Annotated in this window: 108 protein-coding genes, 2 tRNA genes and 1 pseudogene (2 of these 111 cut by a window edge); 29 read left to right on the top strand and 82 right to left on the bottom strand. The window is 63.8% G+C overall.

Annotated elements, in window-relative coordinates:
* Positions 1-731 carry the start of a malate dehydrogenase (quinone) gene (mqo, locus tag AC1TPF_RS16950; RefSeq protein ID WP_482145136.1) on the bottom strand. The gene continues 754 nt to the left of window position 1, outside the view, so 731 of the gene's 1,485 nt are visible here — the first part of the coding sequence; its start codon is at positions 729-731; the stop codon falls past the left edge of the window.
* A 207-nt stretch (positions 732-938) separates the two neighbouring features.
* Between mqo and AC1TPF_RS16945 the strand changes: the two genes are divergently transcribed.
* Genes AC1TPF_RS16945 through AC1TPF_RS16930 form a run of 4 tightly spaced genes read left to right on the top strand, consistent with a single transcriptional unit; the run spans position 939 to position 5,130 of the window.
* Positions 939-1,955, top strand: a complete 1,017-nt coding sequence (locus AC1TPF_RS16945) for an alpha/beta hydrolase (protein WP_482139094.1) — start codon at positions 939-941, stop codon at positions 1,953-1,955.
* Positions 1,948-3,342 carry a mycothione reductase gene (locus tag AC1TPF_RS16940; protein WP_482144807.1) on the top strand — a complete coding sequence of 465 codons (1,395 nt, stop codon included), beginning with the start codon at positions 1,948-1,950 and terminating at the stop codon, positions 3,340-3,342. The genes AC1TPF_RS16945 and AC1TPF_RS16940 overlap by 8 nt, the downstream gene beginning before the upstream one ends.
* Before the next feature lie 52 nt (positions 3,343-3,394).
* Positions 3,395-4,747 (top strand): DUF222 domain-containing protein, encoded by a 1,353-nt coding sequence (locus tag AC1TPF_RS16935; protein WP_482144806.1) that lies wholly within the window; start codon positions 3,395-3,397, stop codon positions 4,745-4,747.
* The gene (locus AC1TPF_RS16930) at positions 4,744-5,130 is read left to right on the top strand and encodes a hypothetical protein (protein ID WP_482144805.1); all 387 of its coding nucleotides are present in this window, start codon (positions 4,744-4,746) and stop codon (positions 5,128-5,130) included. Before AC1TPF_RS16935 ends, AC1TPF_RS16930 begins: the two co-directional genes overlap by 4 nt.
* Before the next feature lie 4 nt (positions 5,131-5,134).
* Here AC1TPF_RS16930 and AC1TPF_RS16925 read toward each other — a convergent pair whose 3' ends face one another.
* The 3 genes from AC1TPF_RS16925 to map all read right to left on the bottom strand — a co-directional run bounded on the left by AC1TPF_RS16925 (position 5,135) and on the right by map (position 8,437).
* Positions 5,135-5,956, bottom strand: a complete 822-nt coding sequence (locus AC1TPF_RS16925) for an alpha/beta fold hydrolase (protein WP_482144804.1) — start codon at positions 5,954-5,956, stop codon at positions 5,135-5,137.
* A 78-nt stretch (positions 5,957-6,034) separates the two neighbouring features.
* Positions 6,035-7,552: a cobyric acid synthase gene (locus AC1TPF_RS16920; protein WP_482145135.1), complete on the bottom strand. Its 1,518-nt coding sequence runs from the start codon at positions 7,550-7,552 to the stop codon at positions 6,035-6,037.
* Positions 7,553-7,573: 21 nt separating this feature from the next.
* Positions 7,574-8,437 carry a type I methionyl aminopeptidase gene (map, locus tag AC1TPF_RS16915; RefSeq protein ID WP_482139086.1) on the bottom strand — a complete coding sequence of 288 codons (864 nt, stop codon included), beginning with the start codon at positions 8,435-8,437 and terminating at the stop codon, positions 7,574-7,576.
* 95 nt (positions 8,438-8,532) lie between these two features.
* Here map and AC1TPF_RS16910 point away from each other — a divergent pair, with 95 nt between their 5' ends.
* The 3 genes from AC1TPF_RS16910 to AC1TPF_RS16900 are packed head-to-tail and all read left to right on the top strand — an operon-like array spanning position 8,533 to position 11,482.
* On the top strand, positions 8,533-9,585 hold the full coding sequence (locus AC1TPF_RS16910; RefSeq protein ID WP_482139084.1) for a heme/hemin ABC transporter substrate-binding protein: 1,053 nt from the start codon (positions 8,533-8,535) through the stop codon (positions 9,583-9,585).
* A gap of 35 nt (positions 9,586-9,620) precedes the next feature.
* Positions 9,621-10,664, top strand: a complete 1,044-nt coding sequence (locus tag AC1TPF_RS16905; RefSeq protein WP_482145134.1) for a FecCD family ABC transporter permease — start codon at positions 9,621-9,623, stop codon at positions 10,662-10,664.
* On the top strand, positions 10,661-11,482 hold the full coding sequence (locus AC1TPF_RS16900; RefSeq protein WP_482139082.1) for a heme ABC transporter ATP-binding protein: 822 nt from the start codon (positions 10,661-10,663) through the stop codon (positions 11,480-11,482). The genes AC1TPF_RS16905 and AC1TPF_RS16900 overlap by 4 nt, the downstream gene beginning before the upstream one ends.
* Positions 11,483-11,621: 139 nt before the next feature.
* Here AC1TPF_RS16900 and AC1TPF_RS16895 read toward each other — a convergent pair whose 3' ends face one another.
* Positions 11,622-13,412: a penicillin-binding transpeptidase domain-containing protein gene (locus tag AC1TPF_RS16895; protein ID WP_482139081.1), complete on the bottom strand. Its 1,791-nt coding sequence runs from the start codon at positions 13,410-13,412 to the stop codon at positions 11,622-11,624.
* A 286-nt stretch (positions 13,413-13,698) separates the two neighbouring features.
* Here AC1TPF_RS16895 and AC1TPF_RS16890 point away from each other — a divergent pair, with 286 nt between their 5' ends.
* On the top strand, positions 13,699-14,586 hold the full coding sequence (locus tag AC1TPF_RS16890) for an IclR family transcriptional regulator (RefSeq protein ID WP_482139079.1): 888 nt from the start codon (positions 13,699-13,701) through the stop codon (positions 14,584-14,586).
* A gap of 79 nt (positions 14,587-14,665) precedes the next feature.
* On the opposite strand, the gene AC1TPF_RS16885 is transcribed toward AC1TPF_RS16890, so the two are convergent.
* From AC1TPF_RS16885 to AC1TPF_RS16840, 10 genes are all read right to left on the bottom strand, one after another.
* Complete coding sequence (locus tag AC1TPF_RS16885; RefSeq protein WP_482139077.1) at positions 14,666-16,237, bottom strand: ABC transporter substrate-binding protein; 1,572 nt, start codon at positions 16,235-16,237, stop codon at positions 14,666-14,668.
* 107 nt (positions 16,238-16,344) lie between these two features.
* Positions 16,345-17,115 carry an SDR family NAD(P)-dependent oxidoreductase gene (locus AC1TPF_RS16880; RefSeq protein ID WP_482139075.1) on the bottom strand — a complete coding sequence of 257 codons (771 nt, stop codon included), beginning with the start codon at positions 17,113-17,115 and terminating at the stop codon, positions 16,345-16,347.
* A 147-nt stretch (positions 17,116-17,262) separates the two neighbouring features.
* Positions 17,263-18,144 carry a hypothetical protein gene (locus tag AC1TPF_RS16875; protein WP_482139074.1) on the bottom strand — a complete coding sequence of 294 codons (882 nt, stop codon included), beginning with the start codon at positions 18,142-18,144 and terminating at the stop codon, positions 17,263-17,265.
* Positions 18,145-18,324: 180 nt separating this feature from the next.
* Positions 18,325-19,134: an SDR family NAD(P)-dependent oxidoreductase gene (locus AC1TPF_RS16870; RefSeq protein ID WP_482144803.1), complete on the bottom strand. Its 810-nt coding sequence runs from the start codon at positions 19,132-19,134 to the stop codon at positions 18,325-18,327.
* 108 nt (positions 19,135-19,242) lie between these two features.
* The gene (locus AC1TPF_RS16865; RefSeq protein ID WP_482139070.1) at positions 19,243-21,222 is read right to left on the bottom strand and encodes a flavin-containing monooxygenase; all 1,980 of its coding nucleotides are present in this window, start codon (positions 21,220-21,222) and stop codon (positions 19,243-19,245) included.
* Positions 21,223-21,559: 337 nt separating this feature from the next.
* The gene (locus tag AC1TPF_RS16860) at positions 21,560-22,396 is read right to left on the bottom strand and encodes a GNAT family N-acetyltransferase (protein WP_482139068.1); all 837 of its coding nucleotides are present in this window, start codon (positions 22,394-22,396) and stop codon (positions 21,560-21,562) included.
* 133 nt (positions 22,397-22,529) lie between these two features.
* Positions 22,530-23,693, bottom strand: coding sequence for a flavodoxin-dependent (E)-4-hydroxy-3-methylbut-2-enyl-diphosphate synthase (gene ispG, locus AC1TPF_RS16855; RefSeq protein ID WP_482139066.1), 1,164 nt, complete (start codon positions 23,691-23,693; stop codon positions 22,530-22,532).
* Positions 23,694-23,736: 43 nt separating this feature from the next.
* Positions 23,737-24,948 carry a M50 family metallopeptidase gene (locus tag AC1TPF_RS16850; RefSeq protein ID WP_482144802.1) on the bottom strand — a complete coding sequence of 404 codons (1,212 nt, stop codon included), beginning with the start codon at positions 24,946-24,948 and terminating at the stop codon, positions 23,737-23,739.
* Between the two features lie 26 nt (positions 24,949-24,974).
* Positions 24,975-26,141, bottom strand: a complete 1,167-nt coding sequence (gene dxr, locus AC1TPF_RS16845; RefSeq protein WP_482144801.1) for a 1-deoxy-D-xylulose-5-phosphate reductoisomerase — start codon at positions 26,139-26,141, stop codon at positions 24,975-24,977.
* Positions 26,142-26,174: 33 nt separating this feature from the next.
* Positions 26,175-27,044, bottom strand: a complete 870-nt coding sequence (locus AC1TPF_RS16840) for a sigma-70 family RNA polymerase sigma factor (RefSeq protein ID WP_482144800.1) — start codon at positions 27,042-27,044, stop codon at positions 26,175-26,177.
* A 131-nt stretch (positions 27,045-27,175) separates the two neighbouring features.
* Between AC1TPF_RS16840 and AC1TPF_RS16835 the strand changes: the two genes are divergently transcribed.
* Positions 27,176-27,535 (top strand): DoxX family protein, encoded by a 360-nt coding sequence (locus tag AC1TPF_RS16835; protein WP_482144799.1) that lies wholly within the window; start codon positions 27,176-27,178, stop codon positions 27,533-27,535.
* Between the two features lie 31 nt (positions 27,536-27,566).
* Here the strand turns inward: AC1TPF_RS16835 and puuE are convergent, their stop codons facing one another.
* Positions 27,567-28,508: an allantoinase PuuE gene (puuE, locus tag AC1TPF_RS16830; protein ID WP_482139057.1), complete on the bottom strand. Its 942-nt coding sequence runs from the start codon at positions 28,506-28,508 to the stop codon at positions 27,567-27,569.
* A gap of 162 nt (positions 28,509-28,670) precedes the next feature.
* On the opposite strand from puuE, the gene AC1TPF_RS16825 reads away from it, so the two are divergent.
* The gene (locus tag AC1TPF_RS16825) at positions 28,671-28,925 is read left to right on the top strand and encodes a DUF2631 domain-containing protein (protein ID WP_482139055.1); all 255 of its coding nucleotides are present in this window, start codon (positions 28,671-28,673) and stop codon (positions 28,923-28,925) included.
* Positions 28,907-29,179: a hypothetical protein gene (locus tag AC1TPF_RS16820; RefSeq protein ID WP_482144798.1), complete on the top strand. Its 273-nt coding sequence runs from the start codon at positions 28,907-28,909 to the stop codon at positions 29,177-29,179. The genes AC1TPF_RS16825 and AC1TPF_RS16820 overlap by 19 nt, the downstream gene beginning before the upstream one ends.
* On the opposite strand, the gene AC1TPF_RS16815 is transcribed toward AC1TPF_RS16820, so the two are convergent.
* A complete protein-coding gene (locus AC1TPF_RS16815; protein ID WP_482144797.1) occupies positions 29,108-30,208 on the bottom strand; it encodes a class I SAM-dependent methyltransferase in 1,101 nt (366 codons plus the stop codon). The two genes, AC1TPF_RS16820 and AC1TPF_RS16815, sit on opposite strands and share 72 nt — an antisense overlap.
* Positions 30,209-30,329: 121 nt before the next feature.
* The gene (gene rlmN, locus AC1TPF_RS16810; RefSeq protein WP_482144796.1) at positions 30,330-31,439 is read right to left on the bottom strand and encodes a dual-specificity RNA methyltransferase RlmN; all 1,110 of its coding nucleotides are present in this window, start codon (positions 31,437-31,439) and stop codon (positions 30,330-30,332) included.
* An 85-nt stretch (positions 31,440-31,524) separates the two neighbouring features.
* On the opposite strand from rlmN, the gene AC1TPF_RS16805 reads away from it, so the two are divergent.
* Positions 31,525-31,917 carry a LapA family protein gene (locus tag AC1TPF_RS16805; RefSeq protein WP_482139047.1) on the top strand — a complete coding sequence of 131 codons (393 nt, stop codon included), beginning with the start codon at positions 31,525-31,527 and terminating at the stop codon, positions 31,915-31,917.
* 40 nt (positions 31,918-31,957) lie between these two features.
* On the opposite strand, the gene AC1TPF_RS16800 is transcribed toward AC1TPF_RS16805, so the two are convergent.
* The 5 genes from AC1TPF_RS16800 to rpsB all read right to left on the bottom strand — a co-directional run bounded on the left by AC1TPF_RS16800 (position 31,958) and on the right by rpsB (position 36,138).
* The gene (locus AC1TPF_RS16800; protein ID WP_482139045.1) at positions 31,958-32,926 is read right to left on the bottom strand and encodes a phosphatidate cytidylyltransferase; all 969 of its coding nucleotides are present in this window, start codon (positions 32,924-32,926) and stop codon (positions 31,958-31,960) included.
* The gene (gene frr / locus AC1TPF_RS16795; protein ID WP_482139043.1) at positions 32,883-33,440 is read right to left on the bottom strand and encodes a ribosome recycling factor; all 558 of its coding nucleotides are present in this window, start codon (positions 33,438-33,440) and stop codon (positions 32,883-32,885) included. Before frr ends, AC1TPF_RS16800 begins: the two co-directional genes overlap by 44 nt.
* Before the next feature lie 47 nt (positions 33,441-33,487).
* Entirely contained in the window at positions 33,488-34,219 is a 732-nt protein-coding gene (pyrH, locus tag AC1TPF_RS16790) for a UMP kinase (RefSeq protein WP_482139042.1), read from the bottom strand.
* Between the two features lie 165 nt (positions 34,220-34,384).
* Positions 34,385-35,209: a translation elongation factor Ts gene (tsf, locus tag AC1TPF_RS16785; RefSeq protein ID WP_482144795.1), complete on the bottom strand. Its 825-nt coding sequence runs from the start codon at positions 35,207-35,209 to the stop codon at positions 34,385-34,387.
* Between the two features lie 56 nt (positions 35,210-35,265).
* Positions 35,266-36,138 carry a 30S ribosomal protein S2 gene (gene rpsB / locus AC1TPF_RS16780; RefSeq protein WP_482139038.1) on the bottom strand — a complete coding sequence of 291 codons (873 nt, stop codon included), beginning with the start codon at positions 36,136-36,138 and terminating at the stop codon, positions 35,266-35,268.
* A 332-nt stretch (positions 36,139-36,470) separates the two neighbouring features.
* Here rpsB and AC1TPF_RS16775 point away from each other — a divergent pair, with 332 nt between their 5' ends.
* Entirely contained in the window at positions 36,471-37,025 is a 555-nt protein-coding gene (locus AC1TPF_RS16775) for a peptidoglycan DD-metalloendopeptidase family protein (protein WP_482144794.1), read from the top strand.
* 6 nt (positions 37,026-37,031) lie between these two features.
* Here AC1TPF_RS16775 and AC1TPF_RS16770 read toward each other — a convergent pair whose 3' ends face one another.
* Both AC1TPF_RS16770 and AC1TPF_RS16765 read right to left on the bottom strand, forming a co-directional pair.
* The gene (locus tag AC1TPF_RS16770; RefSeq protein WP_482144793.1) at positions 37,032-37,931 is read right to left on the bottom strand and encodes a tyrosine recombinase XerC; all 900 of its coding nucleotides are present in this window, start codon (positions 37,929-37,931) and stop codon (positions 37,032-37,034) included.
* 131 nt (positions 37,932-38,062) lie between these two features.
* Positions 38,063-38,899: a siderophore-interacting protein gene (locus tag AC1TPF_RS16765; RefSeq protein ID WP_482144792.1), complete on the bottom strand. Its 837-nt coding sequence runs from the start codon at positions 38,897-38,899 to the stop codon at positions 38,063-38,065.
* Between the two features lie 136 nt (positions 38,900-39,035).
* Here AC1TPF_RS16765 and AC1TPF_RS16760 point away from each other — a divergent pair, with 136 nt between their 5' ends.
* A complete protein-coding gene (locus tag AC1TPF_RS16760) occupies positions 39,036-39,875 on the top strand; it encodes an SDR family oxidoreductase (RefSeq protein WP_482139031.1) in 840 nt (279 codons plus the stop codon).
* A gap of 10 nt (positions 39,876-39,885) precedes the next feature.
* Here AC1TPF_RS16760 and dprA read toward each other — a convergent pair whose 3' ends face one another.
* The 3 genes from dprA to AC1TPF_RS16745 are packed head-to-tail and all read right to left on the bottom strand — an operon-like array spanning position 39,886 to position 42,991.
* The gene (gene dprA / locus AC1TPF_RS16755) at positions 39,886-41,028 is read right to left on the bottom strand and encodes a DNA-processing protein DprA (RefSeq protein ID WP_482139029.1); all 1,143 of its coding nucleotides are present in this window, start codon (positions 41,026-41,028) and stop codon (positions 39,886-39,888) included.
* 9 nt (positions 41,029-41,037) lie between these two features.
* Positions 41,038-42,594, bottom strand: a complete 1,557-nt coding sequence (locus AC1TPF_RS16750) for a YifB family Mg chelatase-like AAA ATPase (protein WP_482139027.1) — start codon at positions 42,592-42,594, stop codon at positions 41,038-41,040.
* Between the two features lies 1 nt (position 42,595).
* Positions 42,596-42,991, bottom strand: coding sequence for a YraN family protein (locus AC1TPF_RS16745; RefSeq protein ID WP_482139025.1), 396 nt, complete (start codon positions 42,989-42,991; stop codon positions 42,596-42,598).
* A 284-nt stretch (positions 42,992-43,275) separates the two neighbouring features.
* Here AC1TPF_RS16745 and AC1TPF_RS16740 point away from each other — a divergent pair, with 284 nt between their 5' ends.
* On the top strand, positions 43,276-43,890 hold the full coding sequence (locus tag AC1TPF_RS16740; RefSeq protein WP_482144791.1) for a Type 1 glutamine amidotransferase-like domain-containing protein: 615 nt from the start codon (positions 43,276-43,278) through the stop codon (positions 43,888-43,890).
* 55 nt (positions 43,891-43,945) lie between these two features.
* Here the strand turns inward: AC1TPF_RS16740 and AC1TPF_RS16735 are convergent, their stop codons facing one another.
* The 14 genes from AC1TPF_RS16735 to AC1TPF_RS16670 all read right to left on the bottom strand — a co-directional run bounded on the left by AC1TPF_RS16735 (position 43,946) and on the right by AC1TPF_RS16670 (position 52,584).
* Complete coding sequence (locus tag AC1TPF_RS16735) at positions 43,946-44,269, bottom strand: DUF2469 domain-containing protein (RefSeq protein ID WP_482139022.1); 324 nt, start codon at positions 44,267-44,269, stop codon at positions 43,946-43,948.
* 114 nt (positions 44,270-44,383) lie between these two features.
* Positions 44,384-45,049 (bottom strand): ribonuclease HII, encoded by a 666-nt coding sequence (locus tag AC1TPF_RS16730; RefSeq protein WP_482144790.1) that lies wholly within the window; start codon positions 45,047-45,049, stop codon positions 44,384-44,386.
* Between the two features lie 2 nt (positions 45,050-45,051).
* Complete coding sequence (gene lepB, locus AC1TPF_RS16725; RefSeq protein WP_482139019.1) at positions 45,052-45,918, bottom strand: signal peptidase I; 867 nt, start codon at positions 45,916-45,918, stop codon at positions 45,052-45,054.
* Positions 45,919-45,935: 17 nt separating this feature from the next.
* A complete protein-coding gene (gene rplS / locus AC1TPF_RS16720; protein ID WP_482139017.1) occupies positions 45,936-46,277 on the bottom strand; it encodes a 50S ribosomal protein L19 in 342 nt (113 codons plus the stop codon).
* A 96-nt stretch (positions 46,278-46,373) separates the two neighbouring features.
* A complete protein-coding gene (locus tag AC1TPF_RS16715; RefSeq protein ID WP_482139015.1) occupies positions 46,374-47,294 on the bottom strand; it encodes a hypothetical protein in 921 nt (306 codons plus the stop codon).
* Positions 47,295-47,303: 9 nt separating this feature from the next.
* Positions 47,304-47,738: a hypothetical protein gene (locus AC1TPF_RS16710; protein WP_482139013.1), complete on the bottom strand. Its 435-nt coding sequence runs from the start codon at positions 47,736-47,738 to the stop codon at positions 47,304-47,306.
* The gene (locus AC1TPF_RS16705; RefSeq protein ID WP_482144789.1) at positions 47,735-48,736 is read right to left on the bottom strand and encodes a hypothetical protein; all 1,002 of its coding nucleotides are present in this window, start codon (positions 48,734-48,736) and stop codon (positions 47,735-47,737) included. The genes AC1TPF_RS16710 and AC1TPF_RS16705 overlap by 4 nt, the downstream gene beginning before the upstream one ends.
* Positions 48,730-49,059 carry a hypothetical protein gene (locus AC1TPF_RS16700; RefSeq protein ID WP_482144788.1) on the bottom strand — a complete coding sequence of 110 codons (330 nt, stop codon included), beginning with the start codon at positions 49,057-49,059 and terminating at the stop codon, positions 48,730-48,732. The genes AC1TPF_RS16705 and AC1TPF_RS16700 overlap by 7 nt, the downstream gene beginning before the upstream one ends.
* Positions 49,059-49,436, bottom strand: coding sequence for a YbaB/EbfC family nucleoid-associated protein (locus AC1TPF_RS16695; protein WP_482144787.1), 378 nt, complete (start codon positions 49,434-49,436; stop codon positions 49,059-49,061). Before AC1TPF_RS16695 ends, AC1TPF_RS16700 begins: the two co-directional genes overlap by 1 nt.
* A 28-nt stretch (positions 49,437-49,464) precedes the next feature.
* Positions 49,465-50,226, bottom strand: a complete 762-nt coding sequence (gene trmD / locus AC1TPF_RS16690) for a tRNA (guanosine(37)-N1)-methyltransferase TrmD (protein WP_482139005.1) — start codon at positions 50,224-50,226, stop codon at positions 49,465-49,467.
* Positions 50,223-50,747 carry a ribosome maturation factor RimM gene (gene rimM / locus AC1TPF_RS16685; protein ID WP_482139003.1) on the bottom strand — a complete coding sequence of 175 codons (525 nt, stop codon included), beginning with the start codon at positions 50,745-50,747 and terminating at the stop codon, positions 50,223-50,225. The genes trmD and rimM overlap by 4 nt, the downstream gene beginning before the upstream one ends.
* Positions 50,748-50,761: 14 nt before the next feature.
* Positions 50,762-51,004: an RNA-binding protein gene (locus tag AC1TPF_RS16680; protein WP_482139001.1), complete on the bottom strand. Its 243-nt coding sequence runs from the start codon at positions 51,002-51,004 to the stop codon at positions 50,762-50,764.
* Positions 51,001-51,456, bottom strand: coding sequence for a 30S ribosomal protein S16 (gene rpsP / locus AC1TPF_RS16675; protein ID WP_482138999.1), 456 nt, complete (start codon positions 51,454-51,456; stop codon positions 51,001-51,003). The genes AC1TPF_RS16680 and rpsP overlap by 4 nt, the downstream gene beginning before the upstream one ends.
* Before the next feature lie 156 nt (positions 51,457-51,612).
* Positions 51,613-52,584 carry an NAD(P)/FAD-dependent oxidoreductase gene (locus AC1TPF_RS16670; protein ID WP_482144786.1) on the bottom strand — a complete coding sequence of 324 codons (972 nt, stop codon included), beginning with the start codon at positions 52,582-52,584 and terminating at the stop codon, positions 51,613-51,615.
* A gap of 78 nt (positions 52,585-52,662) precedes the next feature.
* Between AC1TPF_RS16670 and AC1TPF_RS16665 the strand changes: the two genes are divergently transcribed.
* Complete coding sequence (locus tag AC1TPF_RS16665) at positions 52,663-53,235, top strand: helix-turn-helix domain-containing protein (RefSeq protein WP_482144785.1); 573 nt, start codon at positions 52,663-52,665, stop codon at positions 53,233-53,235.
* 7 nt (positions 53,236-53,242) lie between these two features.
* On the opposite strand, the gene AC1TPF_RS16660 is transcribed toward AC1TPF_RS16665, so the two are convergent.
* From AC1TPF_RS16660 to ftsY, 6 genes are all read right to left on the bottom strand, one after another.
* Positions 53,243-54,319, bottom strand: a complete 1,077-nt coding sequence (locus tag AC1TPF_RS16660) for an amidohydrolase family protein (RefSeq protein WP_482144784.1) — start codon at positions 54,317-54,319, stop codon at positions 53,243-53,245.
* Positions 54,320-54,333: 14 nt separating this feature from the next.
* Positions 54,334-55,920 (bottom strand): signal recognition particle protein, encoded by a 1,587-nt coding sequence (gene ffh, locus AC1TPF_RS16655; RefSeq protein WP_482138991.1) that lies wholly within the window; start codon positions 55,918-55,920, stop codon positions 54,334-54,336.
* Positions 55,921-55,924: 4 nt separating this feature from the next.
* A complete protein-coding gene (locus AC1TPF_RS16650) occupies positions 55,925-58,444 on the bottom strand; it encodes a [protein-PII] uridylyltransferase (RefSeq protein WP_482144783.1) in 2,520 nt (839 codons plus the stop codon).
* Positions 58,445-58,448: 4 nt separating this feature from the next.
* Positions 58,449-58,787: a P-II family nitrogen regulator gene (locus AC1TPF_RS16645; protein WP_482138987.1), complete on the bottom strand. Its 339-nt coding sequence runs from the start codon at positions 58,785-58,787 to the stop codon at positions 58,449-58,451.
* 50 nt (positions 58,788-58,837) lie between these two features.
* Positions 58,838-60,184, bottom strand: coding sequence for an ammonium transporter (locus AC1TPF_RS16640; protein ID WP_482138985.1), 1,347 nt, complete (start codon positions 60,182-60,184; stop codon positions 58,838-58,840).
* Between the two features lie 232 nt (positions 60,185-60,416).
* Complete coding sequence (gene ftsY, locus AC1TPF_RS16635; protein WP_482144782.1) at positions 60,417-61,955, bottom strand: signal recognition particle-docking protein FtsY; 1,539 nt, start codon at positions 61,953-61,955, stop codon at positions 60,417-60,419.
* Between the two features lie 152 nt (positions 61,956-62,107).
* Between ftsY and egtB the strand changes: the two genes are divergently transcribed.
* Both egtB and egtD read left to right on the top strand, forming a co-directional pair.
* A complete protein-coding gene (gene egtB, locus AC1TPF_RS16630) occupies positions 62,108-63,355 on the top strand; it encodes an ergothioneine biosynthesis protein EgtB (RefSeq protein ID WP_482144781.1) in 1,248 nt (415 codons plus the stop codon).
* Complete coding sequence (gene egtD / locus AC1TPF_RS16625; RefSeq protein ID WP_482138980.1) at positions 63,352-64,311, top strand: L-histidine N(alpha)-methyltransferase; 960 nt, start codon at positions 63,352-63,354, stop codon at positions 64,309-64,311. The genes egtB and egtD overlap by 4 nt, the downstream gene beginning before the upstream one ends.
* On the opposite strand, the gene smc is transcribed toward egtD, so the two are convergent.
* The 17 genes and pseudogenes from smc to rsmD all read right to left on the bottom strand — a co-directional run bounded on the left by smc (position 64,296) and on the right by rsmD (position 84,124).
* Positions 64,296-67,937, bottom strand: a complete 3,642-nt coding sequence (gene smc, locus AC1TPF_RS16620) for a chromosome segregation protein SMC (protein WP_482144780.1) — start codon at positions 67,935-67,937, stop codon at positions 64,296-64,298. The two genes, egtD and smc, sit on opposite strands and share 16 nt — an antisense overlap.
* A 17-nt stretch (positions 67,938-67,954) precedes the next feature.
* Entirely contained in the window at positions 67,955-68,245 is a 291-nt protein-coding gene (locus tag AC1TPF_RS16615) for an acylphosphatase (protein WP_482144779.1), read from the bottom strand.
* 31 nt (positions 68,246-68,276) lie between these two features.
* Positions 68,277-68,723, bottom strand: coding sequence for an OsmC family protein (locus AC1TPF_RS16610; protein ID WP_482138974.1), 447 nt, complete (start codon positions 68,721-68,723; stop codon positions 68,277-68,279).
* Positions 68,724-68,804: 81 nt separating this feature from the next.
* Complete coding sequence (locus tag AC1TPF_RS16605; RefSeq protein WP_482144778.1) at positions 68,805-69,449, bottom strand: nitroreductase family protein; 645 nt, start codon at positions 69,447-69,449, stop codon at positions 68,805-68,807.
* Between the two features lie 40 nt (positions 69,450-69,489).
* Positions 69,490-69,633, bottom strand: a pseudogene (locus AC1TPF_RS16600) (zinc finger domain-containing protein); the annotation flags it as partial.
* Positions 69,634-69,753: 120 nt separating this feature from the next.
* Positions 69,754-72,696: a type I restriction endonuclease subunit R gene (locus tag AC1TPF_RS16595; RefSeq protein ID WP_482144777.1), complete on the bottom strand. Its 2,943-nt coding sequence runs from the start codon at positions 72,694-72,696 to the stop codon at positions 69,754-69,756.
* Positions 72,697-72,698: 2 nt separating this feature from the next.
* Positions 72,699-73,772, bottom strand: coding sequence for a helix-turn-helix domain-containing protein (locus AC1TPF_RS16590; RefSeq protein WP_482144776.1), 1,074 nt, complete (start codon positions 73,770-73,772; stop codon positions 72,699-72,701).
* A 61-nt stretch (positions 73,773-73,833) separates the two neighbouring features.
* The gene (locus AC1TPF_RS16585) at positions 73,834-74,130 is read right to left on the bottom strand and encodes a type II toxin-antitoxin system RelE/ParE family toxin (RefSeq protein ID WP_482144775.1); all 297 of its coding nucleotides are present in this window, start codon (positions 74,128-74,130) and stop codon (positions 73,834-73,836) included.
* 51 nt (positions 74,131-74,181) lie between these two features.
* Positions 74,182-75,540 carry a restriction endonuclease subunit S domain-containing protein gene (locus AC1TPF_RS16580; RefSeq protein WP_482144774.1) on the bottom strand — a complete coding sequence of 453 codons (1,359 nt, stop codon included), beginning with the start codon at positions 75,538-75,540 and terminating at the stop codon, positions 74,182-74,184.
* The gene (locus tag AC1TPF_RS16575; protein WP_482144773.1) at positions 75,540-77,405 is read right to left on the bottom strand and encodes a DUF262 domain-containing protein; all 1,866 of its coding nucleotides are present in this window, start codon (positions 77,403-77,405) and stop codon (positions 75,540-75,542) included. The genes AC1TPF_RS16580 and AC1TPF_RS16575 overlap by 1 nt, the downstream gene beginning before the upstream one ends.
* Positions 77,402-79,528, bottom strand: a complete 2,127-nt coding sequence (locus AC1TPF_RS16570; protein WP_482144772.1) for a type I restriction-modification system subunit M — start codon at positions 79,526-79,528, stop codon at positions 77,402-77,404. Before AC1TPF_RS16570 ends, AC1TPF_RS16575 begins: the two co-directional genes overlap by 4 nt.
* Positions 79,529-79,782: 254 nt before the next feature.
* Positions 79,783-80,664 carry a bifunctional DNA-formamidopyrimidine glycosylase/DNA-(apurinic or apyrimidinic site) lyase gene (mutM, locus tag AC1TPF_RS16565; RefSeq protein WP_482144771.1) on the bottom strand — a complete coding sequence of 294 codons (882 nt, stop codon included), beginning with the start codon at positions 80,662-80,664 and terminating at the stop codon, positions 79,783-79,785.
* Positions 80,657-81,391 (bottom strand): ribonuclease III, encoded by a 735-nt coding sequence (gene rnc / locus AC1TPF_RS16560; RefSeq protein WP_482138968.1) that lies wholly within the window; start codon positions 81,389-81,391, stop codon positions 80,657-80,659. The genes mutM and rnc overlap by 8 nt, the downstream gene beginning before the upstream one ends.
* Positions 81,388-82,023 (bottom strand): YceD family protein, encoded by a 636-nt coding sequence (locus AC1TPF_RS16555; protein WP_482138966.1) that lies wholly within the window; start codon positions 82,021-82,023, stop codon positions 81,388-81,390. Before AC1TPF_RS16555 ends, rnc begins: the two co-directional genes overlap by 4 nt.
* Positions 82,024-82,055: 32 nt before the next feature.
* Positions 82,056-82,829, bottom strand: coding sequence for a DivIVA domain-containing protein (locus tag AC1TPF_RS16550; protein WP_482138964.1), 774 nt, complete (start codon positions 82,827-82,829; stop codon positions 82,056-82,058).
* Positions 82,830-83,057: 228 nt separating this feature from the next.
* The gene (gene coaD, locus AC1TPF_RS16545; protein ID WP_482144770.1) at positions 83,058-83,540 is read right to left on the bottom strand and encodes a pantetheine-phosphate adenylyltransferase; all 483 of its coding nucleotides are present in this window, start codon (positions 83,538-83,540) and stop codon (positions 83,058-83,060) included.
* 35 nt (positions 83,541-83,575) lie between these two features.
* On the bottom strand, positions 83,576-84,124 hold the full coding sequence (gene rsmD / locus AC1TPF_RS16540; protein WP_482138960.1) for a 16S rRNA (guanine(966)-N(2))-methyltransferase RsmD: 549 nt from the start codon (positions 84,122-84,124) through the stop codon (positions 83,576-83,578).
* A 188-nt stretch (positions 84,125-84,312) separates the two neighbouring features.
* On the opposite strand from rsmD, the gene ectA reads away from it, so the two are divergent.
* The 4 genes from ectA to AC1TPF_RS16520 all read left to right on the top strand — a co-directional run bounded on the left by ectA (position 84,313) and on the right by AC1TPF_RS16520 (position 87,869).
* Complete coding sequence (ectA, locus tag AC1TPF_RS16535; RefSeq protein WP_482144769.1) at positions 84,313-84,834, top strand: diaminobutyrate acetyltransferase; 522 nt, start codon at positions 84,313-84,315, stop codon at positions 84,832-84,834.
* A gap of 191 nt (positions 84,835-85,025) precedes the next feature.
* The gene (gene ectB, locus AC1TPF_RS16530) at positions 85,026-86,303 is read left to right on the top strand and encodes a diaminobutyrate--2-oxoglutarate transaminase (RefSeq protein ID WP_482144768.1); all 1,278 of its coding nucleotides are present in this window, start codon (positions 85,026-85,028) and stop codon (positions 86,301-86,303) included.
* Positions 86,304-86,340: 37 nt separating this feature from the next.
* Positions 86,341-86,739: an ectoine synthase gene (locus tag AC1TPF_RS16525; RefSeq protein ID WP_482138955.1), complete on the top strand. Its 399-nt coding sequence runs from the start codon at positions 86,341-86,343 to the stop codon at positions 86,737-86,739.
* Between the two features lie 218 nt (positions 86,740-86,957).
* Positions 86,958-87,869 (top strand): Sir2 family NAD-dependent protein deacetylase, encoded by a 912-nt coding sequence (locus tag AC1TPF_RS16520; protein ID WP_482144767.1) that lies wholly within the window; start codon positions 86,958-86,960, stop codon positions 87,867-87,869.
* On the opposite strand, the gene proB is transcribed toward AC1TPF_RS16520, so the two are convergent.
* The 11 genes from proB to mobA all read right to left on the bottom strand — a co-directional run bounded on the left by proB (position 87,842) and on the right by mobA (position 101,318).
* Complete coding sequence (proB, locus tag AC1TPF_RS16515) at positions 87,842-88,945, bottom strand: glutamate 5-kinase (RefSeq protein ID WP_482138951.1); 1,104 nt, start codon at positions 88,943-88,945, stop codon at positions 87,842-87,844. The two genes, AC1TPF_RS16520 and proB, sit on opposite strands and share 28 nt — an antisense overlap.
* Complete coding sequence (obgE, locus tag AC1TPF_RS16510; protein WP_482138949.1) at positions 88,942-90,408, bottom strand: GTPase ObgE; 1,467 nt, start codon at positions 90,406-90,408, stop codon at positions 88,942-88,944. Before obgE ends, proB begins: the two co-directional genes overlap by 4 nt.
* Before the next feature lie 103 nt (positions 90,409-90,511).
* Positions 90,512-90,775 (bottom strand): 50S ribosomal protein L27, encoded by a 264-nt coding sequence (gene rpmA, locus AC1TPF_RS16505; protein WP_028463135.1) that lies wholly within the window; start codon positions 90,773-90,775, stop codon positions 90,512-90,514.
* Positions 90,776-90,807: 32 nt separating this feature from the next.
* Complete coding sequence (gene rplU / locus AC1TPF_RS16500) at positions 90,808-91,119, bottom strand: 50S ribosomal protein L21 (RefSeq protein ID WP_482138947.1); 312 nt, start codon at positions 91,117-91,119, stop codon at positions 90,808-90,810.
* A gap of 170 nt (positions 91,120-91,289) precedes the next feature.
* Positions 91,290-94,778, bottom strand: coding sequence for a translation initiation factor IF-2 N-terminal domain-containing protein (locus AC1TPF_RS16495; protein WP_482144766.1), 3,489 nt, complete (start codon positions 94,776-94,778; stop codon positions 91,290-91,292).
* Positions 94,779-95,121: 343 nt separating this feature from the next.
* Positions 95,122-95,535: a nucleoside-diphosphate kinase gene (gene ndk / locus AC1TPF_RS16490; protein ID WP_482144765.1), complete on the bottom strand. Its 414-nt coding sequence runs from the start codon at positions 95,533-95,535 to the stop codon at positions 95,122-95,124.
* A 31-nt stretch (positions 95,536-95,566) separates the two neighbouring features.
* Positions 95,567-95,962 carry a hypothetical protein gene (locus AC1TPF_RS16485; RefSeq protein WP_482138942.1) on the bottom strand — a complete coding sequence of 132 codons (396 nt, stop codon included), beginning with the start codon at positions 95,960-95,962 and terminating at the stop codon, positions 95,567-95,569.
* 146 nt (positions 95,963-96,108) lie between these two features.
* Positions 96,109-96,540 carry a DUF4233 domain-containing protein gene (locus AC1TPF_RS16480; protein WP_482144764.1) on the bottom strand — a complete coding sequence of 144 codons (432 nt, stop codon included), beginning with the start codon at positions 96,538-96,540 and terminating at the stop codon, positions 96,109-96,111.
* Positions 96,537-97,907, bottom strand: a complete 1,371-nt coding sequence (gene folC / locus AC1TPF_RS16475; protein WP_482145133.1) for a bifunctional tetrahydrofolate synthase/dihydrofolate synthase — start codon at positions 97,905-97,907, stop codon at positions 96,537-96,539. Before folC ends, AC1TPF_RS16480 begins: the two co-directional genes overlap by 4 nt.
* A 53-nt stretch (positions 97,908-97,960) precedes the next feature.
* Complete coding sequence (locus AC1TPF_RS16470) at positions 97,961-100,636, bottom strand: valine--tRNA ligase (RefSeq protein ID WP_482144763.1); 2,676 nt, start codon at positions 100,634-100,636, stop codon at positions 97,961-97,963.
* 76 nt (positions 100,637-100,712) lie between these two features.
* A complete protein-coding gene (gene mobA, locus AC1TPF_RS16465) occupies positions 100,713-101,318 on the bottom strand; it encodes a molybdenum cofactor guanylyltransferase (protein ID WP_482144762.1) in 606 nt (201 codons plus the stop codon).
* 67 nt (positions 101,319-101,385) lie between these two features.
* Here mobA and AC1TPF_RS16460 point away from each other — a divergent pair, with 67 nt between their 5' ends.
* Positions 101,386-103,683, top strand: a complete 2,298-nt coding sequence (locus tag AC1TPF_RS16460) for an FdhF/YdeP family oxidoreductase (protein ID WP_482144761.1) — start codon at positions 101,386-101,388, stop codon at positions 103,681-103,683.
* Complete coding sequence (gene fdhD / locus AC1TPF_RS16455) at positions 103,683-104,504, top strand: formate dehydrogenase accessory sulfurtransferase FdhD (protein ID WP_482144760.1); 822 nt, start codon at positions 103,683-103,685, stop codon at positions 104,502-104,504. Before AC1TPF_RS16460 ends, fdhD begins: the two co-directional genes overlap by 1 nt.
* Positions 104,505-104,517: 13 nt before the next feature.
* Here the strand turns inward: fdhD and clpX are convergent, their stop codons facing one another.
* From clpX to AC1TPF_RS16430, 5 genes are all read right to left on the bottom strand, one after another.
* Entirely contained in the window at positions 104,518-105,795 is a 1,278-nt protein-coding gene (gene clpX / locus AC1TPF_RS16450) for an ATP-dependent Clp protease ATP-binding subunit ClpX (protein ID WP_482138930.1), read from the bottom strand.
* A gap of 187 nt (positions 105,796-105,982) precedes the next feature.
* Entirely contained in the window at positions 105,983-106,612 is a 630-nt protein-coding gene (locus tag AC1TPF_RS16445) for an ATP-dependent Clp protease proteolytic subunit (RefSeq protein WP_482144759.1), read from the bottom strand.
* A gap of 73 nt (positions 106,613-106,685) precedes the next feature.
* Positions 106,686-107,294: an ATP-dependent Clp protease proteolytic subunit gene (locus AC1TPF_RS16440; RefSeq protein ID WP_482138926.1), complete on the bottom strand. Its 609-nt coding sequence runs from the start codon at positions 107,292-107,294 to the stop codon at positions 106,686-106,688.
* Between the two features lie 162 nt (positions 107,295-107,456).
* Complete coding sequence (gene tig, locus AC1TPF_RS16435; RefSeq protein ID WP_482144758.1) at positions 107,457-108,818, bottom strand: trigger factor; 1,362 nt, start codon at positions 108,816-108,818, stop codon at positions 107,457-107,459.
* 32 nt (positions 108,819-108,850) lie between these two features.
* A tRNA-Pro gene (locus AC1TPF_RS16430) sits at positions 108,851-108,924 on the bottom strand.
* 203 nt (positions 108,925-109,127) lie between these two features.
* Between AC1TPF_RS16430 and AC1TPF_RS16425 the strand changes: the two genes are divergently transcribed.
* From AC1TPF_RS16425 to AC1TPF_RS16405, 5 genes are all read left to right on the top strand, one after another.
* A tRNA-Gly gene (locus tag AC1TPF_RS16425) sits at positions 109,128-109,201 on the top strand.
* A 236-nt stretch (positions 109,202-109,437) separates the two neighbouring features.
* A complete protein-coding gene (locus AC1TPF_RS16420; RefSeq protein WP_482144757.1) occupies positions 109,438-110,691 on the top strand; it encodes a serine hydrolase domain-containing protein in 1,254 nt (417 codons plus the stop codon).
* Positions 110,692-110,854: 163 nt separating this feature from the next.
* A complete protein-coding gene (locus AC1TPF_RS16415) occupies positions 110,855-112,108 on the top strand; it encodes a lipase family protein (protein ID WP_482144756.1) in 1,254 nt (417 codons plus the stop codon).
* A gap of 47 nt (positions 112,109-112,155) precedes the next feature.
* A complete protein-coding gene (locus AC1TPF_RS16410; RefSeq protein WP_482144755.1) occupies positions 112,156-113,403 on the top strand; it encodes a lipase family protein in 1,248 nt (415 codons plus the stop codon).
* 197 nt (positions 113,404-113,600) lie between these two features.
* Positions 113,601-114,278, top strand: coding sequence for a L,D-transpeptidase (locus AC1TPF_RS16405; protein ID WP_482138917.1), 678 nt, complete (start codon positions 113,601-113,603; stop codon positions 114,276-114,278).
* A 70-nt stretch (positions 114,279-114,348) separates the two neighbouring features.
* Here AC1TPF_RS16405 and sthA read toward each other — a convergent pair whose 3' ends face one another.
* Positions 114,349-115,343, bottom strand: partial view of a Si-specific NAD(P)(+) transhydrogenase gene (gene sthA, locus AC1TPF_RS16400; RefSeq protein WP_482145132.1) — the 3' portion only. 442 nt of this gene lie beyond the right edge of the window; 995 of the gene's 1,437 nt are visible here — the last part of the coding sequence; its start codon lies off the right edge, out of view; the stop codon is at positions 114,349-114,351.

Here is a 115,343-nt window from a genome sequence, read left to right as displayed (position 1 = left end):
CCCTTGGCCTCCTTGATGCCCGACTTCTGCAGGAGCTGCAGTGCGCCACCACCGGCACCGACGAACACGAAGCCCGCCTTGACGGTGGACTTCTCCTTGGTACGCAGGTTCTTGACCTTCAGCTGCCAGCTGCCGTCCGATTCCTTGTTCAGGTTCGTGACGGAATGACCGAAGTTGACGGTGGCCCCGGAGCGACCGACAAAGCCGAGCAGTTGCTGGGTCAGTGCACCGAAATCGACGTCCGTGCCGCCGGTGAACCAGTTGAGCGCCACCGGATCCGAGAAGTCGCGACCGGCCGACATCAGCGGCAGGCGCTTGGTGAACTCGGCGGGGTCGGTGATGTATTCCATGCCCTTGAAGAGGGTCTCCCCGGCAAGGTTGTCGTAACGCTTGCGGAGATAATCGACGTTCGACTGGCCGTGAACAAAGCTCACATGCGGGATCGGGTTGATGAACTCCTCGGGAGAGGAGAGCACACCGGTCTCGACCGAATTGGCCCAGAACTGCCGAGACACCTGGAACTGTTCGTTGATCGTCAGCGCCTTGGTGATGTCGACATCGCCGTCAGCGGTCTGCGGGGTGTAGTTCAACTCACACAACGCTGAGTGACCTGTACCCGCGTTATTCCACGGATCACTGCTCTCGGCAGCGGCCGCGTCGAGTCGCTCGAAAATGCTGATCGACCATTCCGGCTGCAGACGATGCAACAGCGTCGCCAGCGTGGCGCTCATGATTCCGGCGCCTACCAGCGCAATGTCGGTTGTGATCACTCCACCGTCGCGCGGGGTTGCAGACTCAGACACTCCAGCTCAACTTCCTGTTCCAGCCTATCTACGTGTGGCGACCATTGTCTCTCATCAGTCCCGGTGCACTGCAACTGGTCCGCCCTTGCCGCACCACGACGCCGCCGCCCGCGGCGCTGGCTACAGTGAACAACCGTGGCACCTTCATCCTGGCAGCCCGACGCCCTCGGCCCGGACTTCTCGACACTGACCTTCGACCTGGGAACCGATCCCGACGGAGAAGGCGAGATCGTCGCAACCCTGATCCGGCACCAGCGGCCCGAGGCGACCACGGCAGCAGTCCTCTATGTCCACGGATTCACCGACTACTTCTTCCAGCGCGAACTGGCTGAGTTCTTCACCTCGCGCGGATACGCATTCTATGCGTTGGACCTGCGTAAATGTGGCCGTTCCCAACGCCAGGGACAAACGCCACACCAGATCACCGACCTGGCGGCCTACGACACCGAACTCGACCTGGCGATGGCCCAGATCAACTCCGACACCGCCTCAGCGCCGGTGATCGTCGTCGCCCACTCCACCGGAGGCCTCGTCACTCCACTCTGGCTCGACCGGCGCCGCGCGCGTCCCGGTACCGCGGTCGGCAGGCCGGCCGGGCTGATCCTCAACTCCCCCTGGTTCGATCTGCAGGGTGCACCGCTCCTGCGCACCGTCGGAACCACGGTGATCAATTCGGTCGCCCGCGTTCGGCCGACGACAGCCATCCCGCGCAAGCTCGAGGGCGCCTATGGCCGAAGCCTGCACAACTCGGTGTACGGCGAATGGGACTACGACCTGAACTACAAACCGCTGGACGGATATCCGGTGACCTTCGGATTCCTCAGCGCGGTCCGCCACGGCCAGGCCCGCCTGCACCAAGGCCTCGACGTCGGCGTCCCGTCGTTGGTGTTGCGCTCCGACGCGACCACTCTGGCCGGGCCCGGCCCGGACGGCGTGGTTCCGCACATAGATTCGGCCGACGGTGTGTTGGACACCCGCCAGATCGCGCGTTGGGCCGGGTGCCTGGGCAACCGCGTCTGCGTGGTCCCCGTACCCGGCGCGCGGCATGACGTCTTCTTGTCGAAAACGGGCGTACGCGAACTCGCGTACGCCGAGATGGACAACTGGTTGCAGAGCAACCAAAAACGAATACGAGGTGGACAGAATGCCTGAACCGACATTGGTTGATCTGGCGATCATCGGATCGGGTACCGGTAATTCGATTCCCGACGAGCGGTTCGAAGACCAGCAGATCGCGATCTTCGAGGAGAGCATCTACGGCGGGACCTGCCTGAACGTGGGTTGCATCCCCACCAAGATGTTCGTCTACGCCGCCGAGGTCGCCGAGACCATCCGCGAAGGCGCCCGTGTGGGTGTCACCGGCTCGGTCGACAAGGTCGATTGGCCGGGCATCGTGCACCGCGTCTTCGGACGCATCGACCCGATCTCCGCAGGCGGCAAGCGCTACCGCGTGGAGGACTGCGACAACATCACGGTCTATTCCAGCCACGTGGAGTTCGACGGTGTCGATGCCGACGGACGATACCGTTTGCGCACTGCGGCAGGCGATCTCGTTCTGGCCACCAAGGTTGTCATCGCTTCGGGTTCGCGGCCGGTGATACCCGATGCCATCACTGACAGCGGCGTAAAAGTACACACCAACGACGACATCATGCGACTGCCGGAGGTGCCCGAACATCTCATCATCGTGGGCAGTGGCTACATCGCGGCCGAGTTCGCCCACGTCTTCGGGGCACTGGGTTCGAAGGTGTCGATCATCGCGCGCAGCGGTGCACTGCTGCGGGCCCAGGACCACGACATCTCCGCACGATTCACCGAGATCGCCACCGAGGCTTGGGATGTGCACCTCAACTCCAAGCTCACCACCCTCAAGCCCACGGAGCGGGGCCTTCGGATGGAACTCGCCGACGGCACCGTCCTGGACGCCGACGCATTGCTTGTCGCTGTCGGCCGGACACCGAACTCAGACAAACTCGGGCTCGAGACCATCGGGGTCGGAGTCGACGACGAAGGCCGGATCCGGCGTGATGCGTTCGGCCGCACGGCAGCTCGAAACGTATGGACGCTCGGTGACGTCAGTTCGGCGTACCAGCTCAAGCATGTCGCCAATCACGAAGGCCGCATTGTGCAGGCAAACCTGTTGCGGGACTGGAACGGAACCGATCTCGACTCCTTCGACAACCGGTTTGTCCCGGGTGCGGTCTTCACCCACCCTCAGATCGCATCAGTTGGGATGACCGAACACGAAGCCGCCGCTGCCGGTCTCGACATCACCGTCAAGGTCCAGGCCTACGGCGACGTCGCCTACGGCTGGGCAATGGAAGACACCACCGGCCTGTGCAAGGTGATTGCGGAAAAGGGCACCGGCCGGATCCTGGGTGGCCACATCATCGGGCCGCAGGCGCCGACGGTGATCCAGCCGCTGATCCAGGCGATGTCCTTCGGCACCGACGCGCACACCTTGGCACGCGGCCAGTACTGGATCCACCCCGCGATGCCCGAGGTTCTCGAGAACGCACTGCTCGGCCTGGAGATTTAGTCGGTCCTCCTAACAGAATCGAATGTCAGACCCCTCGGATAGCCTCGCATGTATGTTCGAGGGGGAGATCGAAGATGCAGGTGGGGACGATGAGATCGGCCCTGCCCATCTGCTGCGTCCAAACGAACTGTTACGCAACACCGACCTGGCGATGAAGCGGCAGAGTCGGATGGAGTGGGAACGCTATACCGCCGTTGCGGAGTTGCACCGTCAGTTGGTCCAACCGTCCGCAGGCACCGAGGTCGAGATGCGGGCGCTCGATCCGTTTGCCCAGTGTGCTGCGAGATTGTCGGCAGCTCAGGGAATCACGCAGCAAGCTGCGGAACGTCAGATCAACTGCGGGCTTGCGTTACGGGACCGACTCCCCCAGGTCAACGCTCTGCTCAAGGCAGGACGGATCCGTGTTCACCACATCGCAGACATCATTTCCCGGACTGATCTGATCGACGGTTCGGAGCATATGGCCGACATTGATCGTGAGATCGCCGAACACCTGCGCAGGCGCGGCTCGTGGTCGAAGCCCCGGATGCGGGACATGGTTGATGCCACCATCTTCCGCCGTGACCCTGACCTTGTGCGCAACAACCGGCAGGACGCGAAGAAGAATCGTGGGGTGTGGGGTTCGAACGCCGACCACGGCATGGCCGTTATGGACGCCCACGGCACGGCGGAAGAAATGACGATGATCATGGCCCGCCTGGAGAAGCTGGCCATGTCGACCTGCAAAGCTGATCCGCGCCGCAAATCCGACCGGATGGCCGATGCACTGTTCGCCACCGTGATGGGCCGCGAGTTCTACTGCCAGTGTCCCAACGACCCCAAACATCGGTGCACCGCCGAGATCACCATCGTCCCGGCCGAGCAGGTGGTCTCGGGTGTTGATGTGAAGATCGTGCTCCACGTGATCACCGATCAGGCCACCCTGGACGGCACTGCCGACAATCCCGGGTTCTTGGACGGGCACGGGGTGATCTCCGGCGACCATGTCCGCGATATCGCGACCCGGCCGGAGACGATCACGCGGCCGATCGGCAACAAGGCCACGCATCCCGGCGGCAGCATGCCGGCGGGCAACCGCAAGACCCGTCGGTCGAAGAAGGCGCGGGCGATCAGAAAGATGTTTGCCCAGGCGCCACAGAATCCGGACGTCGGCGAGTTCCCGGATTCGAACGCCGAGAACCAGCCCACGAAAGCGCCGTTCCCGCAGGCGATTCCGCTTCCGGCCACCCAGCCGGGTGACCGGTACCGGCCCTCGGTTGTCCTGGACACCTACCTTCGGATCCGGGACGTCTACTGCATGTGGCCCGGCTGTGAGCACAAGGCTGGGGAGCCGATCTGGATCACACCTGCGAGTACAACCACAACGATTCCGAGGCCGGTGGCTGCACCCATCCGTCAGAGATGAAGACGCTGTGCCGTTTTCATCACCTGCTCAAGACCTACTCTGACTGGCTAGATGATCAGTACCCCGACCCCTCGACCGGTCGTACCCGCCTGGTCTTCACCACCCCCGAAGGACGCCACTACCACGGCCCAGTGTGGACCGGCGATGACCTCTTCCCGCCGCTGCGGCTGATCGTCTTCGACAACCAACGCGGCTCACCAAGCCTGCGGCCACCGACACGACCAGAATCAGGTCAGCACCGCCAACAGTCGCGCACCATCGCGAAACACGCACGCCGCCAACAAGAACGACTTGCGAACCGTCGACAGCGCGAACTGGAAGCGCAACTCACCCGTGAACTCCGCGAGGAACGGGGACGAAACAGTCCGCCACCGACGTACTAGATCCTCACCAGACGGATGAACGCAGTGCGACCTCGCTGGCAACGGCGGCGGGGGCGTTCTGCGGGATCCAGTGGTCCATCCCCTCGAGCGCGGAGAAGCGGAAGTCGGAGTAGACGAATCGTCCACTGGCCTCGGCCTGTTCACGTCCGAGGGCGGCGTCGCCGTCGCCCCAGAGCACTGTGGTGGGCGCCTCGATCGGCCCGCAGGCGAGGTTGGTCTTGATGTCGCCGGTGAAGTTGGCGCGGTACCAGTTCAACGCCGCCGTCAGCGCGGGTCGCTCGGTCAGGGGCAGAACACTGTCGTCGGGCACGAGATCGCGGAGGACCTTCGCGTTGTCGGCCAGCATCACGTCCTCGGCCCCGGTCTTCACGAAATCGAGGATGTACGCCGAGCGGTCGCGCTGGTCACTGGATGCCAGTGACGCCGCAATGGCCGACGGATGGCCGACGCTGATCGCAACGAGTCCGGTCACCCGGTGCGGATGCTTCGATGCCAGATGCCAGGCGACCAGCGACCCGAGGTCGTGGCCGACCACCATCGTGTAGCCGACACCGAGCGCATCGAGGATGCCGATCGCGTCGGCGACCAGATACTCGAGCTGATAGTTCTCGGCGCCGTCGGGCCTGGCGCCGGCGCTGTAACCACGCTGATCAGGGACGATCGTTCGGAGGCCGGAATCGTGCAATCGGCCGACCACATGGTCGAAACAGGCTCCGGTGGTCGGGAATCCGTGCAAGAGGAGTACGGACGGCCCGTTTTCTGGGCCACCGATCCGGACGTCGAATTCCAGGTCGCCCACAGTGATGCTGCGGTGTTCGATGCTCACCTGCGTCAGCCTACGTGCCGAGACCCTCGCCGCGGGTGAACTCGACACCACATCCGCGATGGGTCGGAGTCTTGTTGATCAGGTCAATGCGGTCGTGATCACCGGCAATCCGCTCGGCGCCCCATTGGTGATGATCTCGCTCACGCGATCGAAATCGAGGTGTGTCTCCACCAGATCGGCGATCAGATCGAGCTGAGCCATGCGCGCGGCTTCGAACGAGACCCGGCCGGCCACGAAACCGGCCAGCCCCGCCTGCTCCGCCACCCGCATCAGGTACTCCCGACGGAACTCGTCGCAGGCGAGCAATCCGTGCCAATGCGTGCCGACGACCACACCCGCGACGCTGCCCTCCGGACCGAAATCGTTGTCGGTGAGCAGCGCGGCATCGCCGCTGCCGACGACCCGTCCGTGATGGATCTCGTAGCCGTGCACCGGTTTACCGAATGCCGAACCGCAGACCTGCCGAAGAATCTTGTCGGTCTCGAACCGCACCCGCAGATCGAGGAGACCGAGCCCCTGTACTGCTCCCGCGCTGCCTTCGACGTTGTCGACGATTTCCCGTCCGAGCATCTGATAACCACCACAGATGCCGAGCACCGGCTTGCCCTGACCAACTCGGTTGATCAACGCGGTATCGAGGCCTCGGGATCGCAACCAGGCCAGATCCGAGACCGTGGCCTTGCTGCCGGGCAGCACCGCAAGATCTGCCGTCGCCACCGCGGCCGCGTCGTCGACCCACCGGACATCGACACCTGGCTCGCACGCCAACGCCTCGACGTCGGTCGAGTTCGAGATCCGTGGCAACCGGATCGCAGCCACCGACAGGCGATCGGTACCCACCGCCGGGGCGGCACGGCCGACCGTATGACCGACCACCGAGGCCAGGGAATCCTCCGCATCGAGCCACAAACCCTCGGCAAAGGGCACCACACCCAGCGTCGGTCGGCCGGTGAGTTGTTCGAGCTGCACCAACCCTGGTTCCAGCAGCGAAACAGATCCGCGGAATTTGTTGATCACGAACCCGGCAATGCGGGCCTGATCCGAAGGACTCAGGCACGCCAGTGTGCCGAACAGATGGGCCAACACTCCCCCGCGATCGATGTCGCCGACCACCAGCACCGGCAAGTCCGCGGCCTGCGCCAGGCCCATGTTCGCGATGTCGGAGCGCCGCAGGTTGATCTCCGCGGGAGACCCCGCACCTTCACAGATCACCACGTCGAAATCAGCACGCAGAGAAGCCAATTCCTCGGCGACGATCTGAGCCAATGCCGTCCGCCGCGTGTGATAGTCGGATGCGCCGACCGTTCCGTCCACCCGGCCGCGCACCACCACCTGCGATTGGCTGTCACTGCCGGGTTTGAGGAGCACCGGATTGAACCGGACCGACGGCGCCAGACCACAGGCAGCGGCCTGCATGGCTTGCGCCCGGCCGATCTCACCGCCATCGAGTGTGACCGCAGAGTTGTTCGACATGTTCTGCGCCTTGAACGGCGCGACCGACACACCGCGTCGATGCAGCGCCCGGCACAGACCGGCAACGATCAGGCTCTTACCGGCGTCGGAACTCGTTCCGGCGACCAGCAAAGCGCCCCGGATCCGCTGCGGGGCCGACACCGATCAGGCGTCCGGCAAAGTCAAGATCTCGGCGCCCGAGTCCGTGACAACCAGTGTGTGCTCGAACTGAGCGGTCCACTTCTTGTCAGCGGTCACCACGGTCCAGCCGTCGTCCCAGATGTTGTATTCGAGCCCGCCCAGGTTGATCATCGGCTCGATGGTGAACACCATGCCCGATTCGATAACCGTGTCGATGTTGGGCTGGTCGTAATGCAGGATCACCAGGCCGTTGTGGAATGTCTCTCCGATGCCGTGACCGGTGAAATCGCGGACCACGTTGTAGCCGAACCGATTTGCATACGATTCGATGACCCGGCCGATCACGTTCAGTTCCCGGCCCGGACGCACGGCCTTGATTGCGCGGGCGGTGGCCTCTCGCGTGCGATCGACCAGGTCGACCACGTCCTGCGCCACGTCACCGGCGAGGAACGTCGCGTTGGTGTCCCCGTGCACTCCGTTGATGTAGGCGGTCACGTCGATGTTGACGATGTCGCCGTCCTCGATCACCGTCGAGTCCGGGATGCCATGACAGATCACCTCATTGAGCGAGGTGCAGCACGATTTGGGAAAGCCCTTGTAGCCCAAGGTCGACGGGTACGCGCCGTGGTCGATCATGTACTCGTGTGCGATCCGGTCCAGCGCGTCGGTGGTGACACCCGGCGCGACGGCCTTACCGGCCTCGGCGAGCGCATTGGCAGCGATCTTGGACGCCAGGCGCATCTTCTCGATGGTTTCCGGGGTCTGCACCCACGGTTCATCGCCTTCTTTGGCAGTGGATTTCCACACATACTCTGGTCGAGCGATGTTGCTGGGGACCGGCAGTGTGGGTGAGATCTTTCCGGGGGCGAGGGCGGCACGAACTGGCATGCGCTCCAGCCTAGCCCGCGAAGGCGACCGCAATGCCCGAGGCCACGAAACGACAAGTAAGGTTATGCTTACATACCTTTGAGATGGAGTGGTGTATGACACACAACCGGGGGCCGGTACTGCGCGGCCGCATAGCCGTCACCGCACTGCTGGTTGTCCTGACATGTGGAATGGCGGGCTGCTCCACGGCCCCGATGACTGATTCGGCCACGAGTTCGGCAGCGCCCGATGAGTTCCTGCGATCCGGCTCGCAGACCGCGGTCATCGACGGACCCGTCGTCGAACCGGTCGCCGCCAACCCGAGACCGGTCCTCCCGGTGACCGTCCCCTCGCTCGGCCATGGCGACGTCACCGTGACCGACGTCAGCCGGATCATCCCGATCGACCGCGGCGGAACGATCGCCAACATCGTCTACTCGCTGGGTCTGGGCCCCAACGTGGTCGCCAAATCGCGCGCCGCCGGTATCCCCGAAGCAGTAAACCTGCCGACGATCACCGACACCGGCCATTCGGTCAACATCGAAGCCGTTCTCCAGCAGAATCCAACCGTGGTGCTCATCGACGAATCGACAACGCCGCCGGGAACAATCGACCAGTTGATCGCGGCGGGCCAGACCGTCGTGGTCCTGAGCAGCGAGCGCACCCTCGCCACCACCGGAACCATGATCCGGGATGTCGCCACGGCGCTCGGAGTCCCCGACGAAGGCGAACAACTCGCAACCCGCACCGACGACCAGATCAAGGCTGCGCAAGAACAGGTCCCGGACGATGCCCGCGGCGCGAAGATGGCTTTTCTGTACCTCCGCGGACCGCGCCTGCAATTGCTCGCCGGCCCCAACTCCGGTGCCGATGACCTGATCACCGCGCTCGGGGGTGTCGACGCGGGCACCGCTGCCGGACTCACATCGGCATTCACCACGGTCAACACCGAAGCCATGATCAACGCGGACCCGGACGTGATCATCGTGATGACACAGGGCGCCGACTCGGTCGGCGGCCTCGACAAGGTCGCCACGTTGCCTGGACTGGCGCAGACCGACGCCGGACGCGACAACCGCGTCGTCCAGATGGATGAAGCCGAGGTCCTCACCTTCGGACCCAACACCGGCCGGGTGCTCGCAGCCCTGTCCCAGGCGATCTACCGGTGACATCGCTCAAGGAGCGCGTCGGCGCACCATCCGGTATGCGGACGACCCTCTCTGCCCGCAACACCGCGATCATCGTCGGGATGCTGGTGCTGCTTGTTGTCCTGGTGGGCTGGTCCGCATCCATCGGTCAGGTCCGGATCCCACCCGCAGAGGTGTTCGGCTCGGTCATGCATCACCTCGGACTCGACATCGGCCCGATGCCCAGCTCACCCAACGGCGAAGAGACCCTATGGGCAGTGCGCTTTCCGCGGATCGTGATGGGCCTGCTCGTCGGGGCGACACTGGCCTGCGGCGGCTGCCTCCTGCAGGGCGTATTGGCGAACCCGCTGGCCGAACCCGGTGTCATCGGGGTGTCCGCCGGTGCCGCCGTCGGAGCCTGTCTGGTCATCGTGTCCGGCGGCGTCTGGGCGAGCGTCTGGGGGCTGGCCGGGGCTGCATTCGTCACCGCGCTGATCACCGCGGCGTTGGTCTACACGCTGTCGATGCGTGATGGCGCCACCTCTCCGGTGATGTTGATTCTCATCGGCATCGCGGTCAACGCCTTCGCCGCCGGGATCATCGCGTTCCTGACCTTTGTCGCCGATACCAACGACCGCGAGCAGATCGTCTTCTGGCAGCTGGGTTCATTGCAGGGCGTCGGATGGAAGCCGGTCTGGGTCGTCCTGCCGCTCGCGATCGTGGGCATCTCGATCAGCATGCTGCTGGTGCGACGCCTCGACCTGCTCTCACTCGGCGAGATCCAGGCCGCGGCGCTGGGTGTCCGGGTGGAACCCGTGCGGCGCATCGCGATCTTCCTTGTTGCGCTGTTGACCGCGGCGGCAGTCGCTTTCACCGGCATCGTGATGTTTGTCGGACTGGTGGTGCCGCACGTGATGCGGCTCATCGTCGGTCCACGTCATCTCATCCTGCTGCCCACCAGCGTCATCGGTGGTGCCATCGTGGTCTGTGCCGCCGATCTGGGATCGCGGACGCTGATCGACGGGGCCGACCTGCCCCTTGGTGTCCTCACCTCACTTGTGGGTGGGCCGGTGTTCTTCCTGCTGCTCCGCCGAAGCCGGCACGCGGGGGTCGGCTGGTGACCGTACCCGCGCTCAACACATCCGGTGTCGAGGTGTCGATCGGTGGCCGACGCATCGTCACCGATATCGACCTCGAGCTGAACCACGGTGAGATCGTCGCGCTCGTCGGCCCCAATGGGTGCGGCAAATCGACGCTGCTATCCGGACTGACCGGTTTGCGACCACTGTCGGCAGGCACCGTGACACTCGACGGCACCGACCTCACCAAGATCGGCGCGCTCGAACTCGCACGCCGGCGTGCGCTTGTCACCCAGTCGGGACGGACCGATATCCCGTTCCTGGTCCACGAAGTGGTCGAGATGGGCAGGTTCCCGTGGAGTCGGACCCCCGAGGCTGCCGAGTCCGCGGCCATCGTCGCCGAATCGATGACCGAGTGCGACCTGCTCGAGATTCGGGACCGACCGTTCAGCCAACTGTCCGGCGGGCAACAGGCCCGGGTCTCACTCGCCCGCGCCCTGGCGCAGCACGCAAACATCCTGATGCTGGACGAACCGACCGCGGCTCTGGACATCCACCATCAAGAACGTGTGCTGGCTTTGCTGTCCAAACGAAGGTCAGCGGGCGCAGCGATTCTCATGGTCGTCCATGATCTGTCGCTTGCGGCGGCGTATGCCGATCGGGTGCTGCTGATGAAGGCCGGGCAGATGGTGGCGGCCGGACCGACCGCATCGGTGATGACCGCCGAACTCCTGTCGAGGATCTACGACCATCCGGTGTTGACGTGGACGCATCCCGAAACCGGCCAATTGTTGGTTCTGCCGGACCGGGCGTCGCACACCTCTGAACGTCCCTCGGACCGGCGAGGCACTCCCCTCTAGTGCCCCGCCGGCCCGAGTCATGATCTGACGCCGGTGATCCATCTACGGTTCCGCTGACAGCGGAATCCGTAAATAGCGGCAATCGGGGAAATTATAGGCAGGGCGTCTTTTAGAAAGCCAGCGACCCGGCGGCCTGCCCTCACTCCGGCAGGGCGGCAAGCATCTCGTGGGTGACGGCCACGGCATTGTCGGAGCTGCCCCCAAGGACAACCAGCGTCGCAAATGCCAGGTCCCCGCGGTATCCGGCGAACCACGCATGCGATCCACCGGCGACCTCGGCCTCTCCGGTCTTGCCGTAGACAACGCCGAGATCGGCCATCCGCAGCGCGGTTCCGGACGCGATCACCTCACGCATCATCGGACGGATCCCGTTGATCGCGTCGGCGTCGGCCGTCGGATGGGGTCCGGCGATCGTGGTGTCACGACCGAGGATGAGTTGCGGGACCGGGGTCGAACCGTGGGCCACCGTCGCGGCGACCATCGCCAATCCGAACGGACTGGTGAGCACCTTGCCCTGACCGAAACCATCCTCGGTCCGTTGCACCAGCTCCGGCGCAATGGGCACCGATCCCGAATCGAGAGGCAGTCCGACCACCGAATACTCCGGCCCGATCCCCATCGAAGCCGCAGCGCGGGTCAGATCGGACGGCCCCATCTGACTGGCGAGTTCGGCAAATGTGGTGTTGCACGACCGGGCGAAAGCCGTCTGCATCGGCACCACGCCCAGTGCGAATCCGTTGTAGTTGGGCACACTTCGTTCACCGATGGTGATCTCCCCCGGGCACCCGACCATGGTGGATGGCGTGGCCAGACCGGTCTCCATCGCCGCGACCGATGTCACCACCTTGAAGGTCGAGCCCGGCGGGTAGAGGCCGATCGTCGCGATCTGCCCGTCCTTGTCGGCGAGTTCGTTCTGCGCCACCGCCAGAATGCGCCCGGTCGACGGCTGGATGACGACCATCGCGACCTGAAAGTCGTTGCGGGTGTTGACCGCTCGCTGTGCTGCTTCCTGCACCTGACGGGACAGACTGATCTCGACGGACGGTGCCGGATCCGGTGGTGTCTCGGCCAGGACACCGGCGTCGGCACCATTGGGATTCACCGCCACCACTTGCCAGCCGGCATCCCCGTCAAGATCCTTGGACACTTCCTTTTTGACCTGCGCCAGCAACGCCGGAGCGAAATCGGGGTTGGGAGCCACCAGGTCTGCCTGTTCGATGGCGTCGACCCCGGGCAACCCGGCCAGCCGATCACGCACCAGGTCGAAGTCGCGTTCGGTCAGGGTGATCACCGAATACGCGCCGCTGCGTCCGGTCGCCTGCTCGGCAATCACCTGCGCAGACAGACCCGGTTCGAATCTGCCCAACGCGTCGGCGAGCACGCTTGCCGTGGATGCCACCGCATCCGACTGTGCGGCAACAGCTGCGTCGAACTGGATGTTGAGAACCGTTCCCGGCACCAAGACATTGGTTCCATCACTCTCGCGCACCGGGGCGCGGTCCGGCGTGAGGGTCCGCAACGACATCGTCTGGGTGCCACCGAGCTGGGGATGGATCGCGGCGGGAACCCAGCGCACCAGCCACCCGGTATCGGTCCGGGACATCTGCAGCGTCGCCGAATACTCCCAGCTCTCCTCGCCGGGAAGCTCCCACGTGTAGTCGGCATTGACCGTCGCGGTGTCGCCGGTGATCTTCACCTGACCCGCGTCGGCCGACATGTCACTTGCCCGCAGACCGTCCCAGGTGGCACTCACCGCAGTTGCCGCCGGGTCAGGATGGTCGGTCGACTGACCCGCGCGCTCCGGATCGTTGTCGGCGAAGGCATCCAAGAATCGCTGCGCGGCAGCGCCGGGTCCGGTGTCGTTTGCGGAACAGGCCAGAGCAGTGCCCGCCAAGCCGATTGTGGTGACAACAACCACGAGCATCTTCATCGGCCGTCGGCGCGCGATTTGTATCATTGTCGGCCATATTCCCACACCACCGGGCCGTCGTAACGTTAAGAGCCCCAACGCCTGACCACGTGTCGCACACCTGGTGTCTCGCCTTTCCCAGGGCCGGTGCGGTTCAGAAGCCAAAACCCCCAGCGCCAAACTCTGTAGAACCGCTTCGACATTGGAGCATCTGTTCTGATATGTCGAAAAGGACTTCCATGAACGACGGGGTTACGCTGGCCCGAACCACAGCTCGCGTCAAGTGGTTCCACACACAAGGAGTTCAATGTCCCCCGCTGCTCGGCGAGCTCTACAGGTGCTGGATTTCCTCACCGTGAACAAGCGGGGCTCGTTCACGCTGAGCGAGCTGTCCAAGTCATTGGATGTCAGTCCCGCGTCGATGTTCTCGGTGCTCAAGGCGATGAGCGACGGGGGTTACGTGAGCAGGCACCCGCGCCACAAGACCTACACGCTGGGGCCGGCAGTGGTCGCCGCCGGGCACGCGGCCGCCGACGCCCACCCGGTCATCGAACTGGCACGATCTGAGATGGCCAACCTGGCAGCGAGTACCGGCCACGAATGCTCGGGCACTGTGCTGGTTGGCACCGACATACTCTGTATCGCGGTCGAGGGCAGACCAACCGGACAACAGCTTGCACTGGCGCCCGGTCAGCGCATACCTCTCATACCTCCGTTCGGACAGCCCTTCATGGCGTGGATGCCGCCTGCTGCGCTACGGGACTGGATCGCCGATCTACCGGAAGAACTACAGGAACGCGTCACCGCATACACACAGGCCTATGGCCCGGTGGTCAGGCAGCGGGGCTACACGATCGGCCTCGACGACCCCAGCCCCAAACGACGCTCGCTGACCAAACAGCTGGCCGATCGCCCGAACGAACCGGGGCTGCGCGAAGCCCTCCTGCAGCAATTCTTCGACGAGCAACCCGGTTATGCCGTACTGGATTTCGAGCCCGATATCGAATATCTGGTCGGGAACATCGGGGCACCGATCTTCGACCCAGATGGACGCGTGGCCTTCTCCGTCACCCTGCTCCATCTCGGAAGCCTCAAGGGCAGCGAGATCGCCGCGGCCGCGCAACCGGTGATTGCATCGGCACAACTGCTGACGCGCCAAATAGGCGGACGCGCACCAGACCACGATTGGGATTGATCTGTCAGAGGCGAACACCGGCAACGGTTCACCTGCGCTCGGGTTCCATTGCCGCGCGCGAGGTTTCTGCCGTCCCCGACTAGTTCGTCAACCACATCTCTTCGGGCAACGGTGAACCCAGACCGTACATATCGATGCCCTGAACATTGGTGCCGGAGATCACGGAGGGCACAGCACGGACGAAGAAGATGCCCGGAACCAACTCCACGAGCCGTTCCTGCACGGCGTCGTAGGCCTCTTTACGTTCGTCGACCGTGGTGCCGACCCGTCCGGCATCGAGTGCCGCATCGAGCTGGGGATCGCTGACTCCGGTCATGTTGCCCGGGGATTTCGAGTGGAAAGCACCCCACAGTTCGGTATCGGGGTCCAGGATCATCGCGGTGGACACCACCATGTCGAAGTCACGGGCTGCCACGACTGAACCGATCGCAGTGGAATCGAGCGCGGTGATACCCACTTCGACGTTGTCGTAGGCGCTGAGCTGAGCTTGTACTGCCTCACCGGTTTGTTTGTTCTCTGTGGACGAGAACGAGGTGAAATCGAACGAGACGGGTTTGCCGTCGGCGGCCAACTCGTCGAACAGCGCCTGCGCCTCGGCTTTGTTGCTCTCACGCAACGGAATATCGCTGTAGAACGGGGAGACCTCCGGGAACAGGGTCGTCGACGCGTCTCCGGCACCGTTATAGACCACCATGTTGAGCGTGTCGAGATCCAGGGCCAAGGACACCGCCCGGCGCGCTCTCACATCATCGAAGGGCGCACGGCGAAAGTTCATCGCCATGTAATAGCCGCCACCGGTTTCCACGAGATCGGTCTTGAGCCCGGCCGCTTCCGCCTTGGCGAAGTTCGCGGCATTCGATTCCGACGCCTGGTCCACTGCGCCGCTGGTGACAGCGTTGAAACGCTGAGCGGCATCGGGCACGAACTGAATGGTGAGAGTGTCGAGGTACGGCTTGGGAGCATCCCAGTAGCCCGGATTCTTCGCCATGGTCAGCTTGTCCTGACGGCTCCAATTGGTCATCGTGAACGGACCGGCACCGACCGGGGCCTTGTCGAACTCCACCTTCCCCTTTTGCAACGCGGTCGGCGACGCAACCCAGTTCAGCGAAGTGCTGACCACAGCCTGAGCAAAGTGCTGATTCGGGGCCACCATCGCGACCTTCAACGTCGTGGGGTCGACCACCTCGGTCCCGGAGATCTGGGGACTGACCTTGCTCGCGCCTGAACCGAGTGACGGGTCACGCATGCGCTCCCAGTTGAACTTGACCGCCGCGGCATCGAGCGGGGTGCCGTCGGTGAACATCAGTCCCGGCCGAAGCTTCAGCGTGTAGCTGCTGCCGCCATCAGTGGTCGAAAAGTCCTCGGCCATCTTGTATTCGATGTCGAGCGACTCGACATCGTTGACCATCAAAGTCCCGTACAACGCATTGCCCAACTGTGGTTGCGTCGCGTACACGTTCGACAACACCGCCGGGTCAAGGCTGCGCGGCTCGGCGGTCTGGATGATACGCCCGGCACCCCCGGCGACCGGTTCGCCGACATCCTCCGAAGCTCCGCCCGAGGTTGAGGATGAACCGCAGGCGGTGAGCAACAGGGTCACCGAGCTCACCGCAGCGATCGCCGCGCTGAGAAGACGTCTTTGCCGAAACATCGTCGACCTTTCACTGATAACAAGAGTGTTGGGGGGTATCGGGAGCGAGGGAACTGAAATCAATTGGTAGAGAAAGTAAGAACGGGCCCGATGTCGGGGGTGACGGCTCAGATCGCTTCGCGATGCGGTCCGGCGAGCTGACCGCCGTCGACAACCAGCGAAGTACCTGTGCAGTACGAGCTTTCGTCCGAGGCGAAGAACAACACCGCGTTGGCGATGTCTTCCGGCTTGCCGAACCGGGCGATCGGCTGCTTCTCCATCGCCGCCACGAGACGAGCGCGCACTTTGCCGGTGTTCTTGAGCATCATCGGTGTCTCGATGAATCCGGGATGGATCGAGTTGACCCGCACGCCGAGTGGGCCTCCCTCGAACGCCACGGTTTTGGTCAGTCCCGTGACAGCGAACTTCGCCGCGACAAACGACGTCATCCCCGATACACCGACGAGCCCATCGATCGAGCAGATGTTGACGATCGACCCGCCACCGTGTGCGGCCATGATGGGCAGCGCCGCACGTGTGCCCATCCATACCGAGGTGACATTCAGTTCGAGGATCGCGTGATGACCCTCGTACACCTCGTCGACGATATTGCCGACGCCGCGCCCACCGCCGGCACTGTTGACAAGCACATCGAGCGGCCCGAAATGCTCACTCGTTTTCTCCAACAACCGATCCCAATCCCCTTGGTTGGTAGCGTCGGCGTGCACGAAGAGAGCCCCCGAGCCCAGGTCCCGGGCGAGGGACTCCCCCAGCTCGTCATTGACGTCGGCGATCACCACACGCGCACCCTCATGCACAAACCGCTGCACCGACGCAGCGCCGATGCCACTGGCACCGCCGATCACTACTGCAACCTTGCCCTCAAGCCTCGTACTCACTGAACCGACCTTTCCTTCCGCTGTCGCGGATTTCGTTACCCGCCAGACGTATTCGTCTCAGCGCTACCACAATCTCGGCATGCGGCATCCAACAGCGACCACACCAACAACTGAACAACGCCAGCGTCGCAGGAGGGATCGACGACGCTAACGCAGCTCGTCGATGTAGGCGTCGGTGCCGACGATCGTCGGAACGAACGGTGCCGCGAAAACAAGCTCGCCACCCACAGCGGCAATCTTCTCGGTATGCGAACGGAAACGTGACCAGCACGAGCGTGGATCCTCCTGCAGAAACCACAGCACCTGCAACGCAACACTGTCGTTGTAAGGCATACCCGGCGCCCGCGGAATCGTGCTGCCCGAACCATCGAAGTTCGGCGCACGCTTCGGGTGTGATCGAGATGCGATCGCCATCGCGATCGGAGAACCCTCGAGCTCCCCTGGAATCACGGTGTCGCGCAACGCAGCAAGAACCTCATCGCGCGAGGCACCCTCGGCAATGTCGATGATCTCGAAAACCAGCCCCTTCATCGGATGCAAGAAGGCATGCTCTGCGCGCATCGAGGGCAGATCGGACCGCACCACGGTGAACTCGTGGAGTTGCATGCCGGTGTAGATGTGCTTGCGGTGTTCAAAGGTCCGTTCGGGCTTGAGAGCCAGATTCTCGACCATGGCCGGCGCGCTCCACGAACGGACGTCATCGAAGCGGTCCGCGGCATGCAGATACGTCGAGATGTACGCACCGTCAGTGACCGGCTGGACTACCGGGGAGTCCTCCGGAAACCGGAGCAACTGCAGATCGCGGGTCGCGACCCAGCGGCGACCGCCGAGCACGCCGGGTCCTACCACTGCGCCGGCAAAGAAGTGGTCATCTTCGTACCAACGGTTGTACGCGCGCTCGTGCCCGCGGTCCGGCTCGACCATCGTGATCAGCCCACCACTGATCCCCAGCTCGTTGCGCGGGTCGAGTCCGATCGCCCGGTACGGGTTGATGTTCTGATCCGCAGTGGCATTCATCGTGTCGGTCACAATATTCTCGCAATCCTGAGACATTCGACGCGCGCGCCGAGATCTCATCTGTCGGATGAAGAACTCCCAAGAGTCCTCCACACTTTTGTTGATCGGCCTGATCCGGCCGCCTATGTCAACGAGCAGGGGTTACCGGGTGCTTCAAGCACCCGGGGATCTCCGCAAACGGCGGAAAACGGGTCAGACCATGTGCGTCCCACCGTTGACCCGCACCACCTGGCCGGTCACGAATGCGCTCGCCCCCGACGCGAGTGTGAGCGCCGACAACGCTATGTCGCGGACGGTCCCGACCGTCTTGAGCGGCGACGCCGCTGCCATCATCGCCACGTATTCGGTGCGCTTGCCATCGTCGACGGTGCCGTCGGGGTTGGTCCAATGTTGCCTGGTCAGCCCCGTCTCGACCCAGCCCGGTGCAATGGCGTTGACGCGGATGCCTGCAGCACCGAGCTCCACCGCGAAGGTGCGAGTCAGTTGCGCCACACCACCTTTCGAGATCGCGTAGGTGATGCGCCCAGCACTGGCGCTGTCGATGATGCCCGAGGCGAGATTGACGATGCACCCGCCCGCCGACATGACCCGGCCCGCGGCCTGGCACGCGAAGAACGTGCCGCTCAGGTTGATGCGCAGCACCTTCTCGAGTTCCTCGGGCGTGACCTCGAGAGCTTTTCGCATGATCTGGATGCCGGCAGCATTGACGAGGATATCGAGCCGCCCGTGGTCGGCGACGACGTCATCGACGACGGCCGACACCGCTGCGGGGTCAGATACGTCCAGCAGTCGGGTCGTGACCGTGAACCCCTGCTCGGCGGCGCGAGAACGCGTCTCGTCCAAGCCGGATTCGTTCACGTCGGTCGCGATCACACGCGCCCCTGCCGACGCGAGCACAATCGCCGTCTCCTGTCCGATGCCACTTCCGGCGCCGGTGACAAGTGCTATTTTGTCTGACACCAAAAACGCGTCGGTGATGGCATGCTCTTGGGTTTGGGTCATACGGCATCCATTCTGATTGTGGGCCAAAGGAATTCCTGCCCCCGACTCGGCGAGCCCGCGGTCGGGAAACTCAACCGAGTGAGGGACAACGCACGTTCGCCGGGAGTGTCAGGCAACTGTTACGAGGTCGTCGAAGTCGTCTCCGACCTCTGCGTCCGTTGAACCCCGTCCGACATCGGTGAACGTGAAATCGCTGCGATCGAGATGCAAAAAGCGCGTTCCGAGGTCCAGACCGGACAACGGAGTACTCGTGCCAAGACGACCGTGCTCATTGACGTAGTAGTTTCGCTCGGGGTTGGCCGCAGGATGGAGCCAGATCAGCTTGCTCGCCTCGTCATCGACAGCGTTGTTGTACTCCCAGAACGCCTCCTCGGTCACTTCAGCGCCCATCTGACCGTCCTCGACCACCGCGACGATCACCCGCCCGATATACCCCACCCACGCCTCCATCCACGCAGGCAGCCCACCGACCCCGATCCCGCCACCGGTCGCCGGCTGCGCATTCGGGCCATAGAGCACAAACAGATTCGGAAACTCCGGGATCGCCACACCCTGATAGGCCCGCGGACCACCCTCCCGGTTCCAACGCTCTTCGATGTGCACCCCACCGCGCCCACGAAAATCGATGGGCCAGAGCCACTTGGTCACTTCGAAACCGACAGCGGTGAGCGCCAGATCAATCTTTCTCTCGACGCCGTCGGCAGTGATGATCCCGCCCTCGGTGAACTTTTCGATGCCCTCGGTCACCAGCTCGACGTTGTCGCGGGTCAGTGAGCGATACCAACCGTTGTCGACGATCGGGCGCCGAGCTGCCGGGGTGTAATCAGGAATGAGCTTGTCGACCAGATCGGCGCGATCATCGACCTGCGAACGGATGTACTGGGTCAGATTCTTCCGCAAGTTGTCGTTGCTCTTACTGAAAATCCCACCAGCAGCCTGCCATTCGGGATCGGGCTGGATCGTATCGCGCGGATTGTTCGGTTTCAGTGCAGTGGTACGGGCCCAATTCCAGTAGTGCGGGATGTTATCCAGAATCCAACGCATCTCCGGACTGACCGGCTCGCCATAACCTTCGCGCGGTGCAATCCACTGCGGCGTCCGCTGGAACACATGAACCTGGGCTGCGTCCTCGGCGATCCTCGACAGAATCTGAACACCGGTCGAACCGTTACCGATGATGGCGACTGACTTCCCCTGCGCGCTGTGCTCATCGGTCCACTCGGTGGTGTGGATGATTTCGCCCGCGAAGTCCTCGATACCCTCGGCGACAAGCTTTTTCGGCGTGGAGAACAATCCGGTCGCGGTGACCACGAAATTGCTGCTGACATCCCATGCCACACCGTCCGCGTCCGACACACGCAGCGCCCACGACGATGACCGTTCATCGAACTCGGCCGCCTGCACCTCATGCTCGAACCGGATGTTGTCGAACACCCCGTAGTTCTTTGCGACCATCTCCACGTAGCCGCGCACCTCGGGCTGGCGTGCGAACTGCTCGGTCCACGGATGGTTCTTCACAAAGCTGTACTCGTAAGTGGTGCTCGCGGTGTCGACCCGCGCATCCGGATAGGTGTTGATCGCCCACGTGCCACCCACGTCCGGCCGACGCTCATAGATCACATAGGAGATACCGAGCTGCTCGAGCTGCACAGCCATCGCAATACCGCACAACCCCGCGCCGATGATCACCACCGAGAACTCATCGGTACGGGCGGGACGCTCGCCGGTCCACTGCGTGAACAGAGGAAACTCATCGACCGCGGGCATCGTGCGCGCCACCGCGAACTCCGCCTCGGTCAATTCCTGCCCCAGAGCCAACTCCATCATCTTGCGCAGCTCACCCTCATCGAGGTCCCGCGGAATGTAATCAGCGGCCTTGTGGGCCAAAAAGTCCTCAGCTATGGAGAAAAGCTCCTCACGCGATTCCTCGGCGATCGTCATCTCGAACGCAGCGCCGCTTCGGATCGGCACCAACTCGAGCTTCATCTCCGCCAATGCGGGGTCCTGCGTCGCATGCAGCAGGGCCAAACGCAGAGCGTGCAGATTCGAGCCAGCCAGCGCCCGCCGTACAAAATTGTTATTCGACATCAACCGTCTCATTTCGGCATTTCGAATTTGGTTTCGGTATTAGAAATGACGTTAGCTTGGGTACAAGTCGGTGTCAACGATTTTCGGATACGGAGTGTGATGCCCCTCTCACTGAGGGAGGTCTTCACAAGGCGGGCGATGTCGGACTTCGTTGCCGGATTCGAACGCGGCTCGGTCACGCTGAGCGGGGGTTGTTCACGTCATCGGACGTAAGGTCTACCTCGATGTTCGCGGCGCTCAAGGCATGAAGCAACAGGGGCTGCGCAAGTCGGCGCCTCAACCACATGGCGTACACAGTCGGGCAAGCAGCGGCTGCTGCCGGACATGGGGCCTGGTGTCAGTCGACCAGGACCGTGGCGAAGGTCCCGACCTCGTGCATGCCGACGCGTCGATACGCCTCGCGCGCGGCGATATTGAAGGAATTGACGTACAGGCTGGCCGTCCTGCCCCCACAGACGATCGCTTCGACAACTGCAGCCGTACCGGCGGTGCCGAGCCCGAGCCCACGCTTGTCCGGAGAAACCCAGACTCCCTGGATCTGGCCGACGCTGCGGGAGAGCGCGCCGACCTCTGCCTTGAACACCACTTCACCGTTCTCGAACCGCGCATACGCCCGGCCGGCATTGATCAGTCCGGCGATCCGGCGACGGTATGAACGCCCACCGTCTCCGGCGCAAGGGTCGACACCGACCTCCCCGATGAACATTTCCACCGCAGCAGGCAGATAGGCGTCGATCTCGTCGAGACGGACACGTCGCACCAACGGGTCACCGGCGATCGCCGGCTCGGTTGCCAAGGCCAAAAGTGGTTGGCTGCACCGGATTTCACGGGCCGGACCCCAGTATTCGCTGGTGTATTCCCACAGCGGCATCACCAGTTCGGTCGGACCCACGATCGACGAACACGCACGCGGATTGCGTACCGCCCGTTCGGCGAAGATCTGGACATCGTCCGCGGTCCCGAACAACGGCACCAGGTTGGCACCAGAGAAACACAGCGACGACATCGGCTGGTCGTTGCTCCACAACTCACCGCCGAGGGATCTGGGGTGGATGCCGTGGTCTTCGACCCGGGCGGCCACCATGCAGGAGGCCACCGGATCCTGGGCCAGGGCATGGGTCACCGCGTAGAAATCCCGCTCACCGAGCGGACGGTCACCCAACAGCTTCAGCACCGCGGCTCCCAGGGTCTCAACAGACGATTGCGTACCCACGCCATTCTGCCAGCCCGCCCGGTGCCCAGTCAGCTCACCGTGACAATTCGTTCAGCTCGCTCAAGACAATCGGTCAGCTCGCCGAAAAAGTCGGTCAGCTCACCGTGACAGTCGGTGCACCCGATTCGGATTCACCGGCGGCGTCGGCGATCCGCATCGCCTCTTCGATGAGTGTCTCCACGATCTGCGCTTCGGGGACGGTCTTGATGACCTCACCCTTGACGAAGATCTGACCGCGGCCATTGCCTGAGGCAACACCGAGATCGGCCTCGCGGGCCTCCCCCGGCCCGTTGACCACACAACCCATCACGGCCACGCGCAGCGGGATCTCCATCCCCTCGAGTCCGGCGCTGACCTCTTCGGCGAGTTTGTAGACGTCGACCTGCGCACGCCCACACGACGGGCACGACACGATCTCGAGTTTGCGCGGACGCAGGTTCAGGGACTGCAGGATCTGGTTGCCGACCTTGATCTCCTCGATCGGCGGGGCCGACAGGGACACGCGGATGGTGTCGCCGATACCTTCGGCCAGCAACGCGCCAAACGCCACGGCCGATTTGATCGTGCCCTGGAACGCCGGTCCGGCCTCGGTGACGCCGAGGTGCAGTGGATAGTCGCAGGCGGCCGCGAGCTGCCGGTACGCCTCGACCATGATCACCGGGTCATTGTGTTTGACCGAGATCTTGATGTCGCCGAAACCGTGCTCCTCGAACAGGCCCGCCTCCCACAGCGCCGACTCGACCAGCGCCTCCGGTGTGGCCTTCCCGTACTTCTTGAGCAGTCGCGGATCCAGTGAACCGGCGTTGACGCCGATCCGGATGGGGATCCCGGCGGCACCCGCGGCTTTTGCGACCTCTTTGACCCGACCGTCGAACTCCTTGATGTTGCCGGGGTTGACCCGCACGGCAGCACAACCGGCGTCGATGGCAGCAAAAATGTACTTCGGCTGAAAGTGGATGTCGGCGATGACCGGGATCTGCGACTTCTTGGCGATCGCCGGAAGCGCCTCCGCGTCCTCGGGACGGGGGCACGCCACGCGGACGATGTCACAGCCCGCCGCGGTCAGTTCCGCGATCTGCTGCAGCGTCGCATTGATGTCGTGGGTCTTGGTTGTCGTCATCGACTGGACCGATACCGGGTGGTCGCTGCCCACCGGCACCGAACCGACCTGGAGTTGGCGGGTCTTCCGGCGCGGCGCAAGTACCGGCGGAGGCACCGGTGGCATCCCCAGACCGATAGCGGTTGCGTCTGCACTCATCGTTGTGTCACTTCCTGATCGATGAAAAAAACTTCGCTGTTGGCTAGAACGCCTTGATGGGGTTCACGATGTCGGCGGTGAGCGTCAGGGCCATGTATCCACCCATGATCACCAGTACGACATACGTGATCGGCATCAACTTCATGTAATCGACGGGCGGTCCGGCGGCCAGGCCACGGGAACTGCGCAACGCGTTGCGCAGCTTCTCGTAGCCCACGATCGCCATGTGCCCACCATCCAAGGGTAGTAGCGGGACCAAATTGAACAGTGCCAGGAAGAAGTTGATGCTGGCCAACAGGAAGATGAAGAACCACCACACACCGTGATCGGCCGCGTCGCCGCCGATGACCGAAGCACCGACAACGCTGACCGGGGTGTCGGCGGCGCGTTCTCCGCCGGTGACCGACGTCCACAGGTCACCGATCTTCGAGGGCAGCGAGATCAGCGATTCCCAGGTCCGCACCATCAGGTCGCCGGTGAATCCGGCTGCGGCCGGGACAGCACCGAGCACCGACGGATGCTCCCACGCAGCTTGCAGATCGTAGGTGATTCCCACCATGCCGACGGTCTTGGTTGTGGCCACGCCCTCACTGTCGGTCACCGTGGCGGCGACCGGTTGTGGTGTGACCATCAGATCGAGCTGCTCACCCCCGCGGTCAACGGTGAGGGCGACCGGCGCGCTGGCTGCCTGCAGAATCTTGCTGAGCTCGGCGTAGTCGTCGATCTTCTTGCCGTTTGCCGCAACGACGGTGTCCCCGGGCAGAAGTCCGGCCTGCTGGGCTGGGCCTTCACCTGAACACTCAGCGCTCTTCCCGTTGGTCGTGGTTTCGCCGACGCACTGAACTGCTCCGACCTTCGCAGGCAACGTCTCGTTCAGGCTCGGCAGACCCCAGGCGATCGCCATGATGACGATGAGCGCGAACCCGAGGATCAGGTTCATCGCCGGACCGGCGACAAGTACAACGAGCCGCTTCCACGGCTTCTGCTTGTACATCGCCCGGGACTCGTCTTCCGGCGCGATCTCGTCGTGGGTGGTCATGCCGGCGATGTCGCAGAATCCGCCGAGCGGCACCGCCTTGACGCCGTACTCGGTCTCGCCCCTACGCGTCGACCACATTGTCGGACCGAAGCCCACGAAGTAGCGGCGCACCTTCATGCCCGTACGTTGCGCGGCCCACATGTGGCCGCACTCGTGCCACGCGATCGAGGCCAGCAAACCGAAAGCAAAGAGCACCACGCCCAAGACGAACATCATCGGTCGTACTTACCCTTCTCGATCATTTAGCGGCGCGCGCCGGCTACAAGCGCTGTAGCGCGTGTGCGTGCCCAGGCATCGGCCGCAAGAACGTCATCCACCGTACCTGGGTCCGCGGACCACTGATCCGCATCGGCGAGCACCTCACCCACGATGCCGACGATCCGCGGGAACGTGATCTGCCCGGCGAAGAAGCCGTCGGCGGCGGCCTCGTTGGCGGCGTTGAACACAGCGGTCAGGCAGCCGCCCCGGGTTCCCGCCTCGCGGGCCAGGTCGATCGCCGGGAACACGGCGTTGTCGACGGGGGCAAAAGTCCAGGTACTCGCCTGACTGAAGTCGCAGGCGGCGGAGGCGCCTGCGATCCGGTCGGGCCAGCCCAGCGCCAACGCGATCGGCAGTTTCATCGAGGGCGGTGAGGCCTTGGCGATGGTGGCCCCATCGATGAACGTGACCATGGAATGCACGATCGACTGCCGATGAACGGTGACATCGATGTGGTCGTACGGAACACCGAACAACAGGTGCGCCTCGATCACCTCGAGCGCCTTGTTCACCAGCGTGGCCGAGTTGAGCGTGATCATCGGTCCCATCGACCAGGTCGGATGCTTGCCCGCCTGCTCCGGCGTGACATCGACCAATTGTGCTGCGTCCCAGCCATAGAACGGTCCACCGGAGGCTGTCAGCACAAGCCGGTCGACCTCGTCGGCGGTGCCGCCCCGCAGGCATTGCGCGATCGCCGAGTGTTCGGAATCGACCGCGACGATCTGGCCCGGTGCCGCGGCAGCGAGCACCAGCGCGCCACCGGCAACCAGCGATTCCTTGTTGGCCAGTGCCAGCCGCGCGCCGGAGGCGAGCGCGGCCAGCGTCGGCCGCAGGCCCAGCGAACCCACCACCGCGTTCAGGACGACATCAGCCTCGACGTTCTCGATCAGCTCACACATGGCATCGGGCCCGCTGCGGATGCCCTCGACCCCGGCCATCGCCGCGACCTTGTCCACTTTGTTCGGATCGGCCACGGCGACCGCTGAGCCGGACAGTCCGAGGTCCACGATCTGTTTGGCGAGTAGATCCACGTTTCCCCCGCCGGCGCCGAGGCCCACCACCGTGAAGCGATCACGGTTGGCGGCGATCACTTCCAGCGCCTGGGTGCCGATCGATCCGGTGCTGCCGAGGATGAGAACACGTGTGGTCACCTCTCCAGTGTCCTCGATCGCCGCAACTCCCGGCTATGCACCCGCCGAAGCGGCCAGGGCGATTCTGGCCGTACTCAGGTCGGCCGCTGCGACAACACGGATTTCGTGGATGACGGCGGCATCGATGTTGAACAGCATCGCCGCGACGAGGCGTCCGGATGGCGCGATGATCACAGCCGGATGACCGTCGACCAGCGCGACCTCCGCGATCAGTGCCCGGTCCTGGAAATCCCGCGTCTGATCTGCGACGGCATGGCTGCCCCGGACAACCGCTGCCACGTGTGCGGGTAGCAGCGTGCTGTCGGCGATTCTGACCACATCAGGCGCCAGCAACGTCAGCAATGAGGCGATGTCGCCACTGCGGGAGGCTTCGAGATAAGCCTTCACCAGGGCGGTGTCGGCCACCGGCGCGATGCCTTCGTGCGGCGGACGGACGCGAGAGCGCGCCCGACTGGCAAGCTTTTTGGCTGCGTCCGGTGATCGCTGCAAAACCTGGGCGATGTCTTCGAACGGCACGGCGAACAGGTCGTGCAGCACAAAAGCAACGCGTTGCGCAGGCGAGAGTCGATCCAAGACAACGAGGAGCGCACGTCCGACGGAGTCGACCCAGAGTGCCTCCTCCTCCGGCCCCGGCCCGGCGGCCCGGGGGTCCTCGAGTCGATCGATGTCGACTTCGGCCCGTCGTTGCCGGCCTCGGAGAACGTCGAGTGCTTCCCGCGAGGTGACGGTCGTCAGCCAGGCAGCAGGTCGATCGATCGATTGCGGCGCGGTGGACCGCGCCTTGATCCACGCCGCCTGCAGCGCGTCGTCGGCGTCGTGCAGATTTCCGGTGATCCGGTAGGCAACCGCCCGCAGGTGCGCGCGGTTCACCTCGAATTGTGTGATCAGCAGGTCCGGATCCATGGGGTCACCTTTCGGGTGTCGCCGGCGTCGAAGAAGTGCCACCAATCATCGAACGACGACATCGGAGGAAGTACCCGACGTGACCCTACAAGCGTTTCCGTCCGCAGCATCGAAGAGGACGTGAAAGAGCCATGCACACAATCTATCTCGCCATTGCAGGCGTCACCGTCGCCATCAATGCGGCCATCGTGGTCGCCGACTGGTTCCGGGCCCCCTTTGTCCTGGCCAATTCTGCGGAGGTGAACGTGCCCATCGCGTGGCTTCCGTGGCTGGCGACGTGCAAGGCAGCCGGAGCCCTCGGTGTCCTGATCGGAGTTGTCATGGACGCACCGTTACTGGTGGTTGCGGCTTCGGCCGGCCTGGTGATGTTCTTCGTCGGCGCGATGGTCTTCCACATCGGGGCTCGCGTGTTCTACAACATCGCGTTTCCCGGCTTTTACCTGCTGACCGCGGTCGCGACATTCTGCCTGGCGCTGACAGAGATCGCGTAGCTGTCTTGGCCCAAGGACTGTCCGGTCGGCACTATCCGGTCGGCGGGTGCGTCGCGATCCAGTGCCGTGCGATGTCGATGCGGCGGGTGATCCAGACCTTGTCGTGGGACTGCACATGATCGAGGAAGCGCTCAAGAGCCGCGGTCCGCGCGGGACGCCCGGCCAACCGGCAATGCAGACCGATCGAGAGCATCTTGGGTGCCCCGGCCTCGCCTTCGGCGTAGAGAACGTCGAACGCGTCTCTGAGATGGGCATAGAACTGATCCCCCGAGGGAAACCCGGCCGGGGACGCGAACTTCATGTCGTTGGTGTCGAGTGTGTACGGCACCACGAGGTGGTCGATCTGCGATTCGCCCGAGGGCACCTTCACCCAGTAGGGCAGGTCGTCGGCGTAGCTGTCGGAGTCGTAGAGCAACCCACCGTGTTCGACGACCAGGCGCCGGGTGTTCGGGGAGTCGCGGCCGGTGTACCAGCCCAGCGGTGCGCTGCCGGTGAGTTCGGTGAGGATTTCCATGGCTTCGGCCATGTGCTCACGCTCGACGTCGGGTTCGGTGAGCTGATAATTCAGCCATCGCAGTCCGTGTGAGGCGATCTCGTCGCCGCGTTCGAGAAAAGCCGCCACCGCCTCGGGGTTGCGCGCCATCGCCTGGGCGACGGCGAAGATCGTCAGCGGGAGCCCACGGCGTTCGAATACCCGCAACACCCGCCACAGACCGGCCCGCGACCCGTACTCGTACAGCGACTCCATGCTCATGTGCCGGTTCGGAAAGGCCGCGACGCCTGCCATCTCCGAGAGGAACGTCTCGCTCCCCGGATCACCGTCGAGGACGTTGTTCTCCGAGCCCTCTTCGTAATTCAGGACAAATTGAACGGCGATGTTCGCCTGTCCTGGCCATTGCGGGTCAGGGGGCGTGGGGCCGTATCCGATCAGATCTCTCGGATAGTCGGCACGGGTGTGGTTCTCGAGCGGCACCGAATCATTCTGGCACCGGCCCGGCAACGCCGCCGGTCGAGCGCGCGTCAGCATCACGCCGCGCCGTCCATCCCGCACAGACGGGACCGCGACTGCCGGTACGCATCGGGTCGCGATATGCTCATCGCAGCAAAAGTCGGATCGAAACCAGCAGGAGTAATCGTGGCCAGCACTGAGGTCGAGTACAAGCCCGAACCCGCGGAAGCGCCTTCAGCTCGGTTCGGCTGGCACGGCGAAGGCATCAAGACGTTCAAGATCGCCGCCTGGGTTTCGGTCATCGCGTTGCTCGCCATGCTGGTCGGCAACCATGAGGGTCATATCGAAGACTTCTACCTGCTCGGATTCGTCGCCTTGCTGATCTTCATGCTCGTTCGCGGCGAGGTCGTCAGCCGCGGAAAGTGGAAGAAGCGCAAGTAGCGCTTTCGATCTACCCGACGGGACCGCGCGCCTATCCTCGTCGGCACCTCCGCGCCCTGCGCGACGGGCTCGGAGCCGAAGTGTTCGACACCGAGTACGCGGCCGGCGCAGCCCGCGACCTGTCGACCGCAGGCCGGATCGCCGTCACCGAGAGCCGACGACTGCTCGAGTGCCAGGCAGGGTCATTGGAGACGGTAGAAACGGAACAGATCGTGATCGATGTCGACGACCGTCGCACCATCGAATCCGGCTGAGCGAGCATAACTTTCGAGCGTTGAATGCCGCATCACCGTCCCGGTCGCGGCGCTGTCCGGATCGGACATGCCATCGGGCAGGCAGCACAGGATCGAAAATCCGTAGAGAAGCTGTTCGACAGGGCCGGCATCGGCGGAGAAGGTTTCCGCGGTGCGCTCATCCATGATCACCACCGGGGCGGCGGCTGCTGCGATCCGTCGCGCGGTCGCAAGGAACGCCACCGGATCAGACAGGTCGTGGACGCATTCGAACGCGAACACCGCGTCGTACCGACCGGACAGCTCGGATTCCTCCAGATCGGATTCCCGCAGGTCCGCGATCCGGAATTGCACCCGGTCCCCCACACCGTGGGCCGCGGCGTTTCTGGTGGCCGCCGCGATGGACGCGGCGTCGACGTCGAAGCCGTCGACCGTGATCTCTGGGTAACCCAGTGCCAGGGCGATCGCCGACCAACCTTCACCGCAACCGATATCGGCGACCCGACCGGTCGACTGCAACCGACTGTGCAGGTCCGGCACCTTCGGGATGAACTCCTGGGCGAGCTGGCCGAGGAACATGGGCCGGTTGGCGTAGGCCTGCGCCTCGCGGGCGTCGGTGCCGAGCTGTTGCCACGACACGCCACCACCGTTGCGGTACGCCTCGATCAGAGCAGGCAAGGCCGCGCCTGTGGCCGCGAAGAAGCGGGATATCGACGCCATGTAGTTCAGGCTGTCCTGGTTCACCAGAACCTCGGCGTGCGCCGGTGGCAGTGCGAACCGGACCGGCTCATGTTCCGTCAACGCCGTGATGTACCCGGCAACGCTTTGGTGCTCGAGCCACTCGCGGGCGTACCGGCCGACGGTGCCCGTGCGGTGCGCCAGCTCGTCGGCGGTAATCGGCCCCTCGGTCGCAAGCGTCCGGTACCAATCGAGTCGATCGCCGAGATAGAGCGCGAAGACGTTCTGCGCTCCCAACAGGTCTGCGAACACGGCGTCGGCGAACTGTTCGACCGACGAATCGGATGTGGTGGGTGATGTGGTGCTGGTCATGGCACGATTCCTGTCCTCGTATCGAATGATTCGAGTTCAATGATCGCGCTCGGACAATGCAGCCCGGATGCAGCCCGGATGCAGCTCGGTTGCACCCGGTGCGAGCCGGATGCCCCAACGACTACTTCTCTTCGGCTGCCAACTGCCCGCAGGCCGCGCCGATCTCCTGGCCCCTGGTGTCTCGAACCGTGCACGACACACCCTGGGCGAGGACACGTCTGACGAACTCCCGCTCGGCGGGCTTCGGGCTGGCATCCCACTTCGAACCCGGTGTCGGGTTGAGCGGGATCAGGTTCACGTGCACCAGCGGGCCCAGAGCCTTGCGCAGTTTGTCACCGAGCATGTCGGCGCGCCAGGGCTGGTCGTTGATGTCGCGGATCAGGGCGTATTCGATCGAGACCCGGCGACCGGTGCTGTCCGCGTAGTAGCGCGCGGCGTCGAGCACCTCTTTCACCGACCACCGGTTGTTCACCGGCACCAGGGTGTCGCGCAGTTCGTCGTCCGGAGTGTGCAGGGACACCGCGAGCGTGACGGTGAGGCCTTCGTCGGCCATCCGGCGGATCGCAGGGGCCAGGCCCACCGTGGACACCGTCACCGACCGCTGGGAGATTCCCAGACCGTCAGGTGCCGGCGAGGTGATCTTCCGAACGGCATCGATCACGCGCTTGTAGTTGGCCAGCGGCTCACCCATGCCCATGAACACCACATTGGACAGGCGGCCGGGCTCACCGAGCTCTCCGTCACGCATCGCACGGGCCGCAGACCGGACCTGATCGACGATTTCGGCGGTCGACAGGTTGCGGTCCAGGCCGCCCTGCCCGGTGGCACAAAACGGGCAGGCCATGCCGCAACCGGCCTGACTCGAAATGCAGAGCGTGGTGCGGTCGGCATAGCGCATCAGCACCGATTCGAGCAGGGTTCCATCGTGCAGCCGCCACAGTGTCTTGCGAGTGGTGTTGTCGTCGCAGGCGACGTGCCGGACCACGGTCATCAGCTGGGGAAACAGCGCTTGTCCTACCGGTTCGCGCATCGCCGCAGGTAGATCGGTCATCTCTGCGGGATCGGCGTTGAGCCGCGAGTAGTACTGACGGGCCAACTGGTCCGCGCGGAACTTCGGCAGGCCGAGTTTTGCGACCGCGGCGACACGTCCTTCGGCGTCCAGATCTGCAAGGTGTTGTGGAGGCATGCCGCGTTTGGGCGCGTCAAACACCAGCGGAAGTGGAACTGTCATGGTTAAAGCGTGACGTAGATCCGCCGCAGATGCCAATTTCGCGACTGTGATTGTCGTCGGGCGACAGTCAGAGGAAGATGGACATATGACGCAGCCGACAGATGGATACCCGCAGGAACCCGCGGGTTATGTGAACCCGGACCAGACTCCCCCGGAAACCAGCCCGGTCGGTGGCGACGTGCCCGTCGCCGATCACCGGGACGAACTTCGACGCCAAGCCCTCGACGATGTGAAGCACACCCGCACCCGCGCCGCCTGGGTCGGCCTGATCGTCGGCGCGGTCATCACCTTGATGTTGCTGGTATTCATCGTGCAGAATCTCGACAGCCAGAACATCGAATTGTTCTTCTGGACCGTCAGCCTGCCACTCGGAGTCAGCCTGCTGATCGCGGCCATCCTGGGTGCGGTGATCACCGCGATCGTCGGCAGCCTGCGGATGCTGCAGGTCCGCCGGGCCGTCAAAAGGTCTCAGCCCTGAGTTCCGGCCGGTTCTGAATACCGGGCGCACCTGGCTTTGTCTACAGCAGGGCGCCCAGGATCGCCCACACCACAAACGCGGAGGGCAGCAGCGAATCGAGGCGGTCCATGATGCCGCCGTGACCGGGCAGCAGAGTGCCCATGTCCTTGATCCCGAGGTCGCGCTTGACCTGTGATTCGACAAGGTCGCCGAGCGTTGCGCAGATGACCAGCACCGGTCCCAGGATCAAACCGATCCACCATTGAGCGTCTACGACGAACACGATGGTCAAGACCGCCCCGACAACGCCGAACACCAGGGAGCCGACCATCCCCTCCCACGATTTCTTGGGACTGATGGCCGGCGCCATGGCGTGCTTGCCCAGCAGGACACCGAAGACGTAGCCGCCGACGTCGGAGCAGACCACCACGATCACCAGTGTGAACACTCGGGCAGCGCCGTTGTCCTCGAGGACCATCGAGGCACCGAAAGCACCCATCAACGGGAGCCAGCACAACACAAGTGTGGTGCCTGCAAGATCTTGCAGGTAGTTCTCGGGCGCGGATTTCAGTCCCTGCGCCAACAACTTCCAGATCATCGACACCAGGACCGTCGCGGCCAGCGCGACGATCGACGCCGTGACACCCCACGGCCAGCTCACCCACATCATGGCCTGACCGCCGACCAGGATCGGGATCAGCGCGACGTTGATGCCGCTCTCACGCAGCCGCTTGGTGACTTCCCAGCTGGCGACACCGATGGCCACGGCGACCACGGGGAACCACACCTCGGGTACGAAGATGAGGATCAGGATCAGCGACACACCGAGTGCGCCGCCTACACCGATGGCAGCCGGCAGGTCACGTCCCGCGCGGGAAGTCGAGCCCTTGGGCTGCGGTCCTGGTGTGCCCTGCGGCCGATTTGTATCGGTCACCTGATGCCCTGCTCCTTCAGTCACTGCCAGAGGTACGTCACCAACCGGTGACTCAGACCTCAAGCAGTTCCGCTTCTTTGTGCTTGACCAGCTCATCGATCTGGTGGACGTATGACGCGGTGGTCTTGTCGAGATCTTTTTCCGCCCGGGTCACATCGTCTTCACCGGCTTCGCCGTCTTTCTGGATGCGCTTGAGCTCATCGACGGCCTTGCGGCGCACGTTGCGGATGGTGACCTTGGCGTCTTCACCCTTCGACTTGACCTGCTTGACGAGCTCGCGTCGGCGCTCTTCGGTCAGCTGCGGAATCGAGATCCGAATGATGTTGCCATCATTGGTCGGGTTGACGCCGAGATCGGAATTACGGATGGAGGTCTCGATGAGCCCAAGCGTGCTGGCCTCATACGGCTTGATGACCACCATGCGCGCTTCGGTGGTGTTGATGGAAGCAACCTGCGTGATCGGGGTCTGTGAACCGTAGTAGTCGATCGTGACCCGGTTGAACATCGCCGGATTGGCGCGTCCGGTCCGGACCGAGCCCATGTCGTCGCGCGCGACACCGACTGCTTTTTCCATTTTTTCTTCGGCGTCCAGGAGCGCGTCGTCGATCATGGTGTCCTCCGTTGTCGTGTACGTGCTGATGTGGGTATTGCGACCGGTCAGGTGCTGACCAGTGTTCCGATCTTCTCACCTGCGACCGCTCGGGCAATGTTCCCCTCCACCAGCAAATTGAACACCAGCATCGGCATCTGGTTGTCCATACACAGGCTGAACGCTGTCGCGTCTGCGACCTTGAGGCCCTTTTCGATGACCTCACGGTGGGTGATCTCGCGGTAGAGCGTGGCGTCGGGGTCGACCCGAGGGTCGGCGGAATAGACACCGTCGACGCCCTTGGCCATCAGCACCACCTCGGCCTTGATCTCCAGAGCACGCTGTGCGGCGGTGGTATCGGTGGAGAAGTAGGGCATGCCCATGCCGGCGCCGAAGATGACGACGCGGCCCTTCTCGAGGTGACGCTCGGCCCGCAGTGGAATGTACGGTTCGGCGACCTGACCCATGGTGATGGCGGTCTGCACGCGCGTGACGATGCCGCGTTTCTCCAGGAAGTCTTGCAGCGCAAGGCAATTCATGACGGTGCCGAGCATGCCCATGTAATCGGAACGTGAGCGCTCGAGGCCCCGCTGTTGCAGTTCGGCGCCGCGGAAGAAGTTGCCACCACCGATGACGACTGCCACCTGGACACCCGAGTTGACCACTTCGGCGATCTGGTCGGCAACGGTCGAGACAACATCGGGATCGAGCCCGACCTTGCCGCCGCCGAACATCTCGCCACCGAGCTTGAGAAGCACGCGCTTGAATCCGGTGCGCTCGGGCGTGATGTCCTCGGTCATGTGGGGTGTCCCTTCGTTGTGCCTGTGTACGTCAGGCTCATTCTGACGCCCGACACTTTGTGATCTGCATCTGGGTGATCTGTGTCGGGCTCGATCGTAACGGGACCGTTGCACAAAAGAACCCCGGCGAATCAGATGATTCGCACGGGGTTCTTTGCACAAAAATCAGGCCTGTCCGACCTCGAAACGGGTGAACGACACTACCTGAGCGCCCGCCTCATCGAGAACAGCCTTGACGGTCTTCTTCGAATCCGTGACCGAAGACTGATCGACGAGGACGACGTCCTTGTAGAACCCGTTGACGCGACCTTCGACGATCTTGGGGAGCGCAGCCTCTGGCTTGCCCTCCTCACGAGCGGTCTGCTCGGCGATGCGACGCTCGGAAGCGACAACATCCTCGGGGACCTCGTCACGGGTTGCGTACTTGGCGCGCAGTGCGGCGACCTGCATCGCAGCGCCGCGAGCGGCCTCTGCAGCAGCATCGGAGTCACCGGTGTACTCGACCAGGACACCAACGGACGGCGGCAGATCCGACGCCCGCTTGTGCAGGTACGAGGCAACCTTGCCACCGTGGTAAGCAACGCGACGAAGGACCAGCTTCTCGCCGATCTTCGCAGCAAGCGCCTGAACGAGCTCGTCGACCGTGCTGTCGCCGACCTTGGTGGCCTTGAGGACCTCCACGTCGGACGTCTTCGCGGCAACCGCAGCGTCGAGAACCTGGGCCGAGAGGGCCTGGAACTCATCGTTCTTCGCGACGAAGTCGGTCTCAGAGTTGATCTCGATCATCGCGCCGTCTTTTGCGGCGATCAGACCTTCGGCCGTGGACCGCTCGGCACGCTTGCCGACGTCCTTGGCACCCTTGATCCGCAGCTCTTCGACGGCCTTGTCGAGATCGCCATCATTGGCGGCCAGAGCATTTTTGCAATCGAGCATTCCCGAACCGGTCAGTTCGCGGAGCCGCTTCACGTCAGCGGCGGTGTAGTTCGCCATGGGTGGGCGAGCCTCCTGTTGTCGATGATTCTGGAAGTTGTCGGACCAGAAGTGAATCAGGCCTGTGCAGGGGTTTCCGCGTCAGCGGCGGGAGCTTCTGCTGCCGGAGCTTCTGCTGCCGGAGCTTCTGCGGCGGGGGCTTCTGCGGCGGGGGCGGTGGCCTCCGTCAGCAGTTCCTGCTCCCACTCGGCGAGGGGCTCGCCGGCTGCGTTCTCAGGCTTGGTGTCGGACGAACCCTGTCCGGCGCGTGACTGCACACCTTCGGCAACCGCAGCGGCGATCACGTGGGTCAGCAGAGCTGCGGAACGGATTGCGTCGTCGTTACCCGGGATCGGGTAGTCGACCAGGTCGGGATCGCAGTTGGTGTCCAGGATCGCGATGACCGGGATGTTCAACTTGCGAGCCTCGGAGACCGCGAGGTGCTCCTTGTTGGTGTCGACGACCCAGATGGCCGACGGAACCTTGGCCATGTCCCGGATACCACCGAGGGTGCGATCCAATTTGGTCATCTCACGCGTGAGCATGAGGATTTCCTTCTTGGTGCGACCTTCGAAGCCACCGGTCTGCTCCATGGCCTCGAGGTCCTTCAGGCGCAGAAGGCGCTTGTGGACGGTCGAGAAGTTGGTGAGCATTCCGCCGAGCCAGCGCTGGTTCACGTACGGCATGCCGACGCGGGTGGCCTCTGCGGCGATGGATTCCTGAGCCTGCTTCTTGGTACCGACGAAAAGGATGGTGCCACCGTGGGCAACCGTCTCCTTGACGAACTCGTACGCCTTGTCGATGTAGGTCAGCGTCTGCTGCAAGTCGATGATGTAGATGCCGTTGCGATCGGTGAAGATGAATCGCTTCATCTTGGGATTCCAACGACGGGTCTGATGCCCGAAATGAGCGCCGCTGTCCAGCAGCTGCTTCATGGTTACGACAGCCATGTGTTCACTTTCATGTGCAGTTTGACGTCGGCATCCGGTTGGTCGCCGACCCTGGCACCTGTCAGGTGTGGAACCCTCTGTCAAAGAAGGACTGCCCACACCCCGTGTCGGACGGACTGATGTCAGCCGACCGCAGGCGCGCGAAGTCACTCCCACCGAGGCGAGAGCGCCATATAAGTCTACGCGCGCGGGGCCTCCAGGAGAAATCGCCTCTCCACTTCACGCGTCGCTGATTGTCAAGCGACTCGACGCAACTGTGGATGATTGGCAACGTTCTCCCCAAACACGTCTCTGACCTGGCGTGATCCCCAATCACCGGGCAGCATCATCACATGGCCTTCAGGTGGCAAGTGCGTCGGGCATCAACGTCGATGATCGCCGCACTGGTCTTCGTTTCGCTGCTGAACTCACCCTCGGCACCGCCTGCATGGGCGGCTCCGGCCGTCGGCAGCGATCGGGCCTACAGCTGGCCGCTGTCCCCCGTGCCATCGGTACTGCGCAGATTCGAACCACCGCCGCAGCGCTGGCTCCCCGGACATCGAGGTGTGGACCTGGCGGCCTCACCCGGCGCGGTCGTCAGATCGGCAGGCGCTGGGGTGGTGCACTTCTCGGGTCAGGTCGCAGGCAAACCGGTGGTGTCGATCCGGCACGCGGACGGGTTGTTGACCACCTACGAACCGGTGACCGGGTCGGTGCCTGCCGGAACTGCGGTCGCCCGCGGGTCACCGATCGGGGTCCTGGAGGCCGGACATGCCGATTGCCTGCGAGGGTGCCTGCACTGGGGCGCACGCCGCGGCGCCGGAGCGTCGGCGGTGTACCTCGATCCCTTGGCCCTGCTCGGGCTGGTGCGGGTACGACTCAAGCCGCTGCAGCCGGGTGAAGGTTGACCGGCCTCACGCTCTCGGATGCGCCTGGTCATGGACTTTTCGCAGGCGTTCGACGCTGACGTGCGTATAGAGCTGTGTGGTCGCAAGGCTGGCGTGACCGAGTAGTTCTTGCACGACCCGCAGGTCGGCGCCGCCTTCCAACAGGTGCGTGGCGGCACTGTGCCGCAACCCGTGCGGGCCGAGATCTGGTGCGTCGGGCAGAGCTCCCAGCACTTTGTGGACGACGGTCCGGGCCATCCGCTGATCTAGTCGTCCACCTTTTGACCCGACCAACAACGCGTGACCGGCCTTTGGTTGAGCCAGCGCCGGGCGGCCCACTCGCAGCCACCGATCGATGGCGGCGGCGGCCGGGGTACCGAAGGGCACCGTTCGTTCTTTGTTGCCCTTACCGATGACACGCAGCACGTTGCGGGAACGGTCGATGTCGTCGACGTCGAGGCCACAGAGTTCACCGACGCGAATACCGGTGGCATACAACAACTCCAGGATGAGCTGATCGCGTTGCGCGATCGGATCTTCGGGATCGTGGTCAGGTGCCGCCGGGGTCAGTGCGACTCTGGCCTGGTCGGCACTCAGGACGCCGGGCAATGTGCGGTGCGCCTTGGGTGCCTGCAGACGGGTGCCGGGGTCGACCCCCAGGATGCCTTCGCGGGTGGCCCATGCGGTGAATCGCTTGGCCGATGAGGCCTGTCGCGCAATGGTTGTCCGGGCGGCGCCGCCTTTGCTGTGGGCGGCCAGCCACGCCCGCAGGGTTGCCAGGTCGATCGCCGAGGGCGCCAGACCGCGGACACCGGCAAAGCTGATGAGCGAGCGGATGTCTCCGAGATAGGCACGCACCGTGTGCTCGCTGTGCCCGCATTCGAGCTGCAGATAGCTCTTGTAGTCCTCGATGATCGATGCGCTCACCCACTCAGCCAACCGATCTGGGCCGACGGCCGCAAGCCGCCACACCCCACACCCCGATAATGTGCTGTTTTGGTTATGCCGACCTGGGCAAATGCTCGCCATAACCGCACATCATCGGGATCGGGATGTCGCTAGCCGGCGCTTTCGAGAGTTCGTTGGCTCGCTTTCCACTGACGGAAGCCCTCTTCGGTGTGCCCACGCCGCCAGTAGCCACTGATCGAGGCATTGCCTGCCGGCACTCCGCGTTCTTTGCGGATGTATCCGCGCAGGTTCTGCATCACGACCTCGGCTTCACCATGGATGAAGACCTGTACCGAACCGGGCAGCCACTCGGCCTCCCGTACGGCAGCGACGATCGGGGCATTGGCCCCACCGACCACATCGGTGATCGCATCGGAGCCGACGCCACGGTGCAGCCAGACGATCTCGGCGGTGTCGGGGGCAACCAGGTCGACTTCGTCTTCGGGTCCGGCGACCTCGATGAATGCCTTCACGACGGTTCCGTCGGGCATGGCCTCGAGGGCTGCTGCCAGCGCCGGGAGTCCCGCTTCGTCCGCGGCCAACAGGTGCCAGTCGACGTCGGCTTTCGGGCGGTAGCCGCTGCCGGGACCCACAAAACGGATCTCCTCGCCGGGTTGGGCCGCAGCCGCCCAGGGACCTGCGATGCCCTCGTCGCCGTGGACAACGAAGTCCACCGCGATCTCACGTGCGACGGCATCGACCCGCCGAACCGTGTAGGTGCGCAGGATCGTCGGCTCATCACCTTGAAGCTTGGCTCGAATCCGTTGCAGTCCGCGAGGTTTGGTGGCCTCCGCTTCCTCTGCCGGAAACATGAACTTGATGTACATGTCGGTGTCGTCGTTCGCCTGGAAGTCGTCGAATCCGGCGCCCCCGAGGTACACCCGTACCAGATGGGGTGTGAGCTGTTCGGTTCGCTGAACCGTCATCGTGTTTTCGCGCTTCGCCACGCATACGTCCTCTCGTCGATGGCGGGTGGGCCGACGATCTTCGTCGGGGTCGGCTCCAGCCACCCGATCCACCGTACCTGAAAATAGGTAACCCTAAGTAGTGCGGATCACACCTGCCCACCGCTACGGTCTTTCTATGCCAACGATCCTGATCACCGGAGCGTCCCGCGGAATCGGACGCGCAACGTCCCTACGGCTCGCGGCGTCGGGGTGGGACGTGCTTGCCGGAGTTCGCGACGAGGCGGCGGGCCTTGATCTGAAGAGCGCATCGCCGGATCGGATCACGCCGGTCACACTCGACGTCACCGATGGTGAGCAGATCCGCGCACTGCACGACGTGTTACCCGACCGTCTCGATGCCGTTGTCAACAACGCCGGAATCGTTGTGGGCGGTCCGGTCGAGACCATTTCACCGGAGCAACTACGCCACCAGTTGGAGGTGAACGTAGTCGGTCAGCATGCGGTGACGCAGACCGTTCTGCCGCGACTGCGGGCAGCCCAGGGTCGGGTCATTTTCGTGTCGTCGGTCAGCGGCCGGATCGCAACACCGATGACCGGGGCATACAACGCATCCAAGTTCGCTCTCGAAGGGCTGGCAGATGCGCTGCGAATCGAGTTGCGGCCGTGGAATGTTCGGGTTGTTCTGATCGAACCCGGCCAGACCGATACAGACATCTGGCGCGACGCCGAGTCCACTCTTGACAGCAGCCTCACCGAACTCTCGGATGCGAACCGGCACCTGTACACCAAACACATCAACGGCTATCGCAAGACGATCGCGACATCTCAGAAGGCTGCGGTGCCTGCCGATCTGGTGGCGGCCTCGATCGAAGCCGCGCTCACCGACAAACGGCCGCGTGCCCGGTATGTGGTCGGCACTGCGAACAAGGTGCAGGCACCACTGGTCGGATTGTTGCCGACCAGGCTTTCCGACTTCATCATCGGCAAGGTCACCGGCGTCCCGAAGACACCGTGAGATCTGCACGTCACCCATCCCGAGCCAACCTCCAGCCCGAACCGTTGGTGTTGAGCATTCCTCGGGCCTCGAGGACCGCCAGCGCCGATCGGACCTGCCGCACATCGAGTCCGCACGCAAACGAGATCTCACCGATCGTCAGGGATCCGGAAGCCGGAACGGCGTCGTAGACCCGCAACTGGTCGGCATCGAGATTGTCGGTGCGGCGGCCGAGCGGACCGGCCTCTGGCGCAACTGCATCTGCACCTTCCGGTTGCGCCAGACGTAGTACGTCACGCGAGTCGGTCACCAGCTGTGCAACACCGTCGGCGATCATCCGGTGGCAACCCACCGACGTCGCCGAGGTGACCGGACCGGGTACAGCGCCCAGCGGTATCCCGAGCTTGCGGGCCCAGGCCGCGGTGTTCGCGGCACCGCTCCGGTGGCCGGCCTCCACCACAACGACCGCCGACGACATGGCGGCCACCAACCGGTTCCGGGTGAGGAATCGATGTTTCGCTGCCGTGGTGCCGGGCGCGTACTCACTCATCACCAGTCCGGTGCGGGCGATCTCGGACAACAATCGGGCATGTCCCGACGGATAGTCGTGGTCGATGCCGCAGGCCAGTACCGCGATGGTGACACCTCCGGAGGCAAGCGCATTGCGGTGCGCAACGCCGTCGATCCCGTACGCACCGCCCGACACCACCGTCCAGCTCTCGGCGGCCAGCCCATTCGACATCAGTCCGGTGACATGCTCGCCGTACCCCGACGCCGCCCGCGACCCCACGATTGCGATCGATCGGTCGACGGCCTCGTCGAGTCGGACTGGTCCTCGCACCCACAAGGCCAGCGGTTCTCCGCCTTTCGTGGCCGTGTCGGCGTTGCTCAGGGTCAACAGTTGCCAACCCGGCCATTCGGTGTCGTCCGGTGTCACCAACCGGCCACCGAGTCGCGCCGCCGCCTCGAGGTCTGCAGCAGCGGTGTTGACGCCGAACCGCGCTTCGGTCAGCCGAAGCACCTCGGCGTGCTTTGGCGGGACCACCCGGGTGGCAACGGCCTTTGCCGTCTCGCTCACCCCGACATCGGCAATCAATGCACGCAGCGCCGCGCTGGGCGGTTCGGCAACGGCGGCAAGATATGCCCAGTCCCGCCGTTCGTGTTCGTCGAGCACTACTCCCCCTCAGTTGTATCCGCGGTCACGGAACATCAGTGCCTGTGCCACATGGTCTTCCGACGGCTCGCCGGCGCCTGCCAGATCGGCGAGCGTCCAAGCAAGTCTCAAAGCGCGGTCGGCCCCTCGGGCGGTGATGCGACCGTCGCGCAGGAACAGTTCGATCGGACGGGTCACGTCTGGCGGCAGTCGGAACTCCCCTCGCCGCAGCACCGAACCGGGTACTTCCGAGTTCGTCTGCCACCCCTGTCCCCGCCAGCGTTCCCGGGCCGCGCCGCGGGCGGCGATCACCCGCTCACGGACCTCGGCGCTCGTTTCAGCGGCGCCGGCGGTCAGCGCGGCGTTGCCTGGCGGATCCATCCGGACCCTGATGTCCACCCGGTCCATCAGCGGGCCGGACAACTTCCCCAGATAGCGGCGGCGGGCCGTTGGTGAGCACACGCAATCCACATCGTTGGCAGGCGCACAGGGACACGGGTTTGCGGCCAGGACGAGTTGGAAACGAGCCGGGAACCGCGCCACTCCGTCACGGCGGGCGACCCGAACCTCACCGTCTTCCAACGGTGTTCGCAGCGTTTCGAGCACCTTCACCCCGAGTTCGGCACATTCATCCAGAAAGAGAACTCCCCGATGCGCCCGAGACACCGCACCCGGTTTGGCCATCCCCGTCCCGCCACCGATCATCGCCGTCACCGTCGTCGAATGATGTGGCGCAATGAACGGCGCCTCGGTCACCAACGGATGATGCTCCGGCAGACCACCGGCAATCGAATGGATCGCGGTGACCTCCAACGCCTCCGACTCCCCCAACGGCGGCAGAATCCCCGGCAACCGACGCGCCAACATCGTCTTCCCGATCCCCGGCGGACCCGTCAGCAACAGATGATGGGCACCGGCGGCCGCGATCTCCATCGCATACCGCGCCTCATCCTGACCCACCACATCGCACAGATCCGGAGACACCGACGCCGGCGCGCGCTGCACCGTTTCACACACCGTGTCCAGCACATTCGCACCCCGCAGCCACCCCAACACCTCCCGCAGGTGTGCCGCCCCACCAACCTCGATCCCCGAGACCAGCGTCGCCTCTGCGACATTCGCCAGCGGCACAACCACATACGCGAACCCCGCCTTACGCGCCGCGACCACTGCCGGTAATACACCCCGCACCGGCCGCACCCGCCCATCAAGGGCCAACTCTCCGATGAACACCGACTTCTCCAACAAGCCCGACGGCTTGTCGGAGTTCGCAGCCAACACCGCAAGCGCCAGTCCGAGATCAAAGATCGAACCCGCTTTGGGCAGCGTCGCCGGCGACAACGCCAACGTGATCCTTCCCTCCGGCCACTTCTGCACCCCACCACCGGACTCATCGGCAGAACCCTTACTTGCTGCCGCGGTGTTGGTGATCGCCGCCCGCACCCGATCCTTGGCCTCCTTCAAAGCCGCATCCCCCAAGCCCACCAGGTGCACCCCCGGCAACCCCTGGCCGATCGACGCCTCGATCTCGACCACCACACCCTCGACACCGCTCAGGGCCACCGACCTCACCCGACCCAGCTTCACCTCAGAACACCCCACGCAGATGCGAAAACGTCGGCTGGTCCGCCGAATTCAACTGCACGGCGATCACGTCGAAACGCACCACCGGCCATCCCCGGTCCTGCTCACGCAACCACAGCGCCGCCAGCCGCCGCATCCGCTTGTACTTCTCGAACGACACCGCTTCGGCGGCATCAGCGAACAACGACCCCGTCCGCGCCTTGACCTCCACCACCACCAACGCGACACCGTCAACAGCGATCACATCCAGCTCGCCGTAGCGACAACGCCAATTGCGCGCCACCACCACCCAGCCCGCGTCCTCCAAAAACCGGACGGCCAGGTCCTCACCCAACTGCCCGACCTCACGACGCGACAGCCTCGCGCCATCGCGACCCGAATGATCTCCCGACTGATTCATGGACCAACCATGACGACCACCACCGGCACACCACCTAAAAACCGACCACAGAATCCTCTCCTGTGGACACAGCACTGAACTGTGGAAAGTCGGGACTACTTGAGCTACGTCTCCGCGATGACTTCATCCATCACAAAGTCGCGGGGTACCAACTGCGATACCCATCCCGCCTCCGGCACCACTGAACAGCGATATTGCCGGTCTTCCGATCAACCCAGTTCACCCGTTGCGCCACAGGAGATCTCAGGGCGGACTGTCCGACGCAGTTGTGGCAGGCTGGTGACATGGCCGAACTATTGCTGGTCAGTCGATGGCTGGACGCCGTCCCCGGATTTCTGACGCCCCGGACCAAACCAGGCGCACGCATCGGTTTCGTCCCGACGGCGTCATCGATCTATACCGACCGCGGCTGGGTGGATTTCGACCGCGCAACATTGAGCGGTCAGGGCTGGCAAACGACCGAACTCGACATCGAGACGATGCCGGCGACCGACATCAAGGATGCGCTGACCTCCGTCGACGCCGTTTTCGTCTCCGGCGGCAACGTCTTCCACCTACTGGCGGCGATGCGGCGCACCGGCTTCGCCGACGTGCTCACCGAACACGTCCGGGCAGGTCTTCCGTATATCGGTGCGAGCGCGGGCGCCTGCGTTGTCGGCGCCGACATCGAACCGCTCGGCCTGCTCGACGACCCGACCGAAGCGAGCGGATTGCGCTCGACCGTGGGGCTCGGCTGGATCGATGAGGTCATCGTGCCGCACGCCGACGGCATCGTGTCGGGTCGCACGGTCATCGAGGAGGTCGCCCGCCGCTACGGCAAGCAATTCACGCTCCGTCTGCTCGCCGACGATCAGGCGTTGCTCGTCTCAGACGGCTCCCGGTCGGTGATCTCGTCCTGAGTTCATCCGTTGTGCGACAGCACATCCCGCAGACGCCGTGCGAGAAATCCCCCGACTATTCGCCCAGAACCCCATCCTCGGGCAGACGCAGATCCTGCTTCTCGAGTTCTTCGATGTTGACGTCCTTGAACGTGATCACCCGCACCTGCTTCACAAAGCGGGCCGGACGGTACATGTCCCACACCCAGGCATCGCTCATGCGGACTTCGAAGTAGACCTCTCCGTCGGCATTGCGGGGCACCATGTCCACCGCATTGGCAAGATAGAACCGCCGTTCGGTCTCAACCACGTAGGTGAATTGACCGACGATGTCCTTGTATTCGCGGTACAGGGACAGTTCCATCTCGGTTTCATACTTCTCGAGATCCTCGGCGCTCATCCTGTAAGGGTAACGCGCCCCCACCACAGGACTGTGCACCGAGGACACCAATCAGGGCACCGAGGACACCAATCAGGGCACCGAGGACACCAATCAGGGCACCGAGGACACCAATCAGGGCACGCGGACGCGCATTCGCACGTTGCGATACGACATCCGATGCTGCTGCGACGGTCCCAGATCGTCGAGACAGCTCATGTGCATCTGCGTGCTGTACCCCTTGTGGACTGCGAATCCATACCCGGGAAGCTCACGATCCATGTCGACCATGATCCGGTCCCTGGTGACCTTGGCGACGATGCTGGCGGCGGCAATGCAGGCCGCAGCCCCGTCGCCGCCGATCACCGGAAGTGAGGGAGCGGTCAGTCCGGGCACCACAAAGCCGTCGGAGAGCACGTATCCGGGGCTGACCGGCAAACCTGCCACAGCCCGCCGCATGCCCTCGATATTGGCCACGTGGATCCCGATCCGGTCGATCTCATCGGCGTCGACGATCACGGCCGACCACGCCAATGCATGACGGGTCACCGACTTGTAGAGCTTTTCCCGGGTCGACTCGCTCAATTTCTTCGAATCATCAAGTCCTGCGAGGGAAACCAGCTGAGTCGGCTTGAGGACACAGGCCGCCACAACCAGCGGGCCCGCACAGGCCCCGCGACCGGCCTCATCGACCCCGGCCACCGGCCCGAGTCCACTGCGATTGAGAGCGGCCTCGAAAGTGCGCAGCCCGGCCGCTCGTCGAATCGCCACCCGGGGTGGCCACTTCGTTGGCGCGGACATCGTTACTTCTGTGGGTTGATGGACTCAACGCTGCCGAAGCGGGAGAACGGGTAGATGATCAAGCGGACTTTGCCGCGGATGTCATCAACCGGAACCATGCCGTGCAACTGGTCATCCATGTGGTAACGAGAGTCGGCGGAATTGCCCCGATTGTCACCCATCACCCAGACCTGCCCCTCGGGCACATCGAGCGGACCGAAATCGGGACCGAAGCACGAGTTGAGTTCGCCGTTGGTGTCGAGGAGTTCCGCAGGCCGGAGCTCTGCGTTCTTGCGCTGCAGCTCCAGGTCGATGTACGGCTCGACCAATGGTTTGCCGTCGACCTTGGCGCCGGTGCCATCGGCATTGTGGCATTCGATGCGCTGGCCGCCGACCGCGATCACACGCTTGACCAGATTGTTCTCGTCGGGCGGCGCAAAGCCGAACCACGACAGCGCGTTCTGGGTGCCGCGGACCAAGGTGTTCGATGACCGAGGGGAGTTCCATCCCAGATCCCACGACGATGTCGGCGCCTTGAAGACGACAACATCCCCTGGCTCGGGATCACCGAAGCGGTAGGACAGCTTGTCGATCACGATGCGGTCGTTGGTGCATCCGTCGCATCCGGTGAGAGTTGGCTGCATCGATTCCGAAGGAATCACATACTGCCGCCCGATGAATGTCTGCAGCACCCAGGTGAGCAGCAGCACACAGACGATGATGATGACGGTTTCGCGGAGCAGAGAACCCTTTTTCTTGGGCTTGCGGCCATCATCATCGTCCAGGCTGCGCCAGGGGCGCGGGGAGTCATCCGATTCGAACGGACTGTCGCTGGCGGGTTCGTTTCCGTAGGGATTCGAACCGTCAGGAGTGCGGGGGGTGTCGACCACGCCGCAAGCCTAGTGTGTCAGCGCTTTTCTTTGATCTTCGCGGCCTTGCCACGCAGGTCGCGGAGGTAGTAGAGCTTCGCACGACGGACATCGCCGCGGGTCAGGATCTCGAGCTTGGCCAGGTTCGGGCTGTGAACCGGGAAGGTCCGCTCGACGCCGACACCGAAAGACACCTTGCGAACCGTGAAGGTTTCGCGGACGCCACCACCCTGACGGCGGATGACAACACCCTTGAAGACCTGAACGCGTTCTTTCGAGCCCTCGATCACCTTCACGTGAACGTTGAGGGTGTCACCCGGACGGAAGTCGGGGATGTCGTCGCGCAGGGACCTGTTGTCCAAGAAATCCAGAGTGTTCATACTGTCGGTTCCAATCCTATTGGCGTGAGCAGAGGAACCTAGCGGCCTTGCGGCTCGACTGGTTCGTGCTCTGATTCGTTTGGTCGCCGCCACAGATCAGCGAACAGGAGAACCTGGCGTCTGACCGTCGATCGGCAACTGGTCAATTGTGCCAGAAGGACCCCGCCCTTGAGAAATCGTCTTGGTCAGCACCAACTCGCCGGACTCCCCTGGTGCAGGCGCGGCGTGGACAACGACATCGAGTTCGGCCTCGGCCCCGGCCTTGGCGTGCGCGACGTCCGGTTTTCCGGCCATCAGGTCCTGCATGAAGATCTTGGCCCGGATCAGCGGGCGCCGAATGCGGCGTTCACGGCGAACCGCCGCAGCCATCTTCTTCTCGCGCTTTGTGTAACGCCACCGCGCCCACGGGGATGTCGGACGCGCCAAACGGATCGATCCGACGATCAGAAGGGGGAAGATGAACAGCCCGATCAACCCGGTCCAGATCTTGCCCTTGAGCAGAACGATGCCGGTGAGCGCCGCGACAATCGACAGCGAGACGCCCAACGCCACCAACGACACCACATCGCCGGTGTCGGCGTCGTCGATCTCGAACGGGCGAAAGCCCATCAGCAACAGGCCCATGACGGCGAGGGCAACGAATACCGCATCGATCGAGGCCCGGCCTTCTTCAGCCCAGTACACATCTCTCAGATAGAAGATGAGCGCGAACTCGTCGAGGACCAGCGCCGCCCCGATTCCGAACAGGCCGGCGAAGATCGACAGCACAACCTGCGAACCGTTGATCGACATCGCGATCAGGCCCAGGCCCGAGATCATCGTGAGCACGGTCCCGAACACGACGTGGTGAATGTGCATCCCACCCGGTGTCACGTTGTTGAACCACCAGCTGACCTCGGCGCGGATCAGCCGGACACTGATCCGGATCCCGAGAAAGCCCAGAATGAACCCGACATACGCCACGAAGAGCGGTAGTCGCCCGTTGTCGACGATGTTCTCCTGGAACCAGTGGGCCATTCGAAGAGGTTATCCCCCAATGTGATCGCGAAGGACATTTGCGACCAAAACGGTCGAACCGGTCGCGGCACACGCCTCGCAGACGAGTTCCCGCAGGCCATCGCGCCCTGTGTTGGCGATCCCGAACTCGAGTGCCGCGACGGCACGCGCCCGGCTGAACTCCGCCCGGTATTCCGGCATCCGCCCCGCATGCCCGGCCGACAACGCAGCCCCGTCCAGTCGGGCTCGCATCGATCCGACGGACAGTCGGTGTGCCGGACCGACCGGACGATTGGCCCGCCAATCGGTCAATACAGCCGTGATCACGCCATCGGTCGGCACCGCTGCGGCATCGAGTGCGGTCACGGTCAGGAGCAGGCCGGCCCGACTCACCTGTCGCGGTTCGACACGATCGACCAGAGCCGCGACGCCTGATCCGAGCACATCGATGCGGTGCGCTGTCATTGCCCGGAGTCCTCGTCGCCGCCGTCGTCGACGCGGAGATCCTGGGCTCCGCTATCGGCGATCTCGGCGGCGACCTCGGCAGGTGGCGGCGTGGCGGCACAGACCGCCAACGGCTCGATGTCGCGGTCAGCGAAATAGCTCATGATCGCGAGTTCGGGTGCTCGCCCATCGCCGACGACGATCTCGTGTGATTCCAACGCCGTACCCGGACGCAGGTATCCACCCAATTCACTGGTCCCGACCACCACGACGTGGCGGCCGTCGCCGGCCACGCCCAGGCCGACCGCCATCCGGATCCATGGCGCCACCTCCGGTGGCTGGACGGCGGCCAGGTGTGCTGCACGTGAGCGCAGCATCGCCAGATCAGCGTCGGCGACGTCGAGGTCAGATCGGTGGTCCGCGCCGCGGGCGTGCGCCATAGCGCCTGCCATCGCACCGGCCATGGCGCCACCCATCGGGGCCATCATCGGCGCTCCCCCGCCCCCCGACTGGTTTTCGCCGCGTTCGGAATCACTCTTTGATGACAGATCGTCGGTGATCTCTCGGGTTCGCCAGTCGAGTTGTCCGGCAGCCGCGGTCATCACCCGGGTCGCAGCGTCATGCGCACCCGACAGTCTGGTGGTGTCGCCGGACGCGGTCGCGACAACCTGACCCGCCAGCACGTCTCGATCGGCGATCGCCGCAACAACGGTGAGCCGTTCCTGCGTCTCGGCGACCGCATCACCGTAGGCGCGCGTGGTGGCCGAATGTTGGGCGAGACGGTCGATCACGGTGGTCAGGTCGACGTCGACGATGCGACGGGCCTGCTCCGCCATCGTGATCACGGCATGTCCGTCACCGGTCGCCGCGATCTCACGGGCCGTACCGCCGAGGACAACCTGCACGTCCGATAGCCGCCGCGCCAACGCCGAAAACCGTTCCGCGGCGAGGTTCACTCGATCCGGATCTGTTGTCGGCCAGAGCTTTTCCAATAGTTCGGCGACCGGGTCACTCAGCATTGCCGGGTTCCGAGCGCGGTGGCAGCCGCGGTGTCGACGTCGCCGAACTCGACGGAAACGCGAGTGAGGTTGTCACTGAAGGCAAGGACGGCTGACCGGACCGCACGCAGTTCCGCCTCGGTCACGCGGGCCGCGGCGGTCTGGGCAGAATTGAAAGCGGAACCGGTGTGGTGGCCGGAGCAGTCGCGCCGGAGATCACCGATGATCACATCGACCTCTGCCAGGATCGCATCGACCTCCCCGACCAGCGGGGCAAGCCGGTGTACCGCAGCGGTCAGTGCCGCATCGTCGACAAGCAGGTCACTGCCGGCTCGCTCGTCCATCACGCCTCCTCCCGCGCGGCGACCTCATCGAGATCCCGATAGTGCGGTCCAGGGTTTTCGACGATCTGCTCGATCAGCTGGTTCCGTTGGTTGGCGAGTTCGCCATCTGCTCGCGCGGTGAGTTCACAGATCAGCGACGACAACTGGTCGGCGCGATAGCGGCGCAGCGCAAGGGGTTCCAGATGCAGGTCGATCAAGGCGCCGCGCGCATTGGTGAATACTGTGACGAGCCGATCCGTCGAGGTCGCCTCGACGGTCATCGTGCGCAGTTGTTCTTCGACATCGCGCAGTTGTGCGCGCTGTCGGTCGACCTCATCGAGCAGGGACTCCCATGCCCGCTTGCTGACCGCCACTGTCCTTGCCGATTCGGTACTCATCGCCACCCCCCAATGGTGTGCGGAGATCCTAACCCGCGCCGGACGCCGTCGGGTCGGGTGGCAGCAGATCAGGTGGCAGCAGATCGGGACGACGGGCGCGGGTACGTTCGATGGACTGCTCGCGGCGCCAGCGCTCCTGTTTGGCGTGATCGCCACTGAGCAAGACCGGCGGTACGTCCAGACCCCGCCACGACGGTGGCCGGGTGTAGCTCGGTCCTTCGAGCAATCCGTCAGAGAACGAATCCTGCTGATGCGAGTTCGCGTTGCCCAGAACCCCGTCGATCAGCCGGACGGTGGCCTCCACCATGGCCATCACGGCCACCTCGCCACCGATGAGTACGAAGTCGCCGATCGAAACTTCTTGGACCCGAACACGTTTGGCTGCATCATCGATGACCCGTTGGTCGATGCCCTCGTAGCGGCCGCAGGCAAAGACGATATGACGTTCTTTGCTCCAGGCGTGCGCCGTCTCCTGGGTGAACGGGACTCCGGCCGGCGTCGGCACCACCAGCAGGGCATCGTCGGGACAGACCTCGTCCAGGCATGGGCCCCACACCGTGGGTTTCATGACCATCCCGGGACCGCCGCCATAGGGCGAATCGTCGACAGCCCGATGCACGTCGTGGGTCCAGTCGCGGAGGTTGTATGTGTCGAGCGCGAGTATGCCTCGGTCAATTGCCTTGCCGAGCAATGCCATTCGCATCGGCTCGAGGTACTCGGGGAAGATCGAGACGACGCCGATCCGAAGGGCCGGTTGTGGCGTCCCCGCCTGCGCAGACCCCTCGGTCACTCTGGATCCAGCAGGCCGTCAGGGGGATCGATCTCAATGAGATCGGGACTCACCGTGGGGACGATCGCCGTCACGAACGGGATGAGGATTTCACGGCCGTCAGTCGTTTTGACCGAGAGCAGATCGCCGCCGGGCATGTGAAGAACGTCGGTGACAACACCGACATCGTCGCCGGACACGGTCCGGACCGGGGCCCCCTGGAGCTCATGATCATAGAACTCGTCGGGGTCGTCACCGGAGGAAACATCATCCGAGTCGATGAGGAAGAGCGTCCCCCGCATATCGGAGGCCGTATCGCGGTCAACAACCTCCGCCAAGGTCAGCAACAGCCGCCCGGAATGATTCCGGGCGGCCGTCACCGTGTAGTTGTTCTCGACAAACGTGTTCTTGCCGGTCGACTTGCGTCCACGAAGGACGCTGCCGACGGCAAAGCGTTCGCCGGGTACATCAGTCCGGACGTCGACCACCAATTCACCGCGCACGCCGTGCGTTTTGGCAACGCGGCCGACAACCAGATCCATGTGTCTTGTACCGATCAGCGATCGGTGTCGACGATGTCGACCCGCACACCCCGGCCACCGATACCGGTGACAAGCGTGCGCAACGCGGTGGCCGTACGGCCGTTACGGCCGATGACCTTACCCAGATCCTCCGGGTTCACGTGAACCTCGACAAAACGTCCGCGCCGACCGGTGACGAGCTCAACGCGCACGTCATCCGGGAAGGCAACGATGCCGCGAACGAGATGTTCGACTGCGTCAGCGACAACGACACTCACTTGTCGGTTGCCTCAGAAGCGGGAGCCTCGGCTGCAGCCTCGTCGGCGCTGCTGTCGGCCTTCTTGGCGGCCTTCTTCTTCGGGGTGGTTGCCTCTGCGGCGGGTGCATTGTCGGCAGCGGCGAGCGCAGCGTTGAACAGATCCAGCTTCGACGGCTTCGGCTCGGCAACGCGCAGGGTGCCCTCGGTGCCCGGCAGGCCCTTGTACTTCTGCCAGTCACCGGTGATCTTCAGGAGTGCGGCGACAGGCTCGGTCGGCTGTGCGCCGACACTCAACCAGTACTGCGCGCGCTCGGTGTCGATCTCGATCAGCGAAGGCTCTTCCTTGGGGTGGTAACGACCGATGGTCTCGATCGCCCGGCCGTTGCGGCGGGTACGCGCGTCGGCGACGACGATGCGGTACTGGGGATTGCGGATCTTGCCGAGGCGGGTGAGCTTGATCTTGACAGACACGAGTTACTTCCTTCTATGGTCACAGTGCAATTCGGCGACGTTTCGGAATTGAAACGCCCGGTTTTGCTGTTCGTGTGGCGTGACCGCCGGTCGGTGTTGAGCCGGGTCCGGCGAACCAGCTGACCATTCTGCCAGAGTCGGGCCCCTGAACTGAAATCACGCCGTCTCCGACCGGCCCTGCCCGCCGTCGATGGCCGACCGGACTTCCTCCGCGATGAGATCGGCGTTGACCTGGGCGCCCGCCATCGCCCCGGCTGCAGCCGCCCCCGACACCTGTGCCATCAGGTTGGTGATGTTCCCGGCCACCCAGACCCCCGGGACTGACGTCACACCGTTCTCGTCTGCGGGGATGTGCTCACCCACACCCATGGGGTGGGCAACCGATTCGAGTCCGAGGTCGTCGAGGTATCCCGCGCGGGCGACAAATCTCGGCATCACCGTCAGTGCTTCCCGCTCCACGAACGTCCCACCCGCGAGCCGGACACCGGTGAGTTTGTCATCGCGTGACTCAACCGCGACGACCGCGCCTTCCACGACGTTGATCCCTCGAGCCGACAGCGCGGCGGCATCCTCGCCGGACAAGGTCAGCGCGTCATTGAGGAAGAGCGTCACGTCCTGGCTCAACTGGCGGAACATCTGTGCCTGATGAACCGCCCAGGCGTTTCTCGCGAGAACGCCGATGGCCTGATCACGTACCTCCCAGCCATGGCAGTAGGGGCAGTGCAGCAGGTCTTTGCCCCATCGTTCGCGCAGACCCGGAATGTCGGGCAGTTCGTCGATCAACCCTGTGGTCAGCAGGAGTCGGCGCGCGCCAACCGTCCGCCCGTCGGAGACAGTGACCACGAAGCCGGCGTCGAGCGCGCCGTCCACCGAGACGACCTCGGCGGCGGCCAGGTCGACGCCGTATCGGCGGACCTCGTCGCGGCCGATCTCGAGGAGTTCGGCCGGTGCGATCCCTTCTCTGGTGAGGAATCCGTGCACCCCGGCCGCCGGTGCGTTGCGCGGTGCCCCGGAGTCGATGACCAGGACCGATCGCCGAGACCTTCCCAGCATCAGCGCCCCACTCAAACCCGCGGCACCACCGCCGACCACCACCACGTCGTAATCACTCTGCATCTCATCAGTCATGTCCCCACCGTGCACTCCCCTCGTAGGTTCCAGCAAGTTTGTTTGCCATTTCGGCAATTCTTGGCAGACTCTTCAGATATGGACGACGACTTGAATCAGGCCCTGAGCGCAGTCGGACCACGACTGCGCGAGCTACGCCGGAACCGCGACATCACACTCTCCGACTTGTCCGCGACCACCGGCATCTCCGAGAGCACCCTGTCGCGACTCGAATCAGGCGGCCGCAAACCCACACTCGAACTGTTGCTGCCGTTGGCCAAGGCGTACTCGATACCCCTCGACGAACTCGTCGGCGCACCCCCGACCGGCGACCCTCGCATACATCTTCGGCCGATCAACCGTCATGGCCGCACGTTCATCCCACTTTCCAAGCGTGCGGGTGGTGTGCAGGCGTTCAAGCAGATCATGCCGCCGCAGGACGTCCGAGACCCCGAACTCAAGACCCATGAGGGTTACGAATGGTTGTATGTCCTGTCGGGACGGGTTCGACTGATCCTCGGAGACCGGGACCTCGAGTTGATGCCGGGAGAAGTGGTCGAGTTCGACACCCACGTACCCCACTGGGTCGGCGCCCTGGGGACAGAACCTGCCGAGGTCCTCAACCTCTTCGGCGCACAGGGTGAACGGGCCCACGTGCGGACGCGTTCGTGAACGCAGCTCAGATGACGTTGCCGCCGCAGACGATGGTCTCCGGCGACCGCAGCACCGTGAGATCTGCGATCGGATCACCTGACAGCACAAGGACGTCCGCGCGGTCGCCTGCGTCGAGTGTCCCGACTCCGAGCCATCGCCGCGCCGAGCCGCAGGCGGCGTCGAGGGCGGCCCGCGCGCCGTGACCGATGTCGGCCAGTGCCACCACCTCGTCGACGATCCGACCGTGTTCCACGAATCCACCGGCGTCGGTTCCGGCGTAGATGTCGACTCCGGCGGCGACCGCCCCGGCAAATGTGGCAGGCGCATCGGCGTAGAGCTTGCGCATGTGTTTCTGGTACGCCGGGAACCGGTCCGCGCCGTCCGCGATCGACGGGAAGTTCTCCACCTGGATCATGGTGGGCACCAGCCCGATCCGCTGCTCCGCCATCACCGCGATGAGTTCGTCGTTGAGGCCGGTGCCGTGTTCGATGCAGTCGATACCGGCCGCGATCAGCCCGTACAACGCCTCGGTGCCGAAAACGTGTGCGGTCACCTTGGCACCACGATCGTGCGCAACCGAGATCGCCTCGCGAAGCACATCCTCCGGCCACAGCGGTGCCAGATCCCCGGTGTCGCGGTCGATCCAGTCCCCCACGAGCTTGACCCAGCCGTCCCCGGCATCCACCTGTCTGGCCACCTCGGCAGGCAGATCGGTGACGTCGTCGAGGTCGACGCCGTAGTCGCGCAGGTACCGCTTGGGACGGGCGATGTGCTTGCCGGCCCGGATGAACTGCGGACACTTGGAATCGGCGTCGAGCGGGTGCGTGTCCAGCGGAGAACCGACCTCACGGATGAGCGTCGCGCCCGCCCGGACATCCGCGTAGGCGAATGCGCGGGCCTGCTCGATGGTCACGCCCAGCCCCGGTGCGATACCCACATGATTGTGGGCATCCACCAGACCCGGCATGATCCAGCCACCATCGGTCACCGTAACCGCGCCCGGCACCGACTCGTACGAGATCACCCCGTCGGAAACCCAGAACTCGATCGGTTCCCCGGTCCCGACAGCACGACCACGAAAGTGCAACCGCGACTGCACCATAGGTGTGGTCCCGACTACTTCTTCTTGGGCCGCTGGAACTGGCTGACGTCGATACCCTCGAGCCCGGGCGGAAGCTGATCGAGCCCGGCGGGCATGTTCGACAGATCAGGGAAGCCGGCAGGCATTCCACCGGGCATGCCGCCAGGGAAACCGCCCCGCACCTTCGGCTGCGTCGGTCCGCGACCGCCCTTCTTGCCCTTCTTGCCGCCCTTTTTGCGATTCACCTTGCGGTTGGCGCCGGGCATACCCATGCGGCCTGCCATCTGCGACATCATCTTCCGCGCGTCGAAGAAGCGATCGACCAACTGGTTGACGTCGCTGACCGTGACACCCGAACCGTTCGCGATGCGGGCCCGGCGAGATCCGTTGATGATCTTGGGGTTGTCGCGTTCGGCAGGCGTCATGCCACGAATGATGGCCTGCACCTTGTCGAGTTGCTTGTCGTCGACCTGGGAAAGCGCATCCTTCATCTGGCCCGCACCCGGCAGCATGCCGAGCAGGTTCCCGATCGGGCCCATCTTGCGGATCATCAGCATCTGCTCGAGGAAATCCTCGAGCGTCAGCTCACCCTGACTGATCTTGTTCGCCGCGTCCTCGGCCTGCTGCACATCCCAGTGCTGCTCCGCCGACTCGATGAGGCTGAGCACGTCGCCCATACCGAGGATGCGGCTCGACATCCGGTCGGGATGGAAGACATCGAATTCGTCGAGCTTCTCGCCCGTCGACGCGAACATGATGGGACGGCCGGTCATCTCCCGGACCGACAGGGCGGCGCCACCACGGGCGTCGCCGTCGAGTTTGGTGAGCACCACACCGGTGAAGTCGACACCTTCGGCAAACGCCTCGGCGGTGGCAACGGCGTCTTGACCGATCATGGCGTCGAGGACGAACAGCACCTCATCGGGATTCACCGCATCGCGGATCCCCCTGGCCTGGCGCATCAGTTCCTCGTCGATACCGAGGCGACCCGCGGTATCGATGATCACAACATCGTGCAGCTTCGATTTGGCTTCGGCGACACCGCCTTTGGCGACCTCGATCGGCTCGGCAAGGCTCTCGGCGCCATCATGACCCGAGACACCGAGCTCCCCGGTACCACCGACGTTCTGCCCAGGATGGGGTGCGTACACCGGCACGCCTGCACGCTCACCGACGATCTGCAACTGACTGACGGCACCGGGACGCTGGAGGTCACAGGCCACGAGCATGGGCGTGTGCCCCTGCTTCTTGAGCCACGCGGCCAGCTTCCCGGCGAGCGTCGTCTTACCGGCGCCCTGCAGGCCCGCGAGCATGATCACGGTCGGCGGGGTCTTGGCGAACTGGATCCGTCGGGTCTCGCCGCCGAGGATGCCGACAAGCTCCTCATTGACGATCTTGACGACTTGCTGCGCCGGATTCAGCGCCCCGGACACCTCGGCGCCCTTGGCCCGTTCCTTGATCCGGCTGATGAAGCCGCGGACGACGGGCAGCGCCACGTCTGCCTCGAGAAGCGCGAGACGGATCTCGCGACAGGTGCGATCTATATCGGCATCGGACAGCTTGCCCTTGCCGCGCAGATCGGTAAGGACACCGGCCAACCGGCCTGAGAGGGAGTCGAACATGCCCCTAGCCTATCGGGACACCGGATTTACCGGGTTTGTCGTCGTGCTCTCGGGGTGGCGCCGGTGGTGGCACCACTGCAAGGATCGCCTGTTCGAGCTGGTCACGGGTCTGCGAGCCGTCTCCGGGCAACCGGATACAGAACGAGTCGACCACCGATCCGCCCATCGTGGCGACCTTGGCCCACGTGATGTTGACGCCATGACGTTCGAGAACATCACTGACCCGGGCCAGCAGTCCGACCCGATCGCCGGCACGGAGTTCGAGGATGACACTGCTGTCGTCGTAGCCGTCGAACCAGATCACCCTCGGGGGTGCCTGTGCGAACAACGCGGGCACCGCAGGCGACACGCTTCCGTCCGGCGGCGCCAGGGGCGCGCTGTCGCGTTCCTTGGCGTCCAGTCGTGCGATCACATCGATCCCACCTTCGACCGCCTGGATCAGTTGCTGGCGCAGCAATCCCACCTCGCCGGGATCTCCGAAGATCGGCGACACGAGAAACGTGTTGACCGCACTCCCCGCGTGCGTCTGCACCACCGCACTGAGCAACCGCAGACCCCGCAACGACAGGACGCCTGCCATCCGGGACAACAAGCCCGGCTGCTCCGGCGCGATCATGGTCACGGAGAAGGTGTGCTGATTGTCGGTGGACACCATGTCCACGCTGATGCCACCGGCTTCGGCGAGGGCGATCAGCTCAGGTGTCAGCGGATCGGGGGTGGATAGGTCGCCACCCTCCATCAGCCGCAGGCACCGCCTGACCAGTTCACCGATCAGCGACGCCTTCCAGTCACCCCAGACGCCCGGTCCGGTGGCCAGCGAGTCGGCCTCGGCCAGCGCCGCGAGCAGCTCCAGCAGGACCCGCGAGCCACCCAGCGTGTCGACAACGCTCTGCACCGTCGCCGGGTCGTCGAGGTCGCGGCGGGTGGCCATCTCCGGCAACAGCAGGTGATAGCGCACCATCTTCGACAAGATCACCACGTCCTCGGGCCACAACCCGAAGCGATTGCCCACCTGGTTGGCGAGTTCGGCACCGACAACGCTGTGATCGGCACCGCGGCCTTTGCCCAGATCGTGTATCAGGGCACCGAGCACCAGGAGGTCCGGCCGTGACACCCGCGTGGTCAAAGCGCTTGCGTTGGCCGCGGTCTCGACGAGATGCCGGTCGACGGTCCAGGTGTGGATGGGATCTCGGGGCGGAAGGTCGCGCACCGCACCCCATTCCGGGATGAGCCGGCCCCACAGACCGGTTCGGTCCAATGCCTCGATCGGCGCGATCATGTGTTCGCCGGATCCGAGCAGGACCAACAGATCGCTGAGAGCGTCCGCAGGCCAGGGTTCGCGCAGTTCCGGTGCAAAATCCGCCAGCCGGGCAAGTGTCGCTGCGGCCATCGGCAGTCCGGTCCGCGACGACGCCGCCGCGACCCGGAGGATGAGTCCGGGGTCCTTGCTGGGGAACGCGTTTCGCGCCAGCGCCACTTCGCCCTGGTGCTCGACGACACCCTCGTCGAGCGGTCGCCGGATCGGGGATCTCCGCAACTTCGACAATCCCTTGCGGGGCAAGGAGTTCGATGAGGTCCGCAAACCCACGTCGACGGCGTAGCTGATGGTGCGCGCACTGTCGCTGATGGTGCGCGCCAACTCGAACCGATCGCCGATCCGGAGTGCGGAACCGATCTCGTCGGCGTCCTGCGCCCGTAGCTGTTCCCGTGGTCGACCGGTGATCCGGTGCAGTTCGGTACGAACGTCCAGCAAGCGCGTGTATGCCTGGCGCAGACCACCACCCGGCGAATCCGGCCGCAGCGCGGCCATGCCGTCGGTCAGCTGCGCGATGGCCAAGGCATCGAGCATGTGCACATCACGCAGACCGCCACGACCGTATTTCAGGTCGGGTTCGGCGCGGTGCGCGATGTCGCCGCTGCGACGCCAGCGATCACGGGCCTGGTCGACCAGTCCGCCGAAGCGTGACCGGATGTCGGTACGCCACTGCTGGCGAACACCACCGATCAACAGCCGCGACAGGTCCTCGTCGCCTGCGATGTGCCGCGCCTCGAGAAGCCCCAGCGCCGCAGTCATGTCAGAGGCGGCAACCTGCAAGGCCTGCGACACCGTCCGCACGCTGTGGTCGAGCTTGATGTGTGCGTCCCACAGCGGATACCAGATCTGATCGGCGACCTCGGCGACGATGGCAGGATCCATCTCGTCGTGGAGCAGGATCAGGTCGAGATCGGAGTGGGGCAACAACTCTTGCCGCCCGAGTCCGCCGACCGCGACGATCGCAAACCCACTACCCGGTTTGATTCCGATCTCGGCAGCCTTGGTGGTGAGCCAGAAGTCGTGCAGGTCGACGAGCACCCGCCGAAGGGCGGGCGCATCGATGCGCTTGTTGCCGTCGGCGCGTGTGAGTAATTGTTTGCGTGCCGTGACAAGGTCTGTTGCCGCGGCAGGGGTCGCGTGAGACGGCTGCGGTCCCGCCTCCGAGGGTTCCTCGGAAGCAGGACCGCGACCGCCATTGAGAAATGGCACTGTCTTACAGGGCTTCGCTGCCGCGTTCTCCGGTACGCACCCTGACGACGGCTTCCACCGGGGACACCCAGACCTTGCCATCACCGATCTTGCCGGTGCGTGCAGCTTCGACGATCACATCGACAACCTTGTCGACTGCGGCGTCGTCGACAACGACCTCGACCCGAACCTTGGGAACGAAGTCGACTGAGTACTCCGCACCGCGGTAGACCTCGGTGTGGCCCTTCTGGCGACCGTAACCCTGGACCTCGCTGACGGTCATACCGACAACGCCTGCTTGTTCCAGACCAGCCTTGACATCTTCGAGCGTGAACGGCTTCACGATCGCGGTAACTAGCTTCATTTGTTGTATCCCTCCATGAGGATCACCTAGCGAAATTGAGTTTGCAGGACTTAAGCGAAGTCATACGCGCTTTCGCGGTGATCCGTCTCATCGATACCAGTGTCCTCATCTTCGGTGGTGATCCGCCAGCCGAGTGGCTTGAGTGCGAACGCGATGATGGTGGTCATGACAGCGGTGAATCCGACAGCGACCAGTGCGATGACGATCTGGATGACCAGTTGCTTTCCGCCGCCACCGTAGAAGAGGCCGGTCTCGGAGGCCAGCAGGCCGATCCCGATGGTGCCCCACAGGCCGGCAACGAGGTGCACGCCGACGACGTCGAGTGAATCGTCGAAGCCGAGCTTGGTCTTGAGACCGACGGCAACAGCTGCGAGTGCACCGGCGATCACACCGAGGATCAGCGAACCGATCGGGGTCAGCGCGCCACAAGCCGGGGTGATGGCGACCAGACCGGCAACGATGCCCGATGCTGCGCCGACGCCGGTCGCGGACTTGTCGCGGATCTTCTCAACCACGAGCCAGCCGATCAGACCTGCTGCGGTCGCGGCGGTGGTATTGATCCAGACCAGGCCTGCCAGAGCGTCTGCGGTGCCTTCGGATCCGACGTTGAAGCCGAACCAACCGAACCACAGGATTGCCGCACCGAGCATGACGAACGGCACGTTGTGCGGGCGGTAGGCGGTGCGACCGAAGCCGACGCGCTTGCCGATGATCAGAGCAAGGACCAGACCCGCCATACCGGCATTGATATGGACAACCGTGCCGCCTGCGAAGTCGATCGGGGCAACCTTGGCAACGATGTCACCGTCGACGTCCTCGGTTCCGAAGATCCACGACGCGAAGCTGTCCTCGGCGTTCGAGAGCAGACCGCCGCCCCAGACCATGTGCGAGAGCGGGAAATACACGAGGGTGGCCCAGACGCCCGTGAACACCAGCCATGTCGAGTACTTCACGCGCTCGGCAAGCGAACCCGAGATCAGCGCGACGGTGATCACCGCGAAGGTCAGCTGGAAGCCGGCCCACACGATGGCCGGAACGTCTCCGAAGCCGCCGATGACATTCAACGTCTCGCCGTCGATGTCCTTGGTCTCCATCAGTTGATTGAGGCCGAAGAGTGAGAACGGGTTGTCGAAGATGCCCAGGATGTCGTTGTCGCCGGTTGTCGACGACGAGAACGACATCGAGTAACCCCAGAGCACGTAGATCACGCTCACGACACCGAGGGAGCCGAAGGACATCATCATCATGTTGATGATGGATTTCTGACGCGACAGGCCGCCGTAGAAGAAGGCCAGTCCCGGTGTCATGAAGAGCACGAGTGCGGCGCTCGTCAGGACCCAGGCGGTCGCCCCGACGTCGTAGGGCGCAAACGCATCGTCTGGCAGTGCCAAAACCACTGTAAGAAACCTCCTAGAGTGCGCCGACGGCTCGGCGCCTTCAAAGAGATTGGCGGGCGAGGATTGCGTTTAGGGTGCTCTGGTGTTTCATGCGTGTGAACCGCGACCCGATTCATGTTTCATCTATGTATACCGGCAGGAATGACGTTGATCAGACCGCCGAACCTACGTTGATTTGTTGTGTGAGGCCGTCTCGAGTCGCAGCAATTCGCAGGATCTGAGCAACGTTTGATCAGCCCAACAGAGCGTCGACAAACGCCTCTGGTTCGAACGGTGCAAGATCATCGGCGCCCTCTCCCAGACCCACCAGCTTGACCGGCACTCCGAGCTCGCGCTGCACATGGAAGACGATCCCGCCCTTGGCCGTGCCGTCCAGTTTTGTCAGCACCACCCCGGTGATCGAGACGACTTCGGAGAACACCTTCGCCTGGGTGAGGCCGTTCTGTCCGGTGGTCGCATCCAGGACCAACAGCACCTCGTCGACGGCGGCCCGCTTTTCGACAACACGTTTGACCTTGCCCAGCTCGTCCATGAGTCCGGTTTTGGTGTGCAGCCGACCCGCGGTGTCGATCATCACCACGTCGACGCCTTCCTCGATGCCACGCGAGACGGCATCGAACGCGACCGCAGCGGGGTCGGCGCCTTCTTTACCGCGGACCACCTCGGCACCGACCCGCTCTGCCCATGTCTGCAGCTGGTCCGCAGCGGCGGCGCGGAAGGTGTCGGCCGCACCGAGCAACACCCGGCGACCGTCGGCAACCAGAACGCGGGCCAGTTTGCCGGTGGTGGTTGTCTTGCCGGTGCCGTTGACACCGACCACCAACAGGACAGAGGGCTTGCCTGCATGCGGAAGCGCGCGGATCGAGCGGTCCAGGCTCGGCTCGATCTGTGCGATCAACACCTTGCGGAGCAGGGCCCGGACCTCCGCCGCCGAACGGACCGGCGCCTGGGCGAGTTCGGTACGCAACTGGTCGACGACTGCCATCGTCACCGATGTACCGAGGTCGGCCATCAGAAGCGTGTCCTCGATCTCTTCCCAGCTGTCCTCATCCAGGTCACCGGCACCGAGCAGTCCGAGCATGCTCTTGCCCAGTGCGTTCTGCGACCGCGACAGACGACCGCGGAGCAGGCCGAGGCGGCCCGCGGTCGGCGCGATCTCATCGAGCGCCGGCTCCACGGCCTCTCGCTCGAGCTCAGGTTCCGGCGCCACGATCTCCGGTTCGATGATCTTCGGCTCGAAGACCTCCGGCTCGACGATCTCCGGCTCGACGACCTTCGGCTCGACAACCTCAGGTGCGGGCTCGGGTGCCGGGGCGGCAGTCTCTGGCTCGGCCACCTCGGGCGCTGCAGTTTCAGGCGCTGCAGTTTCAGGCGCTGCAGTCTCAAGCGCTGGGGTTTCAGGCTCGGCGACCTCGGGTTCCGCTAGCTCGGGTTCGACCACTTCCGGCTCGACGACCGGCGTCTGGGCAGCGGGCGGTTCGACAACCTCGGGCTCGGGCGCAACCTCTTTCGCAGGTGCACTCGGGACGTCCGGGGTCGGCGGTTCGGCAACTGTCGTCCCGGACCCGCCCTGGGTGAAGGAGAAGCCCGAACCCGCCTGATAGCCACCCGATTTGTCGACCTGCCTGGTGCCATCGGATCCGGTGACCTGATCTTCGCTGTCGCGCAGGGAGATTCGACGGCGACGGGAGACCACCAGGCCTCCGACCACCAGCGCCAACAGCAGCACGGCAACTACAACAACGATCGCGATTACGGCACCTGAGTTCACCGGCCCAGTCTGCCAGAGGGCATCTGAGCCGCACGTCCGGACACAGTCGAGGAACGTTCGCAACCGCACCGATGACCAGGATCTGGGCGTACGGTGATTGTCAGACCCTGCACCCATACTCGTTACGCCCTGACCACGACCAGGAGACGAACATGAGCATTTCGGTTGACCAGTCCGCTCTGACCACCAAATTCCTCGACGTGCGCGGGCTCACCGACCGTCTCACCGCAGCACTCTCCCCCGAAGACCAGACACCTCAGTCGATGCCGGACGCCAGCCCGACCAAATGGCACCGCGCGCACGTCAGTTGGTTTTTCGAGGAGTTCATTCTCCGCGACCTCCCCGGATACACCGTCTACGACGAATCGTTCCGCTACCTGTTCAACAGCTACTACGAGGCTGTCGGTGCCCGTCATCCCCGACCGGAGCGTGGTCTGATCACCCGGCCCGGCACCCTGGAGATCACCCGCTACCGCGAGTACATCGACCGGGCCCTGGCCGCCGCCCTCACCGAAGACCGACTCGATGACGTGGCGATCGAACTGGTGGAACTGGGCTGCAACCACGAGCAACAGCACCAAGAACTAGTGCTGATGGATATCAAGCATCTGCTCTCCACCCATCCTTTCGGCCCGGTGTACGTCGATCGGGCGTCAGAGTCGAACGCGCGAAGTTCGACCGCGTCGGCCCCTCCCCTGCGCTGGCAATCGATGGCCGGTGGGCTGGTCGAGATCGGTGCCGACGATCGCGGGTTCAGCTACGACAACGAGGGTCCGCGCCACACCGTTTACCTACACGATTACGAGATCGCCAACCGGCAGGTCACCAACGGTGAATGGCTCGAGTTCATGGCCGACGACGGCTACCGGCGCAGCGAGTTCTGGTTGTCCGACGGCTGGGCCCGTATCCAGGAGACCGGATGGACCGCGCCGGGTTACTGGAGCAACGACGACGGGACCTGGACCACGTTCACGCTGTCCGGCCGTCGACCGGTGGTCTTCGACGAACCGGTTGCGCACGTCTCCTTTTACGAGGCCGACGCGTACGCCCGATGGGCGGGTGCCCGCCTACCGACGGAGTTCGAGTGGGAGAACGCCGCCGCCCTCACCGGCGGGCGCCGCGGCGGACTGCTCGATCCGAGGCGATGTCACCCTTCGATCGCCACGGAGGCGATGGTCGGCGACGTGTGGGAATGGACGTCGAGTGCCTATCTCCCGTATCCGGGGTTTGTCCCGGCCAACGGCGCCGTCGGTGAATACAACGGCAAGTTCATGAGTGATCAGCACGTCCTGCGCGGCGCAAGCGCTCTGACACCGCGCGGCCACGAGCGGATCACGTACCGCAATTTTTTCCCGGCGCCCTCTCGATGGGTGCTCAGCGGGCTGCGGCTGGCCCGATGACGGGGTCGAACACGTCTGTGAACCCGGATCTGGTCGCCGACGCGATGGTCGGCCTGTGGCAGGACCCGCCGGTCCTGCCTGCGAAGTGGTTGTACGACAAGCGCGGCAGCGAGCTGTTCGATGAGATCACCCGTCTGCCGGAGTACTACCCCACCCGCCGGGAGACCGAGATCCTGCGGACCCACAGCGTCGACATCACCCGGCAGTCGGGTGCCCGCACCATGATCGAACTCGGATCGGGGACGTCGGAGAAGACCCGTTTGTTGCTGCAGGCATTCACCGATCGCGGCGGCGCGTTCACCTATGTGCCCCTCGACGTGAGCATCGAGATGCTCACCTCGGCGTCCGAGCAGTTGGCCGCGGAGTTCCCGGCAATCGCGGTCGAACCTCTCCACGCCGATTTCGGGGATCCGGCACTGTCTCTGGCGCACCATGCCGGCCCGCGGATGGCGATCTTCTTGGGCGGCACCATCGGCAACCTCGACACCCGTGAACGCGCCGACTTCTTTCGGCGGATCTCCGGGGCGCTGCGCCCCGGGGACTTTTTCCTGCTCGGCGCCGACCTGATCAAGGATCCAGGCCGACTCATCGCCGCATACGACGATCGCGCAGGCGTGACAGCCGATTTCAATCGCAATGTGATCGAGGTGTTGCGGACCGGGTTGGCGGCACGAGGCCTGTACGCGGACGACTTCGATCACATCGCGAGGTGGAACCCCGCCGAACATCGGATCGAGATGTGGCTCCGCGCCCGTCGCGACATATCAGCCGAGTTCGGGACCATCGAGCGCAGCTGGGAATTACCCAAAGGTGCCGAGATCCTCACTGAGATCAGCACCAAGTTCGACCTCGACACCCTGCACGGCGAGCTCGCGGCCGCCGGCCTCGACCGCCACCACACCTGGACCGATCAGGCCGGAGACTTCGCAGTGCTGCTCAGTCAGGTCGCTGCCTGACCTGCTTCGACGGTCGGCGGCGCGCCCAGGTCTTGGCCCCGCATCCGCTGCGAGATCACCGTGGTGATGCCGTCGCCCTGCATGCTGACGCCGTAGAGGGCGTCGGCGACCTCCATGGTCGGCTTCTGGTGGGTGATGACGATCAATTGCGATTTTTCGCGCAGCTGCTCGAACAGAGTTATGAGCCGGCGCAGGTTGGTGTCGTCGAGCGCAGCTTCGACCTCGTCCATCACGTAGAAGGGTGACGGGCGAGCCCGGAAGATCGCCACCAGCATGGCAACCGCGGTCAGCGACTTCTCACCACCGGACAACAGCGACAGGCGTTTGACCTTCTTGCCGGGTGGACGGGCTTCCACCTCGATGCCGGTGGTGAGCATGTCCGACGGATTGGTCAGGACCAGACGTCCCTCACCTCCGGGGAACAAGGTCTTGAAAACCTCGACGAACTCGCGTTCGACGTCCGCGTAGGCCTCGGTGAACACCTGCAGGATCCGGTTGTCGACATCCTGCACCACGTCGAGCAGGTCTTGGCGCGCTTTTTTCACATCTTCGAGTTGCGTGGACAGGAAGTTGTAGCGCTCTTCCAGCGCGGCAAACTCTTCCAGCGCAAGCGGATTCACCTTGCCCAGAGTGTTCAGATCCTTTTGGGCCTTCTTGGCCCTGGCGGACTGGGTGGCACGGTCGAACGGGATCGGCGTCGGTGCGACCACCGTCTCGCCGCGCTCCTTGGCCTGGTTGTACTCGGCGATCTCCAGCTCCGTCGGCGGCAACGCGACCTCGGGCCCGTACTCGGCGATGAGATCGTCGGGACTGATCGCGAAGTCGTTCATGATCTGCTCTTCGAGCTGCTCGATCCGCAGCGACACCTGCGCCTTGGCCACCTCGTCGCGGTGCACCGCATCCTTCAACGAGGCGAGCTGCGCACCGACCTCCGCTGCGGTCTTTTTGACCACGTCGAGATGTTCGGTCCGGGTCGCGCGCTCACGCTCGAGTTCGTCGCGATACGACTGTGCCTGTGCCACAGCAATTTCCAGACGCGCGGCGATCAGTTTTCCCAACTCCAGCGCAACCTCTGCCACCTCCGCGGCGTGGGCGCGGGCCTTGTTCTGTCGTTCGGCACGTTCCCGCGCCTCCCGCTCGGCGCGCGCGGCCCGGCGCAGCGAATCGGCCTTGCCGCGAACCGAGGCCAAGCGCTCCTCGGCACTGCGCAAGACCAGTCGGGACTCCATCTCAACTGCTCGGGCCTCGGCGACCGCGGCAGCTGCCGCATCCCGCTCGGTGTCCGGCAGCTCACCGCCACCGCCGCGATCGGTGCTCTCGTCCCGGGCCATGTGCAACCGCTCCTCGGCGGCCGCGAGTGTGGCCATCGCCTCGGTGCGGCTGTCCTCGACACGGGCGCGTTGCGATGCCAGACGTGCCGATTCCTCTTGCGCCGCACGGGCCGCCTGACCGAGCCGGGCGAGTTGTTCGTAGATCGCACCGAGCTGCGCGTCCGATTCATGCAGCGCGGCGAGTGCCTGTTCGGCGGTATCACGGCAATCCGACTGCTGGGCCAGCGCGCCGGACAGTGCGGCCATCAGTTCTTCGCTGCGTCGACCGGCCTGCACCAGATCGTTGCGGGCGGCGTCGATCGCGGACTGCACCTCGATGGTGGACGGCCGCGCGCCGGTGCCGCCGCTACGCCATCCGGCACCGATCAAATCGCCGTCGAGCGTGACGATCCGCAGCGAACCAATATGCGGTACAACTTGTTTCGCATCCGCGACAACCAGTTCGGCCACCTCGACCGTGTCGGCGACGACGGTATACCCCAGCAAGAGTTCGACAGCACCGTGCAGCGCTTCGGGGACCGAGACCACCTCGAGCGCCCACCGCGCGCCTGCAGGCAGGGTCGCACTTCCGCGACCGGTCGCTTCGACACCTCCGATGAGCACCGAGGCGCGGCCGCCCTCGTTCTCCCGCAGCGCCGACAACGATGCGCGGGCCTTGGGAAGATCGGCGGTGGCCACCGCGTCGGCGGCCGGGCCGAGTGCCGCGGCGATGGCGGGTTCGAAGCCCTCCTCGACGCGCAACAGCGAGGACATCGGGCCGAGCAATTCGGACGAGCGGTGCTCCATCAGCCAGGCACCACCGTCTTTGCGCTCCAGACCGACTGCCAATGCATCGATCCGGGCCCTGAGCGAGGTGACCCGTTGTTCGGCCGCACGTTCGGCGGCCTGTAGTTCGGCGACCCGCTCGTTGGCCTGGTTCAGCGCGGCGACGCTGCGCTCGTGGTGTTCGTCGAGGCCCAGTTCCGAGGCATCGAGGTCGGCCACCGTCGCCGACGCGGCATCGAACTCCTCGCCGGCCGATTCGGCGCGGGCCGCCGCGTTCTCGATGGCGGCACCGAGTCGGGCCGTTTCCGCGTCGATCGTCTCGACCTTGGTGCGCAGATTGTCGACCTGGCCTTCGAGTCGCGCCAATCCCTCACGCCGGTCGGCAACGGCCCGGACGGCCGCCATATGTGCACGCTGGGCCGCGGCAGCCTCTTCCTCCAGTTCGGCGAGGGCTTCCTTGGCCCCGTCGAGCTGCATTCCGGCCTCTTCGACGGATTCGGTGAGCGTGGTCTCCTCGGCGGCGGCGGCCTCTGCCTGACGGTCGAGTTGTTCGGGATCACGACCCGAATCCGTCCGAACCGGTTCTGCCAGATAGCGGCTGCGCTCTGCAGCGATCCGGCAGGTCGCGCCGACCCGCTCGGTCAGCGCGGACAGGGCGAACCAGGCCTGGCCGGCCTCGTTGGCCGCCGGAACGATCTGTGCCAGCGACTTCTCGTTGTCGTCGACCTGGATCTGGAGTTCATCGAGCTGGGCGGCCAGCTCGTCCTGCTGCCTGCGGAGTTCGCTTTCGCTGGTCTGCTGCTCGGCGAGTTCGCTGCGGCGGATCACCAGGTCGTCTGCAGCAAGCCGGAGCCGGGCATCGCGGAGGTCTGCCTGGACCGTCTGCGCGCGGCGGGCGATCTCGGCCTGGCGACCGAGTGGTTTGAGCTGACGGCGCAGCTCCGAGGTCAGGTCGCCCAGCCGCGACAGGTTTGCCTGCATCGCGTCGAGCTTGCGGACCGCCTTTTCCCGGCGTTTGCGGTGTTTGAGCACACCGGCGGCCTCTTCGATGAAGGCTCGGCGTTCTTCTGGCCGGGATTCGAGGATCGAGGCGAGTCGTCCCTGTCCGACGATGACGTGCATCTCACGGCCGATGCCGGAGTCGCTGAGCAGTTCCTGGACGTCCATCAACCGGCAGGAACTGCCGTTGATCTCGTATTCGCCGGCGCCGTCACGGAACATCCGGCGTGTCACCGACACCTCGGAGTAGTCGATGGGCAGCGCACCATCGGAGTTGTCGATGGTCAGCGTCACCTCGGCCCGGCCCAGCGCGGCACGCCCCGAGGTGCCGGCGAAGATGACGTCTTCCATCTTGCCGCCGCGCAATGCCTTGGCGCCCTGTTCGCCCATCACCCAGGTCAGGGCGTCGACCACGTTCGACTTGCCGGACCCATTGGGGCCGACGACACAGGTGATCCCCGGTTCGAAACGCAGGGTGGTTGCCGACGCGAAGGACTTGAATCCCTTGAGCGTCAAGCTTTTGAGGTGCACAGCGCCTCAGCCTACCGTCAGCGCTCGACAAATCCGGTCAGGTCTCCGCGTGGGGGTTCCCAATCGGTGACCACCGCGTCGACCTTTCCGGGGCTCTTCCCGGCGTCGATCAGGTCCAGGAGGGCCTGGCATGCTGTGCGCTCACCCTCGGCGGTGATCAGGACCCGGCCATCGCTTTGATTCGACGCCGACCCCACCAGTCCCAGTTCGAGCGCACGCGAGCGGGTCCACCATCGGAATCCGACACCTTGCACGTATCCGTGCACCCAGGCCCGCATGCGCACCACCTCGGATCCCGACTCCGTCATGACCTACTCCGTCCCGCCTATTCGGTTTCGCCTATTCGGTTTCGACAGTCAGACCGACCTTGGTGCCGGCCTTCAGGGTGCGGCCGACGGTGCAGACCGCGTCAACGGCCCGTTCGACCACCACGAGCAGCCGCTGAGCTGCCTCGGGATCGAGTTCGGACAGGTCGACCTCGAGCACCTCGTCGAGCTGCGGATAGACCTCGTTCTCGCGGTCGGCGGCACCACTGACCCGGATCGTGGCGTCGTAGTCGTCACCGAGGCGGCGTGAGAGCGGCTTGTCCGAACTCATTCCGGTACACGCCGCCAGGGCGATCTTGAGCAGCTCACCCGGCGTGAACACGCCCTCGACACCGTCCGAGCCGATCAGGACTTCAGCGCCGCGACTGCTCTGGCCGGTGTACCGACGGGTTCCGGTGCGCTGCACCCACAACTCGGTGGTCGAGGGCGCGGCGGAGTTGATGGGTTCGGTTGCGGTCATGTCGATATTTAACACCTGCGGCGAGGCCGCAATTCCACGGGCGGGTCGCCCACAATGGCACCGCGGCCACACCCCGCGGCTTCACCAACGATTGATGTGCAGAACGTTCTCGAGTGGTACCCGCGGCGCCGGTTTGAAGGTCTCACCGGTGAAGTAGGCAGTCGGGATCAGCGCGGCCTGGTGATATCCGGCCGGGATCCCCAACAACTCGGCGATCTCGGCTTCGCGCTGCAAATGCAGTGTGGTCCATGCGGTCCCGAGACCGCGGGCCCGTGCCGCGAGGGCGAAACTCCACACGCCCGGCAACAATGAACCCCACAGTCCGGCCTGGTTGCCCGCCGGTAGGTTCTTTCCGGCTTTGATGCAGGGGACGACGAGTACCGGAACCTCACCCATGTGTTCTCCGAGCCAGGCGACACTTCCGCCGATCCGGTGCTGCACGGTGGCCCGCTCGGGGTCGTCGGCAAAGAGTTTGGCCGCCGACTGATCCGAAGCCAGGTACTCGTCCACGAGTTCGCCGTAGATGCGACCTACTGTGGCCCGGATCTCGGGATCGGTAATGACCAGCCACTGCCACCCCTGCCGGTTCGACCCCGACGGTGCCTGCAGTGCGATCTCGAGACATTCTTTGATCAGTTCCAGCGGTACCGGCCGGGTCAGGTCGAGCCGCTTGCGCACGGTCCTGGTGGTGGTGAGCAATTCATCCGGTGTCAGTTCGAGGGTCATGACACGATCATGCCTGCCCGCTCATCGGATTGAGAACAGGCTAGCCCCGGGGTCTGATCTGGCAGCGAGGACAGCTGAACGAACTGCGGTTCATGAATTGCTCGCGACGCATGATCGCGCCGCACCGACGGCACGGTTCACCCTCGCAGCCATAGGCATTCAGAGAACGCTCGAAATAGCCTGACTAGCCCGGCTTGTGACATTGATCGGGGTCCCGCACCACACCGTCGCGACCATCTTCAAAGGAATCCGCGCTATCGACCTGGCCCTGTATCCCCTCTCTCAGACTAGAAAACCTCCGCGTTCACGCGGACTCCTTCCGGTACGTCGCCTTGAAGACAGCCTCTTCGAGCCAGCGTTTGAAGCTGTCATTGTCCTGAAATGCTTTGAACAACTGCGTCTCGTCGGCGATCAGGCTGAGCATGGCCTTGCCGAGTGCGCGGTTCATCTCGACTCGAGCATTCACTGGGTCATCGTTGGCCTGCGCGTTGCGGTAGGCCTCGTCTTCGGCGACGATCCGGGGGATCTCCTCCGTGATACGACGCTGGATGCGGTCGGCATCCTCCCAGTCGATGTTGCCGAAGTGGTCATTAAAGCTCTTTACGATCGCCGATAGCTTCTCCAACTCAGGTTCTGGCGAGTGGCCTCCACCGGAGGCGGGAACCGGGTCGAGCGAACCGTCTTCGTCGTCCAACATGATCCGTATCGCGACGGCCTTCTCTGCACGATACGACTCCAGGTCAATGTTCTCGAGGATGCCAGCCGTGAGGTCTTCTTCCCTGGGCGCTGGCAGTTTCGGCACAAGGTTGTCGAGGAAGATCGCACGCTTCTCCCATTCGACGCTTCCATAGGGCAGGACCGTCGACAGAAAGTTGTATGTGCGCAGGAATGCCTTGGCATCGCCCTTGAATCTCACCTGGTCGTCTTCGTCGGGCAGTTCGATGTACTCGGCGACGCATGCGTCGAGGACGGGATGGAGTTGATCAGGTCCCGCCCCAGCGAGGTATAGCCTGACGAACTCGTCGACATGCTCGGGTGTGTAAACGGCGAAACCGTCGAGGTCGTTGACGAGATCGTGTAGCTTATTTGGGTCTGTTTCCTCCACCAACACCGTGGTGCGGTAGTAGGGATCGAAGGACTTCTTGATGACGTCCGCGTCGTTGGCGAAATCGAGCACGAAAGTGTCGTGTTTGGCCGGGTGAGCACGGTTGAGTCGCGAGAGCGTCTGCACGGCAAGTACTCCCGACAACGGCTTGTCGACGTACATCGTGTGCATGAGAGGCTCGTCGTAGCCGGTCTGGAACTTGTTGGCCACGACGAGGATTCGGTAAGGATCATCCTTGATCTTTTCGGCGATCGCACCCGAGGGGAATCCGTTGAGACTGACCTCGGTCACACTGTAGCCCTGGTAGTCGTGTTCGCCCGAGAACGCCACAATCGCTTGGTACGGGCTCTTTCGCGTAGCCAAAGCCTCACGTACGGCGTGGAAATACTCGATGCAGCGCGGGATCGACGAAGTGACGATCATGGAGCGCGCCTGGCCGCGGATCTTCTGCTTCGCGATCACCTGATCGAGGAAGTGTTCGACCATGATTGCGGATTTCTGCGCGATCGCATGCTGGTTGCCTTCGACGTACGCTCGGAGCTTCTTCGAGGCGCGTTTGGCGTCGAACTCGGGGTCGTCGGCGACGGTCTTCATCAGCTGGTAGTAGCTACCAACCGGGGTGTAATTGGCGAGGACGTCCTTGATGAAGCCCTCCTGGATGGCCTGCTTCATCGTGTAGGAGTGGAACGGCTTGTGACCCTCCGTCCCGTCGGGATTCGCGACAGGGTTACCGAACATCTGGAGTGTCTTGTTCTTCGGGGTCGCAGTGAACGCGAAGTAGCTCGCGTTGGTGAGCATCTTCTTGCTCTCGATGATCGCGTTGATCTGGTCTTCGAAGGTGATGTCCTCGCCATCCCCCACCTCGACTGCGGCGAGTGCCCGTGAGACGGCGGCGGAGGTTTTCGACCCCTGTGAGGAGTGCGCCTCGTCGATGACGATCGCGAAGGTCCGGTCACGATGCCCGGCCCCGATGTCTTCGAGGATGTACGGGAACTTCTGCACAGTGGTGACGATGATCTTCTTGCCGCTTGTGATCGCTCGCCTCAGATCACCGGACTTGTCGGCGTGCATCATGGTGGACCCGACTTGCAGGAACGACTTGATCGTTTGGGTGAGTTGGCTGTCGAGGATGATTCGGTCGGTCACCACGATGATCGAGTCGAAGGCGACCTCGCCGTTGTGGGTCGCCTCGGCGAGCTGGTGCGTGAGCCACGCGATCGAATTCGATTTGCCACTGCCCGCCGAATGCTGAATCAGGTATTTCTGTCCGGCGCCGTTCGATGCCACGTGGGTAAGGAGTTTGCGGACGACGTCGAGCTGGTGAAATCGCGGGAAGATCGCCTTGCGCGACTTCTTGCCCGTCTTGGGGTTCTTTTCCTCGACGATCTGCGCGTAGTTCTCGATGATCCCGGCGAGGCTGCCGGGGGCAAGGATCTGTGTCCACAGATAGTCGGTCTTGACGCCATCAGGATTCGGCGGGTTACCCGCCCCGTCGTTGAACCCTTGGTCGAACGGTAGAAACCACGACGACGCACCCTTGAGATCTGTGCAAAACTTCACCCGCTGGTCGTCAAGGGCGAAGTGCGCGATGGTGCGTCCGAAGCCGAACAGCGAATCACGGGGGTCGCGGTCGCGCTGATACTGCTCGACGGCGTCGTCGACCGTCTGCTTGGTAATGTTGTTCTTCAGCTCGAAGGTGAGCACAGGAAGCCCATTGACAAACGCAACAAGATCGATCGCGGAACCGGTGTTGCTGACGCTGTGGTGGACCTGCCGGGTGATGACAAAGCTATCGGCAGCGAAGAGGTCTCCAGCTTTGGCGTTGCCGTCGGTGGGCGTCGGATAGTAGAGGTCGAGGTGGTGACCGAGGTGGTCGACGCCGTTGCGCAACAGGTGCACGACTCCGCGCTTGGTGATCTCACCCTGGACTCGCGCGAGGAACTTGTGCCGAGCCGGCGTATCGGCAGTGAGCCCGAGCGGCTCGACGAGGCTGGGCTGGGTTGCCGCGACAAACGCGGCCAGCTCGCCGATGTCGAGAGCGTACGAGGCGTTGAACTCACTGGGCTTGCCCTCGGTCCAGCCGGCCTCAGCCATCTGGCCGACGATGAGCGCTTCCAAGCCCTCCTCGTTAAGTCGCTGCATTGTCACTCCCCCTGCTTGTTGTCCGGCTCCCATTCCAGGGTGATCTTGAGTTCGTGACCCCACGCGAAGTCGCCGGTGATCTGCTGCGCCTGACCGAGCACGATGCTCGGCGCAATCCCCAGCTCGTCGGCGAGATCGCGAATCGCGGCGATATTGCGTCCCGAGGGCAGTCGCTTTCGGTATTCGACAGGCACGAGGGTGCTCGCCGCGAAGTCGTCGGCCTCTTTTTCTGCTTCGTCGCCGGAGCCTTGCATGAACACGGTGTTGTGTCCGTGTAGGAGCACGTGTCCGAGCTCGTGGAAGAGGGTGAACCAGAGCTGATCGTCCTTCTTGCCGCGCACGGAGAGCTGCACCACTGGATGCCCCGCGATCCAGCGGGTGGCGCCGTGAACGCCGAAACCCGGGATCGGCGGGATCAGGCACAACGCGACACCTCCACCCCGCAGCAACTCTTGCGCCTCGGCGATTGCCTCGACAGGGTTCGGCCTCCCTGTGAGCGCCCGGAGCTGAGGTATCGCTGCGTCTAGCGCGGCCTTGTCGAACTCGGGCAACTCCTCGACTCGGGCCAGCCGCTCCCCGAGTGCGAGCCAGATCGCACGCTCATGGGTCTTGTCTCCGTTCAACGCCGCCTTGCGGTAGGCGACTTTGGCGTGCACCCAGGTCGCATCAAAGGCGTCGAGATGACCGATCCCGAGGATCGGGAGCAGCTCGCGCACCGTCCCTGCCTTGTCACGCGCCGCAGCGGCGATGAAGTTCCACTTGCGCAGATAGGCCAACGGGAAGCACTTCGCGTGCTCGTGCTGAGCGGCGAGCTCAGCCTCTTCGGCCAGGCGCGCAAGGTCTTCACGGTATCCCGCCTCGAAGTTGTTCCAGATTCGTGCGGGTATACCGGTGACCCGCTCTAGGCCGAGGGCGACGGTCGCAGAGAGCGGCGCCTTGCCGGAGAGCAGTTCCGAGACGTGCTTCGGGGTCACGCCGAGACGACGGGCCAGTTCGGAGGCGTTGATCCCGTGGTCGTCCAGCCACTCCTGAATGTGCTCTCCAGGAGCGACTGCATAGTTCGGTAGGGCGGTCATGATTGCGCTCCCTTCACAGCTCATATCGGTCGTTTGTATTGGCGCTGCTTGCCTTGTGCGGTCAGCGTTTGTGGTAGTCGACGATCTCGACTACCAGAACGGTGACGGTTCCGTTCTCCGGCTTCACGATGAGCCGCCAGTTCGCGGTCAGCCGGCCCGACCATTGTCCGGCACGGTCACCCTTCAACTCTTCCCATTTGCCTGAGAAGAACAGCAGGTCACTTAATTCTTCAGCCCTGCGCAACTCATCGAGCCGCAGTCGCAGCGCCTTGGCCATCGGCACGCCGAGCCTGCGCTGCATGTGGCGCTCATCGGTGCATCGGCGTTCCAGTTCGTTGTCCACATATCGCAGCTCCATGATGTTACCTGAATCGTAACACTTCTTGTGAACGGCAGAGGGAGTGCTCGCTCACTCGCCCCTACCCTCCGCGACCTCGTCAAGCTCGACCTCGGAGTCGGCGACAAGGTCGAGCACCGACTCGGGAGCATCCGGCAGGGCCGCGGCGATCGTCCGGACGTCGATCTGGCCGGTGACGACGTCAGCAACCAATCGGGTGCGGAATTCCTGGAGAAGCATGATCTCGCGCGAAACTGTCGCCCGCTGCGCAGCATGATCGGCTTGTGCACCGCGCACTTCGCGAACGGCAGACTCCTGACGGGCCAGTGTTGGTCGGCGCATTCGCATACGCCCGACCTGAGAAGCGTTCAGGTTTGCCATCGTCGATCCAACGCTCGCGAGCTGGAGTCGTTCCCTATTTCCTTGCGACGAGAAGACGATCTGGAAGTACTCGGGGAGCCAGCGATCGGGACGTAGCCGCACAATCAAGCTCCCGGTTCCGCACAGCCATCCAGACTGCTCCGCACGCACAACTGCGCAGCGCCCCAAGTCGCCTCGTCGCGCAAGAATAATGTCGCCTTCCTCAAGACGATGACGACCTAACGCCTTAGCCTTCGCGGTCGATACAGCCACCCTTGAATCTGCAACGATTCCTGACGCGCCGAGATGAGCAGGATTGATGACAGGGGTGCCGCCTTCGACATACTCATGCGCGTGCAACTGACTACCAAATGGTCCTGTCTGCACCAAGGACGACGACTGCCCTATCGAGACGATCTCATCATCCTCAAAGGCTGTCGTTACGATCGAGTTCTGGGCATACACCGCAAGCTCGTCTAGCAGAGCGAGAAGGCGGCGCTTGGCGGCGACCGCCTTGTCGATGCGGGCGTTCGCGTGGGCGAGGTACTTCACGATTGCCACCTGCTCGTCTGCCGGAGGCACGATCATTGGCGCATCGAGCCAGCGCGCGTCGGTCATCTGCAGGCGGGACTTCCAGACGCCTTGTGAACGAACCTGTAGTTCCCACTGAAAAGGCGCAGAACGCACGAGCTCATTTAGATAGGCCGAATCCAGTACAGCGTAACGCTGACGATATACGCCGTAGGCCGTACTGACGATGCCGTGATTCCGTGAAACGCCAAGTCCACGACCCCACGCCCAAAGGCTATTTATCACTAAATCATCCGGCCAGCAAAGTTTATGCCCGACATAGCTTTCAGCCTTGAACATGCTGACGGTTGCAGAAGCACGCGGAACTACGCCACGCCGAGACGACACCGTAAGCAATTCCTCGTCCCCGGAAACCGAGCGCACATCTACTGCCTGCATGATGGACTTCGCTCGCACCACTCTCCAGTGAACTGGGATCGATGCAGCCCACATGAGTCCGACGGCACGATTCTCTGGATAGCTCAGCAGATCACGGAACATCACTTCGCCTCCGCAATTCCCGCGACCCTCAAGAGATCTGCCGGGTTCCAGACCTGATTAGCGATAGCACGATACAGTTCGCCCCGCCCGGTGATCGAAGCGGCGGTGAAGGTGTCGTACGGGCGGAAATCGAGCCCGGAGGCAGCGACGTACCGATTGAAACCCGGATTCTTCTCGTAGGCCTGCGGGTCTAGCGATGCGGCGAGCAGGTTCTGCGAGAAGTATCGCGGACGCTTAGAGGGGTAGTCCTCGTCACCGTAACTGGCGTTGTGCTGCTTGGGCAGCAGGAGCAGATCACCGATGCGATTGCGGTGGCGAGCAAAGTCGGTCTCGTGTGCGAATTCGTCCGTGTGCAGTTCGGGATGGTTCGACCAGATGTGCTCGACCTCGTACTTCACCTTTGCGCCGCCAGTCAGCTCGACATAGTTCGATATCCGCCCCGATTCCACAGTGATGTGATCAGTAAGTCGGGCGAGAATCCGGTGCAGCTGACTGCGATTCTGCTGGTGCACGTAGAGATCGTCATTCGAGTCGAAGGTTTCGGACTCTCTGTCCAGGTAGCCGTGCAGCTCACGCGCCAGGTCCTGCACGGTCAACCCGCGCAGGCGGAACATCAACGTCGCCATGGCGTACTGCATCGTGGAATAGTCGGTGGCCCGGAAATTCCAGATCCGCCAGGCCAGCAGGATGTCGATGAAGCGCCCGACAATCTCCAGTTTCCGGTCGATCGTCTCGACGTTGTCACCCACCACCAGCGGCGCGAGCAGCATCTGGTCCTGCAGGGTGAAGCGGTGGTCTGCGTTGAACCGGATGAACCGCAGCCGGCTCACGGGATCAAACGCCGATTCCGCCTGCGCGATGCGCTCGTACTGGCGAGCATAGAAGTCGAGGTCTCGGGTCACGAAGACGCTGAACGCATCGGAGGACACGAGCCCGATCCGCTTGGCGTCGCCTCGCAGCCAGCGGTGGAACTCGGTGCCGATACGGTCCCAGTCCTGCGGCTTCGCGTCCTTTTTGCGTTCACGTATCTTCGTGGAGTATTGGCTCCGCAGCCAGGTCTTGAGGAAGTCGGCGCTGAGCCCCTCGCCGAGATCGTCCAGGCGGCGCATCCGAGAGCGCCATAGGTCATTGGCCTTCGCGCGAGGGGCGCCGTCGTCGATGTTCGCCAACAGGTAGCCCTTGAGCATGTCGGCTGGCGTGAGCTTCAGTCCGCGATCGTTCATCGTCTCGAAGATCGCGTATGCGTCGTCGTCGTTGTAGGCGGTGATCTGAACGATCTGCACCCGGTCCTTGAGCCAGTCGATAAAGTACGGCAGGACGTCGCCCTTGAGTTCATCGGGGAAGAGCCCGTCGATCTCGCCATACCGGGCGACCAGGGTGTGCACCGATTCGACGGCCTCGGCCGGGGCGTCGTACTCACCGTGCTCGAACAGTCCCTGCATGCACTCGTTGCGGTCGGCGACATCGAGATTGAACGACTTCTCACCGTACGACTCGGAGTAGATCAGCTCGTCGATCTTCACCTCGGGGGTACCGATCTCCGCCTGCAGCCGTCGCAGGTAGGTGAGAAACAGCGTGAGCGTGGTCAACCGCTGCTGCCCGTCGACGACGAACGGCTGGGTACCCTTCTGCGAGACGATGATCGAGCCGAGATAATAGCCGGGGTAGCCACCGACCGCTGTGCGCTTGTGATCAGCACTGTAGAGCTGGAGAAACTTCGACGACAGATCAGTGACTAGTTCGGCGAGCTGCTTGATTTCCCATTTGTATTCGCGCTGGTAGTAGTCGATCGAATACTTCTTGTCCTTGAGGACCTCGGCGACTGTCTTGGCGACGCCGTCGACGCTGTTCGCGCGCTCGCTCACGCTTCACCTCCCGCGATCTCGGCGATCAGGTCCTCGGTCTCGGCTTCCAGCGCGCGAATATCGGCCTGGATCTCGGCCAGGGTGCGCATCGGGGCCGGCTTGTAGAAGTGCCGGGTGAACGAGATCTCGTAGCCGATCTTGGTCTTCGACTCGTCGATCCACGCGTCGGGTGCGTACGGCGCCACCTCACGACGGAAGAATGCCTCGATGCCGTCGGCGTCGTCACCGGCGGGCTCGGTGAGCGGCACCTGCTCGGTGTCCCTCAGCTCCGTGTCGGGCTCGTACTCGACGACTCGGGCGCGGCCATCGACCACGGCCTCGCAGCGGCCGTGCAGCGGATCCGGTGTGGCTGCAAAGGGTAAGGCCTTCTTGATGATCGGCGGAGCGGACTCGTCCCGTACCCCGTTCTCTTTGAGTTGCTTAATCTCCTTAGCCGCATAGACCCTGTTCGGGTCGACGCCGGCGATGCGCAAAGGACGCTCGACGGTGATCTTGCTGTAGCCGAAGTCGCCCCCGTCGAAGACCTTGGAGTGATCGGGGTCGTGGTACTCCTCGAACGCGGTGAAGGCTCCGAGCACCTTGTCGGCGTCGCCGACGCCGACCTCGACCCCCTTCTCACCGAGGTTCTTGCGAAGCGGCGTGAACCATCCGGTGGCGTCGATCAGCTGGATCTTGCCTTTTCGGCGATCCTCCTTACGGTTCGAGAGCACCCACACGTAAGTAGCGATTCCGGTGTTGTAGAACATCTTCAGCGGCAGTGCGACGATCGCCTCGAGCCAGTCGTTTTCGATGATCCAGCGTCGAATGTTGCTCTCGCCCTGACCCGCGTCGCCGGTGAACAGTGATGAACCGTTGTGAACGGAAGCAATGCGCGAACCGCGCTCGGTGTCCTGTTTCATCTTCGAGATAAGGTTCACGAGGAACATCAGCTGGCCGTCGCTGCTTCGGGTGACAAGCGAATACTCGCTGTCACCATCGTGAGTGACCACGAAACGTGGATCGATGATCTTCTTCGCTCCGCCGAGCCGATCCTGGTCGGTCTTCCAGCTCTTGCCGTACGGCGGGTTGGAGAGCATGAAGTCGAATTCCTGACCGGCGAAGGCGTCGTTTGACAACGTCGAGAACTCCGGACCGCCGACGATATTGTCAGCTTCAGCACCTTCGCCCTTCAGGATCAGGTCAGCCTTCGCGATCGCGTAGGTTTCGGCGTTGATCTCCTGACCGTAGAGGTGTGTCGAGATCTTCTTCCCCGCTGACGCCGTGAGCTGTTTGAGCGTCTCTTCAGCAACCGTGAGCATGCCACCGGTACCCATCGCGCCATCGTAGAGACGGTATGTGCCCGATGGGATTGCGTCGGCGATCGGTTCGAACATCAGCCGTGTCATGAGACGTACCGCATCGCGGGGCGTCCAGTGCTCACCTGCTTCTTCGTTGTTCTCGTCATTGAAGCGCCGCACCAATTCTTCGAAAACGGTGCCCATGCCGTGGTTGTCGATCCCTGCCGGCGAGAGGTCAAGGTCGGGTTGTAAAAATTTCTCGATGAGCGCGCCGAGAGCATCGGCCTTGGTCAGGCGCGGGAGTTGGTTGCGAAACTCAAAGTTGTCGATAATCTCCTGCACGTTCGGCGAGTAGCCGTCCAGGTACGCCTCGAAGTTCTGCCGCAGCCGTGTTGAATTCGCTGTGTTGCGGAGGTCCTTTAACGTGAAGCCTGAGTGGTTGTAGAAGTCCTGACCGGCCGCCTGCCGCAGCGGCCCGTCCTGGTTGGCGATCCCCGCGGCATCGAGAGTCTCCTTCATCTGCTGGACCTCGTCGCGAGTGCGCTCCAGCACGCTGTCGAGGCGCCGCAGCACAGTGAACGGCAAGATCACGTCCCTGTATTTCCCACGCACGTACAGATCTCGAAGGACATCGTCAGCGATGCCCCAAATCATAGAAACGATCCGAGCGTGGTTGATGGAATTGTTCGGCAACGCGGGAATCCTTCGGATCATGCTTCGGGAAATCTGACGCCGGGCTGCGGTCGACTGCCTGCGCACGAAGCCACGCTGGCGGACAGACTCCACTTCCCAGCGGACAACGTTATCTGCCACCGCCGGCACCATGCCCTCAGCCCCCTGATCCAACGTGGCTAAACCTCAAAGACCGGTATCGCCTGAAGCCGAGTCCCTTCCCGCCCCGCAATCAGGTGGCAGACCTTCTCCAGCTCCGGCACTCTATATAAGCGCAGAAATCGACGATGCCTACCAAAGGCTGGCTACCGCGATCGCGTCTCCGCCACGTTCAGCCCCATTCAATAGCGCAGCACCTTAGGTCGCTAACCGATGTGGGATGGTGACCGTGGTGCTATTGGCGAACCTCGAGGGCAATGACCACCAGTTCACCCCTGGGGCCGGATCTGGCAGCGAGGACAGCTGAATGAACTGCGGTTCATGAATTGCTCGCGACGCATGATCGCGCCGCACCGACGACAGGGTTCGCCTTCCCGCCCATACGCATTCAGGGACCGTTCGAAGTAACCGGATTGCCCATTGACGTTGACGTACAAGGCATCAAATGACGTCCCACCCTGTTCGAGTGCTTGCGCCATCACCTCTGCGGCGTTGTCCAGTACCGACCGCAACGCCTTTGCGGTGAGCTTGTCCGTGAGCCGCAGGCCGTGAACCCGACTGCGCCACAGGGCTTCATCGGCATAGATGTTGCCAACGCCCGACACGACGGTCTGGTCGAGTATCGCCCTCTTGATCTCGGTGTGCTTGCGTTTGAGCACCCGGACCACGGCATCCGGATCATATTCTGCGGCAAAGGGATCCGGCGCGATGTGCGCGATCGACGACGGGCCGAGGGTGGGATCACCGATCGTCGGGGCAGCGATCAGATCGTCGACCATCCAGCCACCGAATGTGCGCTGATCGACAAATCGCAGTTCGGTTCCGTTGTCGAGCGTGGCCCTGATCCGCAAGTGGACCTCGTCGACGGCACCGGCCGGCTGAACCAGCATCTGCCCACTCATCCCGAGGTGCACAACAACTGCCAACGGATCTGCGCCGCCGAGTGGATCGGCTTCCAGCCAAAGATATTTGCCGCGTCGGCGTGCGCCGGTGACGGTTGCGCCTGCGAGCATTCCGATCAGATCGAGCGCGCCACCGAGGTGTCTGCGAACCGCACGCGGATGCAGGACCTCGACCGAGGTGATGCGCCGGCCGACAACGTGATCGGCGAGGCCGCGGCGTACCACCTCGACCTCAGGCAGTTCAGGCATCTTCTCCTGTCCCGGAAATCGCTTTCCAGGCAGTCGATGCGGCCAACTGTTCGGCCTCTTTCTTGGTCTTCCCGACCCCGGAACCCAATGGTTCATCGCCGACGAGAACCGTCGCGGTGAACTCCTTGCAGTGGTCCGGACCGGTGGACGTGATCTGGTACACCGGCACCCCGAGAGCCTTTTCGGCCGTGAGCTCCTGCAACGACGTCTTCCAGTCGAGGCCTGCTCCCAGCGCTGCCGACCGGCTCAGCGCAGACGAGAAGAGCGCCAGCACGGTGGTGCGCGCGGTTTCCAGCCCCAGTTCGAGGTGGATGGCACCGATCAGTGCCTCCATACCGTCCGCCAGGATGCTCGCCTTGTCGCGGCCGCCGGTCATCTCTTCACCCTTGCCGAGGCGAAGGTGGGCCCCCAGACCTCCCGGACCCAGACCGCGCGCGACATCGGCCAGTGCGTGCATGTTGACCACGCTGGCGCGGATCTTTGCGAGTTCACCTTCGGCGCGATCGGGATGGGTGCGGTAAAGGTGTTCTGTGACAACAACACCGAGCACTGAGTCCCCGAGGAACTCGAGGCGCTCGTTGGTCGGGAGCCGACCGTGTTCATATGCGTAGGAGCGATGCGTCAGAGCCAGTTCCAACATTTCATCGGACAACGAAACGTTCACCGCTGCCAGCAGATCGCCATGATCGGCCGGAGCGTTCACACCTGACCCGACGGTTTCTGTCACTGTTTCGACTCTGGATCCTCGGCAAACTTTGCTGCCAAGCCGGCCCAGCGTGGGTCGATCTTGTCGTGGCGATGACCGGCTTCGGTCACTGCGAGCCGCACGCCACATTCGGGGCACAGACCCTGGCAGTCCTCGCTACACACCGGGGTCCCTGGCAGGTCGAGCGCAACCGCGTCGATGATCGCCTGTTCCAGATCGATCTTGTCGTCGGCGATGCGATGCATCTCGTCGGCGTCGGTCGTCGTATCGGTGGCGCTGTCCGGATAGACGTACAGCTCGGTCAGGAAGACGCTCACGGTGCCGGAGATGGGCTCCAGACAACGGACACACTGACCTTCGGTCTCGCCGCTCACGCAGCCGGTGACCAGAACGCCCTCGGAGACGGCCTCCAGGCGGAGGTCGAGATCCACATCACTGCCTGCCGGGATGGCGATCATATCCAGACCGATACGCGGCCCATCGGTGATGGCCCGATGTACCTCCCGCATCGAACCGGCCCGTCTACCCAAACTACGGATGTCCAGGGAGAACGGGCCATCTACGGGATGGGATTGACGTATTGAACTGCCTTCGCGAGCTGACACAAGGAACCACGATACGCCTCGGATAGCCGCATTCGACAATCCCGACATAACCGGGATTCAGATCCGGTGTATGCGCTGGTTCAGACGGCCATTCCGGTACCGAAATCGCCGCGGCGGACGTGCTCTGCGTAGTCGTGCACGCCGGCACCGGTACGTAGTTGCTGGCGCCCACGATTCACCGAGCGGATCGTGCCGGTCAGCAATTCCTCGAACTCGGCCAGCTTGTTGTCGACGTAGACATCACATTCGCCGCGAAGACGATCGGACTCGGCATGCGCCGCGTCGATGATCCGCTCGGACTCGGAGCGAGCGGCCTGCACGACCTCGGTCTCGGAGACCAGTCGCTGCTGTTCGGCGATGCCCTCGGCGATGGAACGTTCGTAGTTGGCGTTGCCGGATTCGATCATCCGCTCGGCCTCGGCATGCGCCCGCCCGGTCACCGATTCGTATTCACGGCTCGCGGCAGCGGCCAAACGCTCGGACTCGGCGGTGGCATCGGCCAGCATCTGGCCGGAGTGCGACTGCGCCTCGGCGACCATGCGGTCGGCATGCGACTTCGCCTCGGCCAGGATCCGGTCGGCTTCCGCGCGCGCATGAGCCAGCGACGAATCCGCTTCGGCGGTTGCCTCCCCGACCATGGTGTCGGCATGCAGACGCGCATCGCCCAGCAGTTTGTCGCGCTGATCGAGCACATCCTGCGCGTCGTCGAGGTCGCCGGGAATGGCGTCCTTGACGTCGTCGAGCAGTTCCAGCACGTCGCCCCGAGGAACAACGCAACCCGCCGTCATCGGAACACTGCGTGCTTCTTCGACGATCGCACCCAATTCGTCCAGCGCTTCGAATACCCGGTACACAGCTACCTCACTCCTCGCCGCAAACCCTGACGGTCGTGCCGGGTTGGCACGCACTCATCGTGTTGCGATCGGTGGTTTGTGTTATTTCTGTGACTAGTGTGCCCAATGTTGCGGCTGTGACGACGCAACCCAGGCCGGTGTGTCGGGGTCCAGAGTAGGCCGAATGCTCGGCCGAAACCCCCGAGTGGTCGCCATTCACCGCGACAACGAGGGACGGCCACCGCGACCTCAGCGGCCGGAGGACAACTTTGCGAGCAGCTGTTCGTGCACGACGGGCGGCAAGAAGTCGCGGACCGACCCACCCAGTTTCGCCACTTCCTTCACCAGAGAGCTCGACACATGTGCCAGGCGGGGGTCCGTGAGCATGAACACGGTCTCGACGCCGGTGAGATCACGATTCATCTGCGCCATCGGCAGTTCGTATTCGAAGTCCACAGCACCGCGCAGGCCCTTCACGATGGTGTCGAAACCCTGCTCACGCACATGATCGACCAGCAATCCCTGCCAACTCTCGATGCGGACGTTCGGCAGGTGCGCGGTCACCTTCCGCAGCAATTCGAGCCTTTCGTCAACTGTGAACAGGCCCCGCTTGTTCGGGTTGATCGTCACAGTGATGATCAACTCGTCGAATCGGGCCGCGGCACGCTCGAAGACATAAAGATGCCCCGAGGTGACGGGGTCGAACGATCCTGGACAGACGGCTCCGGACATGACAGCAAAGTTAGCAGCCCGCGGCACGCGTCCACTCAACCGAGTTCGGCCATTTCGATCCGGGTCTCCCCATACTTGCGGACCTCCGGATGGCCGAATACCTCTGGCCAGTCGGTGTCCGCACTGCGCACCGACCGTTCGAGCACCACCAGACCCCCGGGAGCCAGCGGCCCCGCGGCCAACAGGGTGAGCATCTCGGTGACCTGTTCGTCGGGTAGGTCATACGGAGGGTCGGCGAACGCCAGGTCTGCCACCGGCGCACCCGCACGCAGATGGTCGGCCACGCGCCTGCGGACGAGGCGGGCGCCGGACAGGCCCGAGGACGTGATGTTCCCACCGATCACTTTGGCGGCCTTGGCGTCGGATTCGACAAGAATCGCCGACGCGGCTCCGCGTGAGAGCGCTTCGAGGCCCAAGGCGCCTGATCCGGCAAAGAGGTCGAGGACCACGAGCCCGGAGAAGTCGATCCGATTGCTCAGGATATTGAAAACCGACTCACGTACCTGGTCGGTCGTCGGGCGGGTGCCGACGGCCGGAACCGTCAGGCGCCGACCGCGGGCAGCGCCTGCGATGATGCGGGTCATGGCGTCCATTCTCCCGTCACGGCAACGGACCCGGAAATCGGGGGATGCAGCGCAAACAGTTTCGGAAGACAAGATTTTGTGAGGCACCTCACAAACAGGTGGTGATCAGCCGTTTGTAGGGTGCTTTTCGCACCAATCTCGCTGGGTGGGTGACATCGATGTGACGCCTTGTTAACTTGAAATTCGATATGAGCCCAACTCAGATCAGCGCTACCCTAACCTCCGCGCCGGACGCGGTGGCATTTCGTTCACCAAAGGTTTCTGACGGAGTCCGGCTCTGGGAAATCGCCCGTGACTCAAAAGTTCTCGATCTGAACTCGAGTTACGCTTACGTTTTGTGGTGTCAGGATTTCGCCCAGACATCAGTTGTCGCCGAAGTCCACGGTGAAATCGTCGGTTTCGTGACAGGCTATCTACGTCCCGAATTGCCCGACGTCGTGATGGTCTGGCAAGTTGCCGTCGACGCCGACCAGCGGGGACTCGGATTGGCCGGAAAGATGTTGGCCCAGTTGATGGATCGACTCGAACCGCGCGGAATCACGACATTGCACACCACCATCAGTCCAGACAACGACGCCTCGCAAGCATTGTTCCAAGGTCTGGCCGATCGCCGTGAGATGAGCATCCGACGCGAAGATCTGTTCTCGGCCAACGATTTTCCGGACAATCACGAGCAAGAGGATCTGTACATCGTCGCACCGCGACGCTGACCCCCACGATCCATCCACCCGCCTCACAAGAGCGGCCTACGGCGTAGCAAACGCCGCACACCAAGGCGGAAGCCGGGATCGACCCGCCCGCCAGTTCAGCCAGCACTCCCAGCTCAGTTCGAAACCGACCTGTTCTCCCTGACGCGTTCAGGTGAGAGAAACGGGCACTTTTCGCACCCATCGGAGGAAACATGACTGCCTCAATGCAAGAAACCTTTTCGGCCAACATCTTCGAGACCCGCGAGTCCGAGGTCCGCAGCTACAGCCGTGCATGGCCCGCGATCTTCACAAGCGCCAAGGGCGTTTGGGTCACCGACCGTGATGGCAACCAGTATCTCGATTTCTTCGGCGGCGCAGGCGCTTTGAACTACGGGCACAACAATCCCCTGCTGAAGGCCGCCCTGCTCGAGTACATCGAAAACGACGGCATCACCCACGGGCTGGACATGTCGACCACGGCCAAAGGTGAGTTCCTGCAGGCATTTCAGGACAAGATCCTGGTCCCCCGCGGACTCGACTACAAGGTCCAGTTCCCCGGCCCCACCGGCACGAACGCTGTCGAGAGTGCGCTGAAACTTGCCCGCAAGGTCACCGGACGAACGTCGATCATCAACTTCACCAATGCTTTTCACGGCATGACCCTCGGGGCCCTTTCCGTGACGGGCAACTCGATGAAGCGTGCCGGCGCAGGCATCCCGCTGGTGCATGCCACTCCCATGCCCTTCGACAACTACTTCGACGGCGTGGTCGAGGACTTCAGCTGGTTCGAGCGCGTCCTGGACGACTCGGGCAGTGGACTCAACCGTCCGGCCGCGGTCATCGTCGAAACCGTGCAGGGTGAGGGTGGCGTCAATGTCGCCCGCCCGGAATGGCTCCGGGCCTTGTCCGAGCTCTGTAAGCGTCGCGAAATCCTGCTGATCGTCGACGACGTCCAGATGGGTTGCGGCCGTACCGGAGCGTTCTTCTCGTTCGAGGAGGCCGGCATCGTGCCCGACATCGTCACACTGTCGAAGTCGATCGGCGGTTACGGACTGCCGATGGCCCTGACACTGTTCAAGCCGCACCTCGATGTGTGGGCACCCGGCGAGCACAACGGCACGTTCCGCGGCAACAACCCCGCGTTTGTCACCGCCACGAAGGCCATCGAGCACTATTGGTCCGACGACACCTTCGAGAAGGAGACGCTGGCCAAGGGCGAACGGATCCGTGATGCGTTCATCTCGCTGTGCAGCACGCACAAGGGCATCAGCACCCGCGGTCGCGGCATGGTCCAGGGTCTGGTGTTCGATGATGCCGACAAGGCCGCCAAGGTCTGCGCTCTCGCCTACGACCGTGGCCTGCTGGTCGAAACGGCAGGACCGTCCGATCAGGTTGTGAAGCTGCTGCCGCCGCTGACGATCACCAACGCCGAGCTCGATCAGGGTCTGGCAATTCTCGCCCAGGCGACCACAGACATTCTCTACTCCTGAGTTCTGACGAACTCCACTGCAACAGAAAGGTTTTCGAATGATTGTGCGCACGACGCAGGACATCACCGACACTGACCGCGACATCACCGCCGACAACGGGAACTGGCGCTCCAAGCGCATCGTTCTCGGCGGCGACCTGGTCGGCTTCTCGTTCCACGAGACCACCATCAAGGCCGGAACGGACAATGAGTTCCACTACGCCAACCATGTGGAAGCCGTCTGGTTGATCGAGGGCGAGGGAACACTTCTCGACCGAGAGACCGGCGAGAAGTATCCGCTCGGCCCCGGCTCGATGTATCTGCTCAACGGTAACGAGCGCCATACCGTCACCGCCGATACGCAGATGCGCATGCTGTGCGTCTTCAACCCGCCCGTCGTCGGCAATGAGACCCACGACGAGAACGGCGTCTACCCGCTGGTCGCCGTCGGCGCCTGACGCGGTTCGGCCACGCGCAGACCCGCCGCCTCCGGGACCTCGCCGGGTAGCGCTGTCTGGTGCACGTGCGATGCGCCAGTTGCCCGGAGGCTTCGGTGTCCTCGTCGGCCGGACCGGAGCAAGAAGAACTCGGCACCCCAGTGCATGGGGTGCCGAGTTTTGCGTTGGGGATATCGCACCGCGGCGGGCACACACAACCCACCGGTACCCTGGACGTCGTGCGAACCCGCCCGGTGCAGTGGGCACCTGCAGAGCCCACCGATCCCGACACCGACCTCCCTGCGCGGATGCAGCAACTCCGTCATCAGCTCGCAGGCAAGCGCGCACTCGTGCTGACCGGGGCCGGCATGTCGACCGATTCCGGTATCCCCGACTACCGCAGTCCGGATGCCCCGGCCCGGACGCCGATGACCATCGAGATGTTCCTGAGTTCGCCACAATTCCGCCGTCATTACTGGGCCCGCAATCACATCGGCTGGCGGCACATGGATGCCGCGCTCCCCAACGCCGGACACCGCGCGCTCGCCGCCCTGGAGCGAGACGGCCGGATCAGCGGCATCATTACCCAGAACGTGGACATGCTGCATCTCAAGGCCGGGAACCGGGCCGTGCTCGACCTCCACGGGAGCTACGGTCGAGTCCGCTGTCTGAGCTGCGCGCACGTGATGTCCCGCCATCGGCTCGCAGATCTGCTCGAACCTCACAACGCCGCGTATGTGACCCGCATCCGTGGCCGGGGCGCCATCGAAGTGGCTCCGGATGCCGATGTCGTGGTCGCCGACACCGCCGACTTCATCATGGTCGACTGTCCGGCCTGTGGCGGAATCCTGAAACCCGACATCGTCTACTTCGGTGAAAGCGTGCCGAAAAGTATTGTCGAGCAAGGCTTTGCGATGGTCGACGACGCAGACGCGTTGCTGGTACTCGGATCTTCACTGACGGTGATGAGTGGTCTGCGTTTTGTTCGGCGGGCCTGGCGCAGCGGCACACCCATCTACATCGTCAACCGCGGGTCTACCCGCGGCGACGAGATTGCCACACTCAAGATCGACGGCTCCTGCTCACAGGTACTCGAGGTGTTGAGCCAGGACCAGGACAACCTCTACAGCGCCACCAGATCGTCGGCATGAACCACCGGCCTGCGAAAGTCCGCAGGTAGGTCTGACGTTGATCTCCCGATCATCTGGGCCACTTCCCCGGCATCGTAGGCAACGACGCCCCGTGCCCGGGTCTGCCCGTTCTGATCCGCGAGATCGACCACATCACCGTTGTAGAAGCGCCCCTTGATGGCGACGATGCCCGCTGCCAGCAACGAATGCCGCGAGCGGGCGACAGCGCGTATCGCCCCGTCATCGAGGATCAGGCGACCGGTGGCCTCTGCGGCATGCCGAACCCAGAACTTGCGGGCCGAGAGGCGTTGGGGGCGCGGCGCGAACGCTGTACCCACCGAGGCATCGGTCAGTGCAGCGGATGCATCGGCCGCTGCCGCCAGCAAGACCGGGAGTCCGGCGTCCGCTGCCAACCGGGCCGCCGAGAGCTTTGAAGCCATCCCTCCGGTACCGAGTGCGCCACCGCTACCCGCGATGACACCGTCGAGGTCTTCGGGTCCGCCGACCTCGGGGATGAACGTGGCGTCCCCCTTGCGCGGGTCACCGTCGTAGAGTCCGTCGACATCCGACAGCAGGACCAGGGCATCCGCCCCGGCCAGATGCGCCACCAGTGCGGCAAGCCGGTCGTTGTCGCCGAACCGGATCTCGTTGGTTGCGACGGTGTCGTTCTCGTTGACGATCGCCACCGCACCCAGCGAGCGCAACCGATCAAGTGTCCGTTGTGCATTGGCGTGGTGAGCGCGCAGCGAGACGTCATGCGCGGTCAGCAACACCTGCCCGACCGTCCGGCCGTAGCGGCCGAAGGACGTGTTCCAGGCGTGCGCCAGCGCGAGCTGACCGACGCTGGCGGCCGCCTGTTTGGTCGCCAGATCTTTGGGCCGAACCTTCAGACCCAGCGGCGCAATACCCGCACCGATGGCACCGGACGACACCACGATGACGTCCGATCCCGCGCGCATCCGCGCTTCGAGTGCGTCAGCAAGCGCGTCGAGCCGACCGACGTCCAGGCCCGTCGTCAACTCGGTGAGCGCGGACGAGCCGATCTTCACGACGATGCTGCGGGCACCGGTGATCTGTTGCCGGGTAACGCTGGTCACGACTCGTCCGGATCCTCGAGTTCCACTTCGAGGCCGCGGCGCAGGCGCCGGGCGATCTTACGGTCGGCGGCTCCGATCCGGTCGGGGCGGTCGAGTCGGATATCCGACCCACGACCACTCATCGGGAAGTCTTCGGCCACAGCAACTTGCGGCTCCCATTCGAACGAGACGTCGCCGATGGTGACGACGCATCCGGCCTCGGCACCCTGTTTGACCAGTTCCGCCTCCACACCGAGTCGACTGAGTCGGTCGGCGAGGTAGCCAACCGCCTCGTCGTTCCCGAACTGCGTCTGCTTGATCCAGCGCTCCGGCCGCGTACCGCGGACGATGAAGCCGCCGGGCTCGTCCGGATCGGCGATCACCGAGAATCCGTTGTCGTCGGTGGCGATCGGGCGGATCACCGGTCGACGGGCAACCGGCTTCGGGTTATCGATCCGGTACTGCCGCACCTGGTCGGCAAGTGCGTACGTGAGTTCTTTGAGGCCCTTGTGGGTGACAGCCGAGATCATGAAGACCGGCCAGCCACGCTGTTCGAGTTCAGGTTTGATCAACTCGGCGAGTTCAAGGGCATCGGGCACGTCGATCTTGTTGAGGATCACCACGCGCGGTCGGCTCGCGAGATCGCCGAGACCGGTGTCAGACTTCAGAACCGGCTGATAGGCGGCCAGTTCGGCTTCGAGCACATCGATGTCGGTGATCGGGTCACGACCGGGTTCGAGGGTCGCACAGTCGACCACGTGCGCGAGTACCGCGCAACGCTCGATGTGGCGTAGGAAATCGAGTCCGAGTCCGCGACCTTCCGAGGCGCCGGGGATCAGGCCCGGGACGTCGGCGATCGTGAAGATGTCCGAACCGCTGTTGACCACACCCAGGTTGGGTCGCAGCGTCGTGAACGGATAATCAGCGATCTTCGGCTTTGCTGACGAGAGCACCGAGACCAGCGACGATTTGCCTGCCGACGGGAAGCCGACCAGTCCGACGTCGGCGACCGACTTCAGTTCGAGCACCAGCTCGCGGATCTCACCCTCTTCACCGAGGAGGGCGAAGCCGGGGGCCTTGCGCGCCTTGGAGGCGAGCGAGGCGTTTCCGAGACCGCCACGTCCACCGGAGGCGGCGGCAAATGTAGTGCCCTCCCCCACGAGGTCGGCCAAGAGCTTGCCGTCGGGGCCGAGGACCATCGTGCCGTCCGGGACCGGCAAAATCAGCGGTTCGCCCTTTGCGCCATCGCGATTGGCACCGGCACCGGGTCGGCCGTTGCCTGCCTTGGCATGCGGGTGGAAGTGGAAGTCGAGCAACGTGTGGACCTGCGAGTCGACCACTAGGGTCACGTCGCCGCCGTTGCCACCGTTACCGCCGTCAGGACCACCGAGGGGCTTGAACTTCTCGCGATGAACAGAGGAGCAGCCGTGGCCGCCGTTGCCCGCGGTCGCGTGAATCGTCACGCGGTCAACAAATCTAGACATTTTTCACCTTGCGAGAGTTAGGAAATTTCTAAGGGGCGGACCGGATCGAGTGACCCTGCCCGCCCCTTAGGAGCTATAGCTTTGTGAAGCTGGCTGCGCCGGATCAGGCCTGCACAGGCTCCGGAACGATATTGACGGTCTTGCGGCCGCGCTTGGCACCGAACTCGACCGCACCTGCAGAGAGAGCGAACAGAGTGTCGTCGCCGCCACGTCCGACGTTGATGCCGGGGTGGAAGTGCGTGCCGCGCTGACGAACGATGATCTCGCCGGCGCTGACCTGCTGGCCACCGAAGCGCTTCACACCGAGTCGCTGGGCATTCGAATCGCGCCCGTTGCGCGAGCTGGATGCACCCTTCTTATGTGCCATGACTGTTCTCCTGAGAAGTGTGTGGGCTTGGTTTACTTGATACCGGTGACCTTGAGAACCGTCAGCTTCTGACGGTGCCCCTGGCGCTTGTGGTAGCCGGTCTTGTTCTTGAACTTGTGGATCTTGATCTTCGGACCCTTGACATGCTCGACGACCTCGGTTGTCACCGAGATCTTCGCCAGCTTGTCAGCGTCAGTGGTCAGATCAGCGCCGTTGACGACAAGCGTCACGGGCAGCGAGACGGTTTCACCGAGCTTGCTGTCAATCTTCTCGACCTTCACCAGATCGCCTTCAGCGACCTTGTACTGCTTACCGCCGGTCTTGACGATCGCGTACGTTGCCATCGGAGAGCTACCTCTAACTGTCTGTCGTGGTTCATTCGGGCTCTTGCCCGTTGCCGATCCGGCCGGGCGCTGCATCGGGCACAGCGCTATCCGTCCGCCGAATGGCGACTTTGCAAGGTTACGGGAGTCTGGCCGACCAGGTCAAACCAGCTCCCATATCGGGACGTCTTTCAATCTTCGACCGGCGGTCCTGCCGGTCGTCCGGCCGCACGGCGGCGCGGTTTGCGACGCACGGCAACCGCCGGTTCTGTGGTCGCTCCCACCGGACCCGACGTGGTGACGGGTGTGGCCGGAGCAGCTTCGACAACCACCGCAGGCTGCGACGGAGCCGAAGATACTGCAGGCTTGCGCCGTACCGCGCGCCGACGCTTGGGTGGCGTCGTGTGCCCGGTCGGTGCTTGTGCGGCATGCGACGAGGAGTCGTCGTCTGCCGCGGCCGTGGTGTCGACCTTCGTTGCCGGCACCAGGGTTTCGGCAACCGTGACATCCGTCACCGGGGGCTCATCGACCTTGTCTGCGGTGACAACGATCGATTTCGGCGCGCGCCTCGACCCTCTCTTCGCAACCTGGGGGGCAGCGATTTCCGGAGCCTTCGGCTCGGTCTGTGGTTCCGGAACCACAGCGGTGTCCTCGACCGCCGGTGATTCCACCGCAGCCGACGACGTCACCGTGTCGTATGCACCCGAATCGGCTTGCGCGTCATGGGTTTCGGTATCGGTGTCCGGGTTATGACTCGCCATCGCCCGGAACATCGGATGTTCGGCCGGACTGTGGGCGGTCGGCTTCGTCTCGACGACCTGCGCGGCGACCGGCTGATCCGGCTTGCTGCCCCGACGATTTCGGCGCGGGCGCTTCGAATCACTGCCACCACGGCTCGAGTCGTCGCCGCCGTTGGATATCTCGACCGGGTTCGCGTGCACGATGATCCCACGACCATTGCAACAGGTACAGGTGGTCGAGAACGCCTCGAGCAGTCCGGTGCCCAGACGCTTACGCGTCATCTGCACCAGTCCGAGCGACGTCACCTCCGACACCTGGTGCCGGGTGCGATCCCGTCCCAGGGCCTCGGTGAGCCTGCGCAGCACCAGATCCCGATTCGATTCGAGGACCATGTCGATGAAGTCGACGACGATCATGCCGCCGATGTCACGCAACCGCATCTGCCGCACGATCTCCTCGGCAGCTTCCAGGTTGTTGCGGGTCACCGTCTCTTCGAGGTTTCCGCCGGAACCGGTGAACTTGCCGGTGTTGACGTCCACCACCGTCATGGCCTCGGTGTGCTCGATGATCAGCGTGCCGCCGGACGGCAGCCAGACCTTGCGGTCCAACGCCTTTGCCAGCTGCTCGTCGATTCGGTACACGTCGAAGACGTCGGGCGAGTCCGCATGCGGCTTTTCGAAACGCTCGACACGATCCAGGAGATCAGGTGCGACGCCACGGACGTAGCCCTCGACCTCGTTCCAGGCGCCGTTACCCTCGACGATCAACTTCTTGAAGTCTTCGTTGAACAGGTCGCGGACAACCTTGACCAGCAAATCCGGCTCTTCGTACAGGGCCTGGGGTGCAGTCGACTTCGACTTGCTCGCCGCAGGCGTCGCGGCGTTGATGGTCTCCCACTGCTGCTGCAGACGCTCGATGTCGCGGGTCAGTTCGTCGGCAGCGACGCCCTCGGACGCGGTGCGGATGATCACGCCGGCGTCGTCGGGGACGATCTTGCCGAGGATCTGCTTCAGTCGCTTGCGCTCGGTGTCGGGCAGCTTGCGGCTGATCCCGGTCGATCCGCCACCGGGCACGTACACCAGGTAGCGACCGGCCAGAGAAATCTGAGTGGTCAGGCGTGCACCCTTGTGCCCCACCGGATCTTTGCTGACCTGCACCAGGACCGGGTCGCCGGGCCGAAGTGCCTGTTCGATCTTTCGCGAACCGCCATCGAGACCGGCGGCGTCCCAGTTGACCTCACCGGCGTAGAGAACACCGTTGCGGCCGCGACCGATGTCGACGAAGGCTGCTTCCATGCCGGGCAGGACGTTCTGTACCCGTCCGAGGTAGATGTTGCCGACCATCGACGACGAGTTCGAGGTGGTCACGAAGTGCTCCACCAGAACGCCGTCTTCCAGGACTGCGACCTGCGTGTAGTCACGGGTCGCCTGCGATGCGTCCGAGGACGAGTTGTCGCCGTGCGCCTCGTGGGTCACGGTCGCGGCAACACCGGAACGTTCCCGCACGACCATCACGCGATCAACCGATTCCCGGCGTGCCAGGAACTCGGACTCGCTCAGGATCGGCGGACGGCGACGACCGGCGTCACGACCGTCCCGGCGACGCTGACGCTTGGCCTCGAGCCGCGTCGAACCGGAAATACCCTGCACCTCATCGCGATCGCGGCTACGCGACTTGTTGCGGGGTTCGCGCTCGTGCACAACCGTATTCGGCGGATCGTCTGTGGTGGTGGTGTCATCACCCTCGCCACCCTCGCCACCCTTACGACGGCGACGCCGACGGCGACGACGGTTGGCAGAACCCGCCTCGCCGGACTCGTCCGAGTCGTCGGAGTCCGACTCCTTCGACTCACCGGTCGCCCGGTCATCTGAGCCTTCCAGATCGTCTGCAGACGATTCCACTGCGGAATCGGCCTTGTCGTCGGCGGTGTCATCGTCGGAGCGCGAGGTCTCGGTACCGGATGCGGTCGTGGTCTGATCCGCCTCGGCGTCGACCCTGGGCTTCTTCGACCGGCTGCGCTTGCGGCGGTTACCGCTCCTGACCTCGGGCTTGTCCGAGTCGGTCTTCTCGTCCTCGGAGTCGGCGGCGTCAGAGGTCTCGACATCCGATTCCTCTGTATCCGGCTCAGCAGCGGTGTGCGCGTCGGCACTGTCCTCGTCGGTTCCATCCGCCGATGCGATTTCACCGCGCCCGCGGCCACGTCCTCGACGGCCACGACGACGCCGGCGCGAGCCACCATCACCATCGTCGTCATCGGAATCAGTATCGGAGTCCGACTCATCCCGGTCCTGCTCTGATTGAGCAGCTGCGGCCGGTTCGGCGGACAAGAACAGCGGAGATCCGGCATGTTCGGCTGCCGACGTGGGCCGCTCCACTGCGGGACGCTCCACTGCGGGTGCAGTGTCCTCATCGACTGCGGAGAACAGATTGAGCGGCTCGGCCGCTTTCTTGCGGGATGCCCGGGGCGCACGTACCCGCGCCTCGGGGGGCGCAGATTCGGCAACGGCGTCGGCTTCTACAGCCGCGACCTCGGGTTCGACGACCGGGACCTGTGCCTCGACAACCGGGGCGTCCGGTTCGGCGACCGGGGCCGCGGGCTCAGCGACCGGGGCCTCGGGTTCGGCGACCGGGACGTCAGCTGCCGGCGCCTGGGGTTCGGGTGCCGGGGTGGATGCGTCCGCGGTTTCGACCGCTACGTCGGAATCCGCCGGTTCGGCGCCTTCACCAGCAGCGATCTTGTCGCGAACAGCTATGGCTGTACTTCGCACGATGCTCGACTGGGGGCTGCGAGCTGCAATCCCCATGTCGGCCAGGTGCACCAGCACTTCGCGGCTACTCAGCCCCAGAAGTCTTGCCAGTGCATGCACTCGCATCTTGTGCGGAAACTCTTGCGCCGAACTGCTGTTGTTCAGTTCGTCCGGCGACTGCGTGTCGGCCACGTATTCTCCTCAAGCCCCCGGGCGCGGATAAACGCGGCCACGCGAGGGCTGTGCTATTTACCCGGACTCGGCCGGGATTGTTAGGTCTCGCTTCGCCCGGTGGATGTGGGACGTTCCCCGCACCCGCCGGCGATGCCTGGCGTGATGATTGACTTTCTCGAGCGCCACAATGTCCACGCCACGTCGCATGAGAATCCATGCGACCTGGGGACCGAGCACTCGATCTGATCATCTGGTGGTCGGCGCCCGACGGGCTCGACAACCTCTGCCAGTATCCCACACAACCCGGAGGTCGCGGCCAAGTCCTCCGAGTTCGTCGCGAACTCGGAGGACAGCCACACCATCAGCCGAGGTCAGGGAACCAAAGCGCGATTTCGCGCTCCGCGGAATCGGGCGAGTCCGACCCGTGGACGAGGTTGAACTGGGTGCTCAGTGCAAAGTCACCGCGGATCGTGCCGGGGACGGCCTTCTCCACAGGATCCGTGCCGCCGGCGATCTGCCGGAAAGCGGCAATCGCACGGGGGCCCTCGAGGACCGCAGCCACCAGCGGCCCCGAGGTGATGAATTCGAGCAACGAGGGATAGAAGGGCTTGCCCTCGTGCTCGGCGTAGTGGCCCGCAGCGATGACATCGCTGACGGTCTTGAGCTCCATCGCCACCAGCGACAGGCCTTTTCGCTCGATTCGGCCGATGATGTCGCCAACAAGTTGGCGGTTCACACCGTCGGGCTTGATCAGTACCAGAGTGCGTTCAGTCACCGAACAAGCCTAACCTGAGGCCCGCGCCGCCTTACGGCTGGCAGTACTCGCCGGTGACCGCGAAGAATCCGTAGCTGAAGACCCCACCGCCGGTGGGAGCCGGATCGACCACAACCTGCACACAACCACCCTGCGAGGCCAGTGCCTCATCCACGGCGCTGTCGAACCGCGCTGCCATGGCCAGGTTCGCGAGCTTGTATTCCTCGGGCACCGGGATCGATGAGACGAACTCCGGCAGGTTCATGTCGGCGGCGCGTTCGGTGAGTGCATGCGTGGCGATGTATCCCCATTGACTGCCACCGACCGGCATCGGCGAGCCGGCCTCGGCCGACGCCGCCCCGGTTCCCACGACCAACCCGGTGGCGATGCAGGCAACAGCACCGAGCGCGGCGAATACGGCAGGGACAAACTTCCGGGTACGCGACATATAGAGCACAGACCTTTCGATCACAGGAGGCGGATTAGCCAGCAGACGATGTGTAGGCGATCTTGTCAGCGCCGACCGCTCGGCGACACCCCATATGCCCGCTTTTCAGGTCACGGTCCGGCAACGACGGCCCTGTGCCCGGACATTCAGCCATCTATCGGTTCCTGGCCGTTCAGCTGCCCGCGTTCTATCCGCAATCGCACATCACGTTTGATATATGCGATGTACAACCACACGATCCCGAATACCACACCCACAACGCCGATGGACCAATGAATCGCCCAGCCGGCAATCGTGATGGCTTGCAGCGCAAGGTTGTACGGCAACGCCCAACTCCGGCCTTGCAGTCCGGAACCGAGGATCATGGCGAGCGTGAGCACGCCGAGGTAGATGCCCGACCACAGCGTCAGTCCCCCACCGACCCGCCACACGATGGGAAAGGCCAGTGCGACGACGATGGCCTCGAGGATCAGGGTCCCGGCCATCACGCCACGAAAACCCCGCCACGGATCCACGCTCGGGGCGGTGAACCGCTGCGGAGCCGACCCCTGGGAGTCGGTGGAGTCGTTGTCGCTCATGCCGGGTCCTTACCAAAAAGTGTGCGCGCGGCACCCGCGGTCACCACCGACCCGGTGATCACCACGCCTGTTCCCGACATCATTCCGCTGTCGTCGAGGCTTTCCTCGGCTAGCTCGATGGCGGCCTCGACCGCGTCGGGCAGGAAGCCATGGACCTTGACCCGCTCTTCACCGAAGATCGAGATCGCCACCTCGGCGAGGAGTTCTGGATCCATCGCGCGCGGGGAACCGTTGTGCGTCAACACGATGACGTCGAAAATCGGTTCAAAGGCGCGTAGCAACCCGGCAACGTCCTTGTCTGCCATCGCGCTGACGACACCGATGAGGCGTCGGAAATCGAACTCCTCCTCAAGTGCCGTCGCCAGCGCTGCCGCCCCGTGCGGATTGTGCGCGGCGTCGAGGAAGACCGTCGGCGCCGAGCGCACGCGTTCGAGGCGGCCCGGATTGGTGACAGCGGCGAATCCGGCGCGGACAGCCTCGACATCGAGTTGCCGATCTGCTCCGGCGCCGAAGAACGCCTCCACCGCGGCCAGTGCCAGCACCGCATTCGACGCCTGATGGGCGCCGTGGAGCGGCAGGAAGACCTCGGGGTATTCGCCACCGAGACCCTGCAAGGTCAGCAACTGCCCGCCGACGGCCGTGCGCCGTTCGAGCACCGCGAACTCCGAGCCCTCACGCGCGACAAACGAATCGGCCTCGACCGCCGCCCGCAACAAGACGTCGGCGACCTCGGGTGTCTGCACCGCCAGGATCGTCACCGGATCGGTCGGCACCAGTGAATCCGGCGCCTTTTTGATGATGCCGGCCTTCTCCTCCGCGATGGCGGTGAGTGTGTCACCGAGAAAGTCGCTGTGGTCCAGTGCAATCGGCGTGATCACCGACACCGTGGCGTCGATGACATTGGTCGCGTCCCATCGCCCGCCCATCCCGGTCTCCACCACGGCAACCTCGACCGGCGCTTCGGCGAATGCGGTGTACGCCATCGCCGTGAGCACCTCGAACTTGCTCATCCGGGGGCCGTCCGCGGCAATCGACCGGTCATCGATCATGTCGATGTACGGCTCGAGTTCGCGATAGGTGTCCACATAGGTCCGCGGTGAGATCGGCAGACCGTCGATCGAGATCCGCTCGGTGGCCAATTGCAGGTGCGGGCTGGTGATCCGGCCGGTGCGCCGATGCAGTGCGGTGAGCAGCGCATCGATGATCCGCGACACCGACGTCTTGCCGTTGGTGCCTGCGATGTGAATCGACGGGTAGCCCTTCTGGGGCGAACCCAACAGATCCATCAACGCCGAGATCCGGGCCAGGGATGGTTCGATCCGGGTCTCCGGCCAGCGGGTGTCGAGCAGTGCCTCGACCTCGGCCATCTCGGCGAGGTCTTCGGCGGTCGGGGCCTGATGGTCGGGGTTTCGGGGTTCGGTCACGATCCGGATCCCATCGCCTCGATCTTCGCGGTGACCCTGACGACTTCATCTCGGGCAAATTGCTGCCGCTCACGAATCTTGGCAACCACGGCGTCCGGCGCCTTCGCCAGGAACTGCTCGTTGCCCAGCTTCTTGGTGGTCGTCTCGAGTTCTTTCTCGGCGACAGCCAGATCCTTTGCCAGTCGCCGCTTTTCGGCCTCGATGTCGATGGTGCCCGAGGTGTCGATCTTCACCGTGACGGTGGTCGCTCGCAGACGCACCTCGATGGTCGCGGTCGCCGAGAAATCGTCGTCGGCAGGCGTCAGCTTGGCGAGCGAGTCGATGTAGTCGCGCTGGCCGGCAAGATCGGCCTCGTCGAGGCCGATCAGTTCGGCAGCCACCTTCTGCGACGGCTTGAGACCCTGGTCGCTGCGGAAGCGACGAATGTCGGTGATCAGCTTCTGGGTGTCGGTGACCCGGTTTGCCGCAACGGTGTCCGTCGCAACACCCGAATCGGTCGGCCACTGCGAGATCACCACGGATTCACCGCCGGTGAGTGTCTTCCACAGCACCTCGGTGACAAACGGCATCACCGGATGCAGCATCCGCAGCAGTGCGTCGAGGACGTTGCCGAGCACGACTTTGGTTGCGGCCGAACGCGCTTCGTCGTCACGCGCGAACTGCACCTTCGCCAATTCGAGGTACCAGTCACAGAACTCGTCCCACGCGAAGTGGTACAGCGCCTCACAGGCCTTGGAGAACTCGTAGGCCTCGAAGCCGGCGTCGACGTCGCGACGGACTTGTTCGAGCCGGTCCAGGATCCAGCGGTCGGTGTCGGTGAGATCGCCGCGCGCTGGGAGTTCACCGACCACAGCACCGTTCATCAGCGCGAACTTGGTCGCGTTGAACAGCTTGGTCGCGAAGTTCCGGGACGACTGCGCGTGATCGTCGCCGACGGACAGGTCACCGCCGGGGTTGGCACCGCGGGCCAGCGTGAACCGGAGTGCGTCGGCGCCGTACTGCTTCACCCAGTCGAGCGGGTCGATGCCGTTGCCCTTCGACTTCGACATCTTGCTGCCGTGTTCGTCGCGCACCAGTCCGTGCAGGAAGACGTTCCGGAACGGGACCGGCGCATCGGCGCCGATCTGCTTGCCCAGTTCGTCGGCCACATACGTGCCGAACATCATCATCCGGGCGACCCAGAAGAAGATGATGTCGTATCCGGTCACCAAAACCGAAGTGGGATAGAACTTCTTGAGTTCGTCGCCGACCTCGGGCCAGCCCATCGTCGAGAAGGGCCACAAACCCGACGAGAACCAGGTGTCGAGTACGTCGTTGTCCTGGACGTATCCGGCAGGCGGCTCTTCATCGGGTCCGACGCAGACCATGTCGCCGTCGGGTCCGTACCAGACCGGAATCCGGTGCCCCCACCACAATTGACGCGAAATACACCAGTCGTGCATGTCGTCGACCCAGGCGAACCAGCGCGGTTCGAGTGATTTCGGATGGATCACCGTCTCGCCACTGCGGACGGCATCACCGGCGGCCTTGGCCAGCGTCTCGACGCGAACCCACCACTGCATGCTCAGGCGCGGCTCGATCGGCTCACCACTGCGCTCGGAGTGACCGACGCTGTGCAGGTACGGGCGCACCTCTTTGACGATGCGACCCTGCTGTGCAAGCACTTCGCGAATCTTGGCGCGGGCCTCGTAGCGGTCCAGACCATCGAACTCGGTGCCGGTCCCGGCCACGCGAGCCGATTCGTCCATCATCGTCGGCATCGGAAGATTGTGGCGAGATCCGAGTGCGAAGTCGTTGGGGTCGTGGGCGGGGGTGATCTTCACCGCGCCGGTGCCGAACTCGGGATCGACGTAGTCATCGGCGACCACCGGGATCTTGCGGTCGACGAACGGGTGTTCGAGTTCGGTGCCGACCAGGTGCCGGTACCGGTCGTCGTCCGGGTGCACGGCGATCGCGGTGTCACCGAGCATCGTCTCGAGACGGGTCGTGGCCACGACGATGTGGGGTTCGTTGTCATCGAGGGAGCCGTAACGGAAGCTGACCAGCTCACCCTCGACATCGGAATACTTGACCTCGATGTCGCTGATGGCCGTCTTCATGACGGGCGACCAGTTCACAAGCCGTTCGGCGCGATAGATGAGGCCGTCGTCGTACATCTGCTTGAAGACGGTCTGCACGGCCTTCGACAGACCTTCGTCCATCGTGAAGCGTTCGCGCGACCAGTCGACACCGTCGCCGAGGCTGCGCATCTGCGTGCCGATGGTGCCACCGGACTCCGCCTTCCACGCCCAGACCCGATCGATGAACTCCTCACGACCGAGGTCGTCCTTGTTCTCGCCCTTGGCCGTGAGCGCTCGTTCCACCAGGCTCTGGGTGGCGATACCGGCGTGGTCCATGCCCGGCAGCCACAGGACCTCGTAGCCCTGCATGCGGCGTCGCCGACACAGGGCGTCCATCAACACGTGATCGAGGGCGTGTCCCATGTGCAGCGACCCCGTGACGTTCGGCGGTGGCAACACGATCGAGAACGGCGGCTTGTCGCTGGTCGGGTCGGCGGTGAAGTATCCGGCGTCGACCCATCCCTGATAGAGCTCACCCTCGTACGCACCTGGATCCCAGGCCTTGGGCAGGGCGGTGGGGCTGCTGTCGGGATACGCGGTCGATTCGGTCACCGGCCAATTCTAGGCAGTCGCCCGGCGAGCGAGAAAAGCGCACGTCGGGTATAGCGGTCCCGACACCGATCCGGGCTCAGTGGACGCGGAGCCGATGCAGGTCTTCGGGCGCGTTCACGTTGGTCAACCAGGCCGGATCACTCAAGGTCACCCGGTGGGTACGCAGCGCGTCGACGGCGGCGAGCATCCGGCGTTCCCCGGTCTGGACCAGCTCGGCGAGGGTTCCGGCCACCCGCGTGCGGTACACCCCGGCCAGCGGGTGGGCCCGCTGCGAGTCCACCGCGATCACGGCGTCGTCGGCATCTGACAGACCCCGCAGCAACTCGTCGATCATCTCCACCGAGATCAGCGGCATATCGGTGGCACACACGAACACCACGTCGCGTCCGGCTTCGGCTGCCGCGGACAGCCCACGGGCAAGGCCGGCCAACGGTCCCGCGTCCGGCTTCTCGTCGGTGACCCAGCGGATCTGCTCGGTACCGGGATGTTCTTCACTGAGCCCCAGATACGCAGGCGACTTGGCCGAGGCCACAACCAGAACCGGATCACACCGCTCCGCCACCACACGAGTGACCCGGCCCAACATGGATTCGCCGTTCCAGGCCATTGCCGCCTTGTCGCTACCCATCCGCTTCGATGCGCCGCCTGCCAAGACCACTGCGCCCACTCGTGATGTCTCCATGCAGACAGTTAACGCGAGCCGGGCGTTGCTGTGGGTGGATTCGGGCCGACAGGGGAAGATGGTTTGCATGGACACTGAATCGATTCCGGAGCCCGGGCCCGCCGAGCTCGACCAGCATCCGCCCAAGCAGTGGGCGGCCGGAGTCACAGCGGTTGCAGTTGCGCTCAATCGCGCGGTCAAGCAGATGGGTCCCGTCCGTACGGCTCGCACCCTGGTCGGCCTCAATCAACGCAACGGATTCGATTGTCCCGGTTGCGCGTGGCCGGAAACGCCGGACCACCGCAAGCATGCCGAGTTCTGCGAGAACGGCGCCAAAGCTGTTGCCGAAGAAGCGACAAAACGAACTGTCGGGCCGGACTTCTTTGCAGCGCACAGCGTTTCCGACCTTCGCGAGCGCTCGGAATACTGGATGTCGCAGCAGGGCCGGATCACCCATCCCATGGTGTTGACCGCTGACGACGATCACTATCGTCCCATCGACTGGGAGCAGGCATTCGCACTGATCGCCGATGAACTCAAGGCGTTGGAGCATCCCGATCAGGCGGCGTTCTACACCTCCGGCCGCACGAGCAACGAGGCCGCGTTTCTCTACCAACTGTTCGCCAGGTCGCTGGGTACCAACAACCTGCCGGACTGTTCCAACATGTGCCACGAATCCTCGGGCAGTGCACTCGTCTCGTCGATCGGCATCGGCAAGGGGTCGGTGTCCGTCCCGGACATCGAGGTCGCTGACCTGATCATCATCGCCGGACAGAACCCGGGCACCAATCATCCACGCATGCTCTCGGTTCTGGAGAAGGCCAAAAAGCGCGGCGCCACCATCATCGCGGTGAATCCCCTTCCCGAAGCGGGTCTGTTGCGATTCAAGGACCCTCAGCAGATCAACGGGGTGCTCGGCAAGGGCACCGCCTTGGCCGATGAGTTCCTGCAGATCCGGATCGGCGGCGACATGGCCCTGTTCCGGGGTCTGGGCAAACTCTTGCTCGACGCCGAGAAAGAGGCCCCCGGAACAGTTTTCGACCACGCATTCCTGGACGAACACTGCCTCGGTGTGCAGGACTACCTCGACGAACTCGAGAAGACCGACCTCGACGAGATCGTCACCGCGACCGGATTGACCCAGGACACGATCCGCGCCACCGCCGATCGGCTGATCGCCTCAGATCGCACCATCATCTGCTGGGCGATGGGCCTGACCCAACAGACGCACGGTGTCGCGACCATCGAGGAACTCACCAACGTCCTGCTGCTGCGCGGCATGATCGGTAAGCCCGGCGCCGGAGTGTGCCCCGTGCGTGGACATTCCAACGTCCAAGGCGACCGCACCATGGGTGTCTGGGAGAAGATGCCCGACGAGTTCCTCGATGCCCTCGACCGCGAGTTCGCGATCACTTCGCCCCGCGCCCACGGTCTCGACACTGTCGACACCATTCGCGCGATGGCCGCAGGCGACGTCAAATTCTTCATGGCCATGGGTGGCAATTTCGTGTCCGCCTCCCCCGACACCAACGCCACCGCGGCCGCGATGGGGAACTGCCGGCTCACCGTGCAGGTGAGCACCAAACTCAACGCCTCACACCTACAGACGGGAACCACCGCACTACTCCTACCCACCCTCGGCCGCACCGACAAGGACGTCCGTGATGGTCGCAAACAGGCTGTCACCGTGGAGGATTCCATGTCGGTGGTCCACCTGTCCCGCGGTTCGCTGCCGCCCGCGAGCGATCAGCTCCGCAGCGAGGTATCGATCATCTGCGACGTGGCCGGCGCCACCCTCGGTGCCGATCACCCGGTCCCCTGGGCCGCGATGGCAGATGACTACGACACGGTTCGCGACCACATCTCGCGGGTGGTACCCGGTTTCGCGGACTTCAACAACCGGGTCCGACAACCGGATGGCTTCGTCCTACCCCACCCGCCCCGCGACACCCGGACGTTCCCGACCCGAACCGGTAGGGCCAATCTGGCCACCAACCCCCTGACCTGGCTGCGGGTACCCGAAGGGCGCGTCATCCTGCAGACCATGCGCAGCCACGATCAGTACAACACCACGATCTACGGGCATGACGACCGTTACCGCGGTATCAAAGGCGATCGTCGGGTGGTCCTGCTCAACCCCACCGACATCACCGCACTCGGGTTCACCGAAGGCGAATGCGTTGATCTGGTCTCCGAGTTCGCTGTTTCGGGCGGTGTCGAAGAACGCCGCGTCGAGGCATTCCGGATCGTCGCCTACCCCACCCCACGTGGCAACGCGGCGGCGTACTATCCGGAGACAAATCCGCTTGTCCCCCTCGAACATGTTGCGGCCAAATCGAATACGCCGGTATCGAAGGCCCTCACCGTCCGGTTGGAGCGTCGCTGATGGGTCGGATGAGCACACGCGCCCGAGTCCGGCGGATCAGGCCCGGCGGTACCGACTCCCGCGCGGACACACTGGCCGTCGAGGAGCCGCTGGAACTGCGGGTTGCCGGCAAGCCACTGTCTGTCACGATGCGGACGCCAGGAGCAGACATCGATTTCACCCACGGGTTCCTGTTGACCGAGGGCATCATCGAGGGCGCCGACGACATCGCCGCCATCCGGTACTGCGACGGGGTCGACGAGGAGGGCCGCAACACCTACAACGTGCTCGATGTGACGTTGCGTGACAATCGCAGTCTTCCGTCGACGGCCACCCGCAACTTCTTCACCACGTCATCCTGTGGGGTGTGCGGCAAGGCCTCACTCGACGCGGTCAGACTGGCTTCGAATCATCGCCCGGCCGACGACGACGCCACCGTGAACATCGAGACCCTTGCACGGCTACCGGACCGCCTCCGCGAATCGCAGAAGATATTCAGCTCCACCGGAGGGGTCCACGGGGCCGCACTTTTCACAACCGACGGCACCCTGCTCGTGGCCAGAGAAGACGTCGGCAGGCACAACGCGGTCGACAAGGTGATCGGGTGGGCACTGCAGCAAGACATGGTGCCGCTGCGAGGGACCATCCTGATGCTGTCCGGCCGGGTGTCGTTCGAGCTCGTTCAGAAGGCCGTGATGGCCGGGATACCGATCATCGCCGCCGTGTCGGCCCCGTCGTCACTTGCGGTGGACCTGGGAACCGAACAGGGCGTCGCCATCGTCGGCTTCTTGCGCGGTGAATCGATGAACATCTACTCCGCCGGTCACCGCGTGATCGAGTGACCGGCGCACGCCGCTAGGCGCTCTTCTCACGCCGTTCGTCGCGGCGTGGCTTGCGCGGGACAATCGTCGGAAGAACGTTGTCGCGCACGGTTTCTCCCGTGACGACAACCTTGGCGACGTCGTCGCGGCTGGGGATGTCGTACATCACCGGCTGCAGAACTTCTTCCATGATCGCGCGAAGTCCACGAGCACCGGTTCCACGATGGATGGCCTGATCGGCGATCGCCTCGAGAGCATCGTCGTCGAACTCGAGCTCGACGCCGTCCATGTCGAACAGTCGCGCGTACTGCTTGACCAGAGCGTTCTTGGGCTCCGACAAAATGTTGATCAGCGACGGCTTGTCCAGCTTGGTCACCGACGCGATCACCGGAAGACGCCCGATGAACTCGGGGATCAATCCGAACTTGATCAGGTCTTCGGGCAGGACCTCGGCGAAGTAATCACTGCTGTCGTTGTCGTTCTTGGCAACTTCGGTGCCGAATCCGATGCCCCGCTTGCCGATTCGGTCGGAAACGATCTTGTCCAACCCGGCGAAGGCACCGGCAACGATGAACAACACGTTGGTGGTGTCGATCTGGATGAACTCCTGGTGCGGATGCTTGCGACCACCCTGCGGCGGCACCGACGCCTGCGTGCCCTCGAGGATCTTGAGCAACGCCTGCTGGACGCCTTCACCTGAGACGTCGCGGGTGATCGACGGGTTCTCGCTCTTGCGGGCGATTTTGTCGACCTCATCGATGTAGATGATGCCGGTCTCGGCACGCTTGACGTCGTAGTCGGCGGCCTGGATCAGCTTCAGCAGGATGTTCTCGACATCCTCACCGACGTAGCCGGCCTCGGTGAGCGCTGTGGCATCGGCGATGGCGAACGGGACGTTGAGCATCTTGGCCAGGGTCTGGGCCAGGTAGGTCTTGCCACAACCGGTGGGGCCGAGCATCAGGATGTTCGACTTCGCCAACTCGACCGGTTCCACACCACGCGAGTCCTTGCGGTCGCCCGCCTGGATGCGCTTGTAGTGGTTGTAGACCGCCACGGCCAGCGTCTTCTTCGCAGTGTCCTGCCCGATGACGTAATTCTCCAGGAAGTCCCGGATCTCAGCCGGTTTCGGGAGCTCATCGAGTTTGACGTCGCTGGTCTCGGCCAGCTCCTCTTCGATGATCTCGTTGCACAGGTCGATGCACTCATCACAGATGTACACACCGGGTCCAGCGATCAGCTTCTTGACCTGCTTCTGGCTCTTTCCGCAGAAAGAACACTTCAGAAGATCGCCACCATCTCCGATACGTGCCATCTGTTGCTGTCCCTACTTCCGTTACCTGATGCCCCAAAGACCCTGATGCCCGGAGACGCTGCCGTCTTACGGCCGTCCCAGCTCACGGGGAGCACAGTACTCACGACCGTACCCGTAGGTGGGCGGAACTTCGACCGATAAAGCCAAATGTCGCGGGCCCAATCGGCGGCCCGCGACACGTGACCGACTACTTACGGCCGGACTTCTTCCGGTACGCGAACACCTCGTCGATGATGCCGTACTCCTTGGCCATCTCGGCCGTCAGGATGTTGTCGCGATCGGTGTCCTTACGGATCTTGTCGGCAGGCTGTCCGGTGTGTCCGGCCAGGATGTCGTCGAGTTTCCGTCGGATGCGCTCGATCTCGGCGGCCTGGATCTCGAGGTCGGAGACCTGACCCTGGTATGCCCCACCGGTGCGCGGCTGATGGATCAGGATTGTTGCGTTCGGCAGGGCCGCCCGCTTTCCGGGAGTTCCACCGGCCAGCACGATCGCGGCAGCCGAAGCGGCCTCACCGAGGCAAACGGTCGCGATGTCGCAGTGCACGTACTGCATCGTGTCGTAGATGGCGAGCATTGCAGGCACGCTGCCACCGGGCGAGTTCACGTACATGATGATGTCGCGGTCGGGATCCTGCGACTCGAGCACCAGCAACTGCGCCATGATGTCGTTCGCAACGGTCTCATCGATCGGCGTGCCCAAGAAGACAATTCGCTCTTCGAAAAGCTTTGCGTACGGGTTGTACTCGCGCGCACCGTTGGGTGTGTGCTCGATGAACGAGGGAAGGATGTACCGCGACTGTGGTGAAAGGTTGTTCATGGTCCTCATTACTTTCCGATGAGTGTGCGAGGGGCCGGAGACGAAGCGGAGCGGAGCTCGACCATGGAAGCGTTCAGGCGCGCGTGATCACGTGATCGACGAGGCCGTATTCCTTGGCCTGCTCGGCGGTGAACCACTTGTCTCGGTCAGCGTCCGCTTCGACCTGCTCGAGCGTCTGCCCGGAGAACTCGGCGTTGAGCTTGTTCATCTCTTTTTTGGTCAGGGCAAACTGCTCGGCCTGGATCGCGATGTCGGCCGCGGTTCCACCGATACCGGCGGACGGCTGATGCATCATGATCCGGGCGTGCGGCAGCGCGTGCCGCTTGCCCTTGGTTCCCGCGGCGAGCAGGAACTGCCCCATCGATGCCGCCATGCCCATCGCGTACGTGGCGATGTCACAGGGAGCGAGCTGCATGGTGTCGAAAATCGCCATTCCTGCGGTGACCGAACCGCCGGGCGAGTTGATGTAGAGGTTGATGTCCTTGGTCGGATCCTCTGCAGAGAGCAACAGGATCTGCGCGCACAGCCGGTTGGCGATCTCATCGTCGACCTGGGTGCCCAGGAAGATGATTCGCTCACGCAGCAGACGCTCGAAGACCGAGTCGGTCAGATTAAGTCCGGCCACACCCGAACTCGCGGTTACTCCGGAGAGTGCTGGCGTGTGGATCTTCGGCTCAGTCACGGTACCTACCTTCGCGTCCCGGGATCAGCTCCCGGGATTTTTCGTTCAACGGACTCACAATGATTTGACTGCTGACTCCGACAGTAACGAATAGGGACGACGCCGAACCCTCGGCGTCGCCCCTATTCGCTGACAGCAGAATGCTTGCTGGCGTTTTGTCTCTTATGTCTGGTCGGTCGACTCGTCGCCCTCGGCTTCGGCAACCTGCTTCGGGAAGAACTCGTCGGTGTCGACAACGTTGCCGTCGGTGTCCTTGACGGTGATCTCGTTGACGATCGACGACAGTGCCTTGCTGCGACGGACCTCGGCGTAGACCGCGCCGACCTGTCCGGCCTGCTGCAGCTGCTGAGCGAACTCGGCGGGCTGCATGCCGTAGCGCTGCGCCTGGAACATGATCTGCTGCATCAGCTCGTCCTGCGCGACATCGGTTTCCTGCTGGTCCGCGATGGCGTCGAGCAGCAACTGGGTCTTGACCGACTTCTCGGCAGACTCGCGAGCTTCGGCCTCGAACTTCTCGCGGGTGGTCCCCTGCGCCTCGAGCAGACGCTCGAACGCTTCGTCGTCGTGGCCGAGGCTGTGGACGACCTGATGGATCTGGCCGTCGACCTCGGCGGTCACGATTGCCTCGGGCAGCGGGACCTCGATGGTGTCGACCAGCTTGGCGACGAGCGCCTCGCTGACGGCATTTGCCTGAGCCATCTTCTTCGACCGGGCGACACGCTCGCGCAGGTCGGCCTTCAGCTCGTCGACTGTGTCGAACTCGCTGGCCAGCTGAGCGAACTCGTCGTCGACCTCGGGGAGCTCGCGCTCCTTGACCGAGACAACCTTGACGGTCACGTCTGCTTCGTCGCCACTGTGATCTCCGGCGACCAGCGTGCTCTTGAAGACCTTCTCTTCGCCGGCCGACAGGCCGATGAGCGCCTCGTCCAGTCCGTCGATCAGCTCACCGGAGCCGACCTCGTGGGACAGACCGCTCGTCGCGGCTTCTTCGACCTCTTTGCCGTCGATGGTGGCCGACAGGTCGATCGAGACGAAGTCGCCATCGGCAACCGGACGATCGACACCGGTCAGGGTGCCGAAGCGGGCGCGGAGAGCCTCGAGCTGCTCTTCGACTGCTTCGTCGTCAACTGCGACCGGCTCGACCTCGATCTCGAGGGTCGAGTAATCCGGCAGGTCGATCTCGGGGCGCACGTCGACCTCAGCGGTGAACGTGACACTCTTGCCGTATTCCAGCTCCGACAGATCGATCTCAGGCTGGCCGATCGCCTTGATCTCGGCTGCTTCGACAGCTTCGCTGTACTTGGCCGGGATCGCGTCGTTCACGACCTGAGCAAGCACCGCGTCGCGGCCGACACGGGCCTCGATCAGCTTGGCGGGCGCCTTACCGGGACGGAAGCCGGGGATCCGGATGTCCCGTGCCATCGTCTTGTAGGTGCGGGCGAAATCCGGCTCGAGTTCCTCGAAAGAAACCTCGACGTTGAGTTTGACCCGCGTCGGGCTGATCTGCTCGACGGTGCTCTTCACTTGACTCCCTTGTAGTGCGTTTCTTTCTAGAGTCGGGATGACAGGATTCGAACCTGCGACCCTCCGCTCCCAAAGCGGATGCGCTACCAAGCTGCGCCACATCCCGTGAGGTCTTCCGGTGAAAGCAGGCGACCAGCGCCACTTTCACCGAACGCAAATACTACGTGCCGATGCGCCACGAACCTAAACCGGTCACCCACCGGGCACAGCCACGCCACGGCGACCAGGCGATTTCTCGTCCGCAGGATCGAGACGGTACAGTTCCTTTCGCAGCGGCAGCAGTGGCGATCCCAGTGATGTCGTATGCACGCGGGTGTAGCTCAATGGTAGAGCCCTAGTCTTCCAAACTAGCTACGCGGGTTCGATTCCCGTCACCCGCTCCAGATGCAAAAGCCCCGGTCAGCCCAGCTGCCCGGGGTTTTTTGCCATGGCACTCCTTCTCATCGCGACCCGGGTTGTCAGATTGATTTGCACCTCATCTGGTCCGGTCGATCATCGAGGCCTGATCCGACCCGTGGATGTCGGAATTGTCCGCAATCCGCACGGCCGGAGCGGATCTCGTGGTACGACTGCTCTTCGATGTCCGTTTTTGGAACGGGCCGCACGAGAGGCGCGCCGCGTGAAGAGCTTTCGCACCCCACCATCGGGACGGCGGCGAAGCGCGGCTCTCACCGCTCTCGCCGTCACCTGTGGACTCGTCCTGGCCGCCTGTTCATCCGACAGTTCGGCAACGGAATCGGACGCTGAGCTCAAGACGATCGACGCCGCAGCGATGACCGCAACCCTCGAAGCGGCGATCGAGGAACTTCTCGTACCCGGCGCACTCGCCCTGATCCAGACGCCCGCAGGCACCTATACGGCCTCGGCGGGTACCACGACGGTAGGCGCCGACAACCCACCCGCCGCCACCGACGGATTCCGCATCGGGTCGGTCACCAAGACGATGACCGCCGCCGCGGTCCTTGCGCTGATCCAAGAAGAGAAGATCAGCGTCGACGACCCGATCGACGCCTATGTCCCGGGTGTCCCGAATGGTGCCGACATCACCATCGCGCAGCTGATGAACATGCGTAGCGGACTGCACAACTACCTCGACACCGACGGTTTCCGCGCCGCCTTCGGCGCCGACCCGACCAAGGTGTGGGCCCCTTCAGAACTCCTTGCCCTGGCGTTCGCCTACCCACCGAGCTTCGCGCCGGGCACCGAGTTCGAGTACTCCAACACCAACACCGTCCTCCTGGGATTGCTCCTGGAGAAGGTGGAGGGCAAAACCCTCGACCGAAGCCTTGCCGACCGCTTCTTCGGTCCGCTCGGGATGAGCAACACCGCACTCCCCGACCCCGCCATCACAACTCTTCCAGAGCCGTCGTCACGCGGCTATCAATATGGCCCGCTCCAGGTTTCGGACAAGGCGATGACACCCGAGGAAACCGCTGCGGCACGGGCAGGCACCCTGCAACCCAATGATGTGACAGCGCAGAGCTCCTCATGGGGATGGGCCGCCGGTGGAGTCGTCTCGACCGCGGAGGACATGCTGACGTGGATCAAGTCATTTGTCGGCGGGGATCTACTCGACGACGCCAACCAGCAGCTGTGGTGGGACAGCATCGTGATCCAGCACGACGAAGATCCCCGCGCGTTCTACGGTTACGGGATCAGTGAGATCCGGTTCGGCCCGAACCGGCTCACCTATCACGAAGGCCAGCTTCCCGGCTTCAACACCATGGCGATTCACGACGAGGCCAACGACGTCAGCATGGTCGTCTGGGCCAATCTCTCGGTCACCCAGGACGTCGACAACGCGTTTACCATCGCGGCGAGGTTGCTGCAGCACATCTACAACACTCCGGCCGACACTCCTCCCGCAGGTTGATGGAGATCGGCTCAGTCTCCCGGGTGACACCCACAGATGATTCTGTGATGCATACCTCGCAAAGCAAACAATGTGACTCACTTGACAATTCGAGCTGAACACCGGCTAAAGTCGTGCCATCGTCGCCCGGGGGGCGGACGACAGTTACCGCTACCCGGAGGCCATGTTGCGCACGATACGTTCTGCCGTGTTCCGAACCCGACCGCGACGTCGGTTCATGATCGTCGGCGCTCTGTGTGCAACCACGCTCGCCCTACTGTCCGCGGCCCCGGCAACATCGGCTCCGGCGAATGTCGCACTGCCAACCCCGGTCGCCGATCTCTTCTACGCGACACCCGGCAACATCGGCGAGTTCGAGAACGGTGACATCGTCTCCAAACGCAAGATGCCGAACCCGCCGAACTTCTTCAACATCGAGACCTGGCAGGTGAAGTTCCGTAGTACCGACATGTACGACCGCCCGATCGCGGGCATCACCACCCTGCTCCTGCCTCTCAACCGGCAGACGAACGCACCCCTGTTGAGCTTCCAGGACATCGTCAACTCACTGGGTCTCGAATGCGCACCGTCCCGCACGCTGTACCAACCCGGCGACAGCACGACGGCCCTGGCGTTGCCTGCACTCAATGCGCTTCTCGTACAGGGCTGGGCGATCGCCATCCCCGACCATCTCGGACCACGCAGCGCATATGGTGCCGCCGAGCTCGGCGGTCGGATCACATTGGACGGCATCAGGGCGGCGAAGAACCTGGCCGTGGCCGACCTTTCGGGAAGCCGTGTCGGACTGGTCGGTTACTCCGGGGGCGGCATGGCAACCGCCTGGGCGGCCGCCTTGGCTGCCGGCTATGCGCCCGAGCTCAGACTGGCAGGCAGCGCATACGGCGGCGCACCGATGAACCTCATCAAAATGGCCGAAGGCCTCGGCTACAACAAGCCCCATCCGGCGTTCGGACTCGCCTACGCGGCCGCAGTCGGCCTCTCGCGTGAATATCCGAACGAGATCGAGATGTGGGACAACCTGACCCCGCTGGGTAAGTCGATGTTCGTGCGCATGCAGAACGCATGCATCAACGAGATCTTGGAGATCGGTGAGGATCACAGTGCCGACGAGATGACGCCGGACGTCAAGGTCTTCGACGACCCGGAGGCACGAAAAGTGGTTCAGGCCAACAGCTTGGACACCTACGCCGGCGTACCGAACGCGCCGGTCTACGAGTGGCACAACCCGACCGACAGTCTCATCCCCGTCGATTCCATCATCGAGACCAACGCGCGGTACTGCCGCGCCGGCGTCGCGGTGACAAGCAAGAAGGTTCCATCCGGCGACCACGTGGCGTCCTACCCGCTCGGCATCAATGACGCGCTCGACTGGCTCAAGAACCGATTCGCCGGGTTACCGGCGCCCAATACCTGCTGACACCCCTTGGATCGCGCGATCCACAGACCACGAGCGAAGAGCGAGCCATGCACCGACCCGTACCGAGTTTCGCCCGCCTGTCATTGATCGGCGCCCTCGTAGCGGTGGTCACGCTTGTTGTCTCGCCGTCGTCGGCCATGGCCGACGACGTCTCACTACCCACGCCTCTACCGGACACGTTCTACAACGCGCCGGACAACATCGAGGGCTATGCCAACGGCGACGTCATCGCAAGCCGTGAGATGCCCGATCCCCCACTGTTGTTCGACCTGCGTACCTATCAGATCAAATACCGCAGTACCGACATGTACTCCCGGCCGATCGCAGCGGTGACCACACTGCTGGTGCCCGACAGCCATGTCGCGGGCGGTCCGCTGCTCAGCGTGCAGGACATCGTGAACGCGATGGGACTCGAGTGCGCGCCGTCACGACAGCTCTACACGACGACCACCAATATCGATCCGCGATCGGGCAGTCTGACCGCAAGCCAGCGCCCATTGCTGAACGGATTGCTGCAACAAGGGTGGGTACTGGCCATTCCTGATCATCTGGGCCCCCGTAGTTCGTACGGCGCAGCGCAACTCGGCGGTCGGATCGCCCTCGACGGGATCAAGGCAGCGCAACGCTTCGCGCCCGCCGATGTCGAGAAGAGCAGGATCGGGCTGATGGGCTACTCCGGTGGCGGGATGGCGACAGCGTGGGCATCCGCGCTGGCATCCTCGTACGCCCCCGAACTCGATATCGCCGGCAGCGCATACGGAGGCGCCCCGATGAATCTGATCAAGATGGCCGAGGGGCTCGGTTACAACAATCCCCACCCCGCGTTCGGCCTCGCGTTTGCCGCGGCCATCGGCCTGTCCCGCGAGTATCCGAACGAGATGCCGGTTTGGCAGAATCTGACCCCGCTCGGAAGATCCATGTACCGCGAGATGCAAAATGCCTGCACCAACGAGATCCTGCTGACAGGCCTCGGTCACAGCGCCAAAGAGATGACACCGGACGTCAAGATCTTCGACGATCCCGCGGCCCGAAAAGTGGTCAACGAGAACAGCCTGGAGTTCTTCTCAGGAATACCGAATGCCCCGGTTTTCGAGTGGCACAGTCCGATCGACAATTTGATTCCGATCGACTCGATCCTCCACACCAACCGGCGCTACTGCCAGGCCGGAACACCTGTGGTCTCGGTTCTGACACCGTCACCCGATCACTTGACGGCCGCAGTGATCGGATTGCCGCCCGCACTGGCCTGGATGACCGACCGTATGAACGGCGTGCCCGCGCCAAGCAATTGCTGACCGAAGCCCGGAAGTCGCAGCCGAAATAGAGTGAGCCAGATCACTTTCAGGCCCATGGTCGAATAAAAGCAGTCACTTCAGCAACTCTGACACCAATCTGGTTCGTAACGTTTGGCGGCGTGGTACCGACATGCAAGTATTGAATCCGCGCTTTCGGGGAGCGCATAAACCTGCACCCAACGTTAGGGTTATACATAGTGTCGACCAGCAAGTTCGCCCGCGGACGCACCGCCAAACGCCTCCTGGCCGCCGGACTCGGCGTTGTCGTGATGGCCCTGGCAGTTCCAACTGCAGTCTCGGCGCAACCGTCGCCCACCATCCCAGGGCTACCCGGCGTGCCACTACCGCAGATCCCCGGCTTGACCATCCCGACACCCCCGGCACCGGAGACCACTCCAGAACCGGCACCGGAGCCGCCGAAGCCGGCCGAACCCGCTCCCCCGGTGAAGACCGACACGGGCTGGGTTGCCCTCGCCGACGACGCCACCCACGAATTGACCGTGTGGCACGAGGGCAAGATCGTCCGCAAGATGCCGATCTCGATGGGTTCGAACGATCATCCGACCCCCAACGGCACGTACTACACCAAAGAGAAGTACCGCGACATGTACATGGATTCGTCCACGTACGGAGTCCCGATCGACGCCCCTGGCGGTTACCGCACCTATGTCGAACACGCGATCCGCATGTCCTGGGACGGAATCTTCATCCATGCCGCACCATGGTCGGTGGAGCAGCAGGGCAACACCAACGTCAGCCATGGCTGCATCAACGTGAGTCCGGAAAACGGCCAGTGGGTATACGAGAACTTCCCTGAAGGAACCCCGATCGTGGTGCAGGGCACCATCGGCGGGCAGTACATCCCGGGTAGCTAACCCTCCGGAAAACATCCGAAAACCCGGCGCCGAGAGCAACTCTCGGCGCCGGGTTTTTTTGATGTCTGCGCTATTCGGCACCCAGGTCGTGACCGTTGCCGACACCGGTGACCCGGGCGATCGCCCGCATCTTGTTCACCGCGTCCAGTGCCGCCACCTTGTAGCCTTCGGCCAGGGTCGGATAGTTGAACACGGCGTCGACCAGGTAGTCGACGGTTCCCCCGCAACCCATCACCGTCTGGCCGATATGGACCAATTCCGCGGCGTTGGAACCGAATACGTGCACTCCCACGATGCTTCGGTCGTGCGCATCGACGAGCAGTTTGAGCATGCCGTAGGCGTCGCCCATGATCGCGCCTCTGGCCAGTTCCCGGTAGCGGGCAACGCCCACTTCAAAAGGCACGTTCTCCGCGGTCAGTTCCTCCTCGGTCTTGCCGACGAAGCTGATCTCCGGGATCGAATAGATGCCGATCGGATATTTGGACGCGTCGGATTCGCCGACCGGTTCGCCGAAGGCGTCGTACGCGGCCCGTCGTCCCTGTTCCATCGCGGTCGCCGCCAATGCCGGGAAGCCGATGACATCACCGACAGCGTAGATGTGAGGCACCACCGTGCGGAAACAGTCATCAACCTTGAGCCGACCCCGGTTGTCACCCTCCAAACCGGCTGCGGCAACACCCAATTCCTCGGTGACACCTTGGCGTCCCGCCGAATACAGCACGGTGTCGGCAGGAATCTTCTTCCCCGATTCCAATACGGTGACGGTTCCAGACGGGTGCTTCTCGACCATTTTCACCGATTCCCCGAACCGGAAGGTGACGCCTCGGTCACGCAACTGGTATTGCAGTGCCTCAACAATTTCGCGGTCGACGAAGCCGAGCATGCTCTCCCGCTGCTCGACCACGGTCACCTTGGTACCCAGCGCCGCGAACATCGAGGCGTACTCGATTCCGATGACGCCTGCACCCACCACCACCATCGACTGTGGCAGTCGGTCGATCCCGAGGATCTGATCGGAATCGACGATGGTCGCGCCATCGAACTCCACGGTGGTGGGCCGTGCCG

Source organism: Williamsia sp. Y853, assembly GCF_056786495.1.
Note: the sequence above shows the minus strand (reverse complement) of the source record. Positions and strands in the feature narration are given on the sequence as shown.

Bases quoted from the DNA above. Each gene is read 5' to 3' on its own strand.
- AC1TPF_RS16940 (WP_482144807.1), top strand. From the start codon at position 1,948: ATGCCTGAACCGACATTGGTTGATCTGGCGATCATCGGATCGGGTACC.
- AC1TPF_RS16935 (WP_482144806.1), top strand. From the start codon at position 3,395: ATGTTCGAGGGGGAGATCGAAGATGCAGGTGGGGACGATGAGATCGGC.
- AC1TPF_RS16930 (WP_482144805.1), top strand. From the start codon at position 4,744: ATGAAGACGCTGTGCCGTTTTCATCACCTGCTCAAGACCTACTCTGAC.
- map (WP_482139086.1), bottom strand. From the start codon at position 8,437: ATGCCAGTTCGTGCCGCCCTCGCCCCCGGAAAGATCTCACCCACACTG.
- AC1TPF_RS16910 (WP_482139084.1), top strand. From the start codon at position 8,533: ATGACACACAACCGGGGGCCGGTACTGCGCGGCCGCATAGCCGTCACC.
- AC1TPF_RS16905 (WP_482145134.1), top strand. From the start codon at position 9,621: ATGCGGACGACCCTCTCTGCCCGCAACACCGCGATCATCGTCGGGATG.
- AC1TPF_RS16895 (WP_482139081.1), bottom strand. From the start codon at position 13,412: ATGAAGATGCTCGTGGTTGTTGTCACCACAATCGGCTTGGCGGGCACT.
- AC1TPF_RS16890 (WP_482139079.1), top strand. From the start codon at position 13,699: ATGTCCCCCGCTGCTCGGCGAGCTCTACAGGTGCTGGATTTCCTCACC.
- AC1TPF_RS16885 (WP_482139077.1), bottom strand. From the start codon at position 16,237: ATGTTTCGGCAAAGACGTCTTCTCAGCGCGGCGATCGCTGCGGTGAGC.
- AC1TPF_RS16870 (WP_482144803.1), bottom strand. From the start codon at position 19,134: ATGACCCAAACCCAAGAGCATGCCATCACCGACGCGTTTTTGGTGTCA.
- AC1TPF_RS16865 (WP_482139070.1), bottom strand. From the start codon at position 21,222: ATGTCGAATAACAATTTTGTACGGCGGGCGCTGGCTGGCTCGAATCTG.
- ispG (WP_482139066.1), bottom strand. From the start codon at position 23,693: ATGAGTGCAGACGCAACCGCTATCGGTCTGGGGATGCCACCGGTGCCT.
- AC1TPF_RS16850 (WP_482144802.1), bottom strand. From the start codon at position 24,948: ATGATGTTCGTCTTGGGCGTGGTGCTCTTTGCTTTCGGTTTGCTGGCC.
- AC1TPF_RS16840 (WP_482144800.1), bottom strand. From the start codon at position 27,044: ATGGATCCGGACCTGCTGATCACACAATTCGAGGTGAACCGCGCGCAC.
- AC1TPF_RS16835 (WP_482144799.1), top strand. From the start codon at position 27,176: ATGCACACAATCTATCTCGCCATTGCAGGCGTCACCGTCGCCATCAAT.
- AC1TPF_RS16815 (WP_482144797.1), bottom strand. From the start codon at position 30,208: ATGACCAGCACCACATCACCCACCACATCCGATTCGTCGGTCGAACAG.
- rlmN (WP_482144796.1), bottom strand. From the start codon at position 31,439: ATGACAGTTCCACTTCCGCTGGTGTTTGACGCGCCCAAACGCGGCATG.
- AC1TPF_RS16805 (WP_482139047.1), top strand. From the start codon at position 31,525: ATGACGCAGCCGACAGATGGATACCCGCAGGAACCCGCGGGTTATGTG.
- AC1TPF_RS16800 (WP_482139045.1), bottom strand. From the start codon at position 32,926: ATGAGCTGGTCAAGCACAAAGAAGCGGAACTGCTTGAGGTCTGAGTCA.
- frr (WP_482139043.1), bottom strand. From the start codon at position 33,440: ATGATCGACGACGCGCTCCTGGACGCCGAAGAAAAAATGGAAAAAGCA.
- pyrH (WP_482139042.1), bottom strand. From the start codon at position 34,219: ATGACCGAGGACATCACGCCCGAGCGCACCGGATTCAAGCGCGTGCTT.
- tsf (WP_482144795.1), bottom strand. From the start codon at position 35,209: ATGGCGAACTACACCGCCGCTGACGTGAAGCGGCTCCGCGAACTGACC.
- rpsB (WP_482139038.1), bottom strand. From the start codon at position 36,138: ATGGCTGTCGTAACCATGAAGCAGCTGCTGGACAGCGGCGCTCATTTC.
- AC1TPF_RS16775 (WP_482144794.1), top strand. From the start codon at position 36,471: ATGGCCTTCAGGTGGCAAGTGCGTCGGGCATCAACGTCGATGATCGCC.
- AC1TPF_RS16760 (WP_482139031.1), top strand. From the start codon at position 39,036: ATGCCAACGATCCTGATCACCGGAGCGTCCCGCGGAATCGGACGCGCA.
- AC1TPF_RS16745 (WP_482139025.1), bottom strand. From the start codon at position 42,991: ATGAATCAGTCGGGAGATCATTCGGGTCGCGATGGCGCGAGGCTGTCG.
- AC1TPF_RS16740 (WP_482144791.1), top strand. From the start codon at position 43,276: ATGGCCGAACTATTGCTGGTCAGTCGATGGCTGGACGCCGTCCCCGGA.
- AC1TPF_RS16735 (WP_482139022.1), bottom strand. From the start codon at position 44,269: ATGAGCGCCGAGGATCTCGAGAAGTATGAAACCGAGATGGAACTGTCC.
- AC1TPF_RS16730 (WP_482144790.1), bottom strand. From the start codon at position 45,049: ATGTCCGCGCCAACGAAGTGGCCACCCCGGGTGGCGATTCGACGAGCG.
- rplS (WP_482139017.1), bottom strand. From the start codon at position 46,277: ATGAACACTCTGGATTTCTTGGACAACAGGTCCCTGCGCGACGACATC.
- AC1TPF_RS16715 (WP_482139015.1), bottom strand. From the start codon at position 47,294: ATGGCCCACTGGTTCCAGGAGAACATCGTCGACAACGGGCGACTACCG.
- AC1TPF_RS16710 (WP_482139013.1), bottom strand. From the start codon at position 47,738: ATGACAGCGCACCGCATCGATGTGCTCGGATCAGGCGTCGCGGCTCTG.
- AC1TPF_RS16705 (WP_482144789.1), bottom strand. From the start codon at position 48,736: ATGCTGAGTGACCCGGTCGCCGAACTATTGGAAAAGCTCTGGCCGACA.
- AC1TPF_RS16700 (WP_482144788.1), bottom strand. From the start codon at position 49,059: ATGGACGAGCGAGCCGGCAGTGACCTGCTTGTCGACGATGCGGCACTG.
- AC1TPF_RS16695 (WP_482144787.1), bottom strand. From the start codon at position 49,436: ATGAGTACCGAATCGGCAAGGACAGTGGCGGTCAGCAAGCGGGCATGG.
- rimM (WP_482139003.1), bottom strand. From the start codon at position 50,747: ATGGATCTGGTTGTCGGCCGCGTTGCCAAAACGCACGGCGTGCGCGGT.
- AC1TPF_RS16670 (WP_482144786.1), bottom strand. From the start codon at position 52,584: ATGACTGATGAGATGCAGAGTGATTACGACGTGGTGGTGGTCGGCGGT.
- AC1TPF_RS16665 (WP_482144785.1), top strand. From the start codon at position 52,663: ATGGACGACGACTTGAATCAGGCCCTGAGCGCAGTCGGACCACGACTG.
- AC1TPF_RS16660 (WP_482144784.1), bottom strand. From the start codon at position 54,319: ATGGTGCAGTCGCGGTTGCACTTTCGTGGTCGTGCTGTCGGGACCGGG.
- ffh (WP_482138991.1), bottom strand. From the start codon at position 55,920: ATGTTCGACTCCCTCTCAGGCCGGTTGGCCGGTGTCCTTACCGATCTG.
- AC1TPF_RS16645 (WP_482138987.1), bottom strand. From the start codon at position 58,787: ATGAAGCTAGTTACCGCGATCGTGAAGCCGTTCACGCTCGAAGATGTC.
- egtB (WP_482144781.1), top strand. From the start codon at position 62,108: ATGAGCATTTCGGTTGACCAGTCCGCTCTGACCACCAAATTCCTCGAC.
- egtD (WP_482138980.1), top strand. From the start codon at position 63,352: ATGACGGGGTCGAACACGTCTGTGAACCCGGATCTGGTCGCCGACGCG.
- AC1TPF_RS16615 (WP_482144779.1), bottom strand. From the start codon at position 68,245: ATGACGGAGTCGGGATCCGAGGTGGTGCGCATGCGGGCCTGGGTGCAC.
- AC1TPF_RS16610 (WP_482138974.1), bottom strand. From the start codon at position 68,723: ATGACCGCAACCGAACCCATCAACTCCGCCGCGCCCTCGACCACCGAG.
- AC1TPF_RS16605 (WP_482144778.1), bottom strand. From the start codon at position 69,449: ATGACCCTCGAACTGACACCGGATGAATTGCTCACCACCACCAGGACC.
- AC1TPF_RS16595 (WP_482144777.1), bottom strand. From the start codon at position 72,696: ATGCAGCGACTTAACGAGGAGGGCTTGGAAGCGCTCATCGTCGGCCAG.
- AC1TPF_RS16590 (WP_482144776.1), bottom strand. From the start codon at position 73,772: ATGACCGCCCTACCGAACTATGCAGTCGCTCCTGGAGAGCACATTCAG.
- AC1TPF_RS16585 (WP_482144775.1), bottom strand. From the start codon at position 74,130: ATGGAGCTGCGATATGTGGACAACGAACTGGAACGCCGATGCACCGAT.
- AC1TPF_RS16580 (WP_482144774.1), bottom strand. From the start codon at position 75,540: ATGTTCCGTGATCTGCTGAGCTATCCAGAGAATCGTGCCGTCGGACTC.
- mutM (WP_482144771.1), bottom strand. From the start codon at position 80,664: ATGCCTGAACTGCCTGAGGTCGAGGTGGTACGCCGCGGCCTCGCCGAT.
- AC1TPF_RS16555 (WP_482138966.1), bottom strand. From the start codon at position 82,023: ATGTCGGGATTGTCGAATGCGGCTATCCGAGGCGTATCGTGGTTCCTT.
- coaD (WP_482144770.1), bottom strand. From the start codon at position 83,540: ATGTCCGGAGCCGTCTGTCCAGGATCGTTCGACCCCGTCACCTCGGGG.
- rsmD (WP_482138960.1), bottom strand. From the start codon at position 84,124: ATGACCCGCATCATCGCAGGCGCTGCCCGCGGTCGGCGCCTGACGGTT.
- ectA (WP_482144769.1), top strand. From the start codon at position 84,313: ATGAGCCCAACTCAGATCAGCGCTACCCTAACCTCCGCGCCGGACGCG.
- ectB (WP_482144768.1), top strand. From the start codon at position 85,026: ATGACTGCCTCAATGCAAGAAACCTTTTCGGCCAACATCTTCGAGACC.
- AC1TPF_RS16525 (WP_482138955.1), top strand. From the start codon at position 86,341: ATGATTGTGCGCACGACGCAGGACATCACCGACACTGACCGCGACATC.
- obgE (WP_482138949.1), bottom strand. From the start codon at position 90,408: ATGTCTAGATTTGTTGACCGCGTGACGATTCACGCGACCGCGGGCAAC.
- rpmA (WP_028463135.1), bottom strand. From the start codon at position 90,775: ATGGCACATAAGAAGGGTGCATCCAGCTCGCGCAACGGGCGCGATTCG.
- rplU (WP_482138947.1), bottom strand. From the start codon at position 91,119: ATGGCAACGTACGCGATCGTCAAGACCGGCGGTAAGCAGTACAAGGTC.
- AC1TPF_RS16485 (WP_482138942.1), bottom strand. From the start codon at position 95,962: ATGTCGCGTACCCGGAAGTTTGTCCCTGCCGTATTCGCCGCGCTCGGT.
- AC1TPF_RS16480 (WP_482144764.1), bottom strand. From the start codon at position 96,540: ATGAGCGACAACGACTCCACCGACTCCCAGGGGTCGGCTCCGCAGCGG.
- folC (WP_482145133.1), bottom strand. From the start codon at position 97,907: ATGGCCGAGGTCGAGGCACTGCTCGACACCCGCTGGCCGGAGACCCGG.
- mobA (WP_482144762.1), bottom strand. From the start codon at position 101,318: ATGGAGACATCACGAGTGGGCGCAGTGGTCTTGGCAGGCGGCGCATCG.
- AC1TPF_RS16460 (WP_482144761.1), top strand. From the start codon at position 101,386: ATGGACACTGAATCGATTCCGGAGCCCGGGCCCGCCGAGCTCGACCAG.
- fdhD (WP_482144760.1), top strand. From the start codon at position 103,683: ATGGGTCGGATGAGCACACGCGCCCGAGTCCGGCGGATCAGGCCCGGC.
- clpX (WP_482138930.1), bottom strand. From the start codon at position 105,795: ATGGCACGTATCGGAGATGGTGGCGATCTTCTGAAGTGTTCTTTCTGC.
- AC1TPF_RS16445 (WP_482144759.1), bottom strand. From the start codon at position 106,612: ATGAACAACCTTTCACCACAGTCGCGGTACATCCTTCCCTCGTTCATC.
- AC1TPF_RS16415 (WP_482144756.1), top strand. From the start codon at position 110,855: ATGTTGCGCACGATACGTTCTGCCGTGTTCCGAACCCGACCGCGACGT.
- AC1TPF_RS16410 (WP_482144755.1), top strand. From the start codon at position 112,156: ATGCACCGACCCGTACCGAGTTTCGCCCGCCTGTCATTGATCGGCGCC.